The organism is Soonwooa buanensis (genome assembly GCF_900167905.1).
In the GTDB taxonomy this organism is placed as follows: Bacteria; Bacteroidota; Bacteroidia; order Flavobacteriales; family Weeksellaceae; genus Soonwooa; species Soonwooa buanensis.
Map to the genome: position 1 here is coordinate 346,030 of NZ_FUYZ01000002.1, position 115,343 is coordinate 461,372.

At 35.4% G+C, this 115,343-nt stretch carries 103 protein-coding genes (2 of these 103 only partly in view); 62 read left to right on the forward strand and 41 right to left on the reverse strand.

The features are described from left to right. From hisB to B5X62_RS04775, 6 genes are all read left to right on the forward strand, one after another. Positions 1–654 carry the 3' portion of a bifunctional histidinol-phosphatase/imidazoleglycerol-phosphate dehydratase HisB gene (hisB, locus tag B5X62_RS04750; RefSeq protein WP_079666250.1) on the forward strand. It extends 480 nt beyond the left edge of the window, so the window shows 654 of its 1,134 coding nt (coding positions 481–1,134); its start codon lies beyond the left edge, outside the window; it ends in the stop codon at positions 652–654. A gap of 76 nt (positions 655–730) precedes the next feature. Then, entirely contained in the window at positions 731–1,330 is a 600-nt protein-coding gene (gene hisH / locus B5X62_RS04755; protein ID WP_079666251.1) for an imidazole glycerol phosphate synthase subunit HisH, read from the forward strand. A gap of 95 nt (positions 1,331–1,425) precedes the next feature. After that, entirely contained in the window at positions 1,426–2,139 is a 714-nt protein-coding gene (gene hisA / locus B5X62_RS04760) for a 1-(5-phosphoribosyl)-5-[(5-phosphoribosylamino)methylideneamino]imidazole-4-carboxamide isomerase (protein ID WP_079666252.1), read from the forward strand. A gap of 2 nt (positions 2,140–2,141) precedes the next feature. Next, on the forward strand, positions 2,142–2,894 hold the full coding sequence (gene hisF, locus B5X62_RS04765) for an imidazole glycerol phosphate synthase subunit HisF (RefSeq protein ID WP_079666253.1): 753 nt from the start codon (positions 2,142–2,144) through the stop codon (positions 2,892–2,894). Next, positions 2,891–3,499: a bifunctional phosphoribosyl-AMP cyclohydrolase/phosphoribosyl-ATP diphosphatase HisIE gene (hisIE, locus tag B5X62_RS04770; RefSeq protein ID WP_079666254.1), complete on the forward strand. Its 609-nt coding sequence runs from the start codon at positions 2,891–2,893 to the stop codon at positions 3,497–3,499. Before hisF ends, hisIE begins: the two co-directional genes overlap by 4 nt. 182 nt (positions 3,500–3,681) lie before the next feature. Further along, complete coding sequence (locus tag B5X62_RS04775) at positions 3,682–4,824, forward strand: DEAD/DEAH box helicase (protein WP_079666255.1); 1,143 nt, start codon at positions 3,682–3,684, stop codon at positions 4,822–4,824. A gap of 42 nt (positions 4,825–4,866) precedes the next feature. Here B5X62_RS04775 and B5X62_RS04780 read toward each other — a convergent pair whose 3' ends face one another. Further along, a complete protein-coding gene (locus B5X62_RS04780; RefSeq protein WP_079666256.1) occupies positions 4,867–5,223 on the reverse strand; it encodes a diacylglycerol kinase family protein in 357 nt (118 codons plus the stop codon). 140 nt (positions 5,224–5,363) lie between these two features. Between B5X62_RS04780 and dnaN the strand changes: the two genes are divergently transcribed. Together dnaN and pheT are read left to right on the forward strand one after the other, a co-directional pair. Continuing rightward, positions 5,364–6,494 (forward strand): DNA polymerase III subunit beta, encoded by a 1,131-nt coding sequence (gene dnaN, locus B5X62_RS04785; protein WP_079666257.1) that lies wholly within the window; start codon positions 5,364–5,366, stop codon positions 6,492–6,494. Positions 6,495–6,644: 150 nt separating this feature from the next. Then, entirely contained in the window at positions 6,645–9,047 is a 2,403-nt protein-coding gene (pheT, locus tag B5X62_RS04790; protein ID WP_079666258.1) for a phenylalanine--tRNA ligase subunit beta, read from the forward strand. Between the two features lie 62 nt (positions 9,048–9,109). On the opposite strand, the gene B5X62_RS04795 is transcribed toward pheT, so the two are convergent. The 9 genes from B5X62_RS04795 to B5X62_RS04840 form a co-directional block, all read right to left on the reverse strand. Next, positions 9,110–9,475, reverse strand: a complete 366-nt coding sequence (locus B5X62_RS04795; protein ID WP_079666259.1) for a hypothetical protein — start codon at positions 9,473–9,475, stop codon at positions 9,110–9,112. 69 nt (positions 9,476–9,544) lie between these two features. Continuing rightward, a complete protein-coding gene (acs, locus tag B5X62_RS04800; RefSeq protein WP_079666260.1) occupies positions 9,545–11,452 on the reverse strand; it encodes an acetate--CoA ligase in 1,908 nt (635 codons plus the stop codon). A 14-nt stretch (positions 11,453–11,466) separates the two neighbouring features. After that, a complete protein-coding gene (locus B5X62_RS04805) occupies positions 11,467–13,353 on the reverse strand; it encodes an AMP-binding protein (RefSeq protein ID WP_079666261.1) in 1,887 nt (628 codons plus the stop codon). Positions 13,354–13,371: 18 nt separating this feature from the next. After that, positions 13,372–13,743, reverse strand: a complete 372-nt coding sequence (locus tag B5X62_RS04810; RefSeq protein ID WP_079666262.1) for a response regulator transcription factor — start codon at positions 13,741–13,743, stop codon at positions 13,372–13,374. After that, positions 13,740–16,436 carry an ATP-binding protein gene (locus B5X62_RS04815; protein WP_079666263.1) on the reverse strand — a complete coding sequence of 899 codons (2,697 nt, stop codon included), beginning with the start codon at positions 16,434–16,436 and terminating at the stop codon, positions 13,740–13,742. Before B5X62_RS04815 ends, B5X62_RS04810 begins: the two co-directional genes overlap by 4 nt. A 247-nt stretch (positions 16,437–16,683) precedes the next feature. Then, a complete protein-coding gene (locus B5X62_RS04825; protein ID WP_079666265.1) occupies positions 16,684–16,911 on the reverse strand; it encodes a DUF6814 family protein in 228 nt (75 codons plus the stop codon). Between the two features lie 54 nt (positions 16,912–16,965). Further along, on the reverse strand, positions 16,966–18,546 hold the full coding sequence (locus tag B5X62_RS04830) for an MFS transporter (protein WP_079666266.1): 1,581 nt from the start codon (positions 18,544–18,546) through the stop codon (positions 16,966–16,968). A 40-nt stretch (positions 18,547–18,586) separates the two neighbouring features. Continuing rightward, a complete protein-coding gene (locus B5X62_RS04835) occupies positions 18,587–19,906 on the reverse strand; it encodes a hypothetical protein (RefSeq protein ID WP_079666267.1) in 1,320 nt (439 codons plus the stop codon). A 127-nt stretch (positions 19,907–20,033) separates the two neighbouring features. Beyond that, positions 20,034–20,447 (reverse strand): IS1/IS1595 family N-terminal zinc-binding domain-containing protein, encoded by a 414-nt coding sequence (locus B5X62_RS04840; RefSeq protein WP_079666268.1) that lies wholly within the window; start codon positions 20,445–20,447, stop codon positions 20,034–20,036. Between the two features lie 168 nt (positions 20,448–20,615). Here B5X62_RS04840 and B5X62_RS04845 point away from each other — a divergent pair, with 168 nt between their 5' ends. The 8 genes from B5X62_RS04845 (at position 20,616) to argH (ending at position 29,355) form a co-directional block, all read left to right on the forward strand. Beyond that, complete coding sequence (locus B5X62_RS04845; RefSeq protein WP_079666269.1) at positions 20,616–21,212, forward strand: GNAT family N-acetyltransferase; 597 nt, start codon at positions 20,616–20,618, stop codon at positions 21,210–21,212. Further along, positions 21,184–22,371 carry an argininosuccinate synthase gene (locus tag B5X62_RS04850; protein ID WP_079666270.1) on the forward strand — a complete coding sequence of 396 codons (1,188 nt, stop codon included), beginning with the start codon at positions 21,184–21,186 and terminating at the stop codon, positions 22,369–22,371. Before B5X62_RS04845 ends, B5X62_RS04850 begins: the two co-directional genes overlap by 29 nt. A 274-nt stretch (positions 22,372–22,645) precedes the next feature. Continuing rightward, positions 22,646–23,611, forward strand: coding sequence for an N-acetyl-gamma-glutamyl-phosphate reductase (gene argC / locus B5X62_RS04855; protein ID WP_079666271.1), 966 nt, complete (start codon positions 22,646–22,648; stop codon positions 23,609–23,611). A 14-nt stretch (positions 23,612–23,625) separates the two neighbouring features. After that, positions 23,626–24,762: an aspartate aminotransferase family protein gene (locus tag B5X62_RS04860; RefSeq protein WP_079666272.1), complete on the forward strand. Its 1,137-nt coding sequence runs from the start codon at positions 23,626–23,628 to the stop codon at positions 24,760–24,762. Between the two features lie 84 nt (positions 24,763–24,846). Beyond that, the gene (locus B5X62_RS04865) at positions 24,847–25,800 is read left to right on the forward strand and encodes a Rossmann-fold NAD(P)-binding domain-containing protein (protein ID WP_079666273.1); all 954 of its coding nucleotides are present in this window, start codon (positions 24,847–24,849) and stop codon (positions 25,798–25,800) included. Positions 25,801–25,878: 78 nt separating this feature from the next. Continuing rightward, on the forward strand, positions 25,879–26,670 hold the full coding sequence (gene argB / locus B5X62_RS04870; RefSeq protein ID WP_079666274.1) for an acetylglutamate kinase: 792 nt from the start codon (positions 25,879–25,881) through the stop codon (positions 26,668–26,670). Then, positions 26,642–27,730: a M20 family metallo-hydrolase gene (locus B5X62_RS04875; protein ID WP_079666275.1), complete on the forward strand. Its 1,089-nt coding sequence runs from the start codon at positions 26,642–26,644 to the stop codon at positions 27,728–27,730. The genes argB and B5X62_RS04875 overlap by 29 nt, the downstream gene beginning before the upstream one ends. Positions 27,731–28,050: 320 nt before the next feature. Next, a complete protein-coding gene (gene argH, locus B5X62_RS04880) occupies positions 28,051–29,355 on the forward strand; it encodes an argininosuccinate lyase (protein ID WP_079666276.1) in 1,305 nt (434 codons plus the stop codon). On the opposite strand, the gene B5X62_RS04885 is transcribed toward argH, so the two are convergent. Beyond that, entirely contained in the window at positions 29,352–29,807 is a 456-nt protein-coding gene (locus B5X62_RS04885) for an Lrp/AsnC family transcriptional regulator (protein ID WP_079666277.1), read from the reverse strand. The two genes, argH and B5X62_RS04885, sit on opposite strands and share 4 nt — an antisense overlap. A gap of 240 nt (positions 29,808–30,047) precedes the next feature. Here B5X62_RS04885 and B5X62_RS04890 point away from each other — a divergent pair, with 240 nt between their 5' ends. The 4 genes from B5X62_RS04890 to carB all read left to right on the forward strand — a co-directional run bounded on the left by B5X62_RS04890 (position 30,048) and on the right by carB (position 35,986). Next, positions 30,048–30,938, forward strand: a complete 891-nt coding sequence (locus B5X62_RS04890) for an aspartate carbamoyltransferase catalytic subunit (RefSeq protein WP_079666278.1) — start codon at positions 30,048–30,050, stop codon at positions 30,936–30,938. A gap of 167 nt (positions 30,939–31,105) precedes the next feature. Then, positions 31,106–32,188, forward strand: coding sequence for a carbamoyl phosphate synthase small subunit (locus B5X62_RS04895; RefSeq protein ID WP_079666279.1), 1,083 nt, complete (start codon positions 31,106–31,108; stop codon positions 32,186–32,188). 2 nt (positions 32,189–32,190) lie between these two features. Beyond that, the gene (gene tnpA, locus B5X62_RS04900) at positions 32,191–32,637 is read left to right on the forward strand and encodes an IS200/IS605 family transposase (protein WP_079666280.1); all 447 of its coding nucleotides are present in this window, start codon (positions 32,191–32,193) and stop codon (positions 32,635–32,637) included. A gap of 169 nt (positions 32,638–32,806) precedes the next feature. Next, entirely contained in the window at positions 32,807–35,986 is a 3,180-nt protein-coding gene (gene carB, locus B5X62_RS04910; RefSeq protein WP_079666282.1) for a carbamoyl-phosphate synthase large subunit, read from the forward strand. Positions 35,987–36,095: 109 nt separating this feature from the next. Here the strand turns inward: carB and B5X62_RS04915 are convergent, their stop codons facing one another. The 6 genes from B5X62_RS04915 to B5X62_RS04940 form a co-directional block, all read right to left on the reverse strand. Further along, entirely contained in the window at positions 36,096–37,418 is a 1,323-nt protein-coding gene (locus B5X62_RS04915; RefSeq protein WP_079666283.1) for a serine hydrolase domain-containing protein, read from the reverse strand. Continuing rightward, positions 37,415–38,023, reverse strand: coding sequence for a hypothetical protein (locus B5X62_RS04920; RefSeq protein WP_079666284.1), 609 nt, complete (start codon positions 38,021–38,023; stop codon positions 37,415–37,417). The genes B5X62_RS04915 and B5X62_RS04920 overlap by 4 nt, the downstream gene beginning before the upstream one ends. Position 38,024: 1 nt before the next feature. Then, the gene (locus B5X62_RS04925) at positions 38,025–38,357 is read right to left on the reverse strand and encodes a PadR family transcriptional regulator (protein WP_079666285.1); all 333 of its coding nucleotides are present in this window, start codon (positions 38,355–38,357) and stop codon (positions 38,025–38,027) included. Positions 38,358–38,561: 204 nt separating this feature from the next. Then, positions 38,562–39,605: a bifunctional transcriptional activator/DNA repair enzyme AdaA gene (locus tag B5X62_RS15730; protein WP_079666286.1), complete on the reverse strand. Its 1,044-nt coding sequence runs from the start codon at positions 39,603–39,605 to the stop codon at positions 38,562–38,564. 64 nt (positions 39,606–39,669) lie between these two features. Then, positions 39,670–41,574: a hypothetical protein gene (locus tag B5X62_RS04935; RefSeq protein WP_079666287.1), complete on the reverse strand. Its 1,905-nt coding sequence runs from the start codon at positions 41,572–41,574 to the stop codon at positions 39,670–39,672. Between the two features lie 21 nt (positions 41,575–41,595). Then, positions 41,596–42,750, reverse strand: a complete 1,155-nt coding sequence (locus tag B5X62_RS04940; protein WP_079666288.1) for an ABC transporter ATP-binding protein — start codon at positions 42,748–42,750, stop codon at positions 41,596–41,598. Between the two features lie 286 nt (positions 42,751–43,036). Between B5X62_RS04940 and B5X62_RS04945 the strand changes: the two genes are divergently transcribed. Both B5X62_RS04945 and B5X62_RS04950 read left to right on the forward strand, forming a co-directional pair. After that, on the forward strand, positions 43,037–44,806 hold the full coding sequence (locus B5X62_RS04945) for a hypothetical protein (RefSeq protein ID WP_079666289.1): 1,770 nt from the start codon (positions 43,037–43,039) through the stop codon (positions 44,804–44,806). A gap of 28 nt (positions 44,807–44,834) precedes the next feature. Further along, positions 44,835–48,512 carry a hypothetical protein gene (locus B5X62_RS04950; RefSeq protein ID WP_079666290.1) on the forward strand — a complete coding sequence of 1,226 codons (3,678 nt, stop codon included), beginning with the start codon at positions 44,835–44,837 and terminating at the stop codon, positions 48,510–48,512. 42 nt (positions 48,513–48,554) lie between these two features. Here the strand turns inward: B5X62_RS04950 and B5X62_RS04955 are convergent, their stop codons facing one another. Further along, a complete protein-coding gene (locus tag B5X62_RS04955; protein ID WP_079666291.1) occupies positions 48,555–48,998 on the reverse strand; it encodes a hypothetical protein in 444 nt (147 codons plus the stop codon). A gap of 96 nt (positions 48,999–49,094) precedes the next feature. Further along, entirely contained in the window at positions 49,095–49,400 is a 306-nt protein-coding gene (locus tag B5X62_RS04960; RefSeq protein WP_079666292.1) for a hypothetical protein, read from the reverse strand. A gap of 147 nt (positions 49,401–49,547) precedes the next feature. Between B5X62_RS04960 and B5X62_RS04965 the strand changes: the two genes are divergently transcribed. Further along, a complete protein-coding gene (locus B5X62_RS04965) occupies positions 49,548–51,944 on the forward strand; it encodes an alpha/beta hydrolase family protein (protein WP_079666293.1) in 2,397 nt (798 codons plus the stop codon). Between the two features lie 68 nt (positions 51,945–52,012). Here the strand turns inward: B5X62_RS04965 and mscL are convergent, their stop codons facing one another. Continuing rightward, positions 52,013–52,402 carry a large conductance mechanosensitive channel protein MscL gene (gene mscL, locus B5X62_RS04970; RefSeq protein WP_079666294.1) on the reverse strand — a complete coding sequence of 130 codons (390 nt, stop codon included), beginning with the start codon at positions 52,400–52,402 and terminating at the stop codon, positions 52,013–52,015. Positions 52,403–52,546: 144 nt separating this feature from the next. Between mscL and B5X62_RS04975 the strand changes: the two genes are divergently transcribed. Further along, entirely contained in the window at positions 52,547–54,037 is a 1,491-nt protein-coding gene (locus B5X62_RS04975) for an NAD(P)H-hydrate dehydratase (protein ID WP_079666295.1), read from the forward strand. On the opposite strand, the gene B5X62_RS04980 is transcribed toward B5X62_RS04975, so the two are convergent. Continuing rightward, positions 54,018–54,464, reverse strand: a complete 447-nt coding sequence (locus B5X62_RS04980; protein ID WP_079666296.1) for a DUF1648 domain-containing protein — start codon at positions 54,462–54,464, stop codon at positions 54,018–54,020. The two genes, B5X62_RS04975 and B5X62_RS04980, sit on opposite strands and share 20 nt — an antisense overlap. Before the next feature lie 98 nt (positions 54,465–54,562). Here B5X62_RS04980 and B5X62_RS04985 point away from each other — a divergent pair, with 98 nt between their 5' ends. The 3 genes from B5X62_RS04985 to B5X62_RS04995 are packed head-to-tail and all read left to right on the forward strand — an operon-like array spanning position 54,563 to position 59,768. Then, entirely contained in the window at positions 54,563–57,112 is a 2,550-nt protein-coding gene (locus B5X62_RS04985) for a phosphoenolpyruvate carboxylase (RefSeq protein WP_079666297.1), read from the forward strand. Positions 57,113–57,148: 36 nt separating this feature from the next. Next, a complete protein-coding gene (locus B5X62_RS04990) occupies positions 57,149–59,374 on the forward strand; it encodes a PAS domain-containing sensor histidine kinase (RefSeq protein ID WP_079666298.1) in 2,226 nt (741 codons plus the stop codon). Between the two features lie 16 nt (positions 59,375–59,390). Further along, positions 59,391–59,768 carry a response regulator gene (locus B5X62_RS04995; RefSeq protein ID WP_079666299.1) on the forward strand — a complete coding sequence of 126 codons (378 nt, stop codon included), beginning with the start codon at positions 59,391–59,393 and terminating at the stop codon, positions 59,766–59,768. A 36-nt stretch (positions 59,769–59,804) separates the two neighbouring features. Here B5X62_RS04995 and B5X62_RS05000 read toward each other — a convergent pair whose 3' ends face one another. The 3 genes from B5X62_RS05000 to rsmA all read right to left on the reverse strand — a co-directional run bounded on the left by B5X62_RS05000 (position 59,805) and on the right by rsmA (position 61,698). Further along, complete coding sequence (locus B5X62_RS05000; protein WP_079666300.1) at positions 59,805–60,041, reverse strand: YtxH domain-containing protein; 237 nt, start codon at positions 60,039–60,041, stop codon at positions 59,805–59,807. 223 nt (positions 60,042–60,264) lie between these two features. Continuing rightward, positions 60,265–60,831, reverse strand: coding sequence for a peroxiredoxin family protein (locus B5X62_RS05005; RefSeq protein ID WP_079666301.1), 567 nt, complete (start codon positions 60,829–60,831; stop codon positions 60,265–60,267). Positions 60,832–60,927: 96 nt separating this feature from the next. Continuing rightward, on the reverse strand, positions 60,928–61,698 hold the full coding sequence (rsmA, locus tag B5X62_RS05010; protein ID WP_079666302.1) for a 16S rRNA (adenine(1518)-N(6)/adenine(1519)-N(6))-dimethyltransferase RsmA: 771 nt from the start codon (positions 61,696–61,698) through the stop codon (positions 60,928–60,930). A gap of 509 nt (positions 61,699–62,207) precedes the next feature. On the opposite strand from rsmA, the gene B5X62_RS05015 reads away from it, so the two are divergent. The 4 genes from B5X62_RS05015 to B5X62_RS05030 all read left to right on the forward strand — a co-directional run bounded on the left by B5X62_RS05015 (position 62,208) and on the right by B5X62_RS05030 (position 64,969). Then, positions 62,208–63,107 carry a cell division protein FtsX gene (locus tag B5X62_RS05015; protein WP_079666303.1) on the forward strand — a complete coding sequence of 300 codons (900 nt, stop codon included), beginning with the start codon at positions 62,208–62,210 and terminating at the stop codon, positions 63,105–63,107. Between the two features lie 2 nt (positions 63,108–63,109). Beyond that, positions 63,110–63,418, forward strand: coding sequence for a DUF3098 domain-containing protein (locus B5X62_RS05020; protein WP_079666304.1), 309 nt, complete (start codon positions 63,110–63,112; stop codon positions 63,416–63,418). A gap of 86 nt (positions 63,419–63,504) precedes the next feature. Next, positions 63,505–64,326, forward strand: coding sequence for an undecaprenyl-diphosphate phosphatase (locus tag B5X62_RS05025; protein ID WP_079666305.1), 822 nt, complete (start codon positions 63,505–63,507; stop codon positions 64,324–64,326). 283 nt (positions 64,327–64,609) lie between these two features. Continuing rightward, positions 64,610–64,969, forward strand: a complete 360-nt coding sequence (locus B5X62_RS05030) for a cupin domain-containing protein (RefSeq protein WP_079666306.1) — start codon at positions 64,610–64,612, stop codon at positions 64,967–64,969. Between the two features lie 3 nt (positions 64,970–64,972). Here the strand turns inward: B5X62_RS05030 and B5X62_RS05035 are convergent, their stop codons facing one another. Genes B5X62_RS05035 through B5X62_RS05045 form a run of 3 tightly spaced genes read right to left on the reverse strand, consistent with a single transcriptional unit; the run spans position 64,973 to position 66,584 of the window. Then, a complete protein-coding gene (locus B5X62_RS05035; protein ID WP_079666307.1) occupies positions 64,973–65,431 on the reverse strand; it encodes a GNAT family N-acetyltransferase in 459 nt (152 codons plus the stop codon). A gap of 3 nt (positions 65,432–65,434) precedes the next feature. After that, positions 65,435–65,818 carry a DUF3037 domain-containing protein gene (locus B5X62_RS05040; RefSeq protein WP_079666308.1) on the reverse strand — a complete coding sequence of 128 codons (384 nt, stop codon included), beginning with the start codon at positions 65,816–65,818 and terminating at the stop codon, positions 65,435–65,437. Then, on the reverse strand, positions 65,805–66,584 hold the full coding sequence (locus B5X62_RS05045; protein WP_079666309.1) for a HipA family kinase: 780 nt from the start codon (positions 66,582–66,584) through the stop codon (positions 65,805–65,807). The genes B5X62_RS05040 and B5X62_RS05045 overlap by 14 nt, the downstream gene beginning before the upstream one ends. Positions 66,585–67,105: 521 nt before the next feature. On the opposite strand from B5X62_RS05045, the gene B5X62_RS05050 reads away from it, so the two are divergent. From B5X62_RS05050 to B5X62_RS05060, 3 genes are all read left to right on the forward strand, one after another. Then, positions 67,106–68,041, forward strand: a complete 936-nt coding sequence (locus B5X62_RS05050; RefSeq protein ID WP_079666376.1) for an NAD(P)H-dependent flavin oxidoreductase — start codon at positions 67,106–67,108, stop codon at positions 68,039–68,041. A gap of 133 nt (positions 68,042–68,174) precedes the next feature. Next, positions 68,175–68,603, forward strand: a complete 429-nt coding sequence (locus B5X62_RS05055; protein WP_079666310.1) for a DUF4268 domain-containing protein — start codon at positions 68,175–68,177, stop codon at positions 68,601–68,603. Between the two features lie 76 nt (positions 68,604–68,679). Beyond that, positions 68,680–68,916: a hypothetical protein gene (locus tag B5X62_RS05060; RefSeq protein ID WP_079666311.1), complete on the forward strand. Its 237-nt coding sequence runs from the start codon at positions 68,680–68,682 to the stop codon at positions 68,914–68,916. A 131-nt stretch (positions 68,917–69,047) separates the two neighbouring features. Here the strand turns inward: B5X62_RS05060 and pnuC are convergent, their stop codons facing one another. Further along, entirely contained in the window at positions 69,048–69,737 is a 690-nt protein-coding gene (gene pnuC, locus B5X62_RS05065) for a nicotinamide riboside transporter PnuC (RefSeq protein WP_079666312.1), read from the reverse strand. Between the two features lie 177 nt (positions 69,738–69,914). On the opposite strand from pnuC, the gene B5X62_RS05070 reads away from it, so the two are divergent. Beyond that, complete coding sequence (locus B5X62_RS05070) at positions 69,915–71,429, forward strand: APC family permease (RefSeq protein ID WP_079666313.1); 1,515 nt, start codon at positions 69,915–69,917, stop codon at positions 71,427–71,429. Positions 71,430–71,652: 223 nt separating this feature from the next. Then, entirely contained in the window at positions 71,653–72,672 is a 1,020-nt protein-coding gene (locus B5X62_RS05080) for a WD40/YVTN/BNR-like repeat-containing protein (RefSeq protein WP_079666315.1), read from the forward strand. 56 nt (positions 72,673–72,728) lie between these two features. Here B5X62_RS05080 and B5X62_RS15745 read toward each other — a convergent pair whose 3' ends face one another. Further along, a complete protein-coding gene (locus tag B5X62_RS15745; RefSeq protein ID WP_159447628.1) occupies positions 72,729–73,061 on the reverse strand; it encodes a T9SS type A sorting domain-containing protein in 333 nt (110 codons plus the stop codon). A gap of 152 nt (positions 73,062–73,213) precedes the next feature. Continuing rightward, positions 73,214–74,128, reverse strand: a complete 915-nt coding sequence (locus B5X62_RS05090) for a choice-of-anchor tandem repeat GloVer-containing protein (protein WP_079666317.1) — start codon at positions 74,126–74,128, stop codon at positions 73,214–73,216. Between the two features lie 88 nt (positions 74,129–74,216). On the opposite strand from B5X62_RS05090, the gene hemN reads away from it, so the two are divergent. Next, entirely contained in the window at positions 74,217–75,575 is a 1,359-nt protein-coding gene (hemN, locus tag B5X62_RS05095; protein ID WP_079666318.1) for an oxygen-independent coproporphyrinogen III oxidase, read from the forward strand. A 255-nt stretch (positions 75,576–75,830) separates the two neighbouring features. On the opposite strand, the gene B5X62_RS05100 is transcribed toward hemN, so the two are convergent. After that, on the reverse strand, positions 75,831–76,208 hold the full coding sequence (locus B5X62_RS05100) for a response regulator transcription factor (RefSeq protein WP_079666319.1): 378 nt from the start codon (positions 76,206–76,208) through the stop codon (positions 75,831–75,833). A gap of 457 nt (positions 76,209–76,665) precedes the next feature. On the opposite strand from B5X62_RS05100, the gene B5X62_RS05105 reads away from it, so the two are divergent. The 5 genes from B5X62_RS05105 to B5X62_RS05130 all read left to right on the forward strand — a co-directional run bounded on the left by B5X62_RS05105 (position 76,666) and on the right by B5X62_RS05130 (position 84,498). Beyond that, positions 76,666–78,432 (forward strand): tetratricopeptide repeat protein, encoded by a 1,767-nt coding sequence (locus tag B5X62_RS05105; RefSeq protein ID WP_079666320.1) that lies wholly within the window; start codon positions 76,666–76,668, stop codon positions 78,430–78,432. A 256-nt stretch (positions 78,433–78,688) separates the two neighbouring features. After that, on the forward strand, positions 78,689–81,601 hold the full coding sequence (gene secD, locus B5X62_RS05110) for a protein translocase subunit SecD (RefSeq protein WP_079666321.1): 2,913 nt from the start codon (positions 78,689–78,691) through the stop codon (positions 81,599–81,601). 498 nt (positions 81,602–82,099) lie between these two features. After that, on the forward strand, positions 82,100–83,344 hold the full coding sequence (locus tag B5X62_RS05120; RefSeq protein ID WP_079666323.1) for a TCR/Tet family MFS transporter: 1,245 nt from the start codon (positions 82,100–82,102) through the stop codon (positions 83,342–83,344). A 259-nt stretch (positions 83,345–83,603) separates the two neighbouring features. Next, the gene (locus tag B5X62_RS05125) at positions 83,604–83,933 is read left to right on the forward strand and encodes a Sec-independent protein translocase subunit TatA/TatB (RefSeq protein WP_079666324.1); all 330 of its coding nucleotides are present in this window, start codon (positions 83,604–83,606) and stop codon (positions 83,931–83,933) included. A 1-nt stretch (position 83,934) separates the two neighbouring features. Then, positions 83,935–84,498 carry a phosphatase PAP2 family protein gene (locus tag B5X62_RS05130; protein ID WP_079666325.1) on the forward strand — a complete coding sequence of 188 codons (564 nt, stop codon included), beginning with the start codon at positions 83,935–83,937 and terminating at the stop codon, positions 84,496–84,498. 53 nt (positions 84,499–84,551) lie between these two features. Here the strand turns inward: B5X62_RS05130 and B5X62_RS05135 are convergent, their stop codons facing one another. Next, positions 84,552–85,025: a 23S rRNA (pseudouridine(1915)-N(3))-methyltransferase RlmH gene (locus tag B5X62_RS05135; RefSeq protein ID WP_079666326.1), complete on the reverse strand. Its 474-nt coding sequence runs from the start codon at positions 85,023–85,025 to the stop codon at positions 84,552–84,554. Positions 85,026–85,054: 29 nt separating this feature from the next. Between B5X62_RS05135 and B5X62_RS05140 the strand changes: the two genes are divergently transcribed. Next, positions 85,055–86,017, forward strand: coding sequence for a YihY/virulence factor BrkB family protein (locus B5X62_RS05140; protein WP_079666327.1), 963 nt, complete (start codon positions 85,055–85,057; stop codon positions 86,015–86,017). 56 nt (positions 86,018–86,073) lie between these two features. Here B5X62_RS05140 and B5X62_RS05145 read toward each other — a convergent pair whose 3' ends face one another. From B5X62_RS05145 to B5X62_RS05175, 7 genes are all read right to left on the reverse strand, one after another. Further along, positions 86,074–86,475, reverse strand: a complete 402-nt coding sequence (locus B5X62_RS05145; RefSeq protein WP_144038297.1) for a hypothetical protein — start codon at positions 86,473–86,475, stop codon at positions 86,074–86,076. A gap of 189 nt (positions 86,476–86,664) precedes the next feature. Then, the gene (gene nhaA, locus B5X62_RS05150) at positions 86,665–87,858 is read right to left on the reverse strand and encodes a Na+/H+ antiporter NhaA (protein ID WP_079666329.1); all 1,194 of its coding nucleotides are present in this window, start codon (positions 87,856–87,858) and stop codon (positions 86,665–86,667) included. Between the two features lie 12 nt (positions 87,859–87,870). Further along, positions 87,871–90,075: a RelA/SpoT family protein gene (locus B5X62_RS05155; protein WP_079666330.1), complete on the reverse strand. Its 2,205-nt coding sequence runs from the start codon at positions 90,073–90,075 to the stop codon at positions 87,871–87,873. A 93-nt stretch (positions 90,076–90,168) separates the two neighbouring features. Beyond that, positions 90,169–90,705 carry a GNAT family N-acetyltransferase gene (locus tag B5X62_RS05160; RefSeq protein WP_079666331.1) on the reverse strand — a complete coding sequence of 179 codons (537 nt, stop codon included), beginning with the start codon at positions 90,703–90,705 and terminating at the stop codon, positions 90,169–90,171. A gap of 67 nt (positions 90,706–90,772) precedes the next feature. Next, complete coding sequence (gene gldG / locus B5X62_RS05165; protein WP_079666332.1) at positions 90,773–92,428, reverse strand: gliding motility-associated ABC transporter substrate-binding protein GldG; 1,656 nt, start codon at positions 92,426–92,428, stop codon at positions 90,773–90,775. 22 nt (positions 92,429–92,450) lie between these two features. Beyond that, the gene (locus tag B5X62_RS05170; RefSeq protein WP_079666333.1) at positions 92,451–93,179 is read right to left on the reverse strand and encodes an ABC transporter permease; all 729 of its coding nucleotides are present in this window, start codon (positions 93,177–93,179) and stop codon (positions 92,451–92,453) included. Positions 93,180–93,238: 59 nt separating this feature from the next. Beyond that, positions 93,239–93,784 (reverse strand): CopD family protein, encoded by a 546-nt coding sequence (locus B5X62_RS05175; RefSeq protein ID WP_079666334.1) that lies wholly within the window; start codon positions 93,782–93,784, stop codon positions 93,239–93,241. 125 nt (positions 93,785–93,909) lie between these two features. Here B5X62_RS05175 and B5X62_RS05180 point away from each other — a divergent pair, with 125 nt between their 5' ends. Further along, positions 93,910–96,081 carry a M12 family metallo-peptidase gene (locus tag B5X62_RS05180; protein ID WP_079666335.1) on the forward strand — a complete coding sequence of 724 codons (2,172 nt, stop codon included), beginning with the start codon at positions 93,910–93,912 and terminating at the stop codon, positions 96,079–96,081. A 64-nt stretch (positions 96,082–96,145) separates the two neighbouring features. Here B5X62_RS05180 and B5X62_RS05185 read toward each other — a convergent pair whose 3' ends face one another. Further along, positions 96,146–96,973, reverse strand: a complete 828-nt coding sequence (locus B5X62_RS05185; protein WP_079666336.1) for an SAM hydrolase/SAM-dependent halogenase family protein — start codon at positions 96,971–96,973, stop codon at positions 96,146–96,148. 100 nt (positions 96,974–97,073) lie between these two features. Between B5X62_RS05185 and B5X62_RS05190 the strand changes: the two genes are divergently transcribed. The 8 genes from B5X62_RS05190 (at position 97,074) to B5X62_RS05225 (ending at position 104,060) form a co-directional block, all read left to right on the forward strand. Then, positions 97,074–98,036 (forward strand): PhoH family protein, encoded by a 963-nt coding sequence (locus tag B5X62_RS05190; RefSeq protein ID WP_079666337.1) that lies wholly within the window; start codon positions 97,074–97,076, stop codon positions 98,034–98,036. Positions 98,037–98,046: 10 nt separating this feature from the next. Beyond that, positions 98,047–98,499, forward strand: a complete 453-nt coding sequence (locus tag B5X62_RS05195; protein ID WP_144038298.1) for a hypothetical protein — start codon at positions 98,047–98,049, stop codon at positions 98,497–98,499. A gap of 173 nt (positions 98,500–98,672) precedes the next feature. Further along, a complete protein-coding gene (locus B5X62_RS05200) occupies positions 98,673–99,170 on the forward strand; it encodes a hypothetical protein (protein ID WP_079666339.1) in 498 nt (165 codons plus the stop codon). A 104-nt stretch (positions 99,171–99,274) separates the two neighbouring features. Next, on the forward strand, positions 99,275–99,793 hold the full coding sequence (locus tag B5X62_RS05205; protein ID WP_079666340.1) for a transporter: 519 nt from the start codon (positions 99,275–99,277) through the stop codon (positions 99,791–99,793). 226 nt (positions 99,794–100,019) lie between these two features. Then, positions 100,020–100,628, forward strand: a complete 609-nt coding sequence (locus B5X62_RS05210; protein ID WP_079666341.1) for an outer membrane protein — start codon at positions 100,020–100,022, stop codon at positions 100,626–100,628. A 149-nt stretch (positions 100,629–100,777) separates the two neighbouring features. Further along, the gene (locus B5X62_RS05215; RefSeq protein WP_079666342.1) at positions 100,778–101,302 is read left to right on the forward strand and encodes a porin family protein; all 525 of its coding nucleotides are present in this window, start codon (positions 100,778–100,780) and stop codon (positions 101,300–101,302) included. A gap of 383 nt (positions 101,303–101,685) precedes the next feature. Continuing rightward, entirely contained in the window at positions 101,686–103,215 is a 1,530-nt protein-coding gene (locus B5X62_RS05220) for a T9SS-dependent choice-of-anchor J family protein (RefSeq protein WP_079666343.1), read from the forward strand. 164 nt (positions 103,216–103,379) lie between these two features. After that, complete coding sequence (locus B5X62_RS05225) at positions 103,380–104,060, forward strand: porin family protein (protein ID WP_079666344.1); 681 nt, start codon at positions 103,380–103,382, stop codon at positions 104,058–104,060. 76 nt (positions 104,061–104,136) lie between these two features. On the opposite strand, the gene ffh is transcribed toward B5X62_RS05225, so the two are convergent. Then, entirely contained in the window at positions 104,137–105,504 is a 1,368-nt protein-coding gene (gene ffh / locus B5X62_RS05230) for a signal recognition particle protein (protein ID WP_079666345.1), read from the reverse strand. 83 nt (positions 105,505–105,587) lie between these two features. Here ffh and B5X62_RS05235 point away from each other — a divergent pair, with 83 nt between their 5' ends. The 10 genes from B5X62_RS05235 to B5X62_RS05280 form a co-directional block, all read left to right on the forward strand. Further along, positions 105,588–105,974: a hypothetical protein gene (locus B5X62_RS05235; RefSeq protein ID WP_079666346.1), complete on the forward strand. Its 387-nt coding sequence runs from the start codon at positions 105,588–105,590 to the stop codon at positions 105,972–105,974. A gap of 67 nt (positions 105,975–106,041) precedes the next feature. Then, entirely contained in the window at positions 106,042–107,130 is a 1,089-nt protein-coding gene (gene atpB / locus B5X62_RS05240; protein WP_079666347.1) for a F0F1 ATP synthase subunit A, read from the forward strand. A gap of 40 nt (positions 107,131–107,170) precedes the next feature. Next, positions 107,171–107,380 carry an ATP synthase F0 subunit C gene (gene atpE, locus B5X62_RS05245; protein WP_034675836.1) on the forward strand — a complete coding sequence of 70 codons (210 nt, stop codon included), beginning with the start codon at positions 107,171–107,173 and terminating at the stop codon, positions 107,378–107,380. Between the two features lie 87 nt (positions 107,381–107,467). Beyond that, a complete protein-coding gene (locus B5X62_RS05250) occupies positions 107,468–107,962 on the forward strand; it encodes a F0F1 ATP synthase subunit B (protein WP_079666348.1) in 495 nt (164 codons plus the stop codon). A 5-nt stretch (positions 107,963–107,967) separates the two neighbouring features. Then, on the forward strand, positions 107,968–108,507 hold the full coding sequence (atpH, locus tag B5X62_RS05255) for an ATP synthase F1 subunit delta (protein ID WP_079666349.1): 540 nt from the start codon (positions 107,968–107,970) through the stop codon (positions 108,505–108,507). Between the two features lie 17 nt (positions 108,508–108,524). Beyond that, positions 108,525–110,102: a F0F1 ATP synthase subunit alpha gene (atpA, locus tag B5X62_RS05260; RefSeq protein WP_079666350.1), complete on the forward strand. Its 1,578-nt coding sequence runs from the start codon at positions 108,525–108,527 to the stop codon at positions 110,100–110,102. Between the two features lie 82 nt (positions 110,103–110,184). Then, complete coding sequence (atpG, locus tag B5X62_RS05265) at positions 110,185–111,045, forward strand: ATP synthase F1 subunit gamma (protein WP_079666351.1); 861 nt, start codon at positions 110,185–110,187, stop codon at positions 111,043–111,045. Between the two features lie 208 nt (positions 111,046–111,253). Beyond that, positions 111,254–114,163, forward strand: coding sequence for a sensor histidine kinase (locus B5X62_RS05270; protein WP_079666352.1), 2,910 nt, complete (start codon positions 111,254–111,256; stop codon positions 114,161–114,163). Beyond that, the gene (locus B5X62_RS05275) at positions 114,156–114,896 is read left to right on the forward strand and encodes a LytR/AlgR family response regulator transcription factor (RefSeq protein ID WP_079666353.1); all 741 of its coding nucleotides are present in this window, start codon (positions 114,156–114,158) and stop codon (positions 114,894–114,896) included. Before B5X62_RS05270 ends, B5X62_RS05275 begins: the two co-directional genes overlap by 8 nt. 122 nt (positions 114,897–115,018) lie before the next feature. After that, positions 115,019–115,343: the start of a cellulase family glycosylhydrolase gene (locus B5X62_RS05280; RefSeq protein WP_079666354.1), read on the forward strand. The gene runs 968 nt beyond the window's last position; only the first 325 of its 1,293 coding nucleotides appear in the window; its start codon is at positions 115,019–115,021; the stop codon falls past the right edge of the window.

Genomic DNA, 115,343 nt, shown 5'->3' on the forward strand with positions numbered 1-115,343 from the left:
AATGAAAATCTTGACGAAGTTATTGTGTTAAAAACAACCTCTTGGCAAACGATTTATGAATTTTTGAAACTTAAAAATCGTTCGGCTTCCATCGAAAGAAATACCAACGAAACAAAAATAAAAATTGAGTTAAACCTCGATGGAACTGGCAAGTCTGAAATCTCAACTGGGTTTCCTTTTTTTGATCACATGCTTGATCAAATTGCGCGTCACGGCCAAATGGATTTGAAAATAAAAGTTGATGGCGACCTGCAAGTTGATGAGCATCACACGATTGAAGATACGGCGATTGCTTTGGGAGAAGTCTTTTCCAAGGCTTTGGGCGACAAGCTGGGAATCGAGCGTTACGGTTTTACGTTACCAATGGATGATTGTCTTGCGCAAGTTGCAATTGATTTTGGAGGTCGAAATTGGTTGGTTTGGGATGCGAATTTTAAACGTGAAATGATTGGACAAATGCCAACGGAAATGTTTTATCACTTTTTTAAATCCTTTACCGATGGCGCAAAAGCCAATCTTAATATCAAAGCGGAAGGCAGCAATGAACACCACAAAATAGAAGCGATTTTTAAAGCTTTTGCAAAAGCCATTAAAATGGCTGTAAAACGAGATTCAGAAAAAATGATTTTACCATCAACAAAAGGAATGCTATAAATTTTAGATTGTAGAATTACGATTGATGAATTAAGAAATCGTAGATAGTAAATCAAAAATCGCAAATTAAAAAATAATGATTGCAATAATAAAATACAACGCTGGGAATACGAAATCGGTTTTTAATGCGGTGACACGTTTGGGTTACGAAGCCGTTATCACCGATGATTTCGAGGTAATTAAAAGTGCTGAGAAAGTCATTTTTCCAGGTGTTGGTGAGGCGAGTTCAGCGATGAAGTATCTTAAAGAAAAAGGTTTAGATAAAATTATTAAAAACCTAAAACAACCGACTCTAGGAATTTGTCTTGGGCAACAATTGATGTGCGAATTTTCGGAAGAAGGGAATGTGGATTGTTTAGGAATTTTTCCGATTCAAGTTAAAAAGTTTCCTGCAAAAGATATTGTCCCACACATGGGTTGGAATACGATTTATGACTTTCAAAATGTCATTTATAATCTTCCTGCAAAATTATTTGATAAGGTTAATACGAATTCTGATGTCTATTATGTCCACGGTTACTATTGCGAATTGTCCAATTTCACGATAGCTAAGACGGATTATATTTTAGAATTTTCGGCGGCACTTAACAAAGATAATTTTTATGCAACGCAATTTCATCCTGAAAAATCAGCGGGTATCGGAGAACAAATTTTAAAGAACTTTCTAGAAATGTAATTGTTTATGAATTATGAATTATGAATTATGAATTATGAATTATGAATTATGAATTAGGTTTGATAATTATTAAATCGTAAAATAAAAATCAAAATATGAGAATTATCCCTGCAATAGATATCATCGACGGAAAATGTGTAAGACTTTCGCAAGGCGATTACAGCACAAAAAAAATATACAACGAAAATCCTTTAGAAGTTGCAAAAGAGTTTGAGGATTTCGGAATTGAATATTTGCACTTGGTAGATTTGGATGGTGCAAAATCCAAGCAAATTGTCAATTACAATATCTTGGAACAAATTACTTCTAAAACCAACCTTAAAGTTGATTTTGGAGGCGGCATAAAATCTGATGACGACGTTAGAATTGCTTTCGAATGTGGAGCTAATCAAATAACTGGAGGAAGTATTGCGGTTCAAAATCCGACTTTATTTGAAGAATGGATTCTTAAATATGGAAATGAAAAAATCATTTTGGGAGCTGATGCAAAAGACCGAAAAGTTGCGACGCATGGCTGGTTAGAGACTTCGGAACTAGATGTTGTCGAGTTTATTAAAAACTATAAACAAAAAGGAATTGAATATGTGATTTGTACAGACATTGCAAAAGATGGGATGTTACAAGGTGCTTCGAATGATTTGTATGCTGAGATTTTAGAAAATACTGAAGTCAAGCTAATTGCTTCTGGAGGCGTGTCTTCAATTGATGATTTAATAAAATTAAAGGAACTCGGTTGTGAAGGCGCAATCCTTGGGAAAGCAATTTATGAAGGAAGAATTTTATTAAAGGATTTGAAACAACTGTTTTAATTATGCTGAAGAAAAGAATCATTCCGTGTCTTGATATTAAAGATGGAAGAACGGTGAAAGGCGTCAATTTTGTTGGCTTGCGCGATGCTGGCGATCCTGTAGAATTGGCGAAAAAGTATGTTGACGAAGGCGCTGACGAATTGGTATTTTTGGATATTTCGGCAACTTTAGAAAAACGAAAAACCCTCGCCGAAATGGTAGAGAAAATTGCGGCTGCGATTAATATTCCGTTTACAGTTGGAGGCGGGATCAATTCTGTGGAAGATGCTTCGACGGTTATTAATGCTGGTGCGGACAAAGTTTCGGTGAATTCTTCTGCGGTAAAAAATCCGCAATTGATTGCAGATTTGGCGGCACAGTTTGGTTCTCAATGTGTGGTTGTTGCGGTGGATACGCGCGATGTCAACGGAAATCAAAAAGTTTTTGTGAATGGTGGAAAAGTCGAAACCGATTGGGGAACTTTGGATTGGGTAAAGGAAGTTGAAAAACTCGGCGCTGGCGAAATTCTGTTAACTTCGATGGACGGTGACGGGACAAAAGCAGGTTTCCGAATTGATATTACAAAACAAGTTTCCGAAAGTGTTAACATACCCGTCATCGCTTCTGGCGGTGCCGGAAAAATGGAAGATTTTGCGGAAGTTTTTAGCAAAACAAAAGCGAGTGGCGGATTGGCGGCAAGTGTTTTTCACTTTGGTGAAATTCCGATTCCTGAGCTTAAAAATTATTTAAAACAACAAAACATAGCAATACGATGAACATTGATTTTAATAAATCTAGTGATGGTTTGGTTCCTGTGATTATTCAGAATTACCTTAATAATAAGGTTTTGATGTTGGGTTATATGGATGAAGAAGCTTTTAATAAAACTCAAGAACTTGGAAAAGTGACATTTTTTTCGCGTTCCAAAAATAGATTGTGGACAAAAGGAGAGGAGTCAGGTAATTTTTTAGAAGTAAAATCGATGGCTGTTGATTGCGATAATGATACGATATTAATAAAGGCAAAACCCCACGGACCGACTTGTCACACAGGATCTGTGACTTGTTTTAATGAAGTTTCGAATCATGGATTTATTTATGAGTTGGAACAAACTATCAACGACCGAATTGATTTTGATGATCAAGAATCTTATACCAATAAATTGTATAAAAAAGGACTCAACAAAGTTGCGCAAAAAGTGGGTGAAGAAGCTGTGGAATTGGTGATAGAAGCAAAAGACAACAACGATGATTTGTTTTTAAATGAAGCCGCAGATTTGATGTATCATTATTTAATTCTTTTAAAAGCTAAAGGTTTTCAACTTGAAGATGTTGAAAATGTTTTAAAATCTAGGGAAAACGCACCTCGACGACCAGAATAACTCAACGGCGCGGAAAATTGCGTTAGGGATTGCAGCGAAAATCCTTTGCTGAAAGCAAAGATTGTAGCGGAAAGCCCGACCGAAGGGAACGCCCAAAAACAAAAAATACTTGAGACATTAAAAAATGAAAATTGTCGAAGTGATGCCTAATTATTAGTTTACCTTTGCAGAAATAAGAAAATATGTCGTTTGAATCGTTAGGATTGTCGCACAATATCATAAAATCTGTCAATAAATTGGGCTTTCTAAAACCTTTTCCTATTCAGGAGCAAGCTGTTCCCGTAATTTTGTCTGGAAAAGATCTAATGGGAATCGCGCAAACCGGATCTGGTAAAACAGCGAGTTTTGTGATGCCGATTTTAGAGAAATTGCAAAATGAAGACGTTAAAAAAGACCGTAATATTCAGGTTTTGGTGTTGGTGCCGACACGAGAATTGGCGATTCAAATAGAAGAAGCTTTCAAAGCTTTTACCCCAACTTTGAAGCGTGATATCAAAACGATGGCGGTGTATGGCGGCGTTTCTATCAACCCTCAGATGAAAGGGATGTACGGCGTAGAAGTGCTTGTGGCGACGCCGGGACGATTGTTGGATTTGATCGATCATAATGCGTTAAGTATTTCGAAAATTTCTCAATTGGTAGTGGATGAAGCGGACAAAATGTTCCAGTTGGGATTTGATGAAGAGATGAATAAACTTTTCAAAATGATGCCTGTTGCTAAGCAAACTTTGTTATTTTCTGCGACGCTCAACGAAAAAGTTGACGAGATTAAAAAACGATTAACAATTAACCCGACTTTGGTTGAGGTAAAAGCGGAAGAGGTTAATATCGACAATATCGCGCAATTGGCTTATTTGGTGGAGCCTGAGCAAAAAGGACCTTTTTTGAGATATTTGATTAAAGAACAAAATATTCAGCAAGCTTTGGTTTTTGCGTCTTCTACAAGAAATGTCGATAATTTGGTTGAAAAACTAAAGAAGAATAAAATCCCTGCAACGGCTATCCATGGTAAAAAATCTCAAGGTGCTCGTACAGGGAATCTTAAAGGTTTTAAAGAAGGTGAGGTTCAGATTTTGGTAGCGACGGATCTTATCGGAAGAGGGATTCATATTGATGATTTGGCTTGCGTTATCAATTACGAGTTGCCACGATCTCCACTAGATTACGTCCACAGAATTGGTAGAACGGGACGTGCCAATGAAAAAGGAACAGCGATCACGATTTTGACGCATGACGATTTGCAGCATTTTAGGGTGATTCAGAAGAAAATGGGTAAACGTGTTGACCTTATCCGTACCCAAGATATCGATCTTCACGGCTATTAAAATTTAATAATTAAAACCAGTCTTCGGATTGGTTTTTCTACTTTAGGAGAAGATGTATTTCCAATAGATTATTGCGCCAACAACGACTGCTAGGATAGAAGCGATTAAAACAGCAGCGCCAGCAACATCTTTTATAACGCCGATTCGTTTGTCAAAATTAGGTTCGATAAAGTCACAAATTTTTTCGATGCAAGTGTTAAGTGCTTCCGTAATCATAACACCAAAAGTGACGCTAAGAACAGTGACAATTTCCCAAGTCTGAAGTTTGAAATAGAAAATCAAGATGAGGTTAACTAAAAGTCCCAAACAATGGATTTGGAAATTTCTCTCGTTTTTTAACAACCAAAAGAGACCTTTAAAAGTGTAATAGAAGCTCTTATGTAAAGGTGGTTTTTTCATGAGAAAAATTTTATTTTTTGTTAAATCTTAAAATTCTTCACAAATATAGATAAATCCTAAAATTGTTAGTAATTAATTACAAATCAGACCGCCAATTTGCCATAATTTTTTATCTTTGTGAATCGAAATAATTAGCTTTTATGAGATTTATTGTTGCCAGTGGCGAATTGCAAAAAGCCTTACAAACGGTTAGTGGTGTGATTTCTGGTTCGCAATCCAGACCAATTTTGGAAAATTATCTTTTTGAATTAGATCAAAATAATTTAAGAATTACAGCTTCCGACGGAGAAACAACTTTGATAACTTCTATCGAGGTGATGTCCGACGATGCTGGAAAAATGGCGGTTCCTGCCAAAATCTTCCAAGATTTCCTAAAGACTTATGGCGAACAACCATTGACATTAGTCGTGAAGGATGCACCAGAAGGTAACGGTAGCGTTTTAGAAATTTTGGACGAGAAAGATAACTTCTCTGTTGCACTTGACAATGCAGAAGATTATCCAGAATTACCGGAATTTGACGCTTCTCAAAAAGTGGTTATGCCAGGTGGCGTTTTGGCAGATGCGTTGAGCAATACATTGTTTGCGACAAGTAACGACTCACTTCGTCCAGTGATGACAGGTGTTTTGTTCCAATTTGCTGAAAACGAAACCAACTTTGTGTCAACGGATTCTCATAGATTGGTGGTTTACAAGAGAACAGATCTTGCAAATGCAGAACCAATGGAATTTATCATGCCGAAAAAACCTTTGGCGATTTTCAAAAATATCCTTAACAATTCGGTTGATGAAGTTGTTATCGAGTTTAACGAAAATATGGCGAAGTTCACGTTTGGTAATAATATTTGGATTTGTCGTTTGATTGACGGGAAATATCCTAACTACAACGCGGTTATTCCGAAAGAAAATCCAAATGTGTTGACAATTAACAGAAACTTGTTGTTAAGTTCTATCCGTAGAGCATCGATTATGTCGAACAAATCTACAAACCAAGTGAGATTCAAGCTTTCGGGCAACGTTCTTCACTTACATGCAGAGGATACAGAATTTGCGAACAAAGCGGATATGCAAATCCCTTGTGATTATAACGGCGAAGATATTAATATCGGATTTAGTTCTAAGTTTTTAACAGAAATGTTATCTGTTTTGGGTGCTGACGATATCACTTTCAAAATGTCTCAACCGAATCGTCCAGGTATCATCGAGCCGATTGATGGACTCGAAGACAACGAAAACATCTTGATGTTATCAATGCCGGTTATCGGATTATAAAGTTTAAAAAACAGAAAATAACAATTTGAGATTTGAAAAATTCAGGTCTCAAATTTTGTTTAAAATAAGATTTTATTACAGAAGCGTTTTTGAGTTTTTATTAAATTTAATAATAAAATATCAGCCTTCTAAAAATTCAAATTCAGAATAATGAAAATTTCAAATAATTGGCTTAAAGATTATATTAAAACCAATTTGACTACGGAAAAAATCGGTACATATTTGACGGATATTGGTCTGGAGATAGAAGTTATCGAAAAGTACGAAAGCGTTAAAGGAAATCTCGAAGGCATCGTTGTAGGGAAAGTTTTGACTTGCGAAAAACATCCTAATGCTGATAAATTAAGCAAAACTACGGTCGATGTAGGAAACGGAAAAATCCTAGAAATTGTTTGTGGTGCGCCAAATGTTGCTGCTGGACAAACGGTTCCAGTTGCGGTTGTTGGGACGAAAATCTATGATAAAACTGGAAATTTTTTCGAAATTAAAAAAGCAAAAATCCGTGGCGAAGTTTCAGAAGGAATGATTTGTGCAGAAGACGAACTTGGTTTGTCAGACGATCACGGTGGTATCATGGTTTTAGACGAAACGAAATATAAAGTAGGAGAGAATTTCGCAAAGTATTTTGAGTTAATTAATGATGAGGTTTACGAAGTTGGTTTAACGCCAAACCGTACCGATGGAATGTCGCATTATGGTGTTGCAAGAGATTTGCACGCTTATTTGTCATCGAATGCTTTTCCGTCAGAATTAGAAAAATTATCGACTGTAGCTTTGACTTCAGCAGGTTCTCATGATTTCCAAATCGATATCGAAAATACAGAATTGACGCCACGTTATCTTGGTGCTGTTGTTGAAGGACTTAAAGTTGAAGAGTCGCCATCCTGGCTTAAAGATCGATTGAAAGCGATTGGTCTTGCGCCGATTAACAATGTTGTGGATGTTACCAATTATATTTTGCACAGTTATGGTCAGCCTTTGCACGCTTTCGATGCTGATAAAATTGCTGGTCACAAAGTGATTGTTGGGACGTCGCCAGAAGGAACGGTTTTCAAAACTTTGGATGGTGTAGAACGTAAGTTGAAAGGCACCGAAATCATGATCAAAGACGGAAACCAAAAACCAATGTGTATTGCAGGTGTTTTTGGTGGTGAAGAAAGTGGTGTTTCGGATTCTACGACTAAGATATTTTTAGAAAGTGCTTACTTCAATCCGGTTGCGGTGAGAAAGGCTTCTAAAGCGCATGGACTTAATACTGACTCATCTTTCAGATTTGAGAGAGGTGTTGATCCTAATAACACAAAAACAGTTTTGACAAAAGCTGTTAAAATGTTGGAGGAAATTGCTGGTGGTAAATTGGTTGGCGAGATTATGGAATCTTATCCAACGAAGATTGAACCTTTCTATGTGGTGCTTCGTTACTCTAAAGTTGATCAGATTTTAGGCGTTAAAATTCACCGCGAAAAAATAAAAGAGATTTTAAAATCTTTAGAAATTACTGTTCTTAACGAAATCGCAAATGGACTAGAATTGTCTGTTCCTGCGTATCGTGCGGATGTAACGCGAGAAATTGACGTTATCGAAGAAATCTTGCGTATCTATGGTTATAACAAAATTGAAGCGCCGAAGAAAACATCTTTCACAACGGTGAGTTTGCATTTGGATGACCAAGATGCTTTAGAAAACGCTTGGGCAAGAACTTTGCAAAGTCAAGGTTTTAATGAAGTAATGAACAATTCTTTGACTTCTGTTAAAGACGAAACCAACGCTGTTAAGCTTCTTAATCCGCTAAGTAATGAGCTTTCGACAATGAGAAAATCTTTGTTAGAAGGACTTTTGCAAAATGCAGCTTACAATATTAATCGTAAGAATCCAGATATTAAGTTTTTTGAATTAGGGAAAATTTATCACAAATTCGAAAAATATGAAGAAAGAAAGCAATTGGCGATTTTAACATCGGGAAGAAACGTTTCCGAAAACTGGTTGCAACCAAAAAGTGCTACAGATTTCTTTATGTTGAAAGCTTATGTTAAAATTCTTCTTGATAAATTAAACATCGAAACGACAGAAAAAGCTTTGGAAGATGCACGTTTTTGGGATGCTTTAGAAATTGTTTCTGGTGACAAAACTTTGGTGAGATTAGGGAAAGTGGCGCCAGCTTTGCTTAAAGATGCAGACATGGATCAAGATGCTTTCTACGCAGAAATCGAGTTGGAAAATTGTCAATCTTTACGAAATACAGGGAATTTTAAATTTGTTGATATTCCGAAGTTTAACAAGATCAGAAGAGATTTAGCAATGTTGGTTGACAAGTCTGTGACTTATGCAGAATTGTACGAATTGGCGAAAAAGAACAAATCACCTTTCTTAAGAGAAATCAATTTGTTTGACGTTTACGAAGGTAAAAATCTTCCAGAAGGTAAAAAATCTTACGCCATGAGTTTTGAACTTCTTAACGAGGAAAAAACGTTAGAAGATAAAGATATTTCTGAAGTAATGAATGCGCTGATTAAGTCTTTCCAAAAAGAATATAATGCAGAACTAAGAGGTTAATTCTTTTTAGTTTAATAAAAATAAAAGTCCAAAGTTATTCGCTTTGGACTTTTTTATTGGTTTTAAAATTTGACTTGCGAATCGATGCCGCTGTCAGTTTCTTTAATGTTAATATCTGGCGTATTTGGAATTTGTGCTGCTGCAAGAACCTCAATTCTTTTTTTGAGATCCTCATAATTGCTAGCTTCCTGAATCGTCATATTGTTAAACAGATAGGTTTTATTAACATCATTTTTATTAAAAATTTCAGAAACCGAATCCGCATGTGCATCATCTCTAACTTGTACACTCGCCGAAAAATGCTCGTCACTACTGTTATTGAGGTATACGATGTATTGAGAACCGTCGATGCCAGCGTTTTCTAAATCGCTTTCTAGAGTTTTGTAGTTGCTATGATTATTAAATAATCCTGTGATAATACTTGCCATAATTTGAATTTTTATTGGTGTTATATTTTTAGATTATCAAAAACCGAACAACTACAAACTTAAAGACTGTTAAATTTTTTCGTTTTTAATTTCTTCCACGATTTCAGGATTTAATAATGTTGATGTATCCCCAAAATTACTGAAATCACCTTCTGCAATTTTTCTTAAAATACGACGCATAATTTTTCCAGATCGTGTTTTTGGAAGTGCTGACACAAATTGTATTTTGTCCAATTTTGCGATTGGTCCAATTTGGTCAGAGATTAACTGATTGATTTCTTTTTTAAGATTTTCGCGGTCTCTGCCTTCTCCAGATTCTTTCAAAATTACATAACCATAAAGTGCATTTCCTTTGATGTCATGCGGATAACCAACAATCGCAGATTCGGCAACTGCAGGATGTTGATTGATGCTATCTTCAATAGGAGCAGTCCCAAGATTGTGTCCCGAAACGATTATAACATCGTCCACACGACCTGTAATTCTGTAATAGCCAACTTCGTCGCGCAATGCACCATCACCTGTAAAATATTTTCCTGGGAAAGCCGTAAAGTAGGTTTCTTTATAACGTTGATGATCGCCCCAGATACTTCTTGCAATACCGGGCCATGGGAAACGAATGCAGAGATTTCCTGTAACTTGGTTTCCTGTAATTTCGTTACGTTTGTCGTCCATTAAAACTGGTTGTACGCCAGGAAGCGGAAGCGTTGCATAAGTTGGTTTTGTCGGCGTCACAAATGGAAGTGGAGAAATCAAAATTCCGCCTGTTTCTGTTTGCCACCAAGTGTCAACAATTGGACATTTTTTTTGTCCAACATGATCGTTAAACCAATGCCAAGCTTCATCATTGATAGGTTCTCCAACCGAACCGATAACTTTTAAGCTCGATAAATCATGTTTGTCCACCCATTCTACACTTTCTTTTGCTAAAGAACGAATCGCAGTCGGCGCCGTATAAAATTGCGTTACTTTATGTTTGTTGATAACTTCCCAAAAACGATCAGGTTCTGGATAAGTTGGTACACCTTCAAAAATAACCGTTGTCGCACCGTTAATTAATGGACCATACAAAATGTAGGAATGTCCAGTAATCCAGCCGATGTCCGCCGTACACCAATAGATATCGTTTTCTTGATAATCAAAAACATTTTTAAAGGTGTAACCCGAATAAACCATATAACCTGCGCAAGTATGCAACATGCCTTTTGGTTTCCCTGTAGAACCTGATGTATAAAGAATAAATAAAGGATCTTCGGCATCCATGATTTTTGTAACGTAATCAGATGATGCTTTTGATAAATAATCATCCATCCAAAAGTCGCGACCTTCTTTCATGCTGACTGCGCCGTTGGTACGTTTTACGACCATCACTTTTTCTACGGTTTCGCAAGAATTTAATGCCTCGTCAACAATTGATTTTAGGTCTAAAGCTTTGTTACCACGATAACTTCCGTCAGAACAAATAATGACTTTTGCGCCACAATCGTTTGCACGAGAAGCGATGGCGGAAGCTGAAAATCCAGCAAAAATCACCGAATGTACCGCGCCCATTTTAGCACAAGCTAACATAGCCACCGCCAATTCTGGAATCATTGGAAGATAGATGCAGACGCGATCACCACGTTGTACGCCCATTTCTTCAAGCACATTTGCCATTTTGCAAACGCGTTCGTGTAAGTCGCGGTAGGTGATGTGTTGCGCTTCTTCCTTCGGATCGTTAGGTTCCCAAATGATGGCTGTTTTTTCGCCACGAGATTCTAGGTGACGATCGAGACAATTTTTGGTGATGTTGAGTTTTGCATTTTTAAACCATTTAATATTGGCTTCTTCCATGTCAAATTCTACAACTTTGCTCCAACGTTGGTACCAAACGAAATTTTCGTCAGCGATTTTGTCCCAGAATTTTTTTGGATTCTTGATGGACTTTTTATATTGTTTAAAATATTCGGGAAGGTTTTTTATTTGATAATTATTCATATACAATGAAGTTTTTATTTTTTATAAATTTTAATTTTTTCGATAAGTTCATCGATAATTGTTTCATCGTCAATCGTCGATGGAATCTGGAATTCTTTGCCGTCTAATATAGTTCGAATTAATTTTCTAAGAGTTTTTCCAGAGCGGGTTTTTGGAAGTCTTTTAACGACCATCACATTTTTAAGACTTGCAACAGCGCCAATTTTTTCTCGGACTTTTTGGATAACTTCTTTTTCAACTTGCTCGTCAGATATTTCGGAACCATTTTTAATAACAACCGAAGCAAAAGGAATTTGACCTTTAAGATCGTCATCGATACCAACAACCGCACATTCGGCAACATCGGGATGTGACGACACGACTTCTTCCATCTCGGAAGTTGATAATCTATGTCCAGCAACATTAATGACGTCGTCTACACGTCCAGTAATAAATACGTAGCCATCTTCGTCCACAATAGCACCATCGCCAGAGAAGTAATAACCCTCAAACTGCGACAAATAACTATTTTGGAATCTGTCAAAATCCTTCCAAACGCCAAGCAAAGCACCTGGAGGAAGCGGAAGTTTTATCGCTAAATAACCTTCGTGATGAGCATCGAGTTCGTAACCATTTTCATCAAAAATTCTGATATCGTAACCGGGAATTGGTTTTCCTGCCGAGGCTCTTTTAATTTTATAATCGTCAAAACCTGTCATCAATCCTAACATTGGAGATCCAGATTCTGTTTGCCACCAATGGTCGATGGCTGGTACGCCGATATGTTGGTCAAACCAATCTAAAGTCGCAACGTCGCAACGTTCGCCAGCGAGGAACTGTTTTTTTAAACTTGATAAATCATATTTCTTTACCAATTCGCCGTTTGGGTCTTCTTTTTTAATAGCTCTAATTGCAGTCGGTGCTGTAAACATTATCGAAACCTTATAATCTTGAATCACACGCCAAAATGTTCCTGCATCTGGCGTCATGACAGGTTTTCCTTCAAAGATTACTGTAGCATTTCGGTTAATTAAAGGAGCATAAACGCTATAACTGTGACCAACTGCCCAACCAAAATCCGAAGCTGCCCAAAACGTTTCGCCTGGGTCGATACCATAAATATATTTCATCGAAAATTTGAGTGCCGTCGCGTATCCGCCTGTATCACGAACAATTCCTTTGGGTTTACCTGTTGTGCCCGAAGTATAAAGCAAATACAAAGGATGCGTGGATTTTACCGAAACGCAATCAGCGGCTTGTGATTTTGAAATTAAATCTTGATAATCGATGGTTCCTTCAAAATATTCGTTTTTATTTTCGACAAGATTTCGGTTGTAGACAATGATGTTGTCAACTTTATCTTGCGCAAGTTCGATGGCTTTTTCAACCAAAGGAAGATACGGGATTCGCTTTGCGATTTCCACGCCTGCAGTTGCTGTTATTAAAACTTTTGGTTTGCAATCATCAATTCTAACAACCAATTCTTGCGGTGCAAATCCTCCAAAAACAACATTGTGTATTACGCCAATTCTTGCACAAGCCAACATCGCGAACATTGTTTGTGGAATCATCGGCATATAAATAATCGCGGTATCACCTTGTTTTAAACCAAGAGATTGAAGTCCACCTGCAAGTTTTGAAATCTCTTCTTTGGCTTCCGAGAAGGTGTAAGTTTTCTTTTGGTTGGTTACTGGCGAGTCGTAGATAATGGCAATCTGGTCCCCGAAACCGTCCTCAATGTGCTTGTCAATAGACAAATAACACATGTTGAGCTCGCCATCTGCAAACCATTGGTTGTAATTATTTTCGTCGGGTGATGTTATTGTTTTTGGAAAAGTGTACCAGCTAATTGCTTGGGCTTGTTCTTTCCAGAATTCTTCTTTGTTGTCTTTACTTTGTTGGATCAAATTGTCTGCATTCATCTTTTTTCATTTTAGTAGTTAGTGATTATTATCGATTAAGTCGTCGATTTGTTGGATAATTTGTTTAACCGAATATGGTTTTGTAAAATAAGCATCTGCTCCTAAATCATAAGCTTTTTGAACGTCTTCAGGATTGTTTTTAGCGGATACGAAAGCGACTTTAGTATTTTTCAGTTTATCTAGTTTTTTTATTTCTTCTAAAGTAGAATAACCATCCAATTTGGGCATCATAATATCTAGCAGAATGAAGTCTGGTGTCAGCGTATTCAAGATTTCTAAAACTTCGGAACCGTCTCTGGCAATGTAGACATTGTATCCGTTTTTCCTAAAACTATATTCTAACGACATCAAAATCTTGTGTTCGTCATCGGCTATCAAAATCGTTTTCATAATTCCTCTTTTATGTTTTCGTGTTGTTGATTGGTGGGAAGGTTGATGTTAAAAGTAACGCCTAGACCACTATTTTCTGCATAGATGTTGCCACCATGCGCCAGCATTATATTTTTACAAATGGCAAGCCCAAGTCCGCTGCCAATTGGTTTAATAATATTTTGATTATTGGATTGATAAAATTTGTCAAATATCGAATCCAAATCGGCTTCTGGGATATGTTTTCCAGTGTTAAATATCTTAATGTTGAGATTGTCGTTTTGTATTAAAAATTTAGTTTGTATCATCCCTTGTTCTTCCGTGAATTTTAGAGCGTTGCCATAAATATTTTGAAAAACCTGTATCATTCTCGCTTCGTCGTAATGGAAGTTTTCGAGAGACAAAAGATTAACCAAACTCAAATGGATATCGTTACTGTTTATTAAATGTAACAAAGGTTTCACTGCTTTTTGATAAGTTTCGATTATGTTGTTAAAGCCAATATTCAAAGGTGTTTTGCCGTGTTCCAGTTTATCAAGATACAAAATATCGTTGATGATTTCGCTAAGTCTGTCAGACTCTGTAATAATGTTATTGAGAAATTCTTTTTTAATTTCGGAAGGCATATCATCATCATCTGCGAGGATTTCGCCAGCAGCACGAATGGCAGTTATCGGCGTTCGCAATTCATGTGCAACACTATCCAAAAAATCGTCCTTTTGCTTGTCTTTAATGATAAGATGCTCGTTCGCAATTTGTAATTTTTCTGAAAGCGATTTTAACTCATTTGATTTTTCAGTAAGTTTTTTGTTGGTGATAATATTTTCTTTTGATTCCTCAAGAATGTTAAGAACTTCAGGTAACGAAATTTTATCTTCTTTGGTCACACCTTCGATCAAGATTTTTGCAGAAGCGGTCCCAATTCGACCAGCCAGAAGGTTTTCAGAAAATTTAATAAAACGAGAATCAGCCGTTTCTACTTGGTTATTAATATTATATTTAAGATTAAAAACACGGAAAGCTTGTTCCGTTTTTTGAATACCTAAAAATCTTACTAAAATATTTTTGATGTCAGAAACATAAGCGGTTCCGCGCCATATAAAAGCATTTTCATGATTTTGGATATACTTGTCGATGTCCACATAAAGTTCGGCGAAGTTTCGTTCTCTATAATCACCTTTAAGACTTACCGAAATAAAAGTGAAAAGTCCAGTATTAACGAAAAGCGACCAAAAGAAAATTTGACTTATCCTATCAAAATAAGGAATGTTGAATATTGCAAATGTGTCGTAAAGCTCTCTTAAAAAACCTTTGAATTCGTGGTTGTAAGAAAAGTAATATTGTGGCAAGATTAACCCAAAATAACAAATTATGAGGCCTGCAATTAATCCAATAATTACGGCTTTCGAACTTCCTCTTTTCCAGAATATCGCACCAAAAAATGCTGGTGCCAATTGTGCAATTAATACAAATGAGATAAGACCGACCGAAAATAATGAATTATCCAAAATGAAATATCTATAGAAAATAAAAGATATAACAACGAGGATGAAAATACTTATTTTTCTAATATTGGTGATGCTTCGCGTATTTTCTGACGCTTGGTTTTCTTTAAATTTTCCGATCCAACCAAAAGGTATAATGAGGTTGTTAGAAAGCATAATTGACAAGCTAAGTGCAGAGATAATAATCATCGAAATGGACGAACTTAATCCTCCTAAAAATACCAAAACACTAATCCATTCTTTCCCAAAATGTAATGGGATTAAAATAGAATAAAATTCTGGATTAACCGTTTGTCCATCGAATAATACACGACCGCCCCACGCAATCGGAAATACAAAAAGATTAAAAACCAAAAGATATAATGGTAAAAACCAAAGTGCGGTTTTCAGGTGTTTTTCTTGTCTGTTTTCAACGATACTTGTATGGAATTGTCTCGGCAAGAGAAAAAAAGCTGATATTGACAATAGACACATAATCAGCCAATTAAAACTTCCACCAAGTCCGTCGAACGTATTTTTAGCATTAAAATCTGCAATCTTGGAAGCTTGGTCATAGATGTCGCTATAACCATTGTACACAAAATAGGTTACAAAAACGCCTAATAATACTAGGAAAATAAGTTTTAATAGGCTTTCTAAAGCAACAGCAGCGATGATGCCAAGGCGCTTTTCGGAGGCATCAACATAGCGAGTTCCGTAATATCCAGCAAACATTGCAATCATGATAACGACATAGGTTGCATTATCTGTTAATATGTTTTTTGAAGTCGGTGTATTAGTTATTAGATGAAAGGTTTCTGAAATAGCTTTAATCTGAAGTCCAATGTAAGGGATAATTGCAAAGATGCACACCAAGGTTATCAAAGCACCCAAGCCACGTCGGTTCCCATATCTTAACGAAATGAAATCTGCAATACTGCTTATTTTGTTGACTTTTGCAATACGAATAATTTTAGAATTTATAAAAATCCAAGCTGGGATGATGATAACGGGTCCAATATAGATCGCTAGATATTGTAAACCCTGATTAACGGCTACACCTATACTGCCATAATAAGTCCAAGCCGTACAATATACAGCGATAGATAGTGCGTAGATGTAGGGATTGTTAACCCATATTTTACTTTTCTTTTGCTCGGCATGATGCGCCACGAAAAAAAGCAAAGCCAAATAGACGATAACAACTGCAAACAGAACAAGACTATTCATCGTACTTTTTTATAACAACTAATGAAAATATTATCGAAAAAATCCAAACACCAAATAGGTAAGTGTATATTACAGGAAGCCCAAAAAGCTTGTTCGGAGAATTGAAAAGCAATATGATTGGTGCGCTAAACAAGAGAAGTAAAGCGAGGCTAAGTAAAACTAATTTCTGTTCGTGTCGTTTTTTCATATTTTTATAGAAACCACACAAAGACCAAAATCTTTGCGTGGTTTTCAAAGGAAATGAATATTACATTTTGTCTTTCGAATAGTCGCCCGATAGAGCATAATATCCAAAAACTGCTAATCCGCCAGATATAATTGGCATTAAAATAAATAGGATAATAATCCCAAATACCAAATCTTCTTGTTTGCCTGATGATAATTTTGGAATCCCCATTTCTGTAATGCCGAAATAACCGACAACTAAAGCTAAAAGTATCCAAACGATGCCTAATATTTTTTTTAATCCATCCATAATAATGATTGTTTTAAAGTTAAGAATTTTTAAGTTTTAATTGTGATTTCAAACTTAATCTTTGATGTTGTTTTTATTTTTTAAATAGATAAGACCAATTATTAAACACACAGACGCTACAATAATAGGATACCAAAGTCCTTCTAGATACCATTGCGCATGTCCAGCTTCTTTACCAGTTGTTACCAGATAAGTTGCAACTGCAGGCAAAAGTCCTCCGAAAATTCCGTTTCCGATATGGTATGGTAAAGACATCGAAGTATAACGAATTCGGATAGGGAACATCTCAACCAAAAATGCCGCAACAGGACCGTAAACCATCGTTACAAATACAACTTGGATAAAAACCAAAAATACGAGTAACCACTTGGTGTCATCATTTATTGAAATTGTTGTGCTAACAGTCGCAACTTCAGGTTTGCTATCTTTTAGGACAGGTGTTGCTACAGCGGACCAATGCACGACACTATCTTTTTTAACTTTAAAACCGTCGGTATAATTGGTTTCTTTGTGATAGGTTATGATACTGTCACCAGCAATTTTGTCGTGGATTTTGGAAGTTCGAGATTCTTTAATACCATTTGTCGCAACTACTTTTCCTTCAAGATTAACGGATTTAAACATCTTATCATAGATTGGTCTGTAGGAAAGTAACGCAATTAACATCCCGATTAACATGATAGGTTTTCGTCCAACTTTATCCGATAGCCAACCGAACAAAACAAATAACGGTGTACCAAGTAGTAATGCAATCGCCATTAATGAGTCAACTTGTGCGGAGTCGACATTCATTACTTTTTGGATGAAACTCATGGCATAGAATTGCCCAGTGTACCACACAACACCTTGTCCCATAACAGCACCGAATAATGCTAACAATACAAATTTGAAATTATAACGATTTCCGAATGATTCTTTAAGTGGGTTAGTAGATGTTTTTCCTTCTTTTTTAGCTTTAGCAAAAAGTGGAGACTCCTTCATGTTTTTACGAATGATGTATGAAACACCAACCATTAATATTGAAATCCAAAACGGAACTCGCCATCCCCAAGTGTCAAAGTCGTCATGAGAAAGCGTTGTTTTTGTAATTAAAATAACAATTAATGAAATGAAAAGTCCAACCGTTGCAGTAGTCTGGATCCACGATGTCCAATAACCACGACGATGCGGTTGTGCATATTCTGCAACATAAGTTGCTGCGCCACCATATTCGCCACCAAGTGCTAAACCTTGTAAAAGTCTCAGGATTAAAACTAATACAGGCGCCATAAAACCTATGGTTTCATAAGATGGGATACAACCGATAAGAAATGTTGAAAATCCCATGATAAGTAAAGTCACCAGAAAGGTATATTTTCTGCCAATCATATCGCCTAATCGTCCAAAGAATAATGCACCGAAAGGTCTTACCACAAATCCAGCCGCAAAAGTTGCTAAGGTCGAAAGAAACGCAGCTGTAGGATTATCTGCTGGGAAGAATTTTGTGGACAGCACCACGGCAAGACTTCCAAAAATGTAGAAATCATACCATTCTATTAAAGTCCCTAATGAGGAAGCTGTAATAACGCTCCAGATCGTTTTGTTTTTTTGCTTCTCACTCATGTTTTCGTAAGAATCTTGTTGTAGTTCGCTCATATTAGTTTGATTTTGGATTTAGTATTTTTTTTAAATAGTATTAAAATGAGTACATCACACGAAGCATAGCTCGGAAGTTGCCAACATTAGTGATTCTTCCACCCGCAGTTGCATCATTTTGTATGTCACCATATTTTGCAGCGGTATATTCTAGTTCTGGTGCGATGTTAAACTTGTTTTGTTTAAATTCTACTCGGGCAGAAGCTCGCCATACATTATCTAGAAGTCTAGTTCCTAAGATACCTCGCATGTACAGGTTTTTGTATCCCTCATCAACACCTGAGTTCTTGGTATATCCAAAGAAAATTCCTGGTGCAATTTTTTCGTTATTACTTGCAAGATCAATCCAAAACGATGATGTTTTTGTAGGCTTGTAGCTTTCTTGACCATTGGCTTGCTCGTAACCAGCAAAGCCACCAATCATAACAAGGTGATGAAGATTTCCACCAGTTATCCCGTAAAGTTTAGCGGAGAATTTAGAATCAGAATATTTGAAGTAAGCTAAATATGCAGCTGCGTTTAGTTTCTCGGTTGAGACCAGATTATTACTTTCGATAACAGGTTTTAATGATTGAAACTCTGCTGCGATACCAGCGATAATATTTTTGTGTTTGTACTGAAGCTGTCCGTGGAAAGTTGGCATCACCGAATTAATTGTTGCACTATTTGTAAAAGCCCCCGTGGCATTAGCCGTCTGGAATTCTCGATCTTTATAAGCAACAGCGGTAAAAGATAAGTCGTCTGTTAATTTTTGAGTAAGTTTTATTTGACCTGCCCATCCAAAAGGATTGAATAGAATACCGGTATTAAAATTCGCAACACCTGGATAAACTTCTGGGATAAAAGAAGGATACCAAGTTTGTCCAAATGTTAGACTCGTTTTTGGCCAAGCCAAAGTAGCGTAAGCGTGTCGCAACCTTAGAAGCCCGATGCTTCCACTTCCTGCCGAAGATTTGTTGATTTCTGTATTTCCAAAAAAGTCAGCTTCAATTTTTCCACTTGCTTTTGCGCCCCAAACATTTGGCCCTTTTATGTTGAGGCCAACTCTAGTGGTGATGGATAAAAAATTGCTGGCCGCAGCGCTATTGATATCTTTGCCGTTAGCATCTAGTTTTTCATCCAGAGGATAAAGGTTGAGGTTATATTCTCGAGAGTAGGCAGACTGTCGACTGTCAAAATTATATTCCGTCCTTACCCAACCATAAGTCGAAATGTCCCATTCTTTGATTTTATTTTTTTCTGCTTCTAAGCTTTCGATGCGTTTGAGAAGGTCAGAAGTGCTAATGCTGTCTTGTGCTTTTGTTTGTGAAAATATTAATGATATTGATGATATCGTTAATGATTTTATTAAATTTTTCATGAATTATTAATTATTTGACGTGTGATTTGGTGTTGCCAAATTGTAATTAATAATTCGTTTACGAAAATTTAATATATATTTTTGCTAAGACTATATTTTAGTGAATTTTTTAAACAAATATTTTTACCTATTTCTTGAATCTTTCCCATTTTATGAGCATGTATTTGTCTGCAAATTCAGTAATAATTAAACCCGAGTTTTTGATATTGTTTTCTTGCGAAAGATATTCAATTAACTCATTTTGTTTCAATATTTTATATACAGGGTGAAAGTCAGAGTGAGGTGGTCTTGTGATATTATATTTCTTTATCCACGAGCTGATTGTAACGTGTGATACACCAATAATTCTCTCGATCTCGCGAAAGCTTAATCCTTCCAAATATAGCTGTAATGCCTTTGTTACGTAATAGTCGTCGATCTGTTTTCCTAGTTTTTTGACCGTGAAGTAATAGTTGCAATCTTTACACAGAAAACGTTGTTTGTCGTTAATTATTCCACTTTTTACGACATTGTTTTGATTACATTTTGGGCAAGACTTCATATAACTATATTATTTTAGCAAATATATAATAATTTAGCAAAAATATATTTGATGATTGAAATAGATAAAATATCTTTAATAAAAATTTAATAAACAAAAAATATCTAAATAATTTGTTTTGAAAAGAAATTATGTTTTATATTTGCATCTTTAATTAGATATAAGTCAATGAAAATAGAAATTTCCTCAGAAAAACATTTGCATTACGCAGAGGAAATCAAACAGGAGATGGCGGACTCGGCCAAAGTTAGAGGAACGGGCATTGCGCAAAGAACAGTTGAGTTTTTGTGTCAAAAAATGCTGGAAGGAAGTGCGGTTTTAGCGATCGAAGAAGATGGTCGCTGGGCAGGATTTTGCTATTTGTCAGCATGGAGTGATGGCGAATTTGTAGCGAATTCTGGGATGATTGTATCTCCTAATTTTAGGAAAAGAGGTGTGGCGAAAATGATGAAAGCTAAGGTTTTCGAATTATCACGCATCAAATTTCCAGAAGCTAAAATTTTTAGCTTAACAACAGGACTTGCGGTGATGAAGATTAACTCCGATTTGGGTTATCAGCCTGTGACCTATTCCGAAATTACAAAAGATGAAACTTTTTGGGAAGGTTGCAAAAGTTGTGTTAATTATGATGTGTTGAAGAGTAAAAATAGAGAAAATTGTTTGTGTACTGCGATGTTGTACTCGCCAAGCAAGGAGAAAACTTTATTTAATTCTAATTATACAAAAAATACAAAAGATGAAGAAAAGTGTAGTGTTGGCATTTAGTGGAGGACTTGACACTTCTTATTGTGCAAAATATTTAAGCGAAACTTTAGGTTACGAAGTTCACGCGGTGACGGTTAATACAGGCGGTTTCAATGAGGCTGATGAGGTTGAGTTAAAATCTCGTGCTGAGAAATTGGGCGTTGCAACTTATACATTTATAAATGCTGAAAAAGAATATTATAACGATTGTGTTAAATATTTGATTTTCGGAAATGTTCTAAAAAACAATACATATCCACTTTCTGTAAGCGCGGAAAGAACGGTTCAGGCGCAAAACATTGCGAAATATGCTAAGGAAATAGGAGCGTCGGCGATTGCGCATGGCAGTACAGGAGCGGGGAATGATCAGGTTCGTTTTGATTTGATTTTCCAAGTGATGTGTCCAGAGATGGAAATTATTACGCCGATTCGTGATATGTCGTTGTCGAGAGAAGAAGAAATTCAGTTTTTGAAAAATCACGGTTTCGATATCGATTTCGAAAAAGCGCAATATTCGATTAACAAAGGACTTTGGGGAACTTCCGTTGGAGGAAAAGAAACTTTAAAATCTCGTCATAGTCTTCCCGAAGATGCGTTTCCGTCACAAGTTGAAAAACAAAAACCTACTGAGCTGGAAATTGAATTCAAAAACGGTGAAGTTGTTGCTGTTAATGGCGAAACTTTCGCGCATTCTGTTTTTGCGATTCAGAAGATCGAATCTCTCGCAAGTCCTTATGGCATTGGTCGCGACATCCATGTTGGCGATACGATTGTTGGCATCAAAGGTCGTGTTGGTTTCGAGGCTGCGGCGGCTTTGTTGACGATTAAGGCACATCATCTTTTGGAGAAGCATACGCTTTCTAAATATCAACAAACCATCAAGTCACAACTGTCAGATTGGTACGGAAACTGGCTTCACGAGGCGCTTTTCCTAGATCCAGTGATGAGAAATATCGAAGCTTTTCTTAATGATTCTCAAAAGACGGTTAACGGAAAAGTATTTATAACGCTTTATCCTTACAGATTTGTTTTAAACGGAATTGAGTCAGATAATGATTTGATGTCCGATAAATTCGGAAGTTATGGCGAAGCAAATCGAGCTTGGACGGGAGATGATGTTAAAGGATTTACTAAAGTATTGAGCAATGCTTTAACGATTTATCATCAAATAAACAGTTAGGGTTTTAAAAATTTGGGCAGCATTTCCGCCCTCCACTCCCGCTTTTTCTTTTTTTTGAAAAAAAGAAAAGAGCTCCGTTCAGGTCGGGCTGCGTGCAATTCGCTGCAAAAAAATAATTATTAAAAAGTCCCGAAGGGACGACTTGACAAAGGATAGGAGGTAACTCCTATCGAAAACGGGACGATTTAATAAAGGATAGGAGGAGACTCCTATCAAAAACGAGACGATTTAACAAAGAATAGGAAGAATTCCTATTCGTATATAAAAACCAAAAATGAAAAAAACAGTCGGCATCATCGGAGCGAACGGATACACGGGAAGTGAGTTGATTCGTCTTTTGGCTTATCATCCAGAAGTTGAAATGACTTGTCTTTTCAGCCGTTCAAATTCAGGTGTTAAGATTTCGGAGTTATATCCAGATTTAGCGGGGATTTGCGATTTGGTTTTAACTAATGAACTTCAAAAAGTTGATATTTTATTTTTGTGTCTTCCGCATAAAGAAAGTCAAAATTGGCTGACTCAAAATCCGATTGACGCTGAGGTTTTAGTTATTGATTTAGGAAACGATTTCCGTTTAGAAGCTGATTTTAATAATAGAAAATTTATCTACGGACTTCCAGAAATCAACAAAACCGAAATCCAATCAACAAAAAGTATTGCCAATCCAGGATGTTTTGCGACGGCAATTCAGTTAGCGTTGTTGCCTTTGGCAGAAGCGGGATTGTTGACAGACGTTTATACAACTGGGATTACAGGTTCTACTGGCGCTGGACAAAAGTTGCAATCGACAACGCATTTCACTTGGAGAAATGATAATATCTCGGCTTACAAAACATTGACACATCAGCATGTAGAAGAGATTTTAATGAATTTAAATTCTAAATCTTCTAATGATGTAAAGTTGAATTTTGTGCCTTGGCGTGGCGATTTTGCAAGAGGAATTTTCACAAGTTCAACGATTAAATGTGATAAAAGTTTAGAAGAAATAAAAACATTGTTTCAGGATTTTTATAAAGAAGCAAAATTTGTTCAGGTTACCGATGGACATTTAGATATGAAACAAGTCGTTAACACCAACAAGTGTGTTATCGAAATTGAACAAAATGAAGGTTTTATTGTAGTGCATTCAGCGATAGATAATTTACTGAAAGGCGCATCAGGACAAGCTGTTCAAAACATGAATTTAGCGATGGGTTGGGACGAGACTTTAGGTCTTAATCTTAAACCAATTGCATTTTAAAATTTAAATTAAAAATGAATTTATTCGAAGTATATCCATTGTTTGACATTAATCCAGTTAAGGCAAAAGGCTCTTTTCTGTGGGATGACAAAGGACAACAATATTTAGATTTTTATGGTGGTCATGCAGTGATCTCGATTGGACACAATCATCCATATTATCAAGCAAAACTGAAAGATCAGTTAGAAAAAATTTCGTTTTATTCCAACTCTGTGCAGAATGATTTGCAGGTGGAATTGGCGAATAAGTTAGGTTCATTGTCAGGTTACGAAGATTACAACTTGTTTCTTTGTAACTCTGGCGCTGAAGCTAATGAAAATGCTTTAAAACTAGCATCTTTCCACAATGGGAAGAAGAAAGTTGTATATTTTTCAGACTCGTTTCATGGTCGTACTTCGGCAGCGGTTGCGGTGACGGACAATCCAAAAATTGTTGCGCCAGTTAACGCTTCCGATAATTTTATAAAATGCGATTGGAACGATGTCGAAACGCTAGAGACTATATTTAAGACCGACGAGATTAGTGCCGTAATTGTTGAGGGAATTCAAGGTGTTGGAGGCATTAACTTGCCAGATGAACACTTCATTCAAAGTATCAGAAGTTTGTGCGATAGCAATGATGCGGTTATGATTTTGGATGAAGTGCAGTCTGGATATGGACGTGCTGGTTATTTCTTTGCGCATCAAGAATTTGATGTTAAACCAGATCTTATCACGACAGCAAAAGGTATGGGGAATGGTTTTCCGATTGCAGGGGTTTTAATCAGTCCAAAATTCAAGGCGAGTAGTGGACTTTTAGGAACAACTTTCGGTGGAAATCATTTGGCTTGCGCTGCTGGTATTGCAGTTCTTGACGTTATTAAAAATGAAAATCTTATCGAAAACGCCGAAAAAATCGGTGCTTATATCGAAGATAAAATCAAAAAATTTAAACATATCAAATCCATTAGGCGACGTGGATTGATGATGGGTATCGAGTTGGATCAGCCTTGTGCAGAAGTGCGTTCTTCTTTATTAAAAAAGCATTTTGTATTCACAGGAAATGCGAATGACAAAAATGTATTGAGGATTTTGCCAGCTCTTAACATCACCGAAAAAGAAGCGGATATTTTTATCGCAGCTTTAGAAGATATTCTTCAAAATTTAAATTAAAGTTAGAACAGCCTTCATCATGAAAGATACATTTTAAATGACGTCGGAGGAGGCTGTTGTTTAAAATTATCGAAAATTTCAAAAATGAAAAATTTCACAAGTGTAGAAGATATTAATGATCTTCAATCTATGATAAAAAAGGCTTTAGAAATTAAAGCAAATCCTTTGGCAGAGCCTAATAAAGGGAATGGAAAAACAATAGGTTTGGTATTTCTTAATTCAAGTCTTAGAACGAGATTAAGCAGTCAAATCGCCGCGCAAAATTTGGGTTTAAACGTTTTAATGTTGAATGCTGCGCAAGAAGCTTGGAATCTAGAATACAACGATGGCGTGGTTATGGATGGCGGAACAGTTGAGCATATCAAAGACGCGATCGAAGTGCTTAATCAATATTGCGACATCATTGCGGTACGTTGTTTTGCAGGGATGAAATCCAAAGAAGATGACACGACGGAAAGTATTTTGAGCCAATTTGAAAAACATGCAAAAGTGCCAGTCGTTTCGTTAGAGTCGGCGACGCGTCATCCTTTGCAGAGTTTTGCGGATTGCATCACGATTACCGAAAATTGGAAACAAGAAAAGAAGCCGAAAGTCGTTTTAACTTGGGCGCCACATGTTAAGCCGATTGCACATGCGGTTGCAAATTCTTTTACAGAATGGATGCAAGCTTTGGACGTTGATTTGGTGATTGCAAATCCTGAAGGCTACGATTTGGATCCAAATTTTGTAAAAGATACGCCAATTGTTCATAACCAAGACGAAGCTTTGAAGGATGCTGATTTTATCTATGTTAAAAACTGGTCATCTTTTGAAGATTATGCGACAATGCCAGAGGTTAAAGAAGATTGGTTATTAAGTTTAGAAAAGTTGAAACCAACCAACGATGCCAAAGTAATGCATTGTTTGCCAGTGCGACGTAATTTGGAATTGAGTGATGAAGTGATGGATAGCGAACATTCGATTATTTATCAACAAGCAAAAAACCGAATTTTCTCAGCACAAACCGTTTTCAGCGAAATCTTAAATGAATTAAAATAAATTTTAAAATAGAAACACGATAGACTAGGAGAGGCGAGTAGAAAGAAGGGAATCTCTATCACAAAACAGAAATCCGAAATGAAAGAAAAATTGTATATCATAAAAATTGGCGGTGCTTTAATCGATGACGAGGAAGCGCTGGATCAATTCTTAAATAAATTTTCTAACATTTCGGGAAAGCGAATCTTGGTGCACGGTGGCGGAAAGTTGACCAGTACTTTGGCAGAAAAACTTCATGTGCCGCAACAGATGGTCGACGGTCGACGTGTAACCGATGCGCAAACTTTAGACATTGCAACGATGGTGTATGCTGGCAAAATCAACAAAAGTATTGTTGCAAAACTTCAGAATTTAGATTGCGATGCAATGGGATTTACAGGAGCGGATGCCAATTTAATTCAAGCTGAAAAACGCAGTGTCGAAGAGATCGATTTCGGATTTGTTGGCGATGTCAATCGTAAAAGTGTGAATTCGAAACTAATTCGTAAGTTTTTAAAATTAGATTTAATTCCTGTTTTCTCTGCAATTACGCACGATCATCACGGCGATTTACTTAATACGAATGCCGATTCTATCGCTTCAGTTTTAGCACAAGCTTTATCAAAAAAATTCGATGTCGAATTACTATTTTGTTTTGATAAAGATGGCGTTTTAGAAGATGTTAATGACAATTCAACTTTGATAGAAGCGCTTTCCGAAGATGATGTTTTAAAACTTAAAGAAGAAAAAAAAATCCATAAAGGCATTCTCCCTAAAATCGAAAATGCTTTGCTCGCCAAGAAAAACGGCGTACAAAAGATTTTTTTAATTAACGAAACCAAATTACAAGAACATATAATTTATGATAACCAAGGAACTGAAATCTGTTAACCATATCGACGAGCTACTCGACAACGCGACCAAACTCTTAAAAAAGATGATCGCGACGCCTTCGCTTAGCAAGGAAGAGTACGACGTATCGTTGGTGATAGAAAGTTTTTTTAAAGAAAAAGGCGTAGCAATTAACCGCTACAAAAATAATATATGGGCAACCAACAAAAATTTTGATGCTTCCAAACCTTCAATTTTGTTAAATACCCACCACGACACGGTTAAGCCCAACAAAGCTTACACGATGGATCCTTTTATCCCAGTCGAAAAAGACGGAAAAATCTTTGGATTGGGAAGTAACGACGCAGGCGCGTCTTTGGTGGCGATGTCTCAAGTTTTTCTTCATTTTTATGAAAAAGAAAACTTGTCTCACAACTTGATTATTGCACTAACAGCAGAAGAAGAAATCTCTGGCGTTGACGGTATCGAAGCTTTGTTTCCTCAACTTCCAAACGTAGAATTGGCGATTGTTGGCGAACCTACAAAAATGAATTTAGCGATTGCCGAAAAAGGACTTTTGGTGATTGATGGCGAAATGCAAGGCACAGCGTCTCATGCAGCGCATCCTAACAATGACAACGCGATTGTGAAATGCATGGCAGATTTGCAACATATCTTAAACTACAAATTCGAGAAAACTTCAGAATATCTTGGCGATGTCAAAGTCACGCTAACGGTGATTAATGCAGGGACGCAGCACAATGTAGTGCCAGAAAAATGCAATTTCACGTTGGATGTTCGTGTGACCGATGAGTACAGCAACAAAGAGGTTTTCGACATCATCCAATCCGAAATGAAATCCACGCTTACACCGCGTTCGTTTAGACTTAATTCCTCAAAAATCGAAATTGCGCATCCTTTTGTGCAGGCTGGTTTGGCGCTTGGCAGGACGACTTACGGTTCGCCGACTTCGTCCGATCAGGCGATTATTCCGTGCACTTCGGTCAAGATGGGCCCGGGCGACAGTTTGCGTTCGCATACGGCGGATGAGTTTATCTACATTGCCGAAATCAAGGACGGAATCGAAATTTACATCAATATTTTAGAACAGGTTTTATAGTTTTTTTATTTGGGCAGCTATTTCTATCCTCCGCTCCCGCTTTTTTGTTATTGCAATCCTCGTTCCTCGAAATTGCAAAAACAAAAAGAGCTCCGCTCAGGCTGGGCTGCGACTACTAACTGGTTTTAGGAATTTTGATTTTAGATTTACGAATTTTTGACTTACGATTTTCAGTTCGTCATTTCGAGTAGCCTAGCGAATCGAAAAATATTATGATTTACGATTTATCATTTTGACGAAAGAGAAATCTTTGTTCACAAATAACCGACAACAGTCAACCAAAAACCATCAACTAAAAACCTATTAATTTAAGAAACAAAATGAAAAAAATTTGGCAGAAAGACCAATCCAAAACAGACGATTTAGTCAACAAATTTACTGTTGGTAAGGATTTGGATTTTGATGACCGTTTAGCAAAATACGACGTCATCGGCTCGATGGCGCACTGCAAAATGTTAGCAGAAGTTGGTTTGATTTCTTATGAAGAATCAACGGCGATGCTAAAGGTTTTAGATTCTATTTTAGAAGACATTAATGCTGGTAATTTCGAAATCGATAAGTCAGCAGAGGATATACATTCCCAAGTGGAAGCGATTTTAATAGAAAAATTAGGCGACACAGGAAAGAAAATTCACACCGCAAGATCACGTAACGATCAAGTTTTGTTGGACATCAAATTATATTTGCAACAAGAGATTCGCGAGATTTCTGCTTTGGTGGATACCTTGTTCCAAACTTTGATTTCGTTAGCAGAACAACATCAAAAGGTGTTAGTGCCGGGTTATACGCATTTTCAAATTGCGATGCCTTCGTCTTTTGGATTGTGGTTTGGCGCTTATGCAGAATCGCTTTTAGATGATGTAGAATTGTTGTTGTCGGTTAAGAATATCATTAACAAAAATCCGTTGGGTTCAGCAGCAGGTTATGGTTCGTCATTCCCGATTGATAGAGCAAGTACAACTTCCAAATTAGGTTTTATTTCCATGAATCATAATTCGGTTTATGCACAAATGACACGCGGAAAATCGGAGAAATTATTAGCGTCCGCTTTGTCAGTTTTAGCAGGAACTTTAAGCAAATTCAGTTATGATGTTTGTTTATATTTAAGTCAAAATTTTGATTTTATTAGCTTTCCAAAAGAGTTTACGACAGGTAGTAGCATTATGCCACACAAGAAAAATCCTGATATTTTTGAGTTGGTAAGAGCGCGTTGCAATCGTATACAATCGCTTCCGAATGAGTTGATTTTGTTGACTAATAATTTGCCGTCGGGTTATCATCGTGATATGCAGTTGACAAAAGAAATTTTGTTCCCAGCAATCGATTCTTTAAAGGAATGTTTAGAAATTCTTAATTACACGCTTCCAAATATCCAAGTTAAAGACGGGATTTTAGAAGATGAAAAATACAAATATCTTTTCAGTGTTGAGAAGATTAATGAAGAAGTAAAAGCTGGTGCGTCTTTCCGAGATGCTTATGTAAGTGTCGGGAATGCCATTGAAAATCAAGAATTCGATTACGATATCAAAGATCTCCAACACAGCCACCAAGGCAGTATCGGAAATCTTTGTTTAGATGAAGTTGCGCACCAATTCCATAAGATTGCTACGAAACTTCAAGCTTAGTCAAGTTTGAAAGTAGTAGTTTTCTTTACTTCATGCAGTACAATAGAACTGTGATACAAGCCGATATTCGGTGAATTTGATATGACATTAACAGCGAAGTCGTTGTAAGAGTTGATGTCTTTTGCGATAATTTTTAACATATAGTCGTACTCACCAGAAAGACTCGTGATTTCTTGCACTTCATCGAATTTTTCGATGTGTTCTTCAAAGGCTTCCAAAGCTTTTTTGGATTGTTCTTTCAGTCGAATGTTGCAATAGACGATGATGTTGAGACCGAGCTTTTCGCGGTTAAGTAGAGCAACATATTTTTCGATGACTTTTTGTTTTTCGAGTTGCTTGATACGCTCGTAAGTTGGCGTGAAGGTAAGTCCAATCCTCTCCGAGATTTCTTTCACTGATAATGTAGAATCTTGTTGAAGAATACTTAGAATCATTCTGTCTTTAGCATCCATGATTTATGATTTTTAACAAAAATATAAAAATTGTTAAGAAAAACAACGAGATGATAAAAAATGTTAAAAAGTCTAAAAAATATTTTTGAGAATTAATAGAAAAGTCTATCTTTGCAGTTAATGAAAAAAGCATTATTGATATCATTAGATTTACCGGGCGTAAGCGCTCTTTACGATATTTTTAATTAAAAGCGAGGATTGTTGTCCTCGCTTTTTTTGTGCTCAAAACTCAAAATAAAGATGTTTAATATTACACAACTTAGCCAAGAAAAGATTAACAAGATTATCCAAGATGCCTTGGAAATCGCAGGTGGGAAAAGCTTCAAAGCCAAGCAAGATATTTTTGTATCGAATTTGTTTTTTGAAGATAGTACAAGAACGAAAACTAGTTTTGACATCGCAGAGCGAAAGTTAGGACTTAAAGTAGTTCCGTTTGATGCGTCGCACAGTTCGGTTAACAAAGGCGAAAGTCTTTACGACACTGTCAAGACAATCGAAAGTTTGGGCGTTAACTTGGTGGTGATTCGTCACAAACAAGATCGCTTTTATGAAGATTTAAAAAATATCAACATTCCGATTATCAACGCAGGCGACGGAACGGGAAATCATCCATCGCAATGCATGTTGGATTTGGTGACAATTTTCCAAGAATTTGGAAAATTTGAAGGCCTTAAAGTTGGGATTGTTGGTGATGTTAAACACAGTAGAGTAGCCAACTCCAACGCCGAAGCTCTGCGGAAATTAGGAGCAAAAGTTTACTTCTCAGGACCATCAAAATGGTTTGATGAAGGCGCTATTATTAACGGAACTTTCTTAGCTTTTAATGAATTAGTAAAAGAAGTTGATGTGTTAATATTGTTGAGAATTCAACACGAAAGACATGAAAATAAACATGGATTTTCGGCAGAAGAATATCACAAAAAATATGGTTTAACCAAAGAACGTGAAAAATTAATGAAACCAAACGCCATCATCATGCATCCAGCGCCAATTAACAGAGGTGTTGAGATTGATACAGATTTGGTAGAATGCGAACGTTCGAGGATTTTTAAACAAATGGAAAACGGCGTTTACGCAAGAATGGCAATTCTAAAAGACGCTTTGGAACAAAAAGGATTTGAGTTTGAATAAAAGACAATAAGATTTGAGATTTCAGATATCAGACAAATAAAGTCTAAAATCTGATGTCTAATGCTTAATGTTTAAAAAATAGAAAAGACAATAAGATATGAGATTTCAGATATCAGACAAATAAAGTCTAAAATCTGATGTCTAATATCTAACATCTAATAAATAAAATGAAAAAGAAATTAATATTAGAATCGGGTGAAGTATTCCACGGAACGGGTTTCGGAGCCAATTTGGATACCGATGGAGAAGTGGTTTTCAACACAGGAATGACAGGTTATCAAGAGTTGATTTCTGACCCATCGTACTGCGGACAAATCGTTTGTATGACGTATCCGTTAATCGGAAATTACGGAATCAACCGCGATGATTATGAAAGTATCGAACCTGCAATTAAAGGTTTAATTGTTAAAGAAGTTTGCGATTTACCATCGAATTTCAGAACACAAATGGATTTGGATGAGTTTTTCCAAAAGAAAAATTTAAGCGGAATTGCTGGAATAGACACCAGAAAACTAACAAGAATTCTTCGTAACAAAGGTGTTGTAAAAGGAAAGATTGTTAACGCTGATGCTGATGAAGCTGCAGTAATTTCCGAATTAAAAGGAACAAACTTCCCAACCAACCAAGTGGAAATGGTTTCTACAAAAACACCTTACGCTGCTCCAGGAAGAGGATTGAAAGTTGTTTTGGTAGATTTCGGTTCTAAATTGGGAATTATCCGTGAGCTTTCTCAAAGAGATTGCGACATCACGGTGGTTTCTCAGGATACAACAGCGGAAGAAATTCTTTTGATGGATCCAGACGGCGTGATGCTTTCTAACGGTCCTGGTGATCCAGAAGATGTTCCTCATGCGTTGGAAATGATTCGCGGAATTTTGGGAAAAGTTCCAATTTTCGGAATCTGTTTAGGACATCAATTAATTGCTTTGGCTTGTGGCGCGAAAACTTTTAAATTAAAATTCGGACACAGAGGTGGAAATCATCCAGTTTTAGATTTGGAAAAAAATATGGTGGCGATAACTTCTCAAAATCATGGTTACGCAGTTGACCAAGATTCTTTGAAAAATACAGATTTAATAGAAACGCACATTGCTCTTAACGACAGAACCAACGAAGGTGTTAAACACAAAATCCACCCTTGTTTCTCTGTACAATATCATCCAGAAGCAAGTCCAGGTCCAGAAGACGCGAATTATTTGTTTGATGAGTTTATTGAGTTGATGTATCAATATAAAAATGTAACAGTTTAATAATGTCAACATTCCGACAAATATATTATCAAATCGTATTTAGCACAAAGCACAGAAAACCTGCTTTGGATATTGAACACGAGGAGGAACTTTACAAATATATCTGGGGAATTTTGAAAAATAATAACTGTAAACTTTATCGTATTAATGGAATGCCAGACCACATTCATATTTTCACCGACTTACATCCGTCAATTGCGCTAAGTGATTTGGTTCGAGATATTAAAGTTGCAAGTAATTTATGGATGAAACAAAGTGGTTTGTTTCCAGAATTTGAAGAATGGCAAAGCGGATATGGTGCTTTTACTTATTCTGAAAATGAGAAAGATGCGGTAATAAATTATATTAAAAATCAGAAAACTCATCATCAAAAAGAAAATTTTGAAACTGAATATAAAAATCTTTTAAAGGATAATGGGATTGAATTTGATGATAAATTTTTGTGGTAAAATTTGCCATAGGTAAAAACCTAAGGCTATTAAAATTCAGCCGCTTCGCGGCTGCCCACGATGTCAAAGGCGAGCCACGAAGTGGCTCAACAACAATAGCCATGGATGAAATTCATGGAAATTTAACAACAATAACCACGAACCAATCCGTGGTCATAAAAAGAAAAAAATGAAAAGAAACGACATAAAAACCATCCTAGTTATCGGTTCCGGTCCCATCATCATCGGTCAGGCTGCCGAATTCGATTATGCGGGAACTCAGGCTTGTCTTTCCTTGAAGGAAGAGGGCTACAAAGTTATTTTGATCAACTCCAATCCGGCGACGATTATGACGGATGTGGAAATCGCAGATAAAGTGTATATCGAGCCGATTTCGCTTCAATTTGTGAGTCATATCATCAGAAAAGAGCGTCCAGATGCGCTTCTTCCGACTTTGGGAGGACAAACTGGACTGAATATGGCGGTTGAATTAGAAAAATCTGGAATTCTTGAAGAATGCAAAGTTGAAGTTCTTGGAACAAAGCTTTCTGCGATTAACAGAGCGGAAGACAGAGATTTGTTCCGTGAATTGATGCGAGAATTAAATGAGCCAGTTCCAGATTCGGATATTGTACACACAGTTGAAGAATCGGTGGCTTTTGCGAATAGAATCGGTTATCCTGTTATCGTTCGTCCAGCCTTTACAATGGGTGGAACAGGCGGTGGAATCGCTTCAAACGAAACAGAATTAAGAGAAATTTCCGAGTTAGGACTTAAATATTCTCCAGTAACACAATGTCTGATTGAAAAATCAATCGCTGGTTATAAAGAGATTGAATACGAAGTAATGCGTGATGCCAACGACAATGCGATTGTGGTTTGTAACATGGAAAACATAGACCCTGTGGGCGTTCATACGGGAGATTCCATTGTTGTGGCGCCTTCTCAGACACTTTCGGATAGAGAATATCAGTTGTTGAGAAATGCTTCATTAAAAATCATCAGAGCCTTAGGAATTGAAGGTGGTTGCAACGTTCAGTTGGCTTTAGACCCGCATTCATTCAATTATTATATCATCGAAGTAAATCCAAGAGTTTCTCGTTCATCGGCTTTGGCATCGAAAGCGACAGGTTATCCGATTGCGAAAATCGCTGCGAAAATTGCAGTTGGTTTAACACTTGACGAAATCATGAATCCAGTTACAGGAACATCTTACGCTTGTTTCGAGCCTGCTTTAGATTATGTCGTAACGAAGTTCCCAAGATTCCCATTCGATAAGTTTGAAACAGCTGATAGAAGACTTTCAACACAAATGAAAGCAACGGGCGAAGTAATGGCAATCGGAAGAAATTTCGAGGAATCTTTACAAAAAGCGATTCGTTCTTTGGAAACAGGAATTCGTCATATCGGACTTAAAACCAAACAAGCAGAAGCTTTAACAGCGGAAGAAATCGAAAGAAGAATCCGAGTTTGTGATGATGAAAGATTATTCATCATTGGTGATGCTTTGCGAAGAGGTTACGATTGGGAAACGATTGTAGAATGGAGTAAAATTGATAAATTCTTTATTTGGAAAATCAAAAAACTAATCGATTTTGAAACCACAATTAAAGAAAATAAATTCAATAAAGATATTTTACTTGAAGCCAAAAAATTAGGTTTCGCAGACTTAAATATCGCTCATCTTTGGGGAGTTACACAACGTGAAATTTTCGATTTCAGAAAAGAAAACGGAATTATGCCAGTTTACAAAATGGTGGACACTTGCGCAGCAGAATTTGAGTCGGAGACGCCTTATTTCTACGGAACTTACGAAGACGAAAACGAAAGTGTAGTTTCAGACAAAAAGAAAATTATCGTTTTGGGTTCTGGGCCAATACGTATCGGCCAAGGTGTGGAATTCGATTATGCGACGGTGCATTCGGTTTGGGCGATTAAAGAAATGGGTTACGAGGCGATTATCATCAACAACAATCCAGAAACGGTTTCTACAGACTTCTCAATTTCGGATAAGCTTTATTTCGAACCTTTAACGGAAGAAGATGTGATGAACATCATCGAACTTGAAAAACCAACAGGAGTTGTGGTACAATTTGGTGGTCAAACGGCGATTAATTTAGCTGATAAATTGGCTGCTCACGGTGTACAAATTTTAGGAACAACACTTGAAGACATCGACAGAGCCGAAAACAGAGATAAATTTGAAAAAGCGCTTCAAGACTTACAAATTCCGCAACCTTTAGGAAAAACTTCGACTTCAAAAGAAGAAGCAATTGTGATTGCAAACGAAATTGGATATCCAGTTTTGGTGCGTCCGAGCTACGTTTTGGGAGGTCGTGCGATGGAAATCGTTTACAACGAAACCGAGTTGGCGCATTATATGGAAAACGCGGTGGAAGCGAGTCCAGAGCACCCAGTTTTGGTCGATCGATATTTAACAGGAAAAGAAGTTGAAGTTGATGCAATTTGCGACGGCGAAACGGTGATTATTCCAGGAATTATGGAGCATATCGAAAGAGCGGGAGTTCACTCAGGAGACTCGATTGCGGTGTATCCTCCACAAAATTTGAATCAAAAACAAATCGATACTTTAGTTGATTATACTCAAAGATTGGCAAAAGGTTTGAAAATCGTCGGATTGATGAACATTCAGTACGTTATTTCGGACGGCGAAGTTTATGTCATCGAAGTGAATCCACGTTCATCGAGAACAGTTCCTTTCTTGTCTAAAATTACGGATGTTCCGATGGCAAAATTGGCTACCAAAGCAGTTTTAGGAGCGAAACTAACCGATTTAGGATTTAAAAATGGTTTGGTTCCAAATAAAGAAGGCGTTTTCGTGAAAGTTCCAGTTTTCTCTTTCTCAAAATTAACGAAAGTGGACATCTCTTTAGGCCCAGAAATGAAGTCGACAGGAGAAGTAATGGGTAAAGATTCTACACTCGAAAAAGCTTTGTACAAAGGATTAATCGCGGCGGGAAGAAAAGTTCCGACGCACGGTTCTATTTTGTTTACAGTTGCTGATAACGATAAAAAAGAAGCCGTGGAATTGGCAAGAAGATTTAACGATGTAGGTTTCAGAATTTGGGCAACCGAAGGAACTGCAAAATTCTTCGAAGAGCACGGCGTTCCAACGAAAATCGGTTACAAAATCGGAGAAGAAGACGTTAACTTGATTGATTTAATTCAAAAAGGAAAAGTTCAATATGTTGTAAACACGACTACCAAAGGAAAACAAGCCGAAAGAGACGGTTTCCAAATCCGTAGAATGAGCGTTGAAAACGGCGTTCCTTGTTTAACATCAATGGATACTGTAGAAGCCATTTTGAAGGTTATCGAAAGCATGAGTTTTAAAATGTTGGCGATGTAAAATAAAAAACTTAAACCCTTTCAGAGTTCTAAACTCTGAAAGGGTTATTTAAAATTAAAGCCTCACAGAAAAATCTGTGAGGCTTTTTTGTTTTAATAAAAATAACAATTTATTCTTTCATAAAATTAAATTCACCGCCGCCTTGTTTTAATGTCATTTTCTTTTCAGTTGGTTTAAATTCTAAAACGACACCAACTTTATCAAATCTAAAAACATCTTTTTCGGAAGCATCTAACGGAAAAGCATTTTGTCCCGTTGCCTGCGCCATCAGAACATTATCTTTAACCGAAATTGTGATTTTTAAAGGGATTTGCGGCGAAGAATATGTCCCAATATATTGATTGAGTTCTTCAGGTTTTACTTGATAAATTTTAAAATTTGGAATCTCAAAATCTTTATTGTAAACCGCACTCAGAACAGCAATTGCAATATTATTATTGTTATAATTGGATGCGTTTGACGTTAATGCAAATGACACGTCATCTTGATCAAAATGTGTGAAACTACTTGTGAAACCATCTATTCCACCAGTATGTCCATAGCCTTTGAAATCATAAAAAGGAAACTGGAAAAGTCCATTTCCAATACCATCTTTAATTGTTTTCATGAAATCTAAATCTTTTTCAGAAACCAATTTTCCGCCAAAAAGTGCATTGCTAAACGCAACCAAATCCGAAGGCGTCGATTCTATTCCGCCAGCGCCTAAAGGAATCGACATGTCAGTTTCTGCTTCCTCTTTCCATTCGTTATTTTTTGGTAAATATGATTTTGCTTCGTTATTTTTAGGATTTATTTTACCACCGAAATAGGTGTTTTTTAAGTTTAAAGGCGTCGTAATATATTCTTTTAACAATGCAGAATAATCTTTTTTGAAAACTTTTTGCAAAATAAATGAAAGCAAAACAAAGTTAGAATTGCTATAAGAAGTCTTCGTATCTGGCTCGAAATCACTGCCATTTTTCGCAATAATTTCTAACAAATCTTTCTCGGTTTTTGCTTGTGTGTTCCACTCATAATAGCTGTTGCCATCAGTAAAATTGAAAATTCCACTTCTATGATTTAACAACATCTGAATCGTAATTTTTTCGGCATTAATGATATTTGGATAAAACTTGCTGAGCTTGTCATTAAGATTTAATTTATTCTTATCAATAGCTTTGAGAACGAGAACGGTGGTGAATGTTTTAGAAATCGATCCAATGCGATATTTGGTGTTTTCGTTCGTTTTTTGCTTGGTTGCGACATCAGCAAAACCGATTGTTTTGGTGTAAATTAACTTTCCGTTTTTAGAAAGTGCGACGCTTCCCATGAATTTGTTATTCGTTTCTAAATTCTCAAAATATTGATTAAGTTTTTCAGAATTAAAACTTTGAGAAAAAATACTTGTCGACGCTACAAGCGACACAAGCGTGATGATGTGTTTGTTTTTCATCTTAATTTGATGTTTATGGTCTTTTTTAATCTTAATAATAAAGTGATGATGACAAATGAAATGACGGTCAAAACAATCATAACAGGTATGAATAAATTGCCTAATTGTTCGTATTGACCGTAATTTTCAGTAGACGAACTTATCTTTCCTAAAACAAAAATATCTCTTGCATTATAGAAGAATCCAACGTTTTCGGGATCAAATATTTTAGCGAAAATTAAAAATATAAATGCGAATAATAACAGATATAAAATGAAGAACAAAACATACGAAAATCCGTTGCCTAGATTAAGAATTAAAGCTTTTAAAATCTTAATAGGATTAAATGTTTTCGTTGATTCTTCAAGTTTTTTTTGAGCCACCAATTCTTTAAGAAAGACTTCTGGTTGTCCGATTTTTTCTAAAATATTTAGAAGTTTTTCAACATCATTTGTTTCAGAATTATCGTTTTGGAAACTCTCAAAAATATGACTGTTAACTTCCATTAAAATCTCTTCTCTATTATTTGAGGCGAGTATTTTTGTTGTATTCTGAATGCGCAAAATGTAATCTTTGTAGATTCTTTTCGCATTGCTATCGGCGAATTCTATTTCTTTAAATTTCATATTAAATTTTTTCGATGGTGTTGTTCAGTTGTGTCCAGTATGATTTCATTTCTTGAATGGTGTTTTTTCCAAGATTTGTTATTTCATAATACTTTCGCGGAATTCCAGATTCTTGTTCTATCCAAACTGCAGTCACTAAATTTTCGGTTTTTAAACGATTTAGCAAAGGATACAAAGTTCCTTCAGCAATATCTGTTTCCGTTTGCTTTTTGATTTCGTTGATTAAATCATAGCCGTAATATTGCTTTCCGTCTTTTAAAACAGAGAGAACCAAAAACGACAACGTCCCTTTTTTGAGTTGAGAAATCCACTTGTTGATAAATTCTTCATTCATGTTTCAAATATAAAACAAAATACATTGTTATACTATGTATTTTGTTTTAATTTTTAAATTCATCTTTCTTGATTAAAATAAAAAAGCCCTCGTAGAAGTCTACAAGAGCAATTTTTATGTTTAATATTTTTTAATGATCATGTCAATTCGCCTAGATATTAGTAAGTTTAATGTTGCTAATTGAAAACGATTGCTTGTTTAGGTTTAAAAAAGAATCGCTTTTTCGAGTTCTAATAATTTTTGTTTGCGCCAGATGCCGCCGCCGTAACCTGTTAGTTTTCCGTTGCTTCCGATAACGCGATGGCAAGGTATGATAATCGAAATCTTATTAAGACCGTTAGCATTTGCAACTGCGCGAACGCCTTTTGGATTTCCTAAAATATTGGCTTGTTCCTGATAACTTCTCGTTGTGCCATAAGGAATCGTCCGAAGAACTTCCCAAACTTGCTTCTGAAAATCTGTTCCGACTGGCGATAAAGACACCGAAAAATCTGTTCTTTTGCCTTCGAAATATTCCTTAAGTTCTTTTTCTAAAGTTACAAAATGTGGATTTTCACCTTGGATAATATTCGCATCAAAATGTTTAGAAATTTGTTTTAATTCTGTTGGTAAAGCTTTACGATCAGAAAATTCTAACATGCAAATTCCGTTGCTATCCGCACAAGCAATCATTGTCCCAATCGGGGTTTCGATGCGTTTTAGGTCAATTACTTTTTCCATTTTGGATTGTGTTGGTGACATACCAAATACATTTTTGAAACTTTCATTAAAACCACTCAGACTTTCGTAACCAGAATCCATCGCCGTTTCGATAAGGTTTTCGCCTTGTTGTAATTTTTTGAAAGCCGAATTTATTTTAAACATTCTTTGGAAAGCATGGAAGGTCATCCCGTGGTGTTTTAGAAACCAACGTCGCACATTAGCAGGTTCCAAACCTCGCTTCACCAGATCATAATCTTTAAATTTACGACTTGGATCATTCGATAATTCGTCCAAGAGTTTTTGAATTTCCGTTGGCGTTTGATCTGGATTTTCCAAAGGTTTGCAAACTTTACAAGGTCGATAACCTTTTAAAATCGGATCTTTAGTATTATCAAAAAATTCAACATTCTCAATTTTTGGTTTTCGTGCTGTACAAGTTGGACGACAAAAAATCCCTGTCGTTTTAACCGCCATCCAAAAAACGCCTTCAAAATCAGGGTTTTTATCACAAGAGGCTTGATACATTATCTCGTTGGAAAGTTTCATTTTTTTATTTCAAAATTAAAACAGAACCTACTTTAATTACAACCGAAAAATGAACAAGTATTTTTTATTCGGTTTTGGCTTTCCATTTTCTAAGGACTTTCGTAAAAAAGAAAATAAAAATAAAACCTATAATTAATAATGAAAAACTTGTTATATCCATTCCTAATATTTCTAAAATACCATCACAATTGTAAGCTTCAAACTTATTTTTAGGCAGCGCACGACAAGCATCAATTTGATGTCTACTGGTAATTCCTAGTATAAGTAAGACTAAAGGGACAAAAGTATTAAGACTGATATTAACTGCAATCGAGTTTATAAATTTTGAAAAAGTTTGATTAATACTGACAAACAAAATAGATAATCCGGTTATGAAAAACGTATACATAACAAAATACTCGACAAAATTACCTCCTACTGTAAAATTCACAATAAAGCTCAAAAGTGCGATAAATAACGACAAAACACCAGTTGTAATAATCGCAAATAATAAAGCTCGTAATCCCGTTACACGGAAACTTAAAATAATGGTCGCCAAACAAAATGAAATCCATAGAAACAAATGAATGTATTCCATAAAGAAGTCTTTATTTTTTATCGTATCGACATTTTCTAAAAGCTGTTTTAGGTGATCCGAGTAAAAATAGTAATTGCCTAATCTTTTTTCAAAGAACTTTTCTGGTGACAATTGTTTATTAACTTCAGGATTAAAATCTTTGAGACTTACCGCTGCATCGACCACCTTGCCATCGTGCACAACTGCCGCCGCTGCAACATCAACATCAGCTGCTGCATCAACCGCAGCTTCTGTAGCCGCCGCCACTGCATAATCATTACCAGTATACCTGTATGGATCGTAGATATCATTTCGTTCTGGTTTGTATTTTTTAGTAAAATTAGAAACCTCAAAATTATCAGGATAAAATACTAAATCAGTTAAAGTTTTGGCACCAAGATTCGTTTGTATTTTATATTTTTTTGCAAGTTCAAAAAAAGCATCGAACTGCTTTTCAAAATTTTGTTTGTTTTTAGTGTTTAATAAATCGGCAACTGCTTTATTAACTTTAGCTCGTTTTTGTTGTTGCGTTTCTGATACTTGAGATTCGGTATCGTCAACTATAGTGCCTTCATAATAAGGTGCAAAACTTTCTCCACCTTGATCATAAAAAATTGAGGAATAGTTATAAAAACTTGGCGCAGTGGTCGGAATATACGATGACAAGTCCACAACATTCTTTTTGAAATAGAAAATCTTTTTATCTCTTTCAGTTTTCGTGTAAGCAATTCTTGTCCCGTTGCTTGCTTCTGGTTCAGGTATTAGATATTCGTCATCACTATTTTTTTTAGTGCTAATTTTAGGATAAACCTCAAAATATTGATAAACTCTGTCATAGTTGACAAAATATTTTTTATCTCTTTCAATTTTTTGAATATCTGTTTCGCAATACAAATCAAAAAAAGGTTTTGGATAAAGTCGATTTCCTAAAGTGAAGTCTTCATAATTCTGTGCCAGAAAAGGATAAGTTGTATTAATCAACTCAATATTTTTAGACATTTCTTTATCTGGATAAAGTCGATTAATATTGAGTTTATCCGCAAACATATACGACATATAAAAACTCGTACAGCTAAAAATAATCACAAAATATTGTACAAATTGAAAGAACAATTTGGTGCTCGAGACTGGATAAAAATTTTTGAATGCATTATTCTTAAACATATTAATAAGCCAGCCTACCAACAGTAAAACCGAAATTATTAAATGAATAAAAATAATACCATTCGTAAAATAATCGTCTACTGCACGACTTTTTTGTAAGGTCTCGGGATCGCTGTGCGCGAAAAATCCGATGCCAAAAAATATAAGATGAAATAAGAATGCTAAAGCCAACATCCAGACGATTTTGGTATTCCAAATTGTTGGATAACGCTCTAGTAAATATTGATTGATGCGAGAAATTTTGTTCATTTTGATAAATCTTAAACTACATTAATTAACAAAAAAACGTCTTGTCGATTTTGAAATATTACGGACATACACAACTTCTATGTCGACATTACCAAGAACTGATAGAACTTGCGAAAACTTGGTTTCGATACCAAAATTCGCAATGTAGATACCACCATTGTATTTAAGTTGATGCAAATCCAAAGCGCCAAACAAGCTCAATAACTCTTCGCGACTTGCAGAAGAATCGATCTCAATAATTAGCTGATCGCCAAACTCTTCCGTCGAAGTCTGATGATTGTCTTTGTATTGTCCATTTTTGAGGAAGATAACTTTGTCCGAAATTTTTTCGACTTCATACAGCTGTTGCGAACTAAGGATCAACGCAATCGGATTGTTAACCGAATTACAAATCGCTTTCAGATCTTCCAAAATAACTTGTTGCGCCAAGACATCGAGATTAGCTAAAGGCTCGTCCAATAACAAGATTTCGGGTTGACGAAGTAAGGTTCTGGCCAGTTCGAATCGCATTTTGTAACCTGATGACAACTCGCTCCATTTAAGATGTTTATAATTCCAAAGGCCAAGTCGGGCAATCATCATTAATGTTCGCGTTTCGTTTTCCTCAGGATTGATTCCGTAATTGGAAAGCACGAATTTCAGATTGTCTTTTAGACTTCCGTACCATTTTTCTGTACGTTGGGGGATGTAGATTAATTTGGTTCTGAGATCAAAATCATTAGTCGTTTTATCTTTAAAATTAAAACTAAGACTTCCGTCATTGTACGATAATTCTTTAGCCAAAATCCGCAGTAAAGTGGTTTTACCATTACCATTCTCACCAACCAATCCGTAGACTTGACCTTTACGAATCTGCACCGAAACAGGGCCTAGAGAAAATCGGTTAGAGCCATAAGACTTTTTGATATTTTTAGCTTCTAAAACCGAGTTGTCCGAAGATAATTCTTCAACTTGGATGCTAGCAATTTCATCTAAAAGGCTTTTTGCTTTTTCGATAAGAGTATCAATGTTTGTTGGATTTTTTTCTCGCCAATCGGTTAACTCAATTGCTTTTTGATAAATGGACATCTTCTGAGTATCCATTGCGCAATCTAGTAATTTTCGAAAGCCAAGTTCGGTATCTCGATTGTCAAAAAAGCGAAAAACTTCATTGACGCGTTGCTGGTGTCTGGTCATAAATGATCATTAAGATGTTTTAAAGATAATATTTTAAACGAAGAAATAGACAGAATTTACATTAAGATTCTTGTATATTATTTATAACAAAGAAATTATTTAATTCATAAAAAAACAATTGTTAATTTAATAAATAATCAAAAGTCTGATTAAAAATACATTAATTAAAAATATCTCTGTTTGCAATAGTTGATAAAATATAAACACCTAAAATATATCATATTATTTTTAAATATATTATTTAGTTTATTATATAATTTTGCTGAATTGATAATAATAAACAAATATGAAAAGAAACTTTACGAGTTTTATTTTATTAAGTGCTGTAATGCAGTTAAATGCACAAGTAGGGATTAATACTACTTCTCCCAAAGCCACCTTTGATGTAACAGGAAATCCTGATAGTTTAACAAAAATCGATGGTATAATCGCTCCTCGGTTAACAGGTGTACAACTAAAAGCAAAAGATGCTGCTTACACAGTTGAACAAAAAGCAAGTATTGTATACGTGACTACTGGATTGGTGGCAACTGAGACTAGTCCTAAAACAAGTAATGTAACAACGGAAGGTTACTATTATTTTGATGGTGTGATCTGGCAAAAGTATGCGACAGGTTCATCGATAAATAATATCTGGGTAAGACAAAATGATGATAAAGACATTGCTTTGATCTATCCTCTTGGAAAGGAAACTGAAAGATATAGTCAAAACGGACATAAAATTGTAGATATAGATGATGTATTCTATAAGTCTAGTTCTAGTGATCTTTCTACCGACATCTCAATGAATAGCACCAATGGAAACGACTATTTTTTAAGAAAGATGAAGTCGAGCGATTTTGTAACAAACAATCCTAATCTACCAGAATCTCTACGAAAAGAAGTTACAGTTGTCGACAAAGATGACAATTCTAACTCAACGGGTCGATATTTTCATCAATACGACTTATTACAATCAGCTCCTGACAATACTAGAAATTTCCAATATCTATACACGCAATATAGTGTCGCCGACCACATGGGACAAGGTGAAGTAGGATTCTTGTCGGGATTAGTCTCTAATGGTATCTTGCGAAAATCGTCCAAAGCTAGACGTATTTTCGGAACATATTCGCAGGCAACTTCTTTTTCTGATGAGGAAGTACTCTTCTTAAAAGGCGCATACAATTTTGCGTCTCCAAGAGGGACTGGGAAAATAACGGAAGTCATCGGATCGCATAATTTTGTGTATAATTTTGCGAAAGCAACTTCGTCCGCCATAGATAACGTGTCAGCAACGCTTTCTGAAACATCATTAGACGATAAAAGTACTGGACAAATCCAAGATCTTTATGGTCATAGAATTGTCAATAACGTAACAACTAATCCTGTAACTAACACCTACGGTGAGCGTATCACCTCTACAGTTTCTAATACCGTCAACCACTTTGGTTTGTACATCGATAATATTTCTACGGGAACAAATAAATGGTCTATTTACTCAAACGGAGGAAGTTCATATTTTAAAGATAATGTCGGTATCGGAACGGATGCGCCAAACAAGGCTTTACATGTTAAATCCAGTAGCGATCCGCTACGTCTTGAAGGTTTACAGGAAGGAACAGCAAGTAATGCGCTTTTAGTTGCAGACGCTAACGGTGTTGTTAAAACGATGATGCCAACACAAATGTCAACTATGCCTCAGTATTTTTACGTGCCATCGATAGTTTTGCCAACGTCGTTACTAGATGTGTCAACAAGTAATACCGATGACATCTATTACACTCCGTTAAGCGATACTTATACGGTCAAACTTTATAATATTTACCAAAAGCAGTTTGGGATGGTAGGTGATGTATCGGGAGCGAATCGTACTGCGTTAAGAAGTAATGCCTCTTCTGTTTTAAAAACTTTTGCAAGCTCTGAGTTGGATTACTTTGTTACTTATTTTGATAATTCAGTTTTTGATCCTGCAAGTATTGCTTTATCTCCGGAGGGTGTGTTAACTTATAAGATTATCACAAACTCTAAACCTACCGAAAAGACTTTTATGAATATTGTTTTCAAGGTTAAATAAATTCTCATCTCAATTTAAATGTTTTTTTATGAAGAAAATTTTTAGTTTTCTTACAATATTGTGCATTACACACATTTTTGCTGCAGATTATTATTGGGTTGGCGGATCTGGTAATTGGTCAGATATTAACCATTGGCGTACCACTTCTGGCGGCACATCTTTGCCTTCTGTTATTCCAGGACCAACAGATAATGTGTTTTTTGACGCTAAATCAAATTTTACATCCTCTAGTAAAACCGTTACTATTGATAATACAGCTAATTGTCATAATATTATTTTTTCGGGTAGCGCCATCACGCCGACTTTAACACAAAGTGGCGGTCAAACCTTAAATATCTATGGCTCTAGCGAATGGCAAGCGGGGATGGGTGTTATTAACATCAATATGATCTATTATCGTAATACTGGCAATGCAAAAACAATAAAAAGTAATGCGGTAGTGTCTGGTAATACAGGAACGAAAATCTTGTTTGAGGAAACAAAGTCTATTACTTTATTGGATGATTATCAGGTAGGTTATGAATTATACCATAATGCTGGCACATGGATCACGAATAGTCATCAAGTAAAAATAGACGGACGTTTCTACGCGAACCAAGGAAATACACCGAGAACCATAGAATTTGGAAGTTCTAAAATCTATTTAACAACTTCTAGCCCATATTTTCAAACTAACTCTGCTGTTACAACAATTAATGCTGGGACTTCGCACATCTATTTTACGGGAAGAGTAACATCTAGTAGTTATGGATTAACAGCTTATCAAGGACAGAATTTTTACAATGTTACTTTTGAAGAACAAGCCAATATAAACTTAACAGGTTCTGCAAATTTTAATCAAGTAGAGTTTAAAGGTAATGGAAACATTTCCGGAAACAATACTTTTAAAACTTTGATTTTTGCACCCGCTAAAAACTATATTATTGAAGCTAATAAAAAACAAACTATTACAAATCTCTTTTCTACAAATACCCCCGCTTGCGAAGGATGGACAAGTATATCTTCTAGTAGCAACGCAACAACCACCGAAATAGTTGCAGCTTCTGGTGTTAGTATAATTGCTTCAGGTACGATTCTAAAAAACATTACGACATCGGGAGGCGCTAGCTTTATCGCAAATAACTCGATTGGTGATGGTGTTACAGATGGCTGGCAGATACCGCCAGCTGTAGGACAAGACTTGTATTGGGTAGGTGGATCTGGAAATTGGAACGACCGAATGCACTGGTCTAAAACTTCAGGTGGCACAGGTGGTTATTGCGTTCCGGGACCTTACGATAATACATTTATTGATGGAGGATCAGGCTTTACGCTCAATGATAAAACAATTACATTAGATAAAACTTCGTATACGCGTAATATTAATTTTGCGGGGAGCCAAGTTCCTCCTATACTAACGCAAAAGACAATAGGCTCAAACGAAGAATCACTTAACATATATGGCTCTAGCGAATGGCAAAATGGTATGATCAATATTAACGTCGCTAAAATATTTTATCGAAATACAGGAGAAGCAAAAACGATAAAGAGCAACAATGTAATAACTGGTGCTTTATCCTCAATCATCTATTTTGAAGAAGAAAGTTCTATTAGTTTGCTAGACGATTTTATTGCAAATTATGAGCTTTATCATCAAGCAGGAACATGGACAACTAACAATCATCAAGTTACTATTAATGGACGATTTTACGCAATATATGGTACTAAGCCTAAAGTAATAAATATGGGTAGCTCCAACTTTTATTTACCCTATACGGTCCCATATTTTCAAACAAACTCAAGCTCAACCACGATTAATGCAGGAACGTCACATATACATTTCACTAATACAACGAGCAATAGTTATGGACTTATCGCAGGCGCTAACCAAAGATATTATAATGTGAGCTTTGATAATTCGTCAACGGCTGGATCGATAACTGCACAAACAGGGACAGTTTATTTTAATCAAGTTGAATTTAAAGGAAATGGAACAATCAACGGGAATAATAATTTTTATAACTTAATTTTGGCTCCAACTAAAAACTATAGTTTTCCTGCTGGGGCGACTCAAACAATAACTAATTTATTAAGTGCTTCAACGCCGAAATGTGGTGGCTGGTCAACAATTACTTCTAGCACGCCCGGTAGCTTGGCGAAAATTGAAGCTGCATCTAATGTTACGATTAACGTATCTGGCGTTATCATGCAAGATATATCGGGTGCGGGAGGCGCTATATTTATTGCTCAAAATTCCATTGATAATGGTAATAACAATCCTGGATGGCGATTCCCTACAACAGCTGGTCAAGATCTTTATTGGGTTGGTGGATCTGGTAATTGGAATGATAAAATGCATTGGTCGCAGAGCAGCAATGGAGCGGGAGGTTATTGCGTTCCTGGTCCATCAGACAATACTTTTTTTAATCAAGGATCTGGATTTACGACGGCTAGTAAAGTGGTCGTTCTCGACAATACTGCCTATACAAGAAACATTACATTCTCTGGAAGTGCAGTTCCGCCAACAGTAACGCAAGCCGGCTCTCAAACCCTCAATATCTATGGCTCTAGTGAATGGCAGAACGGAATGGGAACTGTTAACATCAACCGATTGTACTATCGTCATACTGGTGATGCCAAGACTATAAAAAGTAATGATGTAATCTCTGGTAATAACGGCGCTGCTATTTATTTTGAAGAAGAAAATACGATAAGTTTATTAGACAATTACAAAATAGGATATGAGTTGTACCATCAGGCAGGTACATGGATCACTAATAATAATGATGTAACAATTTATGGACGATTTTATGCTAATTATGGAACTAAACCAAGAACGATAACGATGGGGTCATCCAACTTTTATCTCCCAAATAGTTCTCCATATTTTCATACGCATTCTCCTTATGTTACGATAAATGCGGGGACTTCTCAACTAATTTTTACCGGAAATACAACAGCAAGTTATGGTTTATCAACTTATGATGGTCAGCAATTCAATAATGTAATTTTTGAAAGCAGAGCAAACGCATCTATTAATTCGACAAACGGAACGACAAGCTATAATGCTGTTACTTTTAAAGGTAGCGGAAGCATAAAGGGAATTAATAATTTTAAAAATCTAGAATTCTCATCTGGTAAAAGCTATACTCTAGATGCTTCAAAAACTCAAACTATTGAAAATTTGATATTGGGAGGTACGCCATGTGATGTCACTTTTATGCAAAGTAGCATTCCTGGTACGCATGCTAATGTTAATATTACAGGAACAACGACAAAGTTTAATTTTGGAAACCTAAAAGACATTAACGCTTCTGGAAAAGCACTTCATTTTGCTGAACAAAGTACAATCGCTAACCAGAATAATTCTAACATCACGTTTGATCCTTATAATCCTGGATCCTTCTCGGGTTTTGGTCCAGATTGGTTAAAACACAATGTTAATGTGGCGGATCCAACTACTTATATATTGACGACAAATGGTTTCTACGGAAATCTTTACACAACTTATAAATGGTATAAGGTAAATGATGCGCGCTATAATCCTAATGTTAGTATTAGCGATGCTAAGGATATTGATATTCGTAATTTCGGGTCAGGGACTTACCGTGTCGAAGTTAGTTATTCCAATGGGACGCAGGTCACTTGTAAGCTTGCAGAAGAGATATTAATAACGGCGCCAGATCGTGCCTTTGCGAATCCTAATCTCAGAATTAGAGTTAGATAAAAATAAAACAGCCATTCGATAATCGAGTGGCTGTTTGTATTTCTAGTGCTTTCCCTTGCCATTAGAATGGCCTTTATGTTTTCCTTTTTTAGCTTGCTTTTTATAATACTTTTTGTAAGCTTTATAGGTTTTTTCGTTGTTTTTATTTCTGTTATAGAAAGCTACCGGATTTTGACCTTTATAATATTTGTTTTTAAACTTAACATAATTGTCAGCGCCCAAAATTCTTTCAATCTCCGAATAACGATCGGTTCTCCATCTATCTGGATTTGTCCCGTAATAACGATTCCAAGAGTCGTAGTCGGTATAGCGATTATTAAGGGAGAATAATTGATCTTTTTGCGTATTCGATAACAATAGATCAGCGATAACAGTCTGCCAGTTAACATCATTAATACTACTTCTGTATGCATCGTAATATATCGATTGAGATGACGCTAATCCTAGTCCAAACACCAACATCATCATTGTCATTAACTTTTTCATAATTCTAAATTTTAAGTTTTACAAAAAAGAAGTTTCAAGTATTATACCAAAATAAGAAAAGCACATCTGGAAAGGAGTTTGAAGCGGTTTTTAAACTTATTTAAAAGAAGTTATTCTGATCAATCCTTTATGTTCGTGGTACATCATGCAAGTGACAATCCCGTCGCGCTCGCTACAATCTTTGGTCATTTCGTAGCTGACATTTAGTTTTTCACCGTCTTTTTTATCTTTAATTAGTTTATCATTACAAACTAAAAAATCACCTTTTCCTGCAATTCTGATGTAGGTTCCAGTACAATCTCTTACAATGTTTCCAGTTTCAGCTTCATTTTTAACAAGACTTGAGCAAGAAAAAAATGCGCTAAGAGTAACACTACCTAATATTAAATTCTTGATATTCATAATTTAAAATTTTTAATAAAATTAATAAACTTTGATGTTTAGGTTGTCAATAATTAAATTAAATTTTAGAACAGATAAAAAAGCTTTGGCTCATACATTTTTTTAAAAAATCAATTATTCGTATTTTCGAAGGAAATAAATAGTTATATGAAGAATAGATTATCCTTATTGTTTTTGGCGGTTGCTGCACTTGGTTTTGCACAAGAAAATGTCAGCTACCAAAAACCTTCCGCAGAGATTTTGAAGTTAGCAGATTACGATCGTCCACCATCCATTATGATGGATAGCAAACGCGAAACTGTGATTTTGACATACCGTTCTACTTACAAAACTTTGGAAGATCTTAGTCAGGATGAGATGAAGTTAGGAGGACTTAGGATAAATCCTGTGACTAATATTTCGAGTACGATGACGTACTCTAACAACTTAAAAATTAAAAAAGTTAGCGCTAAATCTGAAACCCAAGTTACAGGACTTCCTCAGAATGCACGTTTGGCTTATTTCCAATTGTCACCAGATGAAAAATCTTTGGCATTTACTAATACAACAGCCAAAGGAGTAGAACTTTGGATCGTTGATCTAGCTTCGGCAAGTGCAAAAAAATTAACTTCTGATAATCTGAATGCTAATATGGGATCGCCATATTCGTGGTTTAGAGATTCTAAAGCCTTATTGGTTAATCAATTGTTAGCAAATCGTCCAGCGCTTTTGGATGATAAAAATAATCTTCCGACAGGTCCAACGGTATCGACAAGTGACGGAAAAGTATCTCAAAACAGAACTTATCAAGACCTTCTTAAAAATCCACAAGACGAAAAGAATTTTGAAACTTTAGTAACTTCAGAATTATATAAAGTTAATGTTGATGGGACTTCTAGTTTGTTCAAAAAAGCAGATATGTATGCTGGGCAAAGTTTTTCTCCTAATGGGAAATACGTCAATATTACAACATTACAAAAGCCTTTTTCGTACATCGTTCCTTTGTCTAGATTCCCGATGACAAGCGTTGTGTACGACGAATCTGGCAACGAAATTAAAAAAGTGAATACAATTCCTCTTACGGAGATTATGCCAAAAGGCTTTTCTGCAACGCGTGAAGGGAAACGTAATATGACGTGGCGCTCTGACAAGCCTGCGGTTTTATATTTTGTTCAAGCTTTGGATGGTGGCGATCCAGCGAAAAGTGTGGATTTCAGAGATGAGGTTTTCACGTGGGAAGCGCCTTTTAATACAGAACCAAAATCTTTAGTGAAAGTAAAAGACCGTTTCGCAGGTATCCAATGGGGAGACGACCAACATGCTATCGTTAGTGATTCTTGGTATGATACACGAAATGTCACAACTCAATTTTTGAATCCTTCAACAGGCGATACGAAATTGATTTCAAAACGTAATTTCCAAGATATTTACAGCGATCCAGGAGAGTTTCAAACCAAAAGAAATGAGTTCGGTCGTGATGTTATCGATGTCGAGGCTAACAAGTCTTATCTTTTAGGAGATGGTTTTACAAAAGAAGGACAATTCCCGTTCATTGATTCTTTTGATTGGAATTCTTTGAAAACGACAAGGTTGTACACGTCTAATGTTAAAGACAAGAAAGAAGATTTAATCGATATTCTTAATATTAAAAAGAACGAAATTCTTGTCCGTGAACAATCAAAAAATGAGTACCCGAATTATTATATCAAAAATTTTAAATCAGGAAAATTAACGTCAGTTACACAATTTGCGAATCCTTTTGCAAGTATTAAAGATGTTACTAAAGAAGTAATTCATTACAAAAGAAATGACGGCGTTGACTTAACTGGGACGCTTTATTTACCAGCTGGTTATAACAAAAAAGACAAATTGCCATTGTTGATTTGGGCGTATCCAGAAGAGTTTAAAGATAAAGCAACAGCAGGACAAAACTCTAAAAATCCGAACGAATTTACATTCCCAAGTTATGGATCATTTATCTATTGGGCGGCTAAAGGTTATGCGGTTTTGGATGATGCTTCGTTCCCGATTATTGGTGAAGGCAAAACAGAACCTAATGATACTTTTATCACGCAATTGGTTGCTGATGGAAAAGCAGCAATTGATGCGGTGGATAAATTAGGTTATATCGATAGAAAAAAAGTCGCAGTTGGCGGACACTCTTATGGTGCTTTTATGACAGCAAATCTATTGACGCATTCGGACTTATTCGCTTGTGGTATTGCGAGAAGTGGCGCCTATAACAGAACATTGACGCCTTTCGGTTTTCAAAGTGAACAGCGTAACTATTGGGATGTCCCGAATATCTACAATGAGATGTCACCCTTCATGAATGCTAATAAAATGAAAACACCAATGCTGTTGGTTCATGGTGAGGCAGATAACAATCCTGGGACTTTCACGCTGCAAACAGAGCGTTATTTTCAAGCATTGAAAAACCTTGGTGCGCCAGTTAGAATGGTGTTGTTGCCTAAAGAATCGCACGGTTATGTTGCTAAAGAAAATATTCTTCACCTACTTTGGGAGCAAGATCAGTTTTTAGAAAAATGTTTAAAAACTAAATAAACATCGATTTTAATAACATAAAAAACCATCGGAAGTCCGATGGTTTTTATGTTTTAGGTTAAAAGAAATTATGCATTCTTTTCTTTTAATAAATCTCTGATTTGAGTCAAAAGTTCCTCTTGAGTTGGACCAGCTGGCGCTTCCTCAACAACAGCTTCTGGTTTTTTCAATTTGTTGATACCTTTGATCATTACAAATAAAGCGAAAGCCACCACTGTAAATGAAATTGCTGCAGAAATGAAATTTCCGTATTTAATAGCAGTTCCAGGAATTACAAGTTGTGATAGGTTTTCAGCATTTATTGCTTTTAAAGCTGGATTAAGGATAGCAGGGGTAATAAGGTCTTCAACTAACGAAGTTACAATTTTACCAAATGCTCCACCGATAACTACACCGACAGCCAAGTCGATCACGTTACCTTTAACAGCAAACTCTTTAAATTCTTTAAAAAATCCCATAGTGTTTTGTTTAATGTGTCTGCAAAAATATGAAAATATATTAAAGTTTTATGAACTTCATCATTTGTTTTATAAACTTATTGCAAAATTTTAGAAATAGAACGATATTTGCATCGTTGCTTTTATTAAATTAGCAAAAACTACATGATGAAAATACTCAACGTTAACCAATTGCGTGAATGTGATCAATTTACAATAAAAAATAAGCCAATTTTTTCCATTAATCTCATGGAGAAAGCGGCTTCGGAAAGTTGTCAGTGGCTTTTAAAAAATGCTAATCCTAGTGATGATTTTATTATTTTTTGTGGAAATGGGAATAATGGCGGAGATGGTCTAGCGTTGGCACGATTGCTAGCGCAAAATAATAGAAAAGTTAAAGTCGTAGTTAATTACGGTAAAAAATTTTCGAAAGATGCTGTAACCAATTTACAACGTATACCGGAGACAGTACCTATTATTGATGCAAGTGATTTTACACGTGGTATAATTCGTAATTCCACCGTTATTGTAGATGCTATTTTTGGTATCGGTCTTAATAAGAATATTGGTCAACCTTGGGAGAACGTTATCACCGAAATTAATAACCTTTCTAATCGCGTTGTTTCTCTGGACTTACCATCTGGGCTTAGTCCGGACGGAGATAAAGACAGTAGTATTCATGTGAAAGCTAATGATACACTTAGTTTCCATTTTTATAAGAAGACCTTTTTTCATTCGGAGACGGGTATTAATTGTGGCAGAATTCATGTGTTAGATGTTGACCTTAGTGCAACATATATTAATGAAGTCGTTGTTAGCTCTTTTGTTGCAGATGATGCAGAGGTTAAACGGATTTATAAAGCACGTCCAGAATTTAGCCACAAAGGACATTTTGGAAAAGCAGTTGTAGTTGGTGGTAGTTATGGTAAAACAGGAGCTATATTATTGGCTGGTCGTGTTTGTGCTAGAGTTGGTGCAGGTTTGACTTTTATTAGTGCGCCAGAATGTGCTTATTCTGCGAGCCTTATGCAAGTTCCAGAAGCTATGTTTGAGTTTGCAGGTGCCCGCGAGATTGAAGCTATTAATGTGATTGAGGATGGCGAGTACGGAATTGGACCAGGCTTCGGACGAACTGAAACAGCTAGATTAGCACTCGAGAATTTCTTAAGAGGTCATAGCCGTCCAATTTTGTTAGATGCAGATGCTTTAACATTGTTTTCTAGTCATTTTAATTTACTATCATGGGTGCCAAAAGATTCTATTTTGACGCCGCATCCTAAAGAATTTGATCGCCTTTTTGGGGCTTCACCTAATTCTTTTGCGAGATTAGAATTGGCAAAAGAAATGGCAAAAAAACATCAGCTTAATATTGTTCTTAAAGATCATCATACGCAGATAGTTCTTCATACTGGAGAAGTTTATTATAATGTTACGGGGAATTCCGGTTTGGCAAAAGGAGGAAGTGGTGATGTTTTAACGGGAATTATAACTTCTCTTTTAGCACAAAAATATTCACCAAAAGAAGCCGCTATTTTTGGCGTGTGGATACATGGTAAAGCGGCGGATTTAGCGCTTAAAGGACAGTCTAAAGAAAGTCTTCTCGCGTCAGACGTTATCGAAAGCGTTGGTAAGGTCTTTAACTATCTGTCAAAGTAGATATTAAAATACTAATTATAATAATTAAAATTGTCCAGATCCACACCGATTTGGACATTTTTGTTTGTTGTCCCATCGCCACTTTATAAATGCTAGATTGGACTTCAAAAAATATAATTAAAACAAAAGTGTTAATCAACATTCCAAAAGAAGATTTTAAATCGAGATTCCAATTTTGTCTAATAGAAGAAACATCAGATATTTTTAAAGATTTTAAATCAGCGATTTGTGTACTAAAAATCACGAAAAAAATTAATCCTAAAATAGGCAGTAACCAATAGAATAGTTTGTTACCAAATCCATCAGCATCACCATTAAATCCAAAATGCGTGGGTATTCTTGTTGGAAGACTACGGTAGGTAAGCGCACTGAATAATAATAGTCCAAATAGTACTAAAGAATTAATGAGTATTAGTAAGATTATCATTTTTAATTGAAAATTTAGATGAAGAAAATATTTAAATTTTATAGCAATTTAAAACTATTTTAATAAAAACGGAATTCTTTTATCGTTAAATTTGTTATATGATAAATGATAAAAAGAATGAAATTTTTCGACAATTAGTCGAAAACAAATTCCAAATATACAATTCGCTTTTCATGAGCTTGCCTTATGACAAAATGACGAATATCGGCATGTTGCTACCGTTTTTATACGAAGAAAGTAAAGACGGTTACGACAAAGCTTTGTCGCCAGAAGAGATTATTAATTCGTTTTTTAAAAACCATACAGACCTCGAATCCGAAGATCAAAAGTTAGAACTGCTTTTCAAGATCGTTCAGTATATCGAACGACAGGTAGTTTTGTTTGACAGTATCGAAGATGCGGCTTTTCAAAAGTTGCATTCGGATGCCGATTCGGGCACTGTGCTTAATCTTTACGAACGAGCTTTGCAAGATCATCGATTGACTGATGTTCGAAAGAAGTTAAAAGATTTCTCTGTTAAAATCGTTTTTACGGCGCATCCAACACAGTTTTATCCAAATGCAGTTCAGCGAATTATTCATGATTTACGAGATGCCATCCAGAATGATTCGGTTACAAATATTGATGTGCTTTTGCAACAGTTAGGCAAGACGCCATTTGTTAATAAAGAGCGTCCAACGCCTTTGGACGAGGCGATGAGCATTATGTATTATTTGCGATACGTCTATTATCAAAGCATTGGAGATTTGTACAAAAAACTGAAAGAAACCTTCGGAACCGATGATTTTCACTTGCATCCCGATATTATAAAACTTGGTTTTTGGCCAGGCGGTGATCGCGACGGTAATCCGTTTGTAACTGCTGATGTAACCTTGGAAGTTGCAAAAGAGCTGCGAAGCTCGATTCTTAAATGTTATTATGGACATCTTAAAAATTTGAGAAGAAGACTTAGTTTTAGAGGTGTTTCCGAAGTTTTGGAAGATTTGAGCCATCAATTATATCAAGCGATTTTCCAAAAGGATTTTGAAATTTCTGAAACAGAAATTATTGCTAAAATAGATCAAGCTGAGTATATTTTAATCACAGAACATCAATCACTTTTCCGTGAATTATTGGACGATTATCGAGATCGTGTAAAGATTTTTGGGACACATTTTGCGACTTTAGATATTCGTCAAGATAGCCGTGTTCATCAGAAAATTGTAGATTCTATTTACAATCATTTATTTAAAAATGAAGAGGATTCTGAACTTTCTAATCAACAGAAATTTGAAAGTTTATTAAACTCTGATAATCATGTTAAACCTGATGATTTTGAAGATGAAATTGTAAAAGATACTTTGCAAAATATTTTGAACGTTACCAAAATTCAGCAACAAAACGGCGAACGTGGCATGCATCGCTATATCATTTCTAACTCAGATGAGGTTAAAGATGTGATGAATGTTTTGGCTTTGTTCAAAATTAGCGGTTATCAAAATGACGCTATCAAAATGGATATTGTTCCACTTTTTGAAACGATGGAAGGTCTCGATAACGCCGAAGCTGTGATGCGAGCTTTGTATCAACTTCCATTTTATCAAGCTCATCTCAATATGCGTGGCAACCAACAATATATTATGTTAGGTTTTTCGGATGGGACAAAAGACGGCGGTTATTTGAAAGCGAATTGGGAAATCTATCGAGCAAAAGAGCGTTTGACAGCCATTGCAAAAGAATTTGGGATTAAAGTCATTTTCTTCGATGGTCGTGGTGGTCCGCCAGCAAGAGGAGGTGGCAAGACGCATGATTTCTATGCTTCACAAGGCAAAACGATCGCCAACAACGAGTTAGAATTGACGATACAAGGTCAAACGATTACCAGTGTTTTCGGGAATAAAGACCAAGCGAAATACAATTTTGAACAGTTATTGACAGCAGGAATTGAGAACGATGTTTTTGAAAATTCTAAAAAAGATTTGACCGAAAAAGAGCGTCATTTAATTGATAATTTAGCGGAACTTAGTTTCGAAAAATATTCGGAGTTAAAAGCGCATCCGATGTTTGTGCCGTATCTACAAGAGATGAGCACACTCGAATATTATGGAAAAACCAATATTGGAAGTCGTCCGAGCAAACGTGGCGCAGATGGCGAATTAAAATTTGAAGATTTGCGGGCGATACCTTTTGTGGGTTCTTGGTCACAACTTAAGCAGAATGTTCCTGGCTTTTATGGATTCGGGACCGCGCTTAAAATTTTGAAAGATGAAGGTCGATTTGATGAAGTTAAATTCTTGTACCAACATTCAGATTTTTTCAAAACTTTGGTGCTTAACTCGATGATGTCGATGAACAAAACTTATTTTCCATTAACTTATTATATGAAAGAAAATAAAAAGTTTGGTGAGTTTTGGAATGTCCTTTTTGATGAATTCAACCTGTCGAAAGAATTAATGTTAGAATTAACAGGTTTCAAAGTTTTGATGCAAGAAGAACCGCTTAACAGAAAATCGGTTTTAATAAGGGAAAAAATCGTACTTCCGCTTCTGAGTATTCAGCAATATGCGCTAATGCAAATACAGAAAAATCCTGATAACAAAGCCGTTTACGAGAAGTTAGTGATTCGGTCTTTGTTTGGGAATATTAATGCAAGTCGTAACTCTGCTTAGTTTTTTAATTTAACACAAAACAAAAATCCATTGACTATGGCAGACTCAACATCAGGCGTTTCTTCAGAGCTTTTTAAAACTATTTTTATGAATACTTCCATCGGAATCGTGTGGATGGATTCGGAGAGTTTTAAAATTAAAACCATAAATCCTGCATTTCTTGATGTCTTTGATCTTGATGAAAATTGTATTGGTAAAAGTGGTTTAGACGTTTTTCCAAATTTAATTGTTAAAGATAATTTAGATATAATTTCGGATATTATTAATAATGGCGGAAAACATAAACATGTTATTCAACTTTTAAAAAATGATGCAGAAAAGTCAGATGATGTACAGTTTTTTGTTTTAGAAATTTCTCGTGTTAATTTTGAAAATGAGTTTGGACTAATGATAACGCTGCGCCAAATTGGAGAGCGATTGTTCTTCGAAAAACGCATGGCAGAATCGAAAGAAAAGTTCGATTATCAGGTGGCGGGTTCATTGTTTTCGAAAGCAATTTTGATTGGCGAAGATGCGCAGATCGAGATCGCTAACGAACGTATGATTTTGACTTTGGGTAAAGGTTATAATATTTTGGGCTCTTCTATTTTTGATCTTTTCCCTGAATTAAAATCTCAAAAAATAGCTGAGTTATACAAGCTTTGTTTGGAAGAAGAAACAAAGATTTTCGAAAAGTGTATTCCCATAGAAATCAATATTAATGGTGTTCTCAAACATTTATTTTTAAAATTTGCTTTAAAACCTATAACAAACAAAAGGGGAGATCAAAAGGCAGTTTTGTTGTCCGTTCTTAATATTACCGATTTGGTTCTTGCAAAGCAAAAGTTGTACGATCGAGAAGCTTTGCTCAAGCATTTTATCGAAAATCTACCAGTTGCCATTAATGTTTTAGAAGGTAAAGATTTTGTCTATCGTGTTTCTAATAAGATTTCGGAAAGTGTTTGGGGATACAAAATAGACATAGGCACTCGCGTTATTGATACTGTCCCAGGTATTGAAGAACGTCCGATTTTTAAAAATTTACAAAAAGTTTTTAATGAAGGTATTCAGTACGAAAAGAAGGAGCACGAATATGTTGATGCCAAGGGGAATACACAATATATTAACTATATTTTTCAGCCAATTAGAGATGTTGATGGTAATGTGAAGTATGTGATGACTTTGGGTTATGATGTTTCGGAAGAACTAAAATATAAAAAACAACTCCGCGAAAACGAAAAGAAATTCAAAACCTTAGCAGAGTCGATGCCACAGTTGGTTTGGACTGCTGATAATGAAGGTAGTGCAGATTATTTTAACAGTAATTGGTATACGGTAACCGATATACAGTATGGCGAAAATCCTTGGGGAAACCTCGAAAAATTATTAGGCGTTTCGCCTTCAGAAGCTAAGGTTCTTACCGCAGAATGGTATAATTGCATTGCCAATAAAAAAGTTTATGAAAAGGAAATGCTGTTTAATAATTATAAAAAAACGGGTAAAAAACACTGGTTTTTAGTGAGAGCAATTCCGATTTATAATGACGAAAAAATGGTCGATTCTTGGATCGGAACTTGTACAGATATCGACGATTTCAAACAATTACAACAACAGAAAGATGACTTTTTGGGGATTGCGAGTCATGAGCTAAAAACCCCGCTAACCAGTCTAAAATTATATTCTCAGTATATCGGAAGAAATCTGCAAAATATAGGAGATACAGCTAATGCAAGTGTTGCTCGAAAAATGGACGAGCAGATTAATAAATTGACAGAGTTAATTGCTGAACTTCTTGATGTTACAAAAATCCAAAACGGAAGAATAGAATTAAAATCTAGTAAATTTGATTTTAATGACTTGGTGAATGAAGTTGTAGAAGAACAACAAATGGCGAGTAGACATCAGATTCTTGTTAATGCTAAGCCAGTTGGGATGATAGAAGCCGATCGTCATCGACTGTCGCAAGTCATGAGCAATTTGATAGGTAATGCGATCAAATATTCGCCAGATGCTGATAAAGTCGTTGTAACTGCCGAACATTTGGGTGATAAAATCAGATTTTGTGTTCAAGATTACGGCATTGGAATTCCTGAAGAAAAAATTGAACATGTTTTTAAACAATATTATCGTGTGAGTGGTGAGAAGGAACATACAATTCCAGGTTTGGGACTTGGTTTGTATATTTCTGCCGAAATCATCAAAAGAAGTAATGGTAACATTTATGTTAATTCTGAAAGGGGAAAAGGGTCTAATTTTTGTTTTGAACTTCCTGTAAAAAACTAATACAATCTTTTCTCAAATGTCGGAATTAAATAAAAAAATTATCATTGTTGATGACAATATTGCGATTTTGGATTCGTTGCAGATGATGTTGGATTTGGAGGGTTATGATGTTCAGATTTTCGAAAAAGGTTCTGAAATGTATCAACAACTTGACAAAAACAATTTGCCCAATCTTATCCTGATGGATATGTGGTTGGCTGGTGAAGACGGACGTGATATTTGTCGATTAATCCGTGCCAATGAGGATTTCGTGACGCTTCCAGTTGTTATCATGTCTGCAAGTCGAGGTCTTGCAAATTCCGCGATAGAAAGTGGTGCTAACGAGTTCGTTGCAAAGCCTTTTGATCTTTTCGATGTTTTGGATAAAATTAAAAAGTATTGTGATAAAAATTAAAAGACTGCCTTTCTAGACAGTCTTTTATAATTATTCTTATTGAGCAGAATTTTCAACATCTTGTTTTAATTCGCCAGCTTTATTTTTTGCTTGATCAACCACTTCGTTCGCTTTGGATTTTAGATCGTTACCGAATTTTGTTAAGTTGTCTTTTGCTGTATTGATTTTATCTTTTACAGCTTGTTGCTCTTCTGGCGTTGACTTTTTGTATTTCCAATATGCTAAAGCGCCTAATCCTAATAAAGCCAAAAGGCCATTTTTTTTAGATCCCATAATTTATTTGTTTTAATTATTAACTATTTGTTCTAGTAGTCTAAAAGGAAATAACGTGCCAAAAAAGAATTGTTAATTCATAATAAAAGTTAAATTTTGGAGTAGTTAATCCTGTTTTTTGATGCTGATTGTAAGTTTATTAGTTGCCTTAGTTTAATTCAGTTTTTCTATAAATATATGTTTAAAAAAAATGAAATTCTCTTTTGACAATCGTGGTAAACAGTTACTGCTTTTCGCCCAAACTATTGATGGCTTCGATTAGGTTTTCTTCACCGTGACCGCCACATTTACTATACACAATTTTACCATCTTTATCAATAACTGTTTTTAAAGGATAACAAAATGAACCAAGTAAAATTTGTTTTTGTTTTTCAGTACTTTGTGTATTGTCAATTTGATCAAATAGGATTCCAGAGTTTTTCATCATTTGATGAAGTGCTTTTTGGTCATCATCGTGATCTTCAAGAATTCCAATGAAGTTAGCTTTATCTTTAGTCGCCTCATAGACGCGATTCATTTCTGCGGGCATATCGTAGGTGTCCGATTTTTGAAGATAATCTTTGCGATATACAATAATGACCAAAGTTTTTCCGAGATAATCTTTTGTGTTAAAAGTCTTACCAGAAATAGTTTTCGCCGAAAAATCTTTTAATTTTTGTTCAGGTTCTAGAGTTATTAATTTTTTTCGGTATTCAGCTAATTCTTTTGTACGATCAATGTCTGGTTCTTCTTTTTTCTGACACGAAAATGCAAAAGGAAGGATCAGCGTTAGTAAAAGAAGTTTTTTCATAATTGTATTTTATGTTTCTAAAATACAATTTTTGCTAAACAAATACGCCCAGAAAATTAATTTTCTGGGCGTATTCAATATTTTGATTAATGCTTTTTACTTCGCATCTTTCCATTCGTTAGCAAAATTGATGAAGTCTGCTACAGACAATTCTTCAGCTCTTATATCAAGGAAAGGATGTATTTTCATACTTTCAGGGATGTTGAGAACTTTTAAAGCGTTGCTCAATTTTTTACGTCTTTGGTTAAAACCTGCTTTCACAATTTTCTTGAAAAGTTCTTCGTTACCAGCCAAACCTTCTTTTGGATTTCTGAGCATTCTGATAACACCAGATTTTACTTTGGGTGGTGGATTGAAGACATTTTCGTGAACCGTGAAAAGATAGTCAACATCGTAATAAGCTTGGATCATCACGGATAATATTCCATAATCTTTGGAGCGTGGTTTTGCGGCAGTACGTTCTGCAACTTCTTTTTGGAACATCCCGACCATCTCTGGCACCACTTCGTAATTATCAACTATTTTAAATAAAATCTGTGACGAAATATTGTACGGAAAATTTCCGATAACTGCCAGCTGTCCTTTAAAAACTGTAGGAATGTCAATTTTTAAAAAGTCTCCAACGAAATGTTGTTCCTGTAACTTCGGATAATGAATCTTAAGATAATCGATAGATTCGGTGTCGATTTCTGCAACAAAAGTTTCTGTTGTTTTGTCCAAAAGAGACTTTGTTAGTACGCCCATTCCAGGTCCAACTTCCAAAACTTGGTCATAGCCTTGGTAAGAAAGTCCATCGACAATATTTCTTGCAATATTTTGATCAGTCAAAAAGTGTTGACCTAGGTGTTTTTTGGCACGTACATTCATTTTGCAAAGATATTTATTTTTGAATTAGGAATTACGAGTTTTGAATTATGAATTATGAATTATGAATTATGAATTATGAATTATGAATTATGAATTATGAATTATGAATTACGAATTAATTTTGCTAGACAACAGACAACAGACAACAGACAACAGACAACAACCAACAACCATGAACCATCAACCGACAACCATAATCCAAAATCTAAAATCTAAAATCTAAATTCAACGTCATTGTTTTGCAATAGGGATGGAAGCGGCATCCTTTGTGGTGGCGCGAGGCGACGGAGCGTAGCGGAGTCGTCCGAGTGCCACTACAAAGATATAGCGGACAGCCCGACCGCAAAATAGGCTGGCCTAAAGCTTTGGTTTTTGCGGGATTGCCCAAAAAATATCCTCGAAAATTGATTTAGAATGCTCGCTTTTTATGATTTTATTAACAATACTTTGCCCTATTTTCGAGGCTTAAGTGAATATTATTTTCTATTTTAGCAGAAAATTTTTATTTAATGCCAAAGACTGTAGAGGATATTAACAAAAGTAGATTACGATCCAGTAACATTACCGTAGTTATAAGTATTGCTTTAGTTCTTTTTCTTGTGGGCTTATTCGGGTTAATCCTGATTAATGCTCAAAAATACTCGGATTATATTAAGGAACAATTGGTTGTACAAGCTTATTTTGATGAGAATCTTGATGTAAAAGATTCTGCAAAAATCGAAAAAGCCAATCAGGTAAGTTATGAACTTATCAAGACGCTTCCGTTTGTGAAAAAGGCAACTTTTATCTCAAGAGAACAGGCTTCTGTGGAAGCTAGAAAAAGTATGGGGATTGACTCCGAAGCTTTGTTCGATTCGCATATTTTTCCGCCATCTGTAGAGGTTTCTTTGAAGCCAGAGTACGTGGATCCTGCTAAAATAGAACAGGTTGTAAAAGAGCTTTCTAAAGTGCAAGGTGTGAAGGAAGTTAAAAATGACGACACGCTAACTAAGTATGTATACAACAACCTTAACAGAATTTTGAAATGGATTTTCGGATTTTCGGTTTTGTTTTTAGTATTGGCGATTGTATTAATTAATAACTCGATTCGACTTAAGATTTACTCTAAACGTTTTATTATCAAGACGATGCAGTTGGTTGGTGCGAAGCGACGTTTCATTTTGAAGCCTTTCGTAATCGAAGCTATTATATTAGGTTTGTTAGGTGCATTAATAGGATTGGCAGCTTTAGGAGGACTTTGGTATTTCTTCACAAACGAGATCGGAACGCCTTTCGTTAATGATCCTAATCAATACTTATTATTAGTGATTGCTGTTTTTGCAGTGGGTGTTTTAATTACAGTTCTAAGTACTATCTTTGCAACTTGGAGATTCTTAAGATCTCATGTTGACGATTTGTATTATTCATAATTATGGCTAAAAAGAATAAATTTTCGGCGGATCAATTTGGAAGCCCAGCTTCTGCGCCAACGCCAAAAGAAAATAATTTTTATTTTGGGAAAGCTAACTTCAAATGGATGTTAATCGGTTTGGCTTGTATTATCTTAGGATTTGTCCTGATGATGGGCGTTGACGCTAACACAACACCAGAAGGGAAGTTTGATCCTAATTATTGGAACGAAGGGATTTTTTCTGTTGTCAGAATCCGTATCGCACCTTTCTTGGTGATTGCAGGATTTGTGGTTCAGATTTATGCTATCCTGAAACGTGACAAAAAATAACTAGAATTTTATAAAATAAAATCATATTAAACTTTGGAAGAGTTCTGTTCTTTTTCAAAGTTTTTTCAATTTAACGACAAAAAACTATGGATTTAATAAAAGCAATAATCATCGCTATTGTTGAAGGTTTAACCGAATATCTGCCAATATCTTCAACGGCGCACATGGGATTCGCTGCCAACCTTATGGGTATGGAAGAAACCGAATTTCTAAAAATGTTCCAAGTGTCGATTCAGTTTGGGGCAATTTTGTCTGTGGTTGTCGCCTATTGGAAAAAGTTTTTTGATTTTAATAATCTTAAATTCTATCTTAAACTAGGTTTTGCGGTTATTCCGGCCTTAGTTTTAGGTTATTTATTCGATGATAAAATCGAAGCCGTTCTAGGTAACCAAATTGCAATTTCGTCGGTTTTGGTTTTAGGTGGTGTTATTTTATTATTTGCAGATAGTTGGTTCAAGAATCCCAAAATTGATGACGAAAAAGGCATTTCTATCAAGAAAGCTGTTACCATCGGCTTTTGGCAGTGTCTTGCGATGATGCCTGGGACGAGTAGAAGTGCGGCGTCTATCATTGGTGGTATGACGCAAGGTTTAACACGAAAAGCGGCGGCTGAGTTTTCATTTTTCTTGGCGGTTCCTACAATGTTAGCGGTGACGGTTTATTCTGTTTTTGTAAAAACTTGGGGAAAAGAAACGGCAACACCTATGAAGGGTTATGAGATGATTATGGAATCTCAAAATCACATTATCGCTTTCGTAGTTGGTAATATCGTGGCTTTTGTTGTGGCACTTATCGCTATCAAATCTTTCATCGGCTTGCTTAACAAATACGGTTTCAAACCTTGGGGTTGGTACAGAATTTTTGTTGGTGTGGCATTGTTGATTTATTTTCAATGGTTTAATAATTAGAATTATTTGGGCAGCTTTTCCCCCTAAGCTTGTAGTGAGTTTATCGAAGTGCTCCCACTTTTTTGTTTTCTGAAAAAAAAGAGCTCTGCTCAACTCGAGGAACGAAATTCTTCGAATCAAATAAAAAAAAACGGGAGAAATGAGATAAGCCGGGCTGCAGATTATAAGCAGAATAAAAATTCTACTTTTTTAGGATTTAGAAATTAAGATTTACGAATTAATTTTGCTAAAAACTAAAAACTAAAAACTAAAAACCAACAACTGTCAACCAACAACCAAAAAAATGAAAAAATACAAAATCCAAGCAAGTCCTTTTGTAGTACCAACTACCGATGGAAAACTGATAGAAGAACACTGGGGAAATTCTACAGGAAATCAAAATATTTCGATTGCGCACATGGTCGCGCCACCCAATTGGAGCGAGCCACATCAGACACCTGAATTTGATGAATTTACTTTGATTATTTCTGGAAAAAAACAATTCGAAATCGATGGCGAAATCATCAATTTAGAAAAAGGTCAAAGCATTTTGATAGAGAAAGGCGCGCGTGTTAGATATTCCAATCCGTTTTCGGAAGCTTGCGAATATGTTGCGATTTGTCTTCCTGCATTTTCGATGGATTTGGTTAATCGAGAAGAGTAGCTTTTAGAATTCAAATTTCAAAAGTTGCATATCTTTTAACTGAATGCCATTTTCAAAAATAGGTTTGGGATAATTATCGATAAAGAAATTCTTTCTAACGTCATATTTTTGAAATCCATTTTTTTCATAAAACCGAATCTGATTAATCCCACAATCTGCTGTCCCAACGATAATACGCTTGTATTTTGGATAGTAGATTTTTTTGATATGCGTTAAAATTTGCTCGCCAATTCCTTGTCGCTGATACTTTTCAGAAACGGCGATATTTTTTAATTCAACAGTTTCTGCATCTTGGTGATACAAACAGAATACGCCAACATTGTCGTTGTTGAGTTTCACAAGATAGACATCAGAACTCGACAAATATTTGTCAATAGCGACGCGTGTTTCGTCCGCCAAAAGCAAAAGCTCGTAGGGATAATCATCCGTAATCAATTGAAAATCGAGTAGGGGAGCTTTCATTTTTTACATTACTAAATCTTCAAACAGTCGATCAAAAGCTAAATCCAAATCTTTGGCTTGTCCAGGATGTGGACGAGATGTTTGGATGATAGAACTTCGCACAGCTGTTAACCAACGGAATCGCTCGGGGATTTCGAGTTGCGCAATTGGTCCAGCATCTTTACCGCCTTTTGCAACGTTTTCAAAAGACGTCAAATGTTTTTCGATAATGTCAAATTCGGTTTCACAAATAAAACATTTCATGCGGTCTGAGCAAAGGTAAGTTTTCACTTTGATGTATTTTTCACGCTTGCTAAAAAGCACCAAACCAACATTGATGAACTCTTCGCGTTCAGGTTTCGGCACCAGACGAATCACCGCGTACTCGTATAATTTAACCTCTTGCATGTTTCGCTTCATTTACAAAGTTATCAGAATGGGCAACACGCCTTGTCAAAAACTGAAAATACACTTCTTTTATTTCCTCTGGCGAAAGTTCGGTATCGCGCCACTGTAACCAATCTTCAGGGATTAATTCCACAATTTCGCGCAAAACATCATCCGTCAATATCGCTCGGAATCTGGTGTTGACTTCCTCCAATTGATCGGCTTGCGGTAATAAAACATGATCTTTTATCATCACAAAAGGGCTCACCGCATTCTTTTCCCAATTGTCCCAAGAATGATGAAAATACAAAGAAGCACCGTGGTCAATCAGCCACAATTCTTTATGCCAATATAACATGTTTGTATTTCGGAAAGTACGGTCGATATTGGTAAGGAAAGCGTCTAGCCAAACAACTTCGGACGCCAATTTACCATCGATTTTTACAGCAGCAGGATCGTAATTGATGCCACCAGATAAATAATGTAAGGCCAAGTTTAATCCAACACTTGCTTTCAATAAATCCTGAATTTCCTCGTCGGCTTCGGTTCTTCCGAAGTCTTCGTGCAAGTTTGCAAAAACCAATTCAGGCGTTCGCAATCCCAAAACCTGAGCCACTTTGCCACCAACTAACTCCGAAATCAAAGCTTTCACGCCGTGACCAGCGCCACGAAATTTCAACACGTATTTGAAGTCGTCGTCGGCTTCCGCCAAAGCTGGCAACGAGCCGCCCTCGCGCAACGGCAAGATATAGCGTAAGACGGTGACCGTCCGTAGTGATAAATCCATCTTGTAATTTAAAATGTAAAAATAAAGCAATATTTTTTATTTGGGCGCCTTTTCCGCCCTCCACTCCCGCTTTTTTGCTTTTCGACTTTCCAAGGCTTGGGCTTTCCACCGCGTCGAAGCGCAAAAAGAGCTCCGTTCAGGTCGGGGCGCAACCACGCCGTTGCAATTATTCTCTAATATTTGCTTTTCTACCACAGAGTTATTTTTTTTATTAGCTTTTGTGGTTTTCGAAATCGTTTGAAATGTGAAACTTTAAACGTTTGTAGTTTTTAAAAATGCTGAAAAGTTTCTTAGATTATTAAAAAGAATGTTTCCAATTTATATGAAAACTTTATTTCCTATTTTTTTAAATTTTAAAAATGCACTTTAAACTTTTGTGGTTTAAGAAAGTAAAGATTCGATTTTCCAAATGACGTTTTAAAACTCACAAAATAATCCTTATTTTTGGGGAAATATTCAACATAATGTCAAGTTTTATCGACTTCGGTATTGCGAAAAAATCTTACTATCATCAACAAAATATGAATAAAATAACAGAACTTTTTAATATAAAATATCCAATCATCCAAGGTGGAATGATTTGGCATAGTGGCTGGAGATTGACTTCGGCGGTTTCTAACAGTGGAGGATTAGGACTTATCGGTTCTGCAAGCATGTATCCCGATATTCTTAGAGAAAATATCCAAAAGTGTAAAGCAGCAACAGACAAGTCTTTTGGCGTTAATGTCGCTTTGTTGTACCCGAATCTCGAAGAGATTATCAATATCATTTTGGAGGAAGGCGTTAAGATTGTTTTCACGTCAGCGGGAAGTCCAAAAGCTTACACCGAAATTTTAAAAAAAGAAGGCATCAAAGTAGCACATGTGGTGTCCTCAACCAAATTCGCTGTTAAATGTCAAGAAGCTGGTGTTGATGCGATTGTTGCAGAAGGTTTTGAAGCAGGCGGACATAATGGTCGTGATGAAACAACAACTTTGTCACTTATTCCAAATGTTAAACGACATATCTCTACACCGTTAATCGCTGCTGGCGGCATTGCAACGGGCGCTCAAATGAAAGCTGCGATGATTCTTGGTGCAGACGGCGTGCAAATTGGTTCTCGTTTTGCAGCAACGACGGAGGCGAGTTCTCACGATAATTTCAAAAATAAAATTGTTGAACTTGGCGAAGGCGATACACATTTAACTTTAAAGGAATTAGCACCAGTGAGATTGGTGAAAAATAAATTTTTCAACGATTTGGAAGCGCTTTATCAAGAAGGTAGAAATGTTGAAGCTCTAAAAGAAACATTGGGAAGAGCGCGTGCAAAACGTGGAATGTTCGAAGGCGATTTGGAGGAAGGCGAGTTAGAGATTGGACAATCTTCGGCGCTTATCGATAGTGTTTTGCCAGTCGAAGAAGTTATCAAGAATTTGGTGGGAGAGTTTAATGCCGCTAATTTAGATCTTAAATTATAGGTGTTAGGAATTATGTAAAAGGTAAAAGGTTTTAGAAAATCAAGTTTCCTTTATAATTCAGATATTACTAAAAACTAAACACCAAAATCCATGCGAACATCATTAATAACTTATCACTCATAACTAATATAAGGTGTTTTCAAAACAAGAAGCAGCGCAACTAAAGAAAGAATTTTGGACCGCTTTCGGGAAAGCTTTTCCGAGAAAATGGTTGTTGTACGATACTAAGATTAAGGATTTTTCTTTTAAATTCAGTGCAGATAATAAAAAAGCTGAAGTCTCTCTCGACATCGAAATGAAAGACGAACTCTTCCGAAATGCTTATTTTGAGAAGATTCAATCTTTGGAAGATTTGTTGAGAGATGAGATTGGCGATTTTGAGATGGACGAACATTTTGTTTTGGAAAACGGAAAAGTTATCAGTCGCATTTGGCTAACAAAAACAGGTGTTAGTGTTTTTAATAAACAAACTTGGACGCATACTTTTGAATTTTTTGTCGAAAAAATGACGGCTTTCGAAATGTTTTTTTATGAATACGAAGATTTTATAAAAGACGTGTAAGACGAATTTATATTTTGGAATTACGAATGATGATTGATGAGTCAATGATTTTGTACGAAGCCTTAAAAAAAATATTATGAAGAAAATAACAATAAAAGCTAAAGATTTTTTCGAATTGTTAAAATTGAAAGACCAGTCGATGTGGGATATTTTTGCATCGCTAATAGATGGAGAAGAAAAGGAACTAATTTTTGTGGACGAAAACAATGAATTCTTATTCAATTATGTTTTGCCAACGGATTTCAAAAAATTACAAGACGATAAAGCTGTTTTCTCAAAAGAATATTCAGAAAAGTTGAGTGGGCTAAATTAGTCAAGCAACTTCAGGATAATTCCTCCTAGCCCCGATTGAAGCGGCATCCTTTTGTAATGGTCGCTGAGCGGAGTCGAAGCGATCATTACAAAAGATATAGCGGAAAGCGGGCGAGGATTTTCTAAGAACAATTAATCGACCTGCTCCTCATTTTTGTTTTGATTTTTCCAAGTTTTGAGCCATTCGATGTAGCCAACTGTCGCCATAAATGTGAATACAAAATATTGTAGCGACGTGATGCCAAGTCCTTTGTAGAGCATCATTGGGATACAGATAAGGTCTGCGACGATCCAAAAAATCCAGTTTTCGACGATTCGTTTTGCCATCAAAAACATGCCGACCAAGAATAGAGAAGTCGTCACGATGTCCATATAGTTCGCCCAATCGAGGTGGTACAATCCTAATTTGACGTTCTCCATCGAGAAGTTGTTGTCTATAAAAGGTTTGTAATAGTAGATTAAACCTACAAAAACTAAACTCCCAACAAACAAAATAATCGCATTTTTCCAATCTTTTGGAGAGGCTTTTTCCACATTGATGTGGACGTTGTCGTTGGTATTTTGACGCCATAATATCCAACCATAGATGCTCATTACAGTATAGTAAACGTTAATCAGCATGTCGCCTAACAGCCCAAAAACAAACATGATATAGATAAATAACACTGTTGAAATGATGCCTGTTGGATATACCCAAATGTTTTTTTTGATGGAATAATAGACACTTATAATCCCAAAAAAAGTTGCAATAGCTTCTAAGACAATAAGATAAGTATCGTAGGATTGATATTGTGCACTAAGGTTGTTGAAAAAATCGATCATGCTGGTAAAGATACATATTTAATAAAAAATATCTAATATTATTATTATATCATTAATGTTAAAAATACAAGATTCTCTTAACTTATTTTAATATTTTATTAGGATTTGATGTTGTAATTGCGTTTTTTTTATATTTTCGTAACCTGAAATTAAATAAAGAAGTAAAGAGTATTTTTTATGTCAAACATTTGGATAAAAAAACCGCTAAGTGCTTACGAAGCGGACATGAAAAAAAGCCAATTGAAGCGTGTTCTTGGTAAATGGAGTTTAACAGCAATTGGTGTCGGCGCTATTATTGGTGGTGGTATTTTTGTGTTGACAGGGACGGGTGCTTATTATCACGCAGGTCCAGCTTTGGCGATTTCTTTTATTGTGGCAGGTATAGCCTGTGTGTTTGCAGCGCTTTGCTACGCAGAGTTTGCATCGATAATTCCTGTAGAAGGTTCGGCTTATGCTTATGCTTATGGTACAGTTGGTGAGATTTTCGCTTGGGCGATGGGCTGGTGTCTCATCCTCGAATATGCGATGGCAAGTATGGCGGTCTCCGTGAGTTGGTCCGGTTATTTTAATAAATTTCTAAAAATATTTGGCGTCCATTTGCCTGCTTGGCTGACGTCGGATCCATCGAGTTATACTGGCGAAGGATTTTCTATGAATTTACCAGCTTTTATCATTGTACTTTTAATTACAGCTTTGTTGGTTAAAGGGACCAAAGAAGCAGCTGGCGCTAACAACCTTATTGTAATTATGAAAACGTCGGCGGTTATTTTTGTAATCATTGCTGGTGCTTACATCGTATTTACAAACACAGATCTTTATACAACTGTTGACGGTGTTAAAAATTGGAAACCTTTTATCCCAGCCGAAACACTAGTCAAAAATCCTGAAGGCGACATGGTCTCAGCATACGGCGTCAAAGGGATAATCTCGGGAGCTGCAGCTATTTTCTTTGCTTACATCGGTTTCGATGCCGTGTCTACACAAGCTGGTGAAGCTATTAATCCTAAAAAAGATGTTCCGTTTGCGATTATCACTTCACTATTAATTTGTACTGCACTTTACATTTGCGTGTCGTTGGTATTGACAGGGATGATGCATTATACAGACTTTAACCCAGAAGGCAAATTCCCAGAAGCGATAAAAGCGCCTGTGGCTTACGCTTTCGAAATTGCAGGTTATCACTGGGCAAGTAATATTGTTACCATTGCTGCGACAGTAGGACTTATTTCTGTAATCATGGTTATGATGATGGGACAGTCAAGAATCTTCATCGGAATGTCAAAAGACGGTCTTATCCCAAAATTCTTGGGTGAGCTTCATCCAAAAACTAAAACTCCAGCTAAAGGTATTATTCTTTTAGGTTTGGTGGTTGCATTTATCGCGGCTTTTACACCGATTTCGACCTTGGCAGATATGACAAGTTTTGGAACATTATTCGCGTTTACATTAGTGTGTATCGCAGTTTGGGTAATGCGTAAGAAAGAACCAAATCTAGAAAGAAGCTTCAAAGTGCCGGCTTACAAAATCGTTGTAGCATTGGGTGTTTTCATCAACTTATATTTGATTCTTAACCTTAGCGCACATGCTTTAGAATTGTCTGCTGGCTGGCTTGTATTGGGCGTTTTGGTCTATATGTTCTATGGTCGCAAAAATAGCCATCTTAACAATCCTCACAAGAACACCGAAAACTAACTATATTTTTTTTAGCCCGCTTTTTTTGAGCGGGTTTTTTATTTGGGCGTCTTTTCGGTCTACGGGCAGTCGCTGTTTTCCAAATCTTGGACGCTGAGCGGAGCCGAAGCGCCACTTCGCTCCGCCCAGTGTCCATCTTAGAAAACGAGCTCCAACAATGCCCTCCGCCCGGACGCAGATTTGAAATAAAAATACTAATTTGTCCTTCGAAAATTTACAGGTCATGAAATCATTTTTCCTTTTTGTATCGCTAACAATTTTTGGGTTTTCAAAATCTCAAAATATCAAGATTGACACACTGTTAACGGATAACATTAGCATTCGCGCTATCGAAGTTTACGATGGCAAAGTTTGGTACGCAGGTTCGCAATCCAAGTTTGGGTTTGTTGATTTTCAGAAACCAGCAAATAAGAAACAAATAAAGATTAATGAACTTAACCAAGAGTTTCGTGTTTTAGCAAGATTTAAAGATGGAGCATTTCAAACAGTTAACATCGGTTCTCCAGCTCAATTCTATAATATTGATAAGAATTTCAAAATCACTGAATTATTAAAATTAACAGATTCCACCACATTTTACGATTCATATAAAGTTGACCCTAAAACTAATAACGGATTAGCGATTAGTGATCCTTTCAAAAATGGAAGAGTTGACTTCTATATGGTGGAAAACGGTAGTCCGATGGATATTGCTGCCGAACTGCCAACTTATGCTAAAGGAGAAGCGCATTTTGCAGCGAGTAATTCTAATATTGCAATGCAAGGTAACAAAGTTTGGATTGCGACTGGTGGCACAAAAGCTAGAATTTTCAAATTCGATTGGTCTAGAATTTCGAGATGGGAAGTATTCGAAACGCCTTTCGTACAAGGTACATCTTCGCAAGGTATTTATTCTATAGATTTTGCGGACGAAAACTTTGGTATTGCCGTTGGTGGTGATTATAAAAATCAATCCGAAAATATCAACAACATAGCGACAACCAACGATGGTGGCAAAACGTGGCAAATACAAGCTTCTGGACAAAATGCAGGTTATTCGACTTGTGTTAAGATAAAACCAAAATCCAAAGGCAAAGAGATTATAGCTTTAGGAGATAATCATATCAGTTATTCTCAAGATTTTGGAAAAACTTGGACAAAAATCTCGGATGAGAAAGGTTTTTACACCTGCGAATGGCTAGATGCCAAGACTGTAGTTTTAGCAGGAAAAGACAAAATTTCAAAACTTAGTTTTTTAGATTAACAAGAATGACAGTTTATAGTTAATACCTCAGTTATGCTATCAATGTTTATAATGCTTTAGCGCTTAATAAATTTGAGAGTGTAATCTCGAGATCCTGAAATAATAATTTTCAAATAATAAATGCCTGAATTGAAGTGTGAAACATCAATTTGGTATGTTTCATTGTTTTTGAGAAGTAATTTACCTTCTTGATTATATATTTCGAAACGATTGTAATTAATATTTTTATTTATTAAAAGTATCTTGTCAACAGGATTTTTTAGTATAATATTTGTTACAGAATTTAAGTTTTGGGTTGTTGATAGGATCAAAGAAGAATCTATTTCGATAAATTGTGTATTATTAGGAGTAGCGCCATTTACATTATCAAAAGCGAATTTAGTAATCAAGTTATTTGTTGCAATATTATATTCGAATAAAGTTCCAAGTTTATTAAGCCCACCTTCATAATTTAATCCGTAAATTTTATTGTTTGATGCTTGAAATAAGCTTGAGCGATTAGTATATCCAAGATCATCGTCCTGAAAATCTATTATTTTTCTTATTGAATTTTGTGCAATATCATATTCGAAAACCGTTCCAGTATCATATGCTCCCCTGTTTCAGTTGTACCATACAATTTTCCATTTTTTGCCTCAATAAGGGAAGCTATGGATGAGCCAATAGTTTGATCAAAATTTATTTTTTTGGTAAGCACTCCAGTATCAGTATCAAATTCGAATAAAGTCCCGAAATCGTTATCACCTCCAATTGGTGTTAATCCGTACAGCTTCCCATTAGAAGCTTGCAGTAGATCACCCTCTGGTGTGGCACCTGTGATATTTCGTTGAAAATCTGCTAATTTTACAATTATATTATTAGGGATATTATACTCGAAGAGTGTTCCATTATTATAATTTCCTCCGCTTGAGGTTAAGCCATATATTCTTCCATTATTAGCAAGAGTTAAGCTACCAGATGGTCGAGTTCCGCCATCTGTATTTGCTTTGAAGTCGTGTTTTTTAGTCATGATTCCAGATTCAACATCGTATTCAAACAATGTTCCCATGCCATACAATCCACCTGGCCATGTCAAACCATATAATTTAGTATCAGATACCTTCATTAAACTTCCTGTTGGCCATGTGCCGTTTGCACCAACAAAATCAATTTTTTTTGTAAGCTCGTTAGATGATAAATTTAATTCGTAGAGAACTCCAAAGGATTTTGTACCTCCTTCGGTTGTTAATCCATATAATTTGTTCTTAACTTGTACTAAAGTACCCGTTGGCATCGAACCGTTGGTTTTATTAAAATCTGCTTTCTTTTGAAATTTTCCAGTTTCTAAGCCATATTGAAAAATTGTTCCAGCATTATAAAGACCTCCCAAAGAAGTTGTACCAAAAAGGATTTTTCCTTGTCCAAAAAGAATCTTTAGGACGCATAAGGATATTACTATAATTAATTTTTTAGTCATCGTCGGTTTTTATTTTATGTAAATATAATTAATATCATATAGATTTAATATTCTAGTTTATTGCATTGAGTTTTTTTAACTTTGCAATATGATTTCATTAGTTGACAAATACAATATTCCTGGCCCGCGTTATACCTCTTATCCAACTGTTCCGTATTGGGACGAAACTTCATTTTCTCCGGAATTATGGAAGCAAAGTGTGATAAGAACTTTTAAAGAAACTAACGCGAAAGAAGGAATTTCAATTTATATTCATTTACCTTTTTGCGAAGCTTTATGTACGTTTTGTGCGTGTCACAAGCGTATTACGAAGCAGCATTCGGTGGAGGTTCCGTATTTGGAATCTGTTATTAAAGAATGGAAACTCTATCTAGAGTTATTCGACGAAAAGCCGATTCTTAAAGAATTGCATTTGGGTGGTGGTACACCGACTTTCTTTTCTCCTGAGAATTTGAGAACACTTTTGTCTTCAATTTTTGAAACGGTAGAAATTGCAGAACAGCAAGAATTTTCTTTTGAAGGACATCCAAATAACACGACTAAAGAACATCTACAGACACTTTATGATTTAGGTTTTAGAAGAGTGAGTTTTGGTGTTCAAGATTATGATCTTAAAGTTCAGAAAGCCATTAACAGAGTTCAACCTTTCGAAAATGTAGAGAAGGTAACGAAGTTAGCACGTGAAATTGGCTATCAAAGTATTTCGCACGATTTGGTGTTTGGTTTGCCACATTCTAACTGGGAGACAACTGAGCTTACAATTCGTAAAACTTTGGAGTTAAAACCAGATCGTTTAGCGTTTTATTCTTATGCGCACGTGCCTTGGATAAAAGGTGTTGGACAAAGAGGTTTTGATGAAAAAGATTTGCCATCAGGCGAAGAAAAACGCAAACAATACGAAAACGGGAAAAAACTTCTTGAAGATCTTGGCTACATCGAGGTTGGGATGGATCATTTCTCTTTAGAATCGGACGATCTGTATCAATCATTGATTGGTAAAAAGCTTCACCGGAATTTTATGGGTTACACGTCGAGCAAAACCCAATTGATGGTTGGTCTTGGCGCATCATCAATTTCGGATTCTTGGTACGCTTTTGCCCAAAATGAAAAGTCTGTAGAGGATTATCAAACCAAAGTTGAAAATGGTGAAATTCCAGTTGTTAAAGGACATATTCTTAATGATGAAGATTTAACAATTCGTCGTCATATTCTTAATTTGATGTGTCAATTGGAGACGACTTGGGATGTACAAACAAGCTTCCCTGAGTTAGAAAATGCACTAGAAATGTTGAAAGAAATGGAAGCAGACGGCTTGGTAGAATTTGCCGATCATCAAATAAAAATTACCGAAATGGGGAGAGCTTTTACTAGAAATGTAGCGATGGTTTTTGACCTTAGAATGATGCGCAACAAACCCGAAACTCGTATTTTTTCGATGACGATATAATTTTTAAAATTGGATTTTAATTCAGAAAAAATTTAAAAATACAATAACGAAAAGAGTTGAGAAATCAGCTCTTTTTATGTTTCTGATTTTAATAAAAAAGCTGCCAAATCTTGTTGGCAGCTTTTTCTACAGAAGTAGATATATAAATGGTTTTGGTTTTTTTAGAAATGTTTTGTTTATCAAGAATTGAATAGAGTGAGTTTAATTAATTTTGAACGTTTATCCTCGAACTAACGTCATTTGTATTTTCTAATTTTAAGTAAGAATTTCTTTTAATTCCCAGCGGTTTTTAATATTCAAAGTGCTGTAGATCGACTTAAGATGGTATTTTACCGTATTCTCAGAAATGAAAAGTTCATCACCAATTTCTTTATTGTTTTTTCGTTCTTTAACAAGCTTAATAATTTCTATTTGACGAGTTGTGAATTTGAATTCTTCAATTAATTTATCATCGTCATATTGATCGTTTTTTAATTGATTTTGCAAGTTTTTGATCGTCTTTTCCTGTTGAAAAATAATCTGTTTTAATTCTTTTGTTTTAGAATTTAAAATAAATGGATACAAAAAGATGCTAATAATATTTGCTGAAAGTAGTATCAGAAAAATCATGTTATTATTTGTGAAGTTTTCCATGTTAAGTGTTTTGCGGGTATTAGTTTTAGCTTAAATCTTTCTCGTGTCAGATTGTGGTGCAAAGGAAGTTAGAATGCAACTTGTTTTTCGAATATTAGGCGTAACAAAAACGTAACAGTTTTTAATTAGTATTGATAGTCAGTCGGTTATTCTGTTTTTGTCAAATTGTATTAATTGTGAAATTTGATTGTAATAATTATTTCTAATTATAATTATTTTAAATATGTGTGTTGTATTTAAGTTAATATTTCAAAATTTTTAATTTATTAATACTAATAATTTTTAATTTCTTGGCTTATTCGTATTTTTGAACTTTTGTTAATTCGCAAAGGGAAATATTTGTCGTTGAGCGGATATTTTCTATTTTAATATTTAAGGCATTTTAGGCGTGTATAGGTTTTTCATCGTTATTGTTTTATTCGTTTTTAATGATGCTTTTGGACAACATCAACGATTTATGGATTCTTTAAAAAAGGCCAAAATTGAAGATCGAAGTCGCGTTATTTTTGGCTTTACAGAATCTGATTCCGATTTCCTTAATAAAGCAAATAATAAGGACATATTTTTTAATCAAGTTGAAGATTTTGCGGTTCGAGAAAAAGATAAATCGCTATTGTCGGTTGTAGAGTTAATGCGACGTAAAGAGCGAGAAGTGATGAGTTTTCCACGTGTGCAACGCGACCAAAAACTTCGAGATTTAATCAAAAATCCAAATACCGCAAAAGATCCTTTCTTTCTTGGCTTTTGCTATCACGAGTTGGGACAAATATATTTTTCGAATGCGCTTTATGATAAAGCCTTCGAATGTGACCTGAAAGCTTTGGAAGTTTATGAAAAAATAGGCTATGAAAAAGTTCCAAATATTGGTAAAATTCTTCATGAGATTGCTTTACATTATTACTTTTTCAGAGATTATGATGAGGTTATTCGGTTGATGAAGATATCATTAAAATTTCCTGCTTTTACGCCAGTTTTAGGGATGCAACGCTACAATAATCTTGGGATGTCGTACATGAAATCAGGAAAGAAAGATAGTGTCGATTATTTTTTTTATAAAGGTATTGCGATCGCACGTCAATACGATTCTGATATTTGGGAAGGGATTTTGTCAAGCGGTCTGGGCGAATATTATTACAACCAGAAAGATTATAAAAAATCTTTAGCATTGTATCGAAAAGATTTTGATAACAATAATAACCAAGGTCACCATACGACAGTGAAGATGAATGCGACGACTAATATGGTAAAAGTCTATCTCAAACTGGACTCGCTTTTGCAAGCCAAACGTTATCTAGATTCGTCAGAAAAAACTTTGACCCATTTGGAAAAGATGCGAACAGATTATAATAATCTTGTCCATATTGGTGATCAACAACAACTGGAAATAGCAAAAAAATTATACTTCGAAGTTAAAATAGATTATCTTAAAAAGACTCATGATTTTCGTGCTGCAGTTCAGTATCAAGATAGTTTGATGACCATCAGAAAAGATATTGAAGAAAAATACAATTCTGCAGTTGGTAAGATTGCTTCGCATCAACTCACGATCCAGAATAAAGAACTTCAGCTCCTGCAAAAGAAAGAAAAACAAAAACGCCAGCAGCTTTATTATTTGGCGTCAATATTTGCATTTTTGACTGCAAGCGGCATTGGTATTTTTTATTTGTATAAATCTAAACAGAAGAAGATTCGACAAAATGAAATATTGATTTCGGAGAATAAAATCAATATTCTTGAAAAAAGAGAAGCCGAAAAAGAACTCGAACGCGCTAAAGCCGAAATTTTCAAATTTGTAAATAAAGCCAACGAACATAACGCCGTTATTAACCAGCTCGAGAAAGAATTGGTGCAGCTTAAAAGTCTGAAGTCAGAGCAAAGAAGTGAAATTTCTGATCAACTTCAGAATCTAAAATCTATGAAAATCTTGACAGACGATGATTGGTTTAACTTCCAACGTCTCTTTGAGGCGGCATTTCCGGATGTGATGAGAGCTCTGAAATTATATTCTTCGAGAATTACAGCGTCGGAAATGCGCTATCTAATGCTTTCTAAATTGGAACTTAACAATAAAGAAATGGCAAAACTATTGGGCGTTTCGGACGCTGCAATGCGTGTAGTTTGGAATAGACTTCGCAAAAAACTTAATCTGTCACTAGAAGACACGCCGCTAGAATTAATCAAAAGGATTTGCGAAGAGCAGCATGATGTGACAATGCTTAATTAGCTTTTATTTTAGTTTTAAATTAAAAATACAATAACGAAAAGAGTTGAGAAATCAGCTCTTTTTTTGTTTTTCTAAAAGAGTTTACAAAGGTTTAAAAGATTTCGATTTTATCAAACATTTTAGCCAAGATTAAAATTAACTTAAAAAAAAGTTAAGGTTTTTACGCTGATTTGTTAATAATTACACAAAATCAAATTCTTATTTATAGAGAAAATCATTATATTTGCCGACTAAATTAATTATATATAGTAAGAAAATGCAAGGAAAAGGACTCGTTACATTAGTTGCTATCGTACTAGGACTTATATGTCTTAATGAGCTTTTGCCGTCTTTCTATGCCAACAAAATAGAAAAAGAGGCACTAGCTGTTGCAGGCGATAACCAACAAAAATACCAAGAGGAGATTGCAAGACTATCTAAGGATACATTGAATTTAGGTTTTACAAAACTTAACTATGTAGACGCAAAAGCTAAAGAAATGAAGCTTGGTCTTGACCTTAAAGGTGGTATTAACGTGCTTTTGGAAATTAATCAAAGAGATTTGGTGAATGATTTAACTAATTATTCTACAAACCCAGTATTAATCGAAGCACTTAACAGAACAGAAAAAGTACAAAGAAACTCAACAAAGTTGTTTATTGATGATTTCTTTACTCAGTTTGATGCTGTTAACAAAGAAAAAGGTACTAATCTAAAACTTGCAGATCCTGAGATCTTCGGTAACACAAATTTGACTGAAATCAAATTTAATACAACTGATGATCAGGTTAGAAATATTGTAAGAAAGAAAATCGACCAATCTGTTGGTACAGCTTACGAGGTTATCCGTACACGTATTGATAAGATGGGTGTTACGCAACCTAACGTACAACGTGTTGCTGGTACTGGACGTATCTTGGTAGAGATGCCAGGTATCAAAGATATTGACAGAGTTAAAAAAATGTTGGCGACTTCTGCAAAGCTTCAGTTTTGGGAAGTTCAACAAGTTCCAGAAGTTTATCCATACTTCGAGCAGTTAGGACAATTAGTTCGTGCTAAAAGTGATTCTATGGGTGTTAAAGCTAACACAGATTTAGTAAAAGCGCTTCAGATTAACACACTTCGTTCTAACGGTGTTGCTAATGTTAAGTTGTCAGATACAGCTATTGTTAACAAAATCCTTAACAGTGAAGTTGCTATCAAAGCAAGACCAACTAACATTAAGTATACCCAATTCATGTGGGGATATAAGCCAGAAAGAGAAGATCCTAACAATTTGGTGCTTTATGCAATCCGTGGGAACATCAGCCAAAAAGCGCCTGTTGATGGTGCTGTAGAAAGTTCTAACGTTAGTTATGACCAAATCGGACGTATCGTTGTAGACATGCAAATGGACTCAAAAGGTGCGAAAGAATGGAAAACAATGACGGGGAAAAACGTTAATAAGCCAGTTGCTGTAACTTTGGATAACAGAGTATATACGGCGCCTAACGTACAAGGCGTAATTCCGGATGGTAGAACACAGATTTCTGGTAACTTCACACAACAAGAAGCTAAAGATTTAACAGACGTTTTAGGTGCGGGTAAATTGCCAGCAGGTGCTAAAATTGTACAAGCAGACGTTGTTGGTCCTTCATTAGGAGCAGAATCTATCCAAGCAGGGGTGCTGTCATTCCTTATTGCATTTGCAGTTATTATTGTTTATATCATATTCTATTACGGTGGTGCAGGTATCTACGCAGTTATCGCGATGATTATCAACTTGTTCTACATCTTCGGAATCATGGACTCTATCGATGCGACATTAACGCTTCCTGGTATTGCAGGTATCGTGTTGTCGATGGCGATGGCGGTCGATGCTAACGTAATTATTTATGAAAGAACAAAAGAAGAATTATTCCGTGGTAAGTCAATTTTAGAAGCTTACAAAGACGGTTTCAAACATGCATTATCTGCGATTATCGATGGTCACCTTACGACTTTGATTACAGCAGTTATCCTTTACATCTTTGGTACAGGACCTATCCAAGGTTTCGCAGTAACATTGATTATTGGTTTGATTATGACATTGTTCACATCGGTTCTTTTATCAAGATTGATGATCTTCAATAGATTAAGCAAAGGTAAATCTCTATCTGTTTGGACGCCAATGACGAAGAATGCTTTCCGTAACGTATGGATCGACTTCATCGGAAAACGTAAATATGCTTATATCTTCTCAGCTATTTTAATGATTATCAGTATTGCATCCATTGCAGTTAACGGTTTCAAATTCGGTATTGACTTTACAGGAGGACGTAACTACGTTGTACGTTTCGAAAAACCAGTTAACGCTGAAAAAGTTGAAGCAAGCATTGCAAAACTAATGCAGACAGCAGACGGTAAAAACTCTGCAGTAGAAGCTAAAACTTTCGGTAGTGGTAACCAATTGAAAATCTCAACAGATTACCTTATTGATGACGAATCTTTAAAAGCTGACCAAACTGTAGAGCAAAAAATCTACGAAGGTGTAAAAGCTGATCTTCCAGCTAATATGACTTTGGCAGATTTCAAATCAGCAGATAAAGCACACGCAGGTATTGTATCATCAACTAAAGTTGGTCCTACGGTCGCTGACGATATCAAAACAGGAGGTAGTTTAGCAGTATTAGCATCATTGGTAGGTATCTTTATCTATATTTTGGTAAGATTCGACAAGTGGCAATTCTCGTTAGGAGCCGTTGCTGGTCTATTCCACGATACAATTGTTATATTAGGTGTATATTCATTATTCTATAAGATTGCACCATTCAATATGGAAATCAACCAAGATTTCATTGCGGCAATTTTGACAGTAATTGGTTACTCGATTAACGATACCGTAATCATCTTTGACCGTATTCGTGAGTACCTTCGTGAGAAAAAAGCGCTTACCTTGGCAGGTCTATTCGATGACTCGATTTCGAGTACAATTGGTAGAACTTTCAATACGTCGTTCACTACGATTTTGGTTATCCTTGCGATTTTCATCTTCGGTGGCGAAAACCTAAGAGGCTTCATGTTCTGTCTATTGGTAGGTATCGGTTTCGGTACATATTCATCAATTTTCATCGCGTCAGCAACAGCTTACGACTTCCTTAGAGGTAAGAAAAAAGAAGAAATACCACATGGTAAAACAAGCGTAGACAACGCAGAAATTGTAAAAAACTAAATTAGTTTTTAATCATATAAAAGAGCCTTCAGTATCATCTGGAGGCTTTTTATTTTGGCGCCATTTCCGGCTGTCACTAGTCGCTTTTTTCTTGGTGGCTATTTCGGAGTTGCTGAGCGGAGTAGAAGTACAGAAGCCACCCAGAAAAAGAGCTCCAACATGCCGTTCCATCCGGGGCGCAACAACCACTCCCAATTTTAGATTCGGGTTTGTTGAAATTTAGATTTTGGATTTACGAATCATGATTTACAATTCACGCTTTGCCACTTCGGGTGTTTCGCGCAACGAAATGTATCGAGAAGTTTAAAGAATTATGAATTATGAATTATGAATTATGAATTATGAATTATGAATTATGAATTATGAATTATGAATTATGAATTATGAATTATGAATTAATTTTGCTAGACAACCGACAACCGACAACCGACAACCGACAACTAAAAACTAAAAACCAATCGTCAAACACAAAGAAAAAAAAACTAAATTCGTAGCCGTATGAAAAGCAATAAAAAATCAGCCGCAATTGGCTTCATTTTTATAACACTACTAATCGATATCACAGGTTGGGGAATTATCATTCCGGTAGTTCCAAAATTGATCCAAGAGCTCATCCACGCTGATGTTAGTGAGGCTGCACGTTATGGCGGTTGGCTAAGTACATTATATGCGGTGATGCAGTTTTTATTCGCTGCAGTTTTAGGCGGACTAAGTGACAAATTTGGACGTCGTCCCATTATTTTGGCATCTTTACTAGGTTTTGCAATTAACTTTTATATTCAAGCCATAGCTCCGACGATATTTTGGTTATTTATTGGACGTATTTTCTCAGGAATTACAGGTGCCAGTATCACAACAGCTAGCGCATACATTGCTGATGTATCAACAGATGAAGACCGCGCCAAGAACTTCGGATTGGTAGGCGCAGCTTTTGGTTTAGGATTTATTATTGGTCCAGTTATTGGCGGTGTTTTAGGACAATACGGCGCGAGAGTACCATTTTATGCTGCATCAGGATTATGTTTGATAAATTTTCTTTACGGCTTGTTTGTCCTTCCCGAAAGTTTACCCAAAGAAAATCGCCGTCCATTCGATTGGAAGCGCGCAAATCCTATTGGATCATTAATGGGTTTAAAACGTCATCCTGAACTTTTAGGACTTATCGGTGCTTTAGTTTTAGTTTATATTGCAGGTCATGCGATGCAAACCAATTGGACATTTTTCACAATGTATAAATTCAACTGGAGCGAAAAGTTAGTTGGCATTTCCTTAGGTGTTTCTGGTGTTATGGCAGCTTTAGTACAAGGCGTTTTGATAAGATATTTGCAACCAAAACTCGGTAACGAAAGAAGTATTTATTACGGATTGATTTTATATTCGATTGGGATGTTGTTGTTCGCGTTTGCAAGTGAAAGTTGGATGATGTTCGCCTTTTTGGTGCCTTATGGACTTGGCGGAATTTGTGGACCAGCTTTGCAATCTGTTATTTCGTCACAAGTGCCCAATAGCGAGCAAGGCGAATTGCAAGGTGCTTTAGCGAGTTTAGTAAGTTTAACATCGATTATTGGACCACCTTTGATGACGAATATTTTCTTTTATTTCACGCATGATAAAGCACCTTTTAAATTTGCTGGAGCGCCATTTTTCCTAGGTTTTGTATTAATGGGAATTAGCGCATTCGTAGCTTATTACACCTTCGCTCGCAACAAACGTTTGAGAGAAAAGAAAGCAACGCAAGAATAGTTTTTTTAATTAGGAGTTAGGAATTAGGAGTTAGGAGTTATGAATTAGAAATTAGGAATTAGGAATTAGGAATTAGGAATTAGGAATTAACTTTGCCTTAAACCTTAAACCTTAAACCTTAAACCTTAAACCTTAAACCTTAAACCTTAAACCTTAAACCTTAAACCTTAAACTAATAACCGACAACCAACAACCAATTTAAGAAATATTTAAGCAAAGGTTTTTGGTTGAATTTCAATACATTTTGTAAGTTTGCAGTATGGAATTAAGTTTTGGTGAAATGCTGATGATAGCCTTGGCTATCGTGGTCTTATTTGGTCCTGATAAATTACCCGAGATTGCGCGTGGTTTGGGACAAGGCGTACGCAAAATGCGTGGCGCTGTCGACGATATCAAAACCGAAATAATGAAAGAAGCGGACAATCCTGTTTCCGAAATTAAAAAAGAAATCGACAAGGTTAAACAATCGGTTCAAGATTATAACCCGATGAACGATATCAAAAAATCAGTATCTCTAGAGTCCGAAAAACCAGAAACGCCCAAAGTTGATCCGCTTAGTGATGAACACGAAGGGCCTGTAAGTCGATAATATGCTTGAGCTTATAGACAAAGACCGAGATTTACTCTTATATCTCAACAATCTTGGTGATGCTTCTTATGATCCGTTTTGGTTATTAGTAACTGGCAAATGGGTTTGGATTCCGCTTTACATTATCTTTTTGTATTTAATTTTTAAAACTTATAAACCAAAATCTGTAATTTTTATTCTGATTTTCATTGCATTAGGAATTACGTTTACAGACCAAATTGCTGGCATTTTCAAATACGGCATTGCGCGTCTTCGACCTTGTCACGATGAAGCTTTAATTCCAAATATGAGAATGATAACTTGCGGAGGACAGTATGGTTTTTTCTCGTCACATGCAGCGAATAGCTTTTTTATTGCCAGTTTTTTAAGTCTTCTTATCTCGCACAAATACCATTGGTTACCAGTTTGTATTTTTGTGTGGGCAACAGTAGTATCGTACAGTCGAATTTATCTAGGTGTACATTTCCCAATGGATGTTATCTTCGGTGCTTTGGTAGGCACTTTGTCAGGTGGACTCTTCGCCGAAATCACAAAAATCGTCCTCAGAAAACAACAATCAATTTAAGTCTACACCAATCTTTTCGATTTGTTGAGAATTAAATTTTAAAACAAAAAAATCTAATCGTTGTGATAAGGTTTTCCTTGCAGAATTGTTGATGCGCGATAGATTTGTTCCACAAAGAAAAGTCGAATCATCTGATGTGTAAACGTCATCTTAGAAAGTGAAATTTTCTCGTTGGCCATTTGATAAATTTCATCTGAAAAGCCATAAGCGCCACCAACCAAAAAGTGAATTTTCTTCACGGAACTTCCCATCCAAAAATCAATTTTTTGAGAAAACTCGCGACTTGTGAATTGCTTTCCTTTTTCGTCTAGCAGAATAACCAATTCGCCAGCGTCAATATGATTTTTAAAAAGTTTGGCTTCCTCTTTTTTGAGAGCGTCTGGTGTTAGGTTTTTGACGTTTTTAACATCAGGAATTTCCACAAGGTTAAAATTCCAATGCTTTGGAAGTCTTGGGATATAATAATTGATAAGATTGATAATTTCTTTATCGTCGGTCTTGCCGATGCAGAGCAAATTAATTCGCATTTAGTATCTTTGTTTTGCAATAAGAATTTATGGCTAAAAAATTACCCAAATTTATCACAAAAATTTCAGATTTTCTGGATGGTATTCATATTCCAGGTTTGGGGATTTCTCTTTTGCAAATGATGAAGGTCTATTTTGCAGGTGTTTTTAGCAAACCTTTGGGAAAACAAGCGGCAAGTATCTCATGGAGTTTTTTCCTAAGTCTCTTCCCGATGATCCTTTTTATGTTTTCGTTGTTGCCTTATATGCCGCATTACGACAAGCTTCAGTTCTATATTTTTGAAGTTTTGATGGAGAATGTTTTTCCGTCGCACATGCAACAAGATGTCAGCGATTATATCCAAAATAATATTGTCCCCAATATGAAAGGTGTCAGCAATTTGACCATTTTGCTGGTGTTTGTTTTTGGGACCAATGGCGCTTTTAGTTTAATCAATGGTTTTAACCATAACACCGAATTGCAACGCGGTTTTATTAAAGAATATGCGTTAGCGATGTTAATTACGATGGCGTTTATTATATTGGTATTGTTTTCGATTTTCGGAATTTATTACAGTGAAGTTGTTCTAAAACTCTTCACACCAGAATATAACATCAGTTGGCTGGTCGACAACTTGTCCAAGATTATCGGATTTATCTCATTTCCGTTGTTTTATTTTATTCTTTTGGCGCTTTTTTATTGGGTTGGATGTCTTAAAATTACAAAATTTTCGGAGGCTATTCCTGGGGCGATTTTAACCACAATTTTATTTGTTGTGCTAACTTACTTTTTTGCTATTTATGTCGCAAATATAGCGCGTTACAACGTTCTTTATGGCTCGATTGGATCAATTATTTTGGTGATGGTTTGGACTAATCTTAATGTGATGTTGGTGTTACTTGGTAACGAACTGAATCTCGCTATTAAAAAAGTAAAACTCGAGAATATCATCAATCAAGAAATGATTGTTCATGACGATGCCACAGAGTCTTTTTCTGAAAATTTGGATTAAATTTTATTAATATTTAAGTTAAAGATTTTTAAATTATCTCAAAAAAAATAATGACTTTATTTTTCCCATTTTGAGTATTTTAAAACATGGTCTTTTAAGCCAATTTCTAAGTCAATTGCTAGCATTTTTCCGTCAATTTTAGTTTTGATTTTTCGTGTATAATATTGCGGATATTTATAGTTTATAAGATATTCTCGATTATCGTTGTAATCGTTATCCAAGAAAACATAGTTTTCATTTTTTTTCTCTTGAAAGTTTTTAGAATTTACAATTTGATTAATTATTTTTTCTTGGTCTTTATCAGATATTTCAATACTGAAATGTTGCAAATTTCCACCAAAAATATAACTCTCATAATTTTCAATAATGCTAAACTTATCATTTAGCCGAAGATTGAGAGTTTGTAAATCTTTTATAACATTATTTTTCCTTTCGTAACTTCTATAAAAATCATCCATAAAAGGAAACGCAAATAAAAGAATAAGGATTGTCGATACAATTTTACCAACTGTATATTTTTTAATGATAGAAATTACCAGCCAAATTATACAACTTATAATTAAAAAGATTAAAAGTAAATATATAATTGCTGGGTTGCCAACGCCTATCATTTTTCTTTGTTAAAATTTATAAATAACAATTAACAATTATTGAATTACAACTTTTTCTTTTCCAATTTTCTTCTTCCTTTTTGAAACTAAATTTAAAAGTGTATAACCGATAACACCTGCTAAAACTGAAGCTATCAGAATCGCGAACTTAGCTTCATCTTGTATTTCTGGATGACCTTTGAAGGATAATAGCGCAATGAAAATCGACATTGTAAAACCGATGCCCGCAAGAAATCCAGCGCCAATCATGTGCAGCCAAGTCGAGTGGTGCGGAAGACTACTAATTTTTGATTTAATAGCGATAAACGAAAATAAACCGATACCAATAACTTTTCCTGCAATCAAGCCGAAGATAATTCCGAATCCGAAGTTCGTGAACAATCCGTCAACCATCCCCGCTTTGAAAATAATGTTGGTATTCGCTAAAGCAAAAATCGGCATAATTAGGAAGTTAACGGGCGTATGCAATTGATGTTCTAACTTTTCTAAAGGCGAAATTTCTGTTTTAGATTCGTTGGTAGGAATCGTAAATGCTAAAAGCACACCTGCAATGGTTGCGTGGATGCCAGAATGATGCATAAAATACCACAAGAACAATCCTGGAATAATATAGAAAACGTGTTTCTTAACTTTAAAATAATTAAGTGCAATAAGGAGTAAAATAATAGCGCCAGAAAGCCCTAAATATAACCAATGCAATTGATCCGTATAGAAAATTGCAATCACCATAATTGCGCCCAAATCGTCCACAATTGCCAATGCAGCAAGGAAAATCTTAACGGCAGGCGGAACTTTTTTCCCCAACATCGAGATAATGGCTAACGAGAATGCTATATCCGTCGCCATCGGGATTCCCCAACCTTTTTCGTATTCTGTACCATAATTGAATAAAAAATAAATAAGCGCAGGAACGACCATTCCACCAATAGCTGCAAAAATTGGTAACGACGCACTTTTAAAATTCGACAGTTCGCCTTCTACAATTTCACGTTTTATTTCAAGCCCAACCAAAAGGAAGAAAATCGCCATTAATCCGTCATTAATCCAAATGCTAATCGGATATTTTAAATGGAAAAGATTGGTGCCAATCTCGGTATCTAATAAGTTTTGGAAACTTTGTCCGATTGACGAATTTGCTAATAATAGTGAAAAAACGACACAAACAATAAGGATAACCCCAGATGATTGTGAGCTGTGAAAGAACTTTTTAAAGTAGTCGGTTAACTGCATGCTATCTATTTTCTACAAACGCTTCACTTTAGAAACGCCATTAATATTTTTAAGTTTTTTGAAAGTATCTTCTAATTGTTTTTTGTTTTTAACTTCGAGGTTGATGGTTCCTGTAAAAATACCATCGTCAGAAGCAATTGACATCGATTTCATATCCATACCCATCGAGTTACTAATCACTGCGGTGATGTCGTTAATCATCCCCATTCTGTCAAGGCCTTCGATCTCGATTTGGATTCTGTTTTTGAAACTTTCAGAATTTACCCATTTTGCAATCAACACACGATAATCATAGTTAGCGCGTAAGTTAATCGCATTAGGACAATTGTCATTATGGACTTTAATACCTTCGGAAATGGTGATAAATCCAAAGATTTTGTCACCCGGAATCACTGTACAACATTTTGCAAAACTGTAGTTTAATTTTTCTTCATCTTTTCCGAAGACAATTAAATCTAAATCTTGCGCTGGCGTGTCATTATCTGTAACAACCTTAGTTGTCGGCGATTTTCTGAAACGTTGTAATAAGTTCCCGAATAGTGTACGACCTTCCAAATAACGTTTGAGGTCGCCCATGTCATAAGTTCCATCTTGGAAACCTAAGAACAAATCTTGTGAGGTTTTAAGGTTTAAAAACTTTTGAAGTTTATTAATTTCATCGTCGTTAAAGTTAAGTTTTGCATGACGCATTTTACGTTGCAAGATTTCTTTACCTTCAGCTGTACGATTATTTTTTTCTGAATTAAGAATGGCTTTAATCTTAGATTTAGCCTTAGATGTTACGACAAAATCTAGCCAATCCGATTTTGGTTTTTGATTCTGAGAAGACAAAATATCGACTTGATCGCCGTTTTGTAAAACATAACTAATCGGCACCAATTTGCCATTAACTTTTGCACCAAGACATTTGGAACCCAAGTCCGAGTGCACCGAAAATGCAAAGTCCAAAGCTGTCGCACCCGTTGGTAAAATCTTGATTTCACCTTTTGGTGTAAACACAAAAACTTCTTTAGAATAGAGATTTAATTTAATATTATCAAGAAGTTCGGAAGTCGATAGATCTTGTTGTTGCTCGAGAACTTCACGGATTTCGGTTACCCAACGGTCAAAGTTTTGGTCGTCGCTATTTTTGTAACCTTCTTTGTAACGATAATGCGCGGCGACGCCTTTTTCGGCGATTTCGTCCATACGTTCGCTACGGATTTGCACTTCAATCCACTTTTTGTCAGGTCCCATAACTGTTAAATGCAAACTCTCGTAACCAGTCGACCGCGATTGCGAAATCCAGTCACGCATACGCGACGGATTGCTACGATAAAGATCTGTAACAATGGAGTAAATCTTCCAAGCTAAGAATTTTTCGTTTTTAGCATCAGATTTATAAATAATTCTAATCGCATAATTATCGAATACTTCTTCGAAAGTCACATTCTGCTTCAACATTTTACGATAAATCGAGCTAATCGCTTTTGCGCGCCCTTTTATTGTAAAGTTGAGACCTTCCTCGTCAAGTTGTTCCGAAACTTCTTTTTTAAACTCTTGGATATATTTATCACGGCTTTCTTTAGCCAGCTCTAACTTGCTTGTAATCTCGTTGTAGACTTCGGGATTGTTATATTTTAATGATAAATCTTCGAGCTCGGATTTAATATTATAAAGTCCCAAACGATGCGCCATTGGAGCGTAGATGTACACGGTTTCTGACGCAATCTTTTGTTGCTTGTCAGGACGCATACTTTCTAGCGTACGCATGTTGTGAAGACGGTCGGCAATTTTAATCAAAATCACTCGGAAATCCTCTGATAATGTCAAAAGTAGCTTACGATAATTCTCAGATTGTATCGAGATATTTTGATTGTTCATCACCGATATTTTCGTCAAGCCATTGACGATATCTGCGATTTTCTTTCCAAAAATCTTTTCTAAATCTTCATAAGTGTATTCCGAATCTTCGATAACATCATGGAGTAGGGCACAAGCAATACTTGTCGCACCTAGACCAATCTCGTTGGCTACAATTTTCGCCACTTCTATCGGATGGTAGATGTAGGGCTCGCCAGTTTTTCGACGTTGATCTTTGTGCGCATCCAGAGCAATATCAAAAGCTTTACGGATCAATTTGTTTTGATCTTCGTCGAGCGTTCGGTAAGTGTTGGATATCAGATCTTTATATCGGGCAAGAATTTCCTTGTTTTCTTTTTCTAAATCGTAGGCCATGATTTGTGTAATGATAATCACGAATTTACGAAAAAATCAGTTTTTAGTCAAGTTTTAGAAGTAGAAACTTTGCATTAAATAACGATTAATAGATTATAAATCTTCGTTAATTATCGCATACAAAATATGATTATGGTATATGTTTCCTTTTTTAGTATGGGCTTTCAGTTTGCCTTCTTTTTTCATTCCAGATTTTTCTAAAACTTTTCCTGATGCAGGATTGAAATCAAAATGTGTCGCAAAAATCCTTTTCAGTTTTAAATGTTTAAAACCAAAATCTATAATCTTAATAACAGCTTCTGTTGCAAAACCTTGGTTCCAAAAATTTTCGTCAAGCCAATAACCAAGTTCAGCTTTATTAAAATTTTTGTCAATGCCTAAATCGATACCGCCAATTATTTTTTGACTGTCTTTTAACCGAATTGCGAAGATGTATTGATTTTCATTTTTAAAACCATTTTCTGAAAGATTAAGCCAAAATTTTGCACTATCAATGGTGTAAGGAAACGGAATGTTAATCGTGTTTTTAGAATAAATTTCGTTGTTCAAAATCTTCGCTATGTTTTCTAAATCGGCTTCTTTTGGCGCATCAAGAATTAATCGTTCAGTTTCAAGTTTCGGAAAATCCATTTGTCGTTTTGGTTTTAATGAGGTTTAAAAATAATAAAAAAACCTGCCGAAATCGACAGGTTTTGTATTATGAAAATTGTTTTTTTCTGAGCCAGAAGAATAATGCACCCAGCACGCCCAAAATCCCTAGTGGTAAAAGGAGATTGGTCCATTGCCATTTTTGACGTTCGGCATCAATACGTTGTTTGTCGAGAAGTCGCATTTCTATATTTCGGTTACGAAGCGCCATCAAGTTGGAGTCGTCCAAAAGATAATCGAGCGCATTTCTGAGGAATTGCTCGTTGCCATAACGCTGCTGCGTTAGATAATCGAAGCCTAGCGGCATCGCTTGACCTTTTACGGTTTGATTTCTTGCAATGTCACCATCCGCAATCACAATCATTTTATTGTTTGAACTTTGATTTTTAAAATTCGGGAAGCTATTTTTTTCGCTTCTTGTAGCATAAGCCGACTGGAATTTCCCTTCCAAAGACACTGCAAAAATCTTAGGCGTAGAGGCTTGTTCCATTGCGCCAATACTGTCCATTTTTACCATTTCGGAAAGTGAAACATAATTAGGAATTGATTTCGTAATCGTGTGGTCACTCGACTCAAATAAAACGTTGAATTTTGTGTTTTTTCTGGAAAGTGTATCAATAGAAGTCGGGAATTCAAACTTAACAGGATTAATATTTTTCGTTATTGCGTTTTGATTTTGCGAAATGCCAAGTGGGAAATAAGGCCACATCAAATTCGTGAATTGTGGATTACCAGCCACTTCGCCAGTCACTAAACGAATTAGAGCCGATTGCTTCATATCCTTAACCAAACCGGGATTAACACGAACGCCGTAACTGAACATCATGTCCGTCAAATTCATATCAACTGGATATGCCATAATTTTTTTGGAACGGAAAAGTGTGTCCATTTCGGCATTAACGGCGTCCAACATCCAAAGGCTTTTTCCGCCATTCATGATGTATTGGTCAAGGATAACTTTTTCGTTGGTTGTAAAAGCTTTACGAGGTTTTGCAATCACCAAAGCGTCCATTTGTCGAAGTTTTGGGATGTCAGCGAGACTTAGCTCAGTTTTATTTTCTGGGATAATTGGACCAACATTATAATTTTCTAGAGCCATTTCCACAAAGCTGGTGAATTCTTGTTTTCCCAATTCGTCTTGATTAACCAAAAATCCAATATTTTTCTTGTGTTCTTCGGTCATCGCTTTGATGTTCGACGCAAAATTATATTCAAGACTTTCTATGGATTTATTAAGTTGCTCGCTAGAATCGATGCCCGTTTGTTGGATAATTAACGGAATCGCAAATCCATAGTCTTCATATTTGATCGCAGCATACGGATACATCACGATATTGGTGATTTTTCCGTCTTTGATGTCTGGTAACATCGACGGTTGCATGCCCATCGCTTGTAACGTATCCATCGGGATTTTTTCCGCAATTGGATCGCGGAATTTGTAATCGATTTTTGGATTTATCTTTCGGAATTCGTCCAAAAGGAATTTGGTTTCGTTTTGTAATTGTTTAAAAGAAGCTGGGAAATCGCCATCCAAATAAACCTCGATCATTACAGGTTTTTTGATGGACTCCAAAGTTTTAATCGTTGCGTCCGAAAGTGTGTAACGTTTTTCTGAAGTTAAGTCAAATCGTTTGTAGAACACGCCAAAAATGCCTAACAATAGCAAAAGTCCTACGAGAATATATATGATTTTGTTTTTATTCATTTTAAAAAAGATATAGGAAATTTTACTTCTTTTTTGATACCGAAAATTGAGCGATTTTAAGACAAATAATCATTACTAATACAAAATAAAATAAATCTCGAGTATCGATAAGTCCTCTAGTGAAAGACATGAAATGCTGATAAAACCCAAAATTCTGCAAAATGAAATCTGCGCCACCAAGTAACTTGTAACTTGCTAATTGTTCGATCCCGAAATACATGACGAAGCAAAGCAAAACACCAAGTAGATACGCCATAATTTGGTTTGACGAAAATGATGATGCTAAAATCCCCAATGCTGAAAATCCACCAATTAAAACGATTAATCCAAAATAGCTTCCAAAGGTCATTCCCATGTCGATGTTGCCTTCTGGAATTCCTAAATTATAAACGGTATAAAAATAAATTAATGATGGAATTAAACATAAAACGCCAATCATCCAAACGGAAAAAAACTTTCCATTAATGATATCCGATATTTTTAAAGGTTGCGAAAATAGCCATAGCAAAGTCCCAGATTGTTGTTCTTCTGCCAAACTTCGCATCGTTAAAGCTGGAATGATAAACATCAAAAGCCAAGGCGCTAACACGAAAAAGCTTTGTAAAGAAGCGCTGCCGATGTCTAAGATGTTGAAACTGTTTTCGAAGAAGAATAAAAACAAAGCCGATACAAAACTAAAAGCGCTGATGATAACCCACGCGCTCCAGTTTCCGAAATAGCTCCAAAGTTCTTTTTTAAATATTGCAAACATGCGTTTTTCTAGTTTGTAGTTTTTGTACTTTTTGTACTTAGACTTTAATGTCTAAAAAATTACTTTTTTCCTTTGTTAACCAATTTGACAGTTGCCATAATCAGCATTATGATAACGATGAAACCTACTAATAATTGCCACCAATACTCGATAATATAGTATTTTAAAATCACTGTAAAAACAACACCGAATAATAAGAAAGTCGCAATTTCGTTGATTTGTCGTAATTTAATATTTGAGGTTTCTAAAGTTTTACCATTTAAGATTTGGAGGCTTTTAGTTTTTTTCCAAGCCCAAATATGGTAGGCCAAAAGTCCTATTAAAAATGTTAATTTTAAATGAAACCAAGGCATTTTCATAAGACCAGTATTTAACCCAATCATGATCAAACCGCAAGAAAGCATGATGATACCTGCAGGAACGATGATGATGTTCCATAATCTTTTTGCCATGTAGGCATATTGCTCACGCAGGATATTTTGTTTTGGATTTTCGAAGTCGTCGGTATCTTTATAATACACGAAAATTCTTGGTAAATAAAACATTCCAGCAAAATAGCTGACCATAAAAATAATGTGAATCGCTTTGATAATCAAATAGAGCACGTGTCAAATTTTTGCAAATATACTTTTAATTGCTAAAACAAAATTGACGATGCCTTAAATATCTTGTAAATTGTGAAATTGGTTTTTTTATCTTTTATTTGCAAAAGATTAATAAAAAATTAAAAATGAAAGGAATATTACAAGTTATTTTCTTGTTTTGTGCGTTTTCTTTATCTTTTGGTCAATCTGGACAAAAAGTAGCGAAGAGAATTATGGATTATAAAACAAGTAAACAAAGTTTTGAAAGCTACAATCTTTTTAAGAAAAACGAGGTCGCTAGCAAAAATGCCGTATACAAGCAATCTGCGACTGATGCTATTGTACTAGATCTTGATAAGAAACAATTAGAAAGTTTGGTTTCAAAACGACCAACAGCTATCGAAATGACTTTTCCGTTTCGTGAAAAAATGATTACTGTCGAGTTGTTACAGAATGATATTTTTGGTGGTGAAAAGACTTTGACTGTTCAAACGGACAAAGGAGAATTCAAAAATTATAAACCAGGCGTATATTATCAAGGTATTATTAAAGGTGATGCATCTTCAATAGTTGCGTTTAGCTTTTTTGAAGATGATGTTGTAGGATTGGCTTCTGACCTTAAGATTGGAAATGTCGTATTAGGAAAGGCTGTTTCTTCTGAAGATTTCGTTGTTTATTCCGATGCTACTTTAACGGGAAAAAGTCAGTTTGTTTGTAAGGCTGATGCTTTGATGGAAAATCAAAATCAGAAAATTTCATTTGATCCTAATGCAATCTCTAAAACGGCTCAAACAACCGAGAATTGTGTAAGAGTGTATTATGAAATCTGTAATAAACCCTACATTCAGAACGGGAGAGATGTTACTAAAACAACCAACTGGATAACAGCAATCCATAATAATATTGGAACTTTGTATAATAATGATGGTGTTAAAATGTCATTGCATGAGATTTTTGTATGGACATCGGCTGATCCTTATACTGGAAGTTTTGACGAAAATTTAGCAAAGTTTAAGGCTACTCGTACAAGTTTTAATGGAGATCTCGCGCATCTCGTTAATTATCCTTCAACGACAAGTGTAGCTTACCTTAACTCTTTGTGCTCTGTAAGTAAATATGCTTATTCTGGAATCGATATGACTTATGCAAATGTGCCGACTTATTCTTGGACGATTATGGCAATGACGCATGAGATGGGACATTCTTTAGGTTCGCCACATACACACGCTTGTGTATGGAATGGTGATAATACGCCAATCGATGGTTGTGGCCCGGTTGGTGGCTATTCCGAAGGTTGTGATGGTCCAATTCCTGCAAAAGGAACAATAATGAGTTATTGTCATTTGGTAGGTGGCGTTGGTATTAATTTGGCATTAGGTTTTGGTCCACAGCCAGGCGCGTTAATTCGTCAGACAGTAGACTCTAAAGCATGTCTTAACACAGATTGTGTGACAGGTTGTAACCCAACGGTGTCCAATCTTCAGATTTCCAACCTGACTCCAAATTCTCTTACAGCGACAATTATCGATAATAATGGAGGAACTGAATGGAAATATAAAATTGCTAAAACGGATGGTACTGTTGTTAAGTCTGGCGTTGTAACCAATAAAGTTATTAATATTGCTACTTTAGAACCTAACACCTATTATACTATAAGTGTTGGCGTTAATTGTGGTGGCGAAAATTCTTATGCCGTGACTCAACTTATTATGACAGATGCACAATGGTGTGGGTCTAATTATAATTTTACAGATTCTGGAGGCGAAGATCGCGATTATGGCAATAGTGAAGTTATTGTTAAAACTTTTACACCTAGCAACCCCAATGATAAGATTAAGCTAACATTTACTGAGTTTGTAACAGAACAAGGTGGTGATATGATGAGAATTTATGACGGACCTAATATTGCATCAACTCCATTTTTACATAACGGTTCAATTAATATTTCGGGAACGCAAAATTTAGGCTCTTTCGAGTCGACACACCCGACAGGAGCAATCACAATACGTTTTTCATCTAACGCTTCGGTTGTTGAGAAAGGATGGATTGCGAAAGTAGAATGTAAAACATTATCTACTATTGATGTTAAAACGATCGGCTTTTCATTAGCTGTTACTGGATCAAAAAATACTTTAATAGTAAAATCGAATAAAGTGATTGATAAGTTGGAGATTTTTGATATGGCTGGAAAAATTGTTAAAACAGATCTAGCACTTGATAGAAATTCTGAAGTTAACATTAGTAGACTTGCTTCAGGCGTTTATGTTGCTTACGCAACAATTGAAGGACAAGTTATTTCTAAAAAGTTTGTTAAATAATTTATTAGAAAATTAAACATAAAAAAGCGTTTGTTAATAACAAACGCTTTTTTTATTTTAGACTTTATTCAAATTCGATATAGATTTTTTCGCCCATATTCATACCGAATAAAGAGGCGGCACCATTGTGAAGACTGCCTTTGTATACTGTAAGTTCGAGAAGATTATTATCATTAAATATAACCGCAGATTTACCGTGATATTCTTGCTCTTGTTCCCAATTTGAGATTAAATCTGTGTATTGATTAAAAATCTTTGTTAAAACGATATTCCTGAATTTAATCGTAAAAGATTCGAAGTTGCTCGCATGTTTTTCAAAAAGACTTTTATGGATATTTGAGATCACATTTCCAAAATTGTCAACATACATTACTTCGCCGATAATCATTTTTTCGGAAGCTTTGTAGCTTGCATTCACAAAGAAAGTTTCCTTTGTATCTAGCGTTGGACGACCAATAACTTCTGGCACGCCACCATTAGAAAGGTGGATGGCAGCAGGGACAAAAATATCCGTTGCCGTAAAGTTAATCGTGTCATCAAATCTTTTATTCAGTGTGATTTCGTAAACGTAATCTGGCTTAATATCGAAAAAAATTAAGTTAAGAACGCCGTTGTCAGCTGCTAAAAAGTAATGCCCATCAACTTTTGCGAGAATGTTTTTTCGGTCTTTATGATAAAAGCTATCAACACAAATTATATGAATACTGCCAGTTGGGAAGCTTTTGTAAGAACTTCTAATAATATAGGCGGTCTGTTGAAGATTGTAGGCTAAAATATCGTGGCTGATATCAACCAATTTTATGTTTTCGTTCTGACTAAGAAGACTGCCTTTGATGCAGGCAACGCGATGGTCGACGGTTCCGTAATCCGAAGTTAAACTTATAATTGGCATCTCTTTTATTTTATGCAAAATTAACTATAAATATATGCTCAGGTCAAGGCTTTCCTCAAATCAATTCTATATATTTGTTAGGAAAATACTCTGAAAATATATGTATGAACTAAATTATGAAATTTCTGACATCGATACAAAAATCTTCTATGGTGTACAGAATCAATACTTTAATTTAATTAAATCTAGCTTTCCAACTCTTAAAATTACAGGTCGTGATAATTATATTTTTGCGATGGGTAATCAAGAAACTTTAGATGTTCTTAAATCTAGGCTAGACGATATTGTTGCTTTTATTTCTAAACATAACAGCATCGATCTCAAAAATGTTGAATCTATTTTAAAAATAAAATCCGAGGAAGAAAAGCAATTGGTTTTTGACCAAGATATCATTGTTAAAGGTGTTAACGGAAAAGTTATCAAAGCTAAAACATCTAATCTTAAAAAATTAGTAAAAACTACTGATAAGAAAGATATGGTGTTCGCAATTGGACCTGCCGGAACTGGGAAAACCTATACCAGCGTGGCTTTAGCGGTACGAGCACTTCGTGATAAAGAGGTTAAAAGGATCATCTTGACGAGACCTGCAGTGGAAGCGGGGGAGAGTTTGGGATTTTTACCTGGCGACCTTAAAGAAAAATTAGATCCGTATTTGCAACCATTGTATGACGCCCTTCGAGATATGATTCCGCATGAGAAGCTAGAAGGCTTTATGGAAAAGAAAGTTATCGAAGTAGCACCTTTGGCTTTTATGCGTGGACGTACGCTGGATGACGCTTTTGTAATTTTGGATGAAGCGCAAAATACGACACATTCTCAAATGAAAATGTTTTTAACAAGAATGGGTATGAATGCTAAATTTATTATCACAGGCGATCCTAGTCAAGTTGACTTACCTAAAAATCAGCAATCTGGTCTTCGAGAATCGATGAGGATTTTGAAAGATGTCGAAGAAATTGGTTTTGTGTATTTAACAGAAGAAGATGTTGTTAGACATCCGGTGGTTAAGAAAATTATCTTGGCTTATAATAAGGAAGATCAGCAAAATCAACCAAATAAATAATTTTTTGTGCGTGAAATACTTATATATATTGTTGGTAACTGTTTTAGCATTACAATGTTCACCTCAAAATAAAGTAGTTACTTCTGGTTCGGATGCAATCGCTTTTGAAGTAATTCATCAATCAAAACTTGAGATGTTAGGAGATAACACTTCCAGAATATTAAATAGTCAGCAGGAGATTGACTATTTGTATCAGTTTTTGAATGCTTCGCCGAAAGGTTATGGACAAATTCCTATTCCTGCGTATGATGCTAACGAAACCCTCATTACAATAAATGCAACGCCTAAAACCATGAATGATATCAAAGTTGTTTCTATCGTAAAAAATGGTGATAAGTTGAATATTATTGGCGAAGATGTCGAAAACCCTCATTTAAAACCTGAATCTAGATGGAAAAGTGCGATCATAATCAAGCTTTCAGGAGTTTATCATAATCAAACTATTAGTTTTACTGTTAAATAAATTAACATAAACAAAAATTTTAACAATTCGTAATCTTTTACAAACGCATGTGTATGCAGGTTTTTGTGATTTTAGTATATATTGTTTATTTTAAATTTTAACATATTTTATAATTTGGTCTCGAATTTGCATCATAAAAAATATATAACAAAATCAATACAAACATTAGAATTATGAAAAAGTTATTTTTAGTAGGTGCTTTGGCACTTTTTGGAGCAATGAACGCTCAAACAGGATTTAAATTAGGAGCTAACGTGGGTTTACCAGTTGGAGATGCTTCAAATACATCTAGTTTTACTGCGGGAGTTGATGCTTCATATTTATGGCCAATCGCTACGGATTTTAATCTTGGTCTTGCATCAGGATATAATATTTATTTTGGTAAAGATCTTGACACAGGCTATGGAACATATAAAATACCAAATGTAAATGTTGTTCCAATTGCTGCATCTGGACAATATCGTTTCACTCCTGAGTTTAGTTTAACTGTAGATTTAGGATATGCATTTGCATTTGCAGATGGTAATAGTGATGGGGGATTTTATTATGCGCCTAAAGCAGCCTATCATTTTGGACCTAGCGAAATTAATTTAAGCTATAGAGGTATTTCTCAAGATGGAGGTAACGGCGGTTCTGTTAACTTGGGCTATGCATATTCATTTGGGAAATAATTAAGTATTTATATTTTATAGATATAAAGCATCCAATTTTTGGATGCTTTTTTATTTTGCTTTTTTTAAGAAAAAGGTTGTATTTTCGCGGCTAATTTTTATTTATGAAGAAAATATTATTTTTTGCAATGGCTTTTGCTGCGATTATTACTAAGGCTCAAGTTAATTCTAATTTTAAAATAGGTGCTCATGTTGGTTTGCCTTTAGGAGATACAAAAGATGCTATTACTGTGACAACTGGTGTTGATGTTGCTTATGTCTGGGAAGTTGCTCCTAATTTTGAATTGGGGATAACTACGGGTTACTCAGCGTATTTTTATAAAGAGGCACAGCGTATTAATTTTATGGACTATAGATATGACTTCAGACCAGAGCCGACTAGTCTTGTGCCTGTTGCGCTTACTACTCAATATAATATTGCTAAGAAAGTTAGTCTAGGTCTCGATTTGGGTTATGGTTTTGTTTTAAACGGGAACAGAGAAGGAGGTTTTCTATACCAGCCAAAGCTAGGTGTTATTATTGGTAAGGGTAACGAGCTTTATGTCGGTTATAAAGGCATTAGTGTTAAAGGAGGTTCGGTGCAATCGTTTAATATTGGGTATGCTTATTCTTTCAGAAAGTAATAATCAGAAAATACTTACTTTTAAGATTAAACCACTTGTAATAGTGGTTTTTTTTATTCAATGTGAGGTATTTTTAAACTTTTCTGAATGCTTTTCTGAAATCGTTGCTAAATGTTAAACTTGAGTGTTTATTTTTTAAATCAAAATAGCTGATATATTTCATAATTTTTGTTAAAAATAGTTAAAACGAAATCTTATAAATTTGCAGCATCAATTTTAATCAATTATGAAAAAGTTATTTTTAGTAGGTGCTGTTGCACTTTTCGCATCAGTTAATGCACAGATTGCTCAAGGGACTACATTTATTTCAGGTTCTGTAGGTTACCAAGGTCAAAAAAATAATAACAATGATGTAACTACAGATTCATTCTCAGTTATCCCAACTGTAGGGTATTTTGTAGCGCCTAACGTGGCTATTGGTGTGGGTGTTGGTTATACATCAGTATCAGAGAAAGGTAAAGAGTTCAACGGTCTTAGTACAGTTGATTACAAGGATACTAATTCTGCGTTCGTTGTTGAGCCATTAGTAAGAAAATATTGGAATGTATCTGATAACTTCTTATTATTCGGTCAATTATCAGTTCCGATGGCATTTGGTAATCAAAAGTCAGAGATCAATGGTCAAGAAGTAGGTAAAGACAAATTCTCTGCTTTTGGAGTTGTTGTTAAACCAGGTATCGATTATATCATTGCACCTAACTGGACTATCGAAGCTACAGTTGGTGAGTTCGGATATAGATCTGCAAAATTCAAAGATTCTAAAAGTGTAGATAACTACAACTTTGGTCTTGATTTAGGATCAGTTACTTTTGGAGTTAAATATCTTTTCAAATAAGATTTTACAACAAAATATTTATTTTAAGAGCAATCGAAGGGTTGCTCTTTTTTATTTGCTTTAATATTAGTATATTGAAAATAATTATATGTTAAATTTTGTTAATTTAATAAATAATTATATTTTTGCGCCTCAATTGTAAATAAACTATGAAAAAACTATTTTTAACAGGAGCTCTTGCGCTTTTTGCTACAGTTACTGCACAACAGACTAAATTCGGAGCTAATGCAGGACTATTAGCAGGTTTTGCAAAAGGAAAAACACCAGAATTTACTGAGACAAGTTCTTCAACAGGGTTTTATGCTGGCTTTTTTGCAGAATTTTCGGCAGGAGAAAAAGTGAAAATTCAACCAGCAGTTAACTATGCGAATATTGATGACGCAAGTGCGATTCAAATTCCAGTAATGGTGAAGTATTATGTGGATCCAAAGTTTAATCTTCAAGTTGGACCTCAATTTTTATTTGACCTAAGTGAGACGCCAGATGGATATGACACTTATTTTAATAAAACTAATATTGCACTAGCTTTAGGAGCTGCTTATGACTTTACACCAAAGTTTTTTGCTGAAGCAAGATATTCTTTCCAGTTAAATAATCATCTTAAGAATGCACCTTCGGGTTATTCTATTAGAGCTAATTATCTTAATGTTGGTGTAGGTTACCGTTTTAACTAATTTTACTTTAGTAATATAAAGAATGCTCAACTTTGTTGGGCATTTTTTTGTGAAACTATTTCACTTAATTTTATATAAATTATAATATTTTTCCATATTTAGGCTTTGTATCTGAGTGTTTTAGTTGTGTGTTTTTTTTGATTTTTGTGTTTATTAATTAAAAAATGAATGTTTTAGTTTAATAATTATTCAAAAATTTTATTCTTTGGTAATAGGGTTAATCTTTGTTAAAATAGCGTTAATACTATGTTTTTTGCTTTATTTGCCTGTTTTTGTTATGGTTTTTTTTTGTTATTGTTTTTAAATGTTAAAAATATTTTATAAAAAGTAATTAACGTTTAAAAATATTATTATATTTGAGCGAATCGAAAAATATAATAATTATGACAAAAAAATTACTTTTCGCAATTTTTGCTCTACCAATGTTAGCAAATGCGCAATTCACTGAAGGTTTTGAAGCTTCACCGGAAATCCCAACAGGTTGGACTGTTATTAATGGTGGCGACGAAATAACTTGGAGTATTGCTGCAGTAAACAGTGCACACAGTGGTGCACAAATGGCAACAATCGAATATTCTAGTGATGCCCATGATGATTATCTCGTAACACCTGCTATTCATGTAACTGCTGGAGTTAATGATTTTTTCTCTTTTTATGGAAGAAGTAGAAGCGCTCAATGGTTGGAGAACATTAGTCTTAAAATTTCTACTACAACACCTACAAAGGCTGCTTTTACAACTGTTTTAGATGCTAATATTGCTCCTACAACTGATGCTTATATCAAATATAATTATGATTTGTCTGCTTATGTAGGTCAAACAATTTATATAGCTTTCTATTCAGATACTCAAGATCAATTTTATTTTGATATAGATGACGTGTTTAATGGCGCTGCTCCATTATGTGAAGGAGTTACAAATGTGGTATCTAGTAATATTTCTACTAGTTCCGCAAAAATAAGTTGGGCAACTTCTGCCACACCTAATGCAACCTATGACATAGAGTATGGACCTGCTGGATTCGCACAAGGTAGTGGTACTATAGTTAATAGTGCTACTAACTCAACAACACTTACAGGCCTATCGGCGGCTAGCAAATATGAAGCTTATGTAAGATCAAACTGTGCTACTAATGGTACAAGTGCGTGGTCTAGTCCGTTATCTTTTTCTACAGCATGTAATGCAAATGTGACATTCCCTTTGACGGAGAAATTTGATGCTAATACACTTCCTGTTTGTTGGTCAAATGAGTTGGTTGAAGGTGTTACGGCTTGGGAATTTGTTAATCAAAATCAAAATGCTACTATCACTCCAAAGTCAGCACCTTATATGGCGCAATTTAGTGTAACCAACAGTACAGATATTGCAAAGTTGGTGATGCCGGTTATGGATCTGTCTGCAGTTAATAACCCTGCTTTGAAATTTAGCATGGCCAATGTTGAATTCTTTAATGACATTGACGTTCTTAAAGTTTATTATAAAACGAGTGCTAGCGGAACTTGGACACAAATTGGAGATACTTACTCTACAGAACATGCCGCTTGGACAGATGTAACATTGCCACTTCCGAATAAATCTAATACTTATTATGTGGCTTTCGAAGGAATAAGCAAATATGGAAGAGGTCTTGATATTGATGACGTTATGGTTGGCGATGTAGCAAATTTAGCAGTTAATAATACCGCTGCTAATAAAGCAATATCTGTATATCCTAATCCTGCTAAGGATGTAGTTAACATCAAAACGGATAAAGATGTTAATAGTATTCAGATTTTCTCATTGACTGGTCAGTTAGTAAAAACTATTGAAAAGAATGTAAGAACAATCAACGTGTCAGATCTTAAAAAAGGAGTTTATTTACTTAGAGTTAAATCTGCATCGCAAGATGAATCTTTCAAAATAATTAAAGAGTAAAATCTTTATTTTTTTGGTTTAGTATAAATCTTTTTTGTGAAGGTGAGAATTAGTTTTCTCACCTTTTTTTATTTGTTTTAATATTGAAACTTCATATGTTAATTTTAGTTAAATTTTGTTAATTTGATAAATAATTATATTTTTGCGCAATATTTTAATAAACAATGAGAAAAATATTATTGGTTGGTGCTTTGGCACTTTTTGGAGCAATGAATGCTCAGAAATCTTCTTTTGGTATTAAAGGTGGGTATATAAACTCGCAAATTAATACTAAAGAAAATATGGATTTTGAACAAGTGGCGTTAGATAAAAAAGGGCGTTCTGACTTCTTTATTGGTTTGTTTTTTGAACAAAAATTTAACGAAAAAATTGCAGTTCAGATTGAAGGTTTGTATGCTGGATTAGGAGGGAAATATCAAGGGCAATTGTCAGAATCTGGCAGTTACGCAAAATTAAATATGGATTTTGGATATGAGCAAATTGTGTTCCCGATTTCACTTAAATATTATGTTATACCAGAACTGTCTGTATACGCTGGTCCAAATATCTCCATCACGACATCTAGCAAAATAAAAGGTGAGTATAAAGAATCTAATTTGCCACCAGATGTTATTAATGAAGCTAATCAGGAAATGGCTTCGGAGCTACATCAATTTAATAAAGTTTTAAATGATAATTTAGCAAAACCAACATTTGGTGTTCAGTTTGGGGTAGATTATACTTTTATGAACGCATTTGTTGTGGATGCAAGATATAATTTAGGCGTGTCCAAGATCTATAAAAAAGATGTGGATTCTTCACTAAAATTAAATTACTTCCAAGTTGGTGTAGGATATAAATTCTAATCTTAGCACATAAAATAAAAAAAACTCTCAGAGCAATCTGAGAGTTTTTTTATCTAAAAATTGAATTAATAAAAAATTATTTTCCTCCGAACAATCCGCCGCCCATTCCTGGCATATTTGGCATCTTGCTCATCATCTGCATCATTTGTTTTCCTTGAGGACCTTGCATCATCTTCATCATTTTGCCCATTTGCTCGAATTGCTTCATCAGTTGGTTAACTTCTTCAAGTTTTCTACCAGCACCTTTTGCAATACGTTGTTTACGAGGCATGTTGATAGTTGATGGTTTTCTTCTTTCTTCTGGCGTCATACTGTAGATAATCGCTTCGATATGTTTGAAAGAGTCATCGCTAATGTCAACATCTTTTATTGCTTTACCAACACCAGGTAACATCCCCATAAGGTCTTTCATGTTACCCATTTTTTTGATTTGGTGAATTTGTTTTAAAAAGTCATCAAAACCGAATTCGTTTTTGGCGATTTTCTTGTGAAGTCGTTTTGCTTCCTCTTCATCGAATTGCTCCTGCGCTCTTTCTACCAAGGACACAACGTCACCCATTCCTAAGATTCTGTCAGCCATCCTTTCTGGGTAGAAAAGATCCAAAGCTTCCATTTTTTCACCTGTAGAAATAAATTTAATTGGTTTCTCAACCACCGAACGAATCGTTAAAGCGGCACCACCACGCGTGTCACCGTCCAATTTGGTAAGGACAACACCATTGTAGTTAAGGACATCGTTGAAGGCTTTTGCCGTGTTAACAGCATCTTGTCCTGTCATCGAGTCAACAACGAAAAGTGTTTCTGTAGGTTTAACAGCTTGATGAACGTTACGGATTTCGTTCATCATTTCTTGATCAATTGCTAAACGACCAGCGGTATCTATGATGATAACGTCGTGGCTGTTAGATTTAGCAAAATTAATCGCATTTTCAGAAATCTGAACTGGGTTAAGATTTCCTTCTTCCGTGTATACAGGTACTCCAATCTGACCACCCAATACTTTTAGCTGATCAATCGCAGCAGGACGATAAACGTCACATGCTACTAATAGAGGTTTTTTGCTTCTTTTTTGTTTTAAATAATTGGCAAGTTTACCAGAAAAAGTGGTCTTACCAGAACCTTGTAGACCAGCAATTAAAATAATAGTTGGTTTGTCAGAAAGATTGATGCCTTCTTGAGAACCGCCCATTAGATCGACCAATTCGTCATGTACGATTTTGGTCATCAATTGTCCTGGCGTTAACGATGTCAATACATTTTGACCAATCGCTTTGTCCTGAACTCTTTTGGTAAGGTCTTTCGCAACTTTGTAGTTAACGTCGGCATCTACCAAAGCACGACGGATTTCCTTAACGGTTTCCGCTACGTTAATTTCGGTGATTTTTCCGCGGCCTGATATATTGTGTAAGGCTTTATCGAGTTTGTCTTGTAAACTATTGAACATCTTTTTGAGTAATTAGGTTTGCAAAAATAATGAATTTATAATAAATAAAGAAGTTCTGAATAATTTTTGGTAGTTTTGCCAAAATGAAGAATTTAAAAGTCGTACCGACTTACGCGGTGCTTTTCCTTTTGTTTTCGGCGATAATGTTTTTGGTTCAGTGGTTTTTGGGGAATCAAGATATTATGCATTTAAGTTACAGAATACATTTTTTGTTATTTTTTGTAACCTTAATTGGTGTCTTAACGATGCTAATTGTTTTTGGTTTAAAAAAGAAAAATATTATTGGATTTATATTTTTAGGATTTGTAGTTTTCAAACTGTTCGCAATCGGGTATATTGCGTTGTTTGAAAAAGATTTTAAAAATAATCTTTTAGCATATTTTGCGATATATTGGTTGTATCTTGCTGTGGAAGTGGCGGTAGTGGTTGCTTTGGTAAGAAAACAAGACGAATATCATAAAAATATTTAAGTTAAAGATTTCCCAAAATCGGATAATATTTTATATTTTTGCAAAAATTTTAGAAATCAATCTAGTCATGAGTTTTAAAAAACTGTTAGTTCTTCTTCATGTATTCGTACTAAGTTTTTCGTTTGCACAGTCACACGAGGGACATGAGACGGCTAAAGAAGAGAAGTACAATCCTGTACCGTTCATTATGCATCACATTGCTGATGGTCATTACTGGCACATGTGGGGAGAGGGCGAAAGCTCTGTTGGTTTTCCACTTCCAGTTATTTTAGTAGATAATGGATTGAAGGTTTTCAGTTCTGCAAAATTCGGTCACGAAGGCGAGTTGGTTGCTAACGTAGATGGCGAAAATTATAAATTATACCACGGTAAAATTTATAAAACTGACGCTGCTGGAACACTTAACATCGAAAAAGATGAAAAAGGTGTAGAACATCCAACTAATGCTAAACCTTTAGATTTCTCTATTACTAAAGTGGTTGCGCAAATGATTTTGGCAGCTATCATTATCATTCTTTTAGCATTCGCTACAAAAGCTAGTTACAAAAAATCGGCTGTGCCAAGTGGTATCGCGAAGTTTATGGAGCCAATTATCCTTTTCGTAAGAGATGATATCGCTTTACAAAACATCGGTTCGGTTAAATATAGAAAGTATGTTCCTTATTTAGTAACATTATTCTTATTCATTTGGATTCTTAATATTCTTGGACTTGTGCCAGGAGCGGCTAACACAACTGGTAACATCGCCTTTACAATGGTTATGGCAGTGTTCACATTGTTGGTAGTTAACCTTAGTGGTAAAAAAACGTATTGGATGCACATGTTAGATCCATTAGGAAACAACATGCCTTTCGGTGGAAAAATCTTAGTATACATTATCTTGGTTCCAGTAGAATTATTAGGAATTATTACTAAGCCTTTCGCATTGATGATTCGTCTTTTTGCTAACATGACTGCAGGACACATCATTATTATGAGTTTGATCGCGTTGATCTTCATTATGAAAACTTATATGATTGCGCCAGTATCTTTAGGTTTAACATTATTCATCTATGTGTTAGAAGTATTGGTAGCAGCATTGCAAGCTTATATCTTCACAATGTTAACGGCATTGTTTATCGGATCAGCGGTTGAGGAGCCTCACCACGATCACTAAAAATTAATTAATAGAAAGCAACTTTTTAAATTATAACATTATGACAGGTAGTATCGCAGCAATCGGAGCTGGTTTAGCAGTTCTAGGAGTAGGATTAGGTATTGGTAAAATTGGTGGTAGCGCTATGGAAGGTATCGCTAGACAACCAGAGCAATCAGGAAAAATCCAAACTGCAATGATTATCGCAGCAGCTCTTATCGAGGGTGCTGGTCTATTCGGTATCGTAGTAGCATTACTAGGTAACGGATAAAAACAATTAAGGATTCTACAGACGGTTGGTGTGTAGAATCCTTTTATTAAACTAAAACGAATTATAACTTTAATATACATTTAGATAATGGACTTATTAACGCCTTCAATTGGTAACTTATTTTGGACTGCAGTTGTATTTATTCTACTTTTAGCTTTGTTGGCTAAATTTGCTTGGTCTCCAATCTTAAGTGCTGTAAGAGAAAGAGAAAACAACATTCAAGATGCTCTTAACCAAGCTAAATTGGCTCGTCAAGAGATGTCTCAACTTAAAGAAGATAACGAAAGAATTCTTCGTGAAGCTAAGTTAGAGCGTGACGCGATCCTAAAAGAAGCTAGAGAGATGAAGGATAAAATCGTTAACGATGCTAAAGATGTTGCTAAAGTAGAAGGAGAGAAGATGATCGCTAATGCTAAAGCTTCTATCCAAACAGAGAAAAACGCAGCTATGGCAGATATCAAAAACCAAATCGGTACTTTGTCTGTAAGCATCGCAGAAAATATTCTAAAACAAAAGTTAGATAACAACGAAGCGCAAACTGCTTTAGTTGAAAACTTAATCAACAAGTCTAACCTTAACTAAGAACAATGCTAACATCTAAAGTTGCAAAAAGATACGCACAGGGTCTTCTTGAGTTTACACAAGAGGCTGGCAGTACAGATGCAGTCTTCACAGAGATGCAAGATGTGGTGAAAATCATGTCTCAATCAAAAGAGTTAAACCAATTCTTGGATACGCCTTTTATTGATGCTAAAAAGAAGATTGAAGTTGCTGGAGAAGTTTTTAAAGCTTTTTCACCTGTTGCACAAAATCTTATTAAATTGACCATTAAGAAAGGACGTGAGTCTCAACTTAAAAATATTGCTCAAGAATTTATCAACAAAGTTGAAGATATCAGAGGGACAAAACGTGTATCTCTAACTTCTGCTACAGCTTTGTCAAGAGAAACAGTTACAGAAATCCTTAAGGCTTCTCAATTGGTTCCTAGCAATACAGATTTCGAAGTAGAAAGCATTATCAACCCAGAAATCTTGGGAGGTTATATCCTAAGAGTTGGTGATAAGCAAATCGACGCTTCTGTGAAAACAAAACTTAATAACATTAAGAAAGAATTTCAACTTAATTAAGAAAAAACAACCATAAAATGGCAGAAATAAATCCAGCAGAAGTATCGGCGATACTGAAGCAACAATTAGCAAATTTCGATACGCAATCTAACGTAGAGGAAGTAGGTACTGTACTTTCTATCGGTGATGGTATTGCACGTGTTTACGGTTTAGAAAACGTACAATACGGAGAATTGGTAAAATTCGAAAGTGGTGTTGAAGGTATTGTATTGAACCTTGAAGAAGACAACGTTGGTGTTGCTCTACTTGGTGAATCAAAACTTGTAAAAGAAGGAGATACTGTTAAAAGAACTAACACTATTTCTTCTATCAAAGTAGGAGAAGGTATGTTAGGAAGAGTTGTTGACACATTGGGTAACCCAATCGATGGTAAAGGTCCTATCACAGGTGATCTTTACGAAATGCCTCTTGAAAGAAAAGCGCCAGGTGTTATCTACAGACAACCAGTAACTGAACCGTTACAATCAGGTATCGTAGCAATTGACTCGATGATTCCTGTAGGTAGAGGACAAAGAGAGCTTATCATTGGTGACCGTCAAACTGGTAAAACTACCGTTGCTATTGACACGATCATCAACCAAAAAGAATTCTATGACGCTGGGAAACCAGTATATTGTATCTATGTTGCAATTGGACAAAAAGCGTCTACAGTTGCACAAATCGTACAAACATTAACAGATAAAGGCGCAATGGCTTATACAGTTGTTGTTGCTGCTAATGCTTCGGATCCAGTTCCGATGCAAGTATATTCTGCTATGGCAGGTGCTTCTATTGGAGAATTCTTCAGAGACACTGGTCGTCCAGCATTGATCGTTTATGATGATTTATCAAAACAAGCTGTTGCTTACCGTGAGTTGTCTTTGTTATTAAGAAGACCACCAGGACGTGAGGCTTATCCAGGGGACGTTTTCTACCTTCACTCAAGATTGTTAGAAAGAGCTGCAAAAGTTATCGCTGATGATACAATTGCTTCTCAAATGAACGACCTTCCAGAATCTCTAAGACCATTAGTAAAAGGTGGAGGATCTTTAACAGCACTTCCAATTATTGAAACGCAAGCGGGTGACGTATCTGCATATATCCCAACTAACGTAATTTCGATTACAGATGGACAGATTTTCTTGGAGTCAGACTTGTTCAACTCTGGGGTTCGTCCAGCAATTAACGTAGGTATCTCTGTATCTCGTGTTGGTGGTAACGCACAGATCAAAGCGATGAAAAAAGTATCTGGTACTTTGAAGCTTGACCAAGCGCAGTACAAAGAACTTGAAGCTTTTGCTAAATTCGGTTCAGACCTAGATGCTTCTACACTTGCAGTTATCGGAAAAGGTGAAAGAAACGTGGAGCTTCTTAAGCAACCAGTTAACTCACCACTTCCAGTAGAAAATCAAATTGCGATGATCTACGCTGGTACAGAAAACTTGTTAAAAAATATCCCAATTAATAAGGTTAAAGAATTCATCGTTGAGTACGTTGATTTCCTTAAAAACAAACACCCAGAAGTAATGTCAGCGCTTAAAGCTGGTAAAATCGATAACGATATCACTGGTGTGTTAAAGCAAGTTGCTACAGATTTATCTGCAAAATATAATTAAAATTAGTTTCAAGTTTCGGGTTTAAAGTTTAATTAAATTAGTTTTAAACCTGAAACAATGAAAACTTGAAACAAAAAAAATAATGGCAAACTTAAAAGAAATTAGAGGCAGAATTACGTCCATCTCATCTACGATGCAGATTACTAGCGCGATGAAAATGGTTTCCGCAGCGAAACTAAAGAAAGCGCAAGATGCTATCGTAATGTTAAGACCTTATTCTGAAAAGCTTCAAGAAATTATAGAAAACGTTAGCTCTAGCTCTGACTCCGAAAATGTTTCGGAATATGCGGTTGCACGCGAAGTTAAGAATGTTCTTTACATCGTTGTTACTTCTAACAGAGGTCTTGCTGGTGCTTTCAACTCTTCGGTTATTAAAGAACTTAACCATCAACTTTCTAACAACCAAAATCACAATGTTGAGATTATCACGGTTGGAAAAAAAGTATATGATGCGGTTAGAAGAAACAGAATTGTTTTCGAAAACCATAGTAATTTGTTCGATAACCTTTCTTTTGAGAATGTTGCTAAAATGACTCAAAAAATAATGGATGAGTATAAGACTGGTAAATTTGATAAAGTTTATCTAGTGTATAACAAATTCATTAATGCAGCAACTCAAGAGGTTGTAACAGAGCAAGTGCTTCCAATCGCAATGCCTGAGAAAACATCAGAAATTAATGTTGATTATGTTTTCGAACCGGGAAGACAAGAGATTCTTGAAACTTTGATTCCTAAGTCCATCAAGACGCAAGTGTACAAAGGTATTCTAGATTCTGTAGCTTCTGAGCATGGTGCACGTATGACTGCGATGCACAAAGCGACAGACAACGCGGAAGCTTTGAGAAATGATCTTAAAATATTCTATAATAAAGCTCGTCAAGCTGCCATTACAAACGAAATCCTTGAGATCGTTTCGGGAGCTGAAGCGCTTAAAAATAGTTAATTAAAGTTAATAGTTAGTTTGGTAAAACGCATCGGAGAGCAATCTTCGATGCGTTTTTTGTTGGTCAAAAGTCACCATACGACAACCCAAACTCACCATTCGACAATGGGCATCGCTTTGTGTAAGCCAATTGTTGATATTTGTTTAGTAGAATTGAGATTTTGCAAAAATTGCTTAATTTCCTTACGAAAACACCAATGTCGACAAAATGCTAGCAAGATTATTATTTTTCTTGATACCGATTTTCTATTTATCTCAGTCTGTTTATCGGACTGAGTTAGTACAATATACCGATGGATTGCCATCTGATAAAGTGTTTGGTACTTTCAAAAAAGATAATTTTCTTTACATCTACACCCAAAAAGGGATTTCTGTCTTTGATGCTTATGTTTTCGTTCCACATAAAGACATTTCGTCATCGGTCTATTTTGCAACAACTGATAAGCAAAATATTTTCTTAGAAGAAACGGGAAAAGGCTTAATAAAACTAAATAATGTCCATAGTAAATTAGAGATTTTATATCCAGTTAATTTTCGAGATAGTAATCCTAACAATGATCATTTCGAAAATATTTTTTTTAATGATAATAAAGTTTGGTCGACAGATTTTAATCATGTTAAATATTTTGATTTAAAAACTAAAAAACAAAAAAGCTTTTTAATTGATAAAAAAAATAAGGATTTAAAATATAATTTTCAATTTATACCAAGTAAGAATGGCTTGTTGATGTTTTCTAAGTTTGGGATTTTTGAGTGGGATAAATCTTTGGATAAAATATCTTTGGTTAAACGACAAAATATCAATAGCGCAACACAACTGGGCAACGATATTTTTGTGACGTCACCCGACGCTTGGCTCGGAAAGCTCGATGCGCAATCCATTATTCCTAAGCAAGTGCTTTTGACGACTTCTGCAAAGTTTGTCCAACAGCCGATTTCTAACAACTTGCTGGCTTTTTATGATGAACATCAAGTCTCTACTTTCGATGTTAAAACCAATAAAATCCAGACGATTGTCCAAAGTCTCGAAACGATTAATCATGTTTTTTACGATTCCGAAACTGGAATTTTTTGGGTGTCAACCAACAACGGACTTCTTAAAGTTTTTAAAGAACAAAACAAAATTCTGAGTATTAATCTTAACAAGCCTGTACCCAAAATTATCGCCGATATCGTAGAAGATCCACTCGGGCAAGTGTGGTTTGCAGATCAACAACAGTTGATTTATTGCGAGACTAAACAAAAAGAGATTGAAACTTTTCCAATCTCTGGGACGCCGACACGTTTGTCGATCGACGGGCAAATGTTGTATGTTGCGACGGATGTTGGGATCTTTAGAAAGAAAATAAATGATAACGAACCATTTGAAAAAGTCATTATGAGTGAGAATTACAAGGCGAAACTCGCTAAGGTTTGGGATTCTAAAATTTGGGTGCTTCCAGATTCTGGACCAATTCGGGTTTACGATTTGTTGACTTTTAAAGAATTACCAACATTTTTAAATAATAATAAAAGCTTTTTTAGCATCAATTTATTTAATGATTTGGTGACAAAAGACGATAAAATGTGGCTTGCTAGTTGGATGCCTCAAGATTTTGGGATTTCTTATTTTGATAAAAAATCTAAGGCTTTTCAACAGATTACTAAAATTAAAAATAATCATGATTCATTTGTTGCGGATTATTACAATCGCGCAGCTTTTTTGCAAAATGGAAATGTGATTTTTTCGGCTTACGGCGGATGGAATATCGTTAATCCTGATGGCGTTATTGTAAAGTCGATGAACACGAGAGAATTTAAAATCGGGAATGATAATATCCAAGGTATTGCGCAAGATTCTAAAGCTAATATTTGGTTCGGAAGTGGCGAAGGTTTGTATCAATTCAATCTAAAAAATGATAAGACGACGCGGCTTTCCAAAATTGATGGTTTGGCTTCCAATGACGTTACACAAGCCTTTTGTTTGACAAAAGAGGATTGGTTGTATTTTTCAAGCGAGTATAATGTTCAAAAAATTAATCTTAAAACGATTCTTCGTACTGAGTTAATCAATGTTTTAAAATTGACAAGTATTAAAGCCAATAATGAGAATTTAGATTTTGGAGAAAATGAAGTTTTAAAGTTTAAAGAAAAAGAACTCAATCAATTGGATTTTCATTTTTCTGCATTAAATTTTGCTGACAAAGACAAGCTTATCTATCGATACAGAATTAACAATGAAGAGTGGACTTATCTCGGTAACGAACCAAAAATTAGCCTTGTAAAGCCTGTCGCAGGAGATTATCTTGTCGAAGTCCAAGTGGGCGACAACCTCGGGAATATCCAACCAAGAACTTTGAAGTTTAAGTTTGATATTTCGGCACCATTTTATAAAACGTGGTGGTTTTGGTTGTTAAGTCTTTTGTTGGTGGCAATTATGACATTTAGATTCACTTATTTTTTAGTTCAACAAGAAAAACAAAAAGGTATTCTAAAAAAACGCGCCAAAGAAAATGAAAACAAAATGTTGCGATCGCAGATGAATCCTCATTTTTTGTTCAATTCGCTTAATTCTATTAATAGTTTTATCATTCAGAATAAAGACAAAGAAGCGAGTAGATATTTGACATCATTTTCAAAATTGATGCGTAAGATTCTCGATAATTCGCAGAAAGAAACGATTAGTCTGAAAGAGGAATTAGAGGCGACAAAACTTTATCTTGATCTCGAAGCAGTACGAATGGAGCATAAATTTGATTATAATATTGTGATTTCTGACGACATTGAGCCTGAAGATATTAGTCTGCCGCCACTTATTTTGCAACCGTTTTTAGAAAATGCAATTTGGCATGGCATCAATCATAAGAATGAAAAAGGACATTTAGAAATTAGATTTTTACGCGATGTTGATGATTTTGATTTAATTAATATCGAAATCGAAGATGATGGTGTTGGACGCCAAAGAGCCTCCGAAATTAGAAAATCTTCGACGCACAAATCTTATGGTTTAGAAATAACGAAAGGCCGTATACTTGGTTTGGACAAAAAAAATCAAGTGGAGATTCTTGATTTGTACAATAACAATTCGGTCGGGATAGGGACTAAAGTATTAATCAAAATAATGAATAGACATGATTAAAACTATTATTTTGGATGATGAGAAGCATTGTCTTATCACCTTAGAACATCTTCTTAAACAGGTTGATGATGTCGAGATATTGGCGATTTTGCAAGACAGTCGCGAAGCGAAAGCAGCAATAGATAGCTTAAAACCTGATATTGTTTTTCTGGATATCGAAATGCCAAATCTTACAGGTTTTGAAGTTTTGGAACAGTTTGAATCTTTTGATTTTAAATTTGTATTTACGACGGCTTACAATCAATATGCGATTAAAGCTTTGAAAATGAGTGCGCTAGATTATCTTCTAAAACCTATTTCTGTGGAAGATATTCAGGAACTTATAGACCGATTTCGTCAGGATCAACTCTTTGTTTCAAAAGAACAATTGAGTAATGTTTATAAATTTGATAAAGACAAAATCCAAGATCGGATTGCGCTATCGGTGCAAGAAGGCTTATTGTTTGTCATGATCGAAGATATTATGTATGTCGAAGCTAGCGGTTCTTATTGTAATATAGTGATGAAAGATCAAACCAAGCATCTTATTAGTAAAGGGATTTCGATGTTTGAAGAAGTCTTAAGCGATCAACCCAATTTCTTCCGAGCGCACAAATCTTACATCATTAATTTGAAATTTGTTAAACAATATATTCGTGGTGACGGTGGCGAAATCGTAATGAATGACGGAAAATTCGTCAACATCAGTCGAGCGAAAAAGACAGAATTCCTCAATCTTTTCCAAAAGATATAAAATGAGATTGGTGGGCAAAATCTCACCATTCGACAACTGAAACTCGCCATTCGACAATTGGCTGTCAAAGACATACAGATTAATGTTGACATTTGGATTATCAAATAACAAAAACATTAATTATGAAAACAAAAATTACATTATTTGCAGCGATGATGTTGTTTGCATTCTCACAAGCACAGTATCTGAAAGTTGAAGGCAAAACTTTAAAAACAGCCAACGGAACGCCACTCATCTTAAAAGGAATGAATTATCCAATCTTGGATGATGGCGATGTAGACTTTAACGTGGCTTCTACTTATCAAACCAAAATCAATGAATTTGTAAAAACTGGTGCTAATGCCATAAGAATCCCTTGGAATACCAATGGTGTGCATTGGAGAGATGTAAATGCACCAGGAACATTACAATCTTATATTGACAATGGAAAACTAGCAGCATTTATCG

Excerpts from the sequence above, each read along its gene's own strand:
- hisH (WP_079666251.1), top strand. The coding sequence starts at position 731 with ATGATTGCAATAATAAAATACAACGCTGGGAATACGAAATCGGTTTTT.
- hisA (WP_079666252.1), top strand. The coding sequence starts at position 1,426 with ATGAGAATTATCCCTGCAATAGATATCATCGACGGAAAATGTGTAAGA.
- hisF (WP_079666253.1), top strand. The coding sequence starts at position 2,142 with ATGCTGAAGAAAAGAATCATTCCGTGTCTTGATATTAAAGATGGAAGA.
- hisIE (WP_079666254.1), top strand. The coding sequence starts at position 2,891 with ATGAACATTGATTTTAATAAATCTAGTGATGGTTTGGTTCCTGTGATT.
- B5X62_RS04775 (WP_079666255.1), top strand. The coding sequence starts at position 3,682 with ATGTCGTTTGAATCGTTAGGATTGTCGCACAATATCATAAAATCTGTC.
- B5X62_RS04780 (WP_079666256.1), bottom strand. The coding sequence starts at position 5,223 with ATGAAAAAACCACCTTTACATAAGAGCTTCTATTACACTTTTAAAGGT.
- dnaN (WP_079666257.1), top strand. The coding sequence starts at position 5,364 with ATGAGATTTATTGTTGCCAGTGGCGAATTGCAAAAAGCCTTACAAACG.
- pheT (WP_079666258.1), top strand. The coding sequence starts at position 6,645 with ATGAAAATTTCAAATAATTGGCTTAAAGATTATATTAAAACCAATTTG.
- B5X62_RS04795 (WP_079666259.1), bottom strand. The coding sequence starts at position 9,475 with ATGGCAAGTATTATCACAGGATTATTTAATAATCATAGCAACTACAAA.
- acs (WP_079666260.1), bottom strand. The coding sequence starts at position 11,452 with ATGAATAATTATCAAATAAAAAACCTTCCCGAATATTTTAAACAATAT.
- B5X62_RS04805 (WP_079666261.1), bottom strand. The coding sequence starts at position 13,353 with ATGAATGCAGACAATTTGATCCAACAAAGTAAAGACAACAAAGAAGAA.
- B5X62_RS04810 (WP_079666262.1), bottom strand. The coding sequence starts at position 13,743 with ATGAAAACGATTTTGATAGCCGATGACGAACACAAGATTTTGATGTCG.
- B5X62_RS04815 (WP_079666263.1), bottom strand. The coding sequence starts at position 16,436 with ATGAATAGTCTTGTTCTGTTTGCAGTTGTTATCGTCTATTTGGCTTTG.
- B5X62_RS04825 (WP_079666265.1), bottom strand. The coding sequence starts at position 16,911 with ATGGATGGATTAAAAAAAATATTAGGCATCGTTTGGATACTTTTAGCT.
- B5X62_RS04830 (WP_079666266.1), bottom strand. The coding sequence starts at position 18,546 with ATGAGCGAACTACAACAAGATTCTTACGAAAACATGAGTGAGAAGCAA.
- B5X62_RS04835 (WP_079666267.1), bottom strand. The coding sequence starts at position 19,906 with ATGAAAAATTTAATAAAATCATTAACGATATCATCAATATCATTAATA.
- B5X62_RS04840 (WP_079666268.1), bottom strand. The coding sequence starts at position 20,447 with ATGAAGTCTTGCCCAAAATGTAATCAAAACAATGTCGTAAAAAGTGGA.
- B5X62_RS04845 (WP_079666269.1), top strand. The coding sequence starts at position 20,616 with ATGAAAATAGAAATTTCCTCAGAAAAACATTTGCATTACGCAGAGGAA.
- B5X62_RS04850 (WP_079666270.1), top strand. The coding sequence starts at position 21,184 with ATGAAGAAAAGTGTAGTGTTGGCATTTAGTGGAGGACTTGACACTTCT.
- argC (WP_079666271.1), top strand. The coding sequence starts at position 22,646 with ATGAAAAAAACAGTCGGCATCATCGGAGCGAACGGATACACGGGAAGT.
- B5X62_RS04860 (WP_079666272.1), top strand. The coding sequence starts at position 23,626 with ATGAATTTATTCGAAGTATATCCATTGTTTGACATTAATCCAGTTAAG.
- B5X62_RS04865 (WP_079666273.1), top strand. The coding sequence starts at position 24,847 with ATGAAAAATTTCACAAGTGTAGAAGATATTAATGATCTTCAATCTATG.
- argB (WP_079666274.1), top strand. The coding sequence starts at position 25,879 with ATGAAAGAAAAATTGTATATCATAAAAATTGGCGGTGCTTTAATCGAT.
- B5X62_RS04875 (WP_079666275.1), top strand. The coding sequence starts at position 26,642 with ATGATAACCAAGGAACTGAAATCTGTTAACCATATCGACGAGCTACTC.
- argH (WP_079666276.1), top strand. The coding sequence starts at position 28,051 with ATGAAAAAAATTTGGCAGAAAGACCAATCCAAAACAGACGATTTAGTC.
- B5X62_RS04885 (WP_079666277.1), bottom strand. The coding sequence starts at position 29,807 with ATGGATGCTAAAGACAGAATGATTCTAAGTATTCTTCAACAAGATTCT.
- B5X62_RS04890 (WP_079666278.1), top strand. The coding sequence starts at position 30,048 with ATGTTTAATATTACACAACTTAGCCAAGAAAAGATTAACAAGATTATC.
- B5X62_RS04895 (WP_079666279.1), top strand. The coding sequence starts at position 31,106 with ATGAAAAAGAAATTAATATTAGAATCGGGTGAAGTATTCCACGGAACG.
- tnpA (WP_079666280.1), top strand. The coding sequence starts at position 32,191 with ATGTCAACATTCCGACAAATATATTATCAAATCGTATTTAGCACAAAG.
- carB (WP_079666282.1), top strand. The coding sequence starts at position 32,807 with ATGAAAAGAAACGACATAAAAACCATCCTAGTTATCGGTTCCGGTCCC.
- B5X62_RS04915 (WP_079666283.1), bottom strand. The coding sequence starts at position 37,418 with ATGAAAAACAAACACATCATCACGCTTGTGTCGCTTGTAGCGTCGACA.
- B5X62_RS04920 (WP_079666284.1), bottom strand. The coding sequence starts at position 38,023 with ATGAAATTTAAAGAAATAGAATTCGCCGATAGCAATGCGAAAAGAATC.
- B5X62_RS04925 (WP_079666285.1), bottom strand. The coding sequence starts at position 38,357 with ATGAATGAAGAATTTATCAACAAGTGGATTTCTCAACTCAAAAAAGGG.
- B5X62_RS15730 (WP_079666286.1), bottom strand. The coding sequence starts at position 39,605 with ATGAAACTTTCCAACGAGATAATGTATCAAGCCTCTTGTGATAAAAAC.
- B5X62_RS04935 (WP_079666287.1), bottom strand. The coding sequence starts at position 41,574 with ATGAACAAAATTTCTCGCATCAATCAATATTTACTAGAGCGTTATCCA.
- B5X62_RS04940 (WP_079666288.1), bottom strand. The coding sequence starts at position 42,750 with ATGACCAGACACCAGCAACGCGTCAATGAAGTTTTTCGCTTTTTTGAC.
- B5X62_RS04945 (WP_079666289.1), top strand. The coding sequence starts at position 43,037 with ATGAAAAGAAACTTTACGAGTTTTATTTTATTAAGTGCTGTAATGCAG.
- B5X62_RS04950 (WP_079666290.1), top strand. The coding sequence starts at position 44,835 with ATGAAGAAAATTTTTAGTTTTCTTACAATATTGTGCATTACACACATT.
- B5X62_RS04955 (WP_079666291.1), bottom strand. The coding sequence starts at position 48,998 with ATGAAAAAGTTAATGACAATGATGATGTTGGTGTTTGGACTAGGATTA.
- B5X62_RS04960 (WP_079666292.1), bottom strand. The coding sequence starts at position 49,400 with ATGAATATCAAGAATTTAATATTAGGTAGTGTTACTCTTAGCGCATTT.
- B5X62_RS04965 (WP_079666293.1), top strand. The coding sequence starts at position 49,548 with ATGAAGAATAGATTATCCTTATTGTTTTTGGCGGTTGCTGCACTTGGT.
- mscL (WP_079666294.1), bottom strand. The coding sequence starts at position 52,402 with ATGGGATTTTTTAAAGAATTTAAAGAGTTTGCTGTTAAAGGTAACGTG.
- B5X62_RS04975 (WP_079666295.1), top strand. The coding sequence starts at position 52,547 with ATGATGAAAATACTCAACGTTAACCAATTGCGTGAATGTGATCAATTT.
- B5X62_RS04980 (WP_079666296.1), bottom strand. The coding sequence starts at position 54,464 with ATGATAATCTTACTAATACTCATTAATTCTTTAGTACTATTTGGACTA.
- B5X62_RS04985 (WP_079666297.1), top strand. The coding sequence starts at position 54,563 with ATGATAAATGATAAAAAGAATGAAATTTTTCGACAATTAGTCGAAAAC.
- B5X62_RS04990 (WP_079666298.1), top strand. The coding sequence starts at position 57,149 with ATGGCAGACTCAACATCAGGCGTTTCTTCAGAGCTTTTTAAAACTATT.
- B5X62_RS04995 (WP_079666299.1), top strand. The coding sequence starts at position 59,391 with ATGTCGGAATTAAATAAAAAAATTATCATTGTTGATGACAATATTGCG.
- B5X62_RS05000 (WP_079666300.1), bottom strand. The coding sequence starts at position 60,041 with ATGGGATCTAAAAAAAATGGCCTTTTGGCTTTATTAGGATTAGGCGCT.
- B5X62_RS05005 (WP_079666301.1), bottom strand. The coding sequence starts at position 60,831 with ATGAAAAAACTTCTTTTACTAACGCTGATCCTTCCTTTTGCATTTTCG.
- rsmA (WP_079666302.1), bottom strand. The coding sequence starts at position 61,698 with ATGAATGTACGTGCCAAAAAACACCTAGGTCAACACTTTTTGACTGAT.
- B5X62_RS05015 (WP_079666303.1), top strand. The coding sequence starts at position 62,208 with ATGCCAAAGACTGTAGAGGATATTAACAAAAGTAGATTACGATCCAGT.
- B5X62_RS05020 (WP_079666304.1), top strand. The coding sequence starts at position 63,110 with ATGGCTAAAAAGAATAAATTTTCGGCGGATCAATTTGGAAGCCCAGCT.
- B5X62_RS05025 (WP_079666305.1), top strand. The coding sequence starts at position 63,505 with ATGGATTTAATAAAAGCAATAATCATCGCTATTGTTGAAGGTTTAACC.
- B5X62_RS05030 (WP_079666306.1), top strand. The coding sequence starts at position 64,610 with ATGAAAAAATACAAAATCCAAGCAAGTCCTTTTGTAGTACCAACTACC.
- B5X62_RS05035 (WP_079666307.1), bottom strand. The coding sequence starts at position 65,431 with ATGAAAGCTCCCCTACTCGATTTTCAATTGATTACGGATGATTATCCC.
- B5X62_RS05040 (WP_079666308.1), bottom strand. The coding sequence starts at position 65,818 with ATGCAAGAGGTTAAATTATACGAGTACGCGGTGATTCGTCTGGTGCCG.
- B5X62_RS05045 (WP_079666309.1), bottom strand. The coding sequence starts at position 66,584 with ATGGATTTATCACTACGGACGGTCACCGTCTTACGCTATATCTTGCCG.
- B5X62_RS05050 (WP_079666376.1), top strand. The coding sequence starts at position 67,106 with ATGAATAAAATAACAGAACTTTTTAATATAAAATATCCAATCATCCAA.
- B5X62_RS05060 (WP_079666311.1), top strand. The coding sequence starts at position 68,680 with ATGAAGAAAATAACAATAAAAGCTAAAGATTTTTTCGAATTGTTAAAA.
- pnuC (WP_079666312.1), bottom strand. The coding sequence starts at position 69,737 with ATGATCGATTTTTTCAACAACCTTAGTGCACAATATCAATCCTACGAT.
- B5X62_RS05070 (WP_079666313.1), top strand. The coding sequence starts at position 69,915 with ATGTCAAACATTTGGATAAAAAAACCGCTAAGTGCTTACGAAGCGGAC.
- B5X62_RS05080 (WP_079666315.1), top strand. The coding sequence starts at position 71,653 with ATGAAATCATTTTTCCTTTTTGTATCGCTAACAATTTTTGGGTTTTCA.
- B5X62_RS05090 (WP_079666317.1), bottom strand. The coding sequence starts at position 74,128 with ATGACTAAAAAATTAATTATAGTAATATCCTTATGCGTCCTAAAGATT.
- hemN (WP_079666318.1), top strand. The coding sequence starts at position 74,217 with ATGATTTCATTAGTTGACAAATACAATATTCCTGGCCCGCGTTATACC.
- B5X62_RS05100 (WP_079666319.1), bottom strand. The coding sequence starts at position 76,208 with ATGGAAAACTTCACAAATAATAACATGATTTTTCTGATACTACTTTCA.
- B5X62_RS05105 (WP_079666320.1), top strand. The coding sequence starts at position 76,666 with ATGGATTCTTTAAAAAAGGCCAAAATTGAAGATCGAAGTCGCGTTATT.
- secD (WP_079666321.1), top strand. The coding sequence starts at position 78,689 with ATGCAAGGAAAAGGACTCGTTACATTAGTTGCTATCGTACTAGGACTT.
- B5X62_RS05120 (WP_079666323.1), top strand. The coding sequence starts at position 82,100 with ATGAAAAGCAATAAAAAATCAGCCGCAATTGGCTTCATTTTTATAACA.
- B5X62_RS05125 (WP_079666324.1), top strand. The coding sequence starts at position 83,604 with ATGGAATTAAGTTTTGGTGAAATGCTGATGATAGCCTTGGCTATCGTG.
- B5X62_RS05130 (WP_079666325.1), top strand. The coding sequence starts at position 83,935 with ATGCTTGAGCTTATAGACAAAGACCGAGATTTACTCTTATATCTCAAC.
- B5X62_RS05135 (WP_079666326.1), bottom strand. The coding sequence starts at position 85,025 with ATGCGAATTAATTTGCTCTGCATCGGCAAGACCGACGATAAAGAAATT.
- B5X62_RS05140 (WP_079666327.1), top strand. The coding sequence starts at position 85,055 with ATGGCTAAAAAATTACCCAAATTTATCACAAAAATTTCAGATTTTCTG.
- B5X62_RS05145 (WP_144038297.1), bottom strand. The coding sequence starts at position 86,475 with ATGGATGATTTTTATAGAAGTTACGAAAGGAAAAATAATGTTATAAAA.
- nhaA (WP_079666329.1), bottom strand. The coding sequence starts at position 87,858 with ATGCAGTTAACCGACTACTTTAAAAAGTTCTTTCACAGCTCACAATCA.
- B5X62_RS05155 (WP_079666330.1), bottom strand. The coding sequence starts at position 90,075 with ATGGCCTACGATTTAGAAAAAGAAAACAAGGAAATTCTTGCCCGATAT.
- B5X62_RS05160 (WP_079666331.1), bottom strand. The coding sequence starts at position 90,705 with ATGGATTTTCCGAAACTTGAAACTGAACGATTAATTCTTGATGCGCCA.
- gldG (WP_079666332.1), bottom strand. The coding sequence starts at position 92,428 with ATGAATAAAAACAAAATCATATATATTCTCGTAGGACTTTTGCTATTG.
- B5X62_RS05170 (WP_079666333.1), bottom strand. The coding sequence starts at position 93,179 with ATGTTTGCAATATTTAAAAAAGAACTTTGGAGCTATTTCGGAAACTGG.
- B5X62_RS05180 (WP_079666335.1), top strand. The coding sequence starts at position 93,910 with ATGAAAGGAATATTACAAGTTATTTTCTTGTTTTGTGCGTTTTCTTTA.
- B5X62_RS05185 (WP_079666336.1), bottom strand. The coding sequence starts at position 96,973 with ATGCCAATTATAAGTTTAACTTCGGATTACGGAACCGTCGACCATCGC.
- B5X62_RS05190 (WP_079666337.1), top strand. The coding sequence starts at position 97,074 with ATGTATGAACTAAATTATGAAATTTCTGACATCGATACAAAAATCTTC.
- B5X62_RS05200 (WP_079666339.1), top strand. The coding sequence starts at position 98,673 with ATGAAAAAGTTATTTTTAGTAGGTGCTTTGGCACTTTTTGGAGCAATG.
- B5X62_RS05205 (WP_079666340.1), top strand. The coding sequence starts at position 99,275 with ATGAAGAAAATATTATTTTTTGCAATGGCTTTTGCTGCGATTATTACT.
- B5X62_RS05210 (WP_079666341.1), top strand. The coding sequence starts at position 100,020 with ATGAAAAAGTTATTTTTAGTAGGTGCTGTTGCACTTTTCGCATCAGTT.
- B5X62_RS05215 (WP_079666342.1), top strand. The coding sequence starts at position 100,778 with ATGAAAAAACTATTTTTAACAGGAGCTCTTGCGCTTTTTGCTACAGTT.
- B5X62_RS05220 (WP_079666343.1), top strand. The coding sequence starts at position 101,686 with ATGACAAAAAAATTACTTTTCGCAATTTTTGCTCTACCAATGTTAGCA.
- B5X62_RS05225 (WP_079666344.1), top strand. The coding sequence starts at position 103,380 with ATGAGAAAAATATTATTGGTTGGTGCTTTGGCACTTTTTGGAGCAATG.
- ffh (WP_079666345.1), bottom strand. The coding sequence starts at position 105,504 with ATGTTCAATAGTTTACAAGACAAACTCGATAAAGCCTTACACAATATA.
- B5X62_RS05235 (WP_079666346.1), top strand. The coding sequence starts at position 105,588 with ATGAAGAATTTAAAAGTCGTACCGACTTACGCGGTGCTTTTCCTTTTG.
- atpB (WP_079666347.1), top strand. The coding sequence starts at position 106,042 with ATGAGTTTTAAAAAACTGTTAGTTCTTCTTCATGTATTCGTACTAAGT.
- atpE (WP_034675836.1), top strand. The coding sequence starts at position 107,171 with ATGACAGGTAGTATCGCAGCAATCGGAGCTGGTTTAGCAGTTCTAGGA.
- B5X62_RS05250 (WP_079666348.1), top strand. The coding sequence starts at position 107,468 with ATGGACTTATTAACGCCTTCAATTGGTAACTTATTTTGGACTGCAGTT.
- atpH (WP_079666349.1), top strand. The coding sequence starts at position 107,968 with ATGCTAACATCTAAAGTTGCAAAAAGATACGCACAGGGTCTTCTTGAG.
- atpA (WP_079666350.1), top strand. The coding sequence starts at position 108,525 with ATGGCAGAAATAAATCCAGCAGAAGTATCGGCGATACTGAAGCAACAA.
- atpG (WP_079666351.1), top strand. The coding sequence starts at position 110,185 with ATGGCAAACTTAAAAGAAATTAGAGGCAGAATTACGTCCATCTCATCT.
- B5X62_RS05270 (WP_079666352.1), top strand. The coding sequence starts at position 111,254 with ATGCTAGCAAGATTATTATTTTTCTTGATACCGATTTTCTATTTATCT.
- B5X62_RS05275 (WP_079666353.1), top strand. The coding sequence starts at position 114,156 with ATGATTAAAACTATTATTTTGGATGATGAGAAGCATTGTCTTATCACC.